Below are 112205 nucleotides of genomic sequence, written 5' to 3'. Positions count from 1 at the left end.
CCGAGCCCCGCTCGTGCAGCAGGGCATCGCCTGGGCGGGCGCCCGCGCGACCACCGATCCACTCGTCAGCCCGCTCTTCGGAGACCTCGACGCCCTGCCGCCGACGCACATCTACCAGGGCGACCACGACATCCTGCTCACCGACGCGAAGCGCTTCGCCGCCAAGGCGACGCACGCGGGGTCACCCGTGACCCTGCGGCTCTACCCCGGCAGCATCCACGTGTTCGTCGGCGCCAGCTGGACCCCCGAGGCCCACCGCGCCCTCGACGACGTGGCCGCCCGGATGCGCTGAACACCCCGTAACAATGACCACTCCCCCTCCGAAGGCGTCTACGCTCCTAGGACAGCACCACATCCGGCGCCTTGGCGGAGTGGCTACGCAGCGGCCTGCAAAGCCGTAGACACGGGTTCGAATCCCGTAGGCGCCTCTCGAACGAGTTCGCGGTCTCCCGTCGGACGAATACTCCGCAGATGCGGGCCTAGACTTGTTCTCATGTCTCAGATACGGATCAAGGATGCTGCGGGCTTCCTCGGCGTCAGCGACGACACCGTGCGTCGCTGGATCGACACGGGCGTGCTCGAGAGCGCGAAGGACGCCTCCGGCCGCAGCGTGGTCGACGGCCTCTCCCTCGCGCAGCTCGCCCGCAAGAACGCGGTGCTGCCGGCGGACCCCTCCGAGATCGGGCGCTCCGCCCGCAACCGCTTCGTGGGCGTGGTCACCGAGATCACCCTGGACACCGTGATGGCCCAGGTCGAGCTGCAGTGCGGCCCGCACCGTGTGGTCTCCCTGATGTCGAGCGAGGCCGTGCGCGAGCTCGGCCTCGAGCTCGGCTCCGTCGCCGTCGCCGTCGTGAAAGCCACGACGGTCATCATCGAGACCCCGGGAAAGGTTCAGGAATGAAGCAGCAGCATCCTCGTCGTCTGTTCGCCGCGCGCCTGGTCGTCGGCCTCGCCGCCACCGGCGCCGTCGTCGCCGCGCTCACCGGATGCGCCCCCGCCACCGCCACCGCCACCGCCACGAGCGCCGGCACCCCCGTGGCCACCGCGAGCGCGACCCCCGCCCTCTCCGGCAGCATCACCGTCTTCGCCGCCGCGTCGCTCAAAGCCACCTTCACCGAGCTCGCCACCGAGTTCGAGGCGGCGAACCCCGGCACCACGGTGGCGCTCACCTTCGCCGGCTCCTCCGATCTCGTCACGCAGATCACCGAGGGCGCCCCCGCCGACGTCTTCGCCTCGGCCGACACCAAGAACATGAAGAAGCTCACCGACGGCGGCCTCATCGCCGCCTCGGCCCCGGTCGACTTCGCCACCAACGTGCTCGAGATCGCGGTCCCGCCGTCGAACCCGGCGAACATCGCGAGCTTCGCCGATCTCGCGAAGCCCGGCGTCAAGACCGTGATCTGCGCCGCGCAGGTGCCCTGCGGCGCCGCCACGGTCACCGTCGAGCAGGCCACCGACGTCACGCTCGCGCCGGTGAGCGAGGAATCCTCGGTCACCGACGTGCTCGGCAAGGTCACGAGCGGCGAAGCGGATGCGGGGCTCGTCTACGTCACCGACGTCACCTCGGCGGGCAACAAGGTGCAGGGCATCCCGTTCCCCGAGTCGAGCCAGGCCGTCAACACCTACCCGATCGCCCCGGTCACCGCCTCGAAGACCCCGGAGCTCGCCCAGGCCTTCGTCGACTTCGTGACCGGGAGCGCGGGCCAGGGAGTGCTGCAGGCCGCCGGGTTCGGCAAGCCCTGAGCATCCGCCGTCCGGCTGAGCACCCCCGACCGACCCGCACCGACTGACCGCACCGATGGCCGCCTCCGCATCCTCACGCACCACTCAGGGATCCCGCGCCCGCGCCCTGCGCGCGCCGGCCCTGTACGGCGGCGTGCCGCGCTGGATCCTCGCCGTCGCGATCGTCGGCGCCCTCTTCGTGGTGGTGCCGTTGGCGGGAATGGTCGTGCGGGTGAACTGGGGGCAGTTCGTCCCGCTCATCACCTCGCCCTCCTCGCTGGATGCGCTCTGGCTGAGCCTGCGCACCTCGCTCGCCGCGACGGCGCTGTGCGTGGTCCTCGGTGTTCCGATGGCGATCGTGCTGGCGCGCACGCGGTTCTGGGGGCAGAAGATCCTGCGCTCGCTCGTGCTGCTGCCGCTCGTTCTGCCGCCGGTGGTGGGCGGCATCGCCCTGCTCTACACCTTCGGTCGCCGCGGGCTGCTCGGCCAGAGCCTGAGCGTCGCCGGCATCGACATCGCGTTCTCCACCACCGCGGTGATCCTGGCCCAGACCTTCGTGGCGCTGCCCTTCCTGGTGCTCAGCCTCGAGGGCGCGCTGCGCACGGTCGGCACCCGCTACGAGGCCGTCGGCGCCACGCTCGGCGCCGCGCCCACCACGGTGCTGCGACGCATCACCCTGCCGCTCGTGCTGCCGGCACTGCTCTCGGGCGCCGTCCTCTCCTTCGCTCGCGCGCTCGGCGAGTTCGGGGCCACGCTCACCTTCGCAGGGAGCCTGCAGGGCGTCACCCGCACGCTCCCCCTCGAGATCTACCTGCAGCGCGAGACCGATCCCGACGCAGCGGTGGCGCTGTCGCTCGTGCTCGTGGTGGTGGCGATCGTCGTGGTGAGCGTCGCACACCAGGCCGGGGAGGCCTCTCCCCTGCGGCAGGCGCGCCGGGCGCGCCGGGATGCGCGCCTCGCCGAGACCGCAGAGCCGTCCGAGGGAGCCCCGTCGTGAGCCTGCAGTTCGCCGCCCGGGTGGGCGCCCGTGGCTTCGACGTCGAGCTCGAGCTCGCCGAGGGCGAGACCGTGGCCGTGCTCGGCCCGAACGGGGCCGGCAAGTCGACGCTGCTGGGCGTGCTCGCCGGCCTGCTGCGCCCCGACTCCGGCCGGGCCGTGCTGAACGGCGAGCGCCTCTTCGACATCGCCGGGAGCGGCCGGGGGCCCTGGCTCCCGCCGCACCGCCGCGGCATCTCCCTGCTCGCCCAGGAGGCCCTGCTCTTCCCGCACCTGAGCGCGCGCGAGAACGTGGCCTTCGGGCCGCGCAGCCGGGGGCGCGGCAAGGCGGCCTCCACGGCACTCGCCGAGGAGTGGCTCGCCGAGGTCGACGCCGCCGCCCTCGCCGAGCGCCGGCCGGCCGAGCTCTCCGGCGGCCAGGCCCAGCGCATCGCCGTGGCCCGGGCCCTCGCCGCGGAACCGAGACTCCTGCTGCTCGACGAACCGATGGCGGCGCTCGACGTGGCCGTGGCGCCCGCTCTGCGCCGGATGCTGCGCCGCGTTCTCGCGAACCGCACCACCCTCATCGTCACCCACGACATCCTCGACGCCTTCACCCTCGCCGACCGGGTGGTGGTGATGGACGGCGGCCGCGTCGTCGACGCCGGCCCCACCCGAGCGGTGCTCGACCGCCCCACCAACCCGTTCACCGCCGGTCTCGCGGCGCTCAACCTGCTCACGGGGCGAGGAGGAGCCGCGGGCGAACTCGTGACCGAGGACGGGCTGCGGCTGCGGGCGGCGAGCGAGACGCCGCTGGCACCGGATGCGCGGGCCGCGATCGCCGTGCGCCCGGCGTGGGTCTCGGTGCAGATCGCGCCCCCGGCATCCGGCTCCGGGCTGCAGGTGGTTCCGGGCACGGTGCTCGATCTCGAACCGCGCGGAGACGTCGTGCGGGTGCGCACCGAGCTGATCGCGGCCGATCTCGCGCCCGGCGAGGTCGCGGCGCTCGACCTGACGTCCGGCACGGCGGTGTGGTGCGGGTTCGCGGCGGAACGGGCGCTCGCCTACCCGCTCTGAGCATCCGCCGGTGCGTCGCATCCAGCGGTGCCGGCTGCCGGGGCGAGCGCCGCTACGGCACCCGGCTCGGCTCGGGCTCGGCCCGCGGTCCGCGCGCGGTCACCCAGGTGTACTCGAGGTTCGCCACGGCGTGCAGAACGCAGCCCACGCCCACCACCGCGAGCGCAGCCGCGCCGAGCAGCGCATCCTCCGGCCAGAACGACTGCACGAGCAGCAGCAGCGGAAAGCCCACCATCAGCAGCACGGTGCGCACCCGCCCGAGCGTGCGCACTTTCACGATGCCGGGCTTCTGCACCAGCACGGTGACACCCAGCAGCAGATCGCTCGCGAGCAGCACGAGCGCCATCCAGAGCGGCACCAGCCCGGCGACGACGAGGGTGACGCAGACCGCGAGCTGCGAGACGCGGTCTGCCACCGGATCGAGCTTCTTGCCGAGCTCGCTCACCTGGTCGAAGCGGCGCGCGATGAAGCCGTCGGCCCAGTCGGTGATGCCGAGCAGGACGAGCGTCAGCAACGCCAGCAGCGGGGTGTGGAACACGAGCACCAGCACCACGAAGAGGGGCGTCAGGATGACCAGGCGCCCGATCGAGATGGCGTTGGGAACGGTCACGCGTCGGGCAGTGCCTCGGCGGTGATGATGGTGCCGGTCCAGCCCTCCTGGGCGGCGATCACCCCGGTGAGCTCGGCGTTGATGTAGAGGGTGCCGCCGTCGGCGCCCGCGGAGTGGAAGTAGGAGTCGTTGAACACCATGTCGCTCAGCACGACCTTGACGTTGGGGTAGGTCTGAACGATGCGCGCGATGGCGCGTTCCGGGTCGGACACCTCTCCACCTTTCGCTAGCCTGGGAACAGCTTACTTGTAGGGGGTCACGGTCTATGGAGTTCTCCACGGAATCGCTCGGCGACGACACCGTCGTCGTGCGCGGCGACGGGCGGCTGAACATGGTGTCGGGTCCGCCGATGCGCGAGGTGGTCAAGCGCTCGATCGACGCGGGGCGCCCGCGGGTCGTGGTCGACCTCAGCCGCGTGCCGTTCATGGACTCCTCCGGGCTCGGCGCGCTGATCAGCTGCCTGAAGTCGGCCCGGGAGGCCGGCGGCGACCTCCGCATCGTGAGCCCCTCGGCCCAGGTGAGCATGGTGCTGAAGCTCTCCAACGTCGACAAGATCCTGACCCCGTTCGCCAGCGTCGAGGAGGCCGCCCGTGAGTGAGGAACGCAAGAGTCTGGTGTTCAGTTCGCCGCCCGGCGACGTGGATGCAGTGCACGAGTTCCTCGAGACCGTCTGGGCCGAGAACCCCGAAGTGGGCGAATTCGACCGGATGGCGTTCGAGACGGCGCTCATCGAGCTCGCGTCGAACGTCATCCAGCACGCCGCCGGCGACGGCGGGGTCACCTGCGTGCTCTCGGTGACGGCCGACGAGAACGGACTCTCGGCCTCGCTCACCGACACGGCGGACGCGGGCGGCATCGTTCTGATGGACCGTGAGATGCCCGACGAGCTGTCGGAGTCGGGCCGCGGCATCGCCCTCATCCAGGCGCTCGTCGACGAGCTGCGCTACGAGCGGGTCGACGAGCGGAACGTGTGGTCGATCAGCCGGGCGCGCGAGGCGGGCGAGCCGCAGCTCTGAGCCGGACGGCCTCAGGGCCGCCGTGTCACGACGACGACGGTCACGTCGTCGCCGGCCGCGCCCGCTGCCGTGAGCTCGGCGAAGCGGGCGACGGCGTCGTGCGGGCCGCTCGCCGCCGCGATGATCGCCGCGATCGGACCGAGCGAGTCGAGCGAGCCGTCGAAGAGGTCGAGCAGGCCGTCGGTGAACGACACCAGGCTCTCGCCCGGTCCGAGCGCTGCCGCTCCGCGCGACCAGTCGCCGTCGGCGACGATGCCGATCGGCAGGCCCGTCGTCTCGAGACGCTCGAACGACCCGTCGGTGCGCACGATCACGGTCAGGCCGTGGCCCGCATCCGCGTAGTCGAGCCGGCCGGTCGGAACGTCGATGACCGCGTGGAAGAGGGTGGCGAAGCTGCCCGTCACCCCGAGATCGGCGGCGAGCTGCTGATTGACCCCGGCCACGGCCGCCACGACGTCGTCGCCGGTGCGCGACTGGAAGGCGGACCGCACGGTGGCGGCCATGATGGCGCCGGCGGTCCCCTTGCCCATCACGTCGGCGAGCGTGAGCTCGATGCCCGTACCGGAGCCGTGCCAGGAGTAGAAGTCGCCGCCCACGTTCTTGGCGGGCAGGCACACGCCCGCCACGTCGTAGTCGGGCCAGCTCGGCTGCCCCTTCGGCAACAGCCCCTGCTGCACCTCGGCGGCGCGGTCGAGGTCGGCGGTGTCCTGCAGCTCCCGCTCGACCCAGAGCCCCATCTCGTCGAGCAGTCGCTGCTGCTCGTCGCCGAACTCGCGTGTCTCGGTGTCGACGAGGCACAGCGTGCCCACGCGGTAGTCGTCGCCGAGGCTGAGCGGCCGGCCGGCGTAGAAACGCACGTGGCGCTCGTCGGAGACCGCGGAGCGGCGCGAGAAGCGCGCGTCCTTCGTGGCATCCGGCACCACGATCATGTCGGGCTGCTGCACCGTGATGGCGCAGAACGAGTCGATCAGGTCGATGCTCGCCCCGGTGCCCGTGGGCTGCGGCGACTTGGTGTACTGCCGGGAGTCGTCGATGAGGTTGATCTCGGCGATCGGCACGTGGAAGAGCTCGCGTGCGATGCGGGTGATGCGGTCGAACCGCTCTTCGGCGGGCGTGTCGAGCAGGTCGAGACGCTCGACCGCCGCCACGCGGAGCTGCTCGTAGCGGTCGGTGTCGCTCAGCGCAATGTCGTCTGCTTCGGGCCCCATGCCCGCAAGCTTAACAAGTCACGCCGGGTGGGGCGTGAGGCGGAAGATGCGCAGAGTGCGACCGGATGCGCGCTCGTAGCCCCGGTAGCCGGGCCACTGCCGCTCGATGGAGGCCCACACCGCCTCCCGCTCGTCGTCGCCCACGAGCTCGGCCCGCACGGCGATGCGGCGGCCACCGAGATTCACCCAGGCCTCGGGATGCGCGAGCAGGTTGGCGCTCCAGGCCGGGTGCGCGGCGCCGGCGAAGTTGCTGCCGGTCACGAGCATCCGGCCGGCCGGCTCGGGGCAGTACATCAGCGCGGTCTCGCGCGGGAGGCCTGACTTCGCGCCCGTGGTGTGCAGCACGAGCGAGGGCACGAGCAGGCCGCTCAGCTGCACCCGGCCGCGGGTGAGCCAGGCCATGCCGCGCTCCAGCGGTGGCATGACGGTGGGGCCGACGCGACGGAAGAAGCGCGAGCGCGAGAATCGCGCCACGACGGAGCGCACGCCGTGCAGAGGTGAGGGCATGCCTCCATCGTGACGCGAATCTGCAGGAATAGCGGGGAGCGACGCCGTATTCGCGTCGCTCCCCGCTATTCCTGCAGAAACGGGAGACCGCGGCGGATCAGTACCAGTTGACCGACTGCGAGTGCGACCAGGCCGAGCAGGGCGTGCCGTAGCCGCGCGCGATGTAGTCGAGGCCCCAGGTGATCTGGGTGATCGCGTTGGTGGCCCAGTCGTCGGCGACCGACGCCATCTTGCTGCCGGGCAGCGACTGCGCGATGCCGTAGGCGCCGCTGCCGGCGTTCTCGGCCTGGTAGTTCCAGCCCGACTCCTTGGTCCAGAGCGAGTCGAGGCACTGGAACTGGTCGGAGCCCCAGCCGTACTGGTCGGCGGCCATCTGCGCGGCCACCGAGCGGGCGCCGTCGGGCGTGGCGGAGAGCGCCTGCGCGTCGGCGGCGGCCTGCGCTGCGGCCGCCGCAGCGGCAGCAGCCGCAGCCGCAGCATCGGCCGCGGCCTTGTCGACGGCGGCGGCCTGCGCCTGAGCGCTGGTCGTGACGGTCTGCGCGGTCGTGGTCAGGGTCTGCACCGTGGTGGTGTCGAGGTAGGGGTAGTTCGCCAGGGCGGCGATCGACGACACGAGCGGCGCCGTGTCGACCTTGCCCTTCACCGAGTCGAGCACGCTGCCCGCGGTGGCGACGGTCTTGGCGGCCCGCGCATCCGCCTGGGCACGGGTGGTCTCGAACAGGCGGGTGCTCGCGTCGGAGCCGCTGTCCTCGCCCGCGCCGACCGTGGCCGCCGGGCTCGAGGCGATGGTGGTGCCCACCGAGACGGTCTGGGCACTCGCGGTGGCCGGATGCGCGAAGGTCGCGATCGACACGAGCAGGCCCGCGGCCGCGAACGCGGCGATGGGGGCGATGGCCTCACGGCCCTTCGAACGGCGGCGCCGGGGGCGGAGCGAGGCGGCCGCCACGGCGGCGAGGGGATCGAGAGCGGAGCGGCTGGAATCGGTGGAGCGGGTGGAATCTGTGGGGCGGGTGCCGCCGGAAGCGGCGCGGTGTGGAGCGTTGAGCATGTTTTCCCAGGGTTCGGCCAGTGGGTGCCGGCGCACGAGGCGCACGGAAGGCACTCCTGCCGCGCGGCTCGCTCCCGGGCGGGCACGTCGGAACACCGGCAGACCCGGGTAAGGAGGTCTGCGCGGAGCCGCAGCAGTTGGCGGTGACGGTCGATGTCGGTTGCGGCGATCCCGTCAGGATGTCGCGGCAGCGCTCGCGGGGCCGATGATCGGGATGCCCCGGGCGAACGATTGAAGCTACAAGTATGTGGGGTCATTCTGAGAGGTTTCTCCACGCGGGCACGCGGCGGCGCCAGGGTCCAGGATGGAGCCATGATCAGCGGATACACGGCACAGCAGCTGCGCGACGCCGAGGCGCCGCACCTCGCCGCCGGCGAGCCCCTGATGGCGCGCGCGGCCCACGCGCTCGCCGAGCAGGTGCGCCGCCTGCTGCCCGAGGGTCGGGGCCGCGTGCTGCTGCTCGTGGGCGCGGGCTCCAACGGCGGTGACGCGCTGTTCGCCGGAGCAGAGCTCGCGGCATCCGCACCGGGGTCCGCAGCCGGGGAGTCGATCGAGGTGGACGCCGTCGCCGTGGGGTCACGGATGCACGGAGCCGGTCGGGAGGCGGCCCTCGCCGCCGGGGTGCGCGAGCGGGAACCCGACGACCGGCTGATCGGCGAGCTGAAGCGCGGGGTCGCCTACGACGTGGTCGTCGACGGCATCCTCGGCACGGGCACGGGCACGGGCACGGGCACGGGCACGGGCACGGGCACGGGCACGGGCACGGGCGGATCCTCCCCCGCTCTGCGAGGCGTCGCACGCGACGTCGTGCGCGCGCTGCTCGCGGCACCGGAGCTGCCGCCCGTGGTGGCCGTCGACATCCCGAGCGGCATCGACCCCGACAGCGGCGAGGCGGCCGACGAGGTCGTGCTGCCTGCGCAGCTCACCGTCACCTTCGGCGGCATCAAGGCGGGCCTGCTCCGCGGCCGCGGGCCCCGGCTCGCGGGCGAGGTCGTGCTCGCGCCCATCGGCATCGAGCCGGAGCTCGCGGCGATGACGCCGGCGGTCGAGCTCGACGACGACCGCTGACGGCTCGGCCCTCGACGAGCGCCCCTCGGGCGAGCCGACCTCAGCGTCGCTCGGGCACGGCCTCTCGGGCCGTTCCGACGGCCTCGGCCATGCGCTCGAGGAAGCCGATCACGACGGCCCGCTCCTCGGGCCCGAGGTCCTCGGCCACCCGGAGCATCCGCTCGTGCGCGTCGCCGAGTGCTGCCCGCACGTCGCGGTCGGCGCTCTCCGTGGGCACCAGGATGAGGGCACGCCGGTCGGTCGGATGCGGCTGCCGCTGGATGTGCCCCGACTTCTCGAGCCGGTCGATCAGGGTGGTCGTCGAGGCCGAGGAGATCTCGAGCGCCTCGGCGAGGTCTTTCGGACTCACGAAGGCGCCCGACTGACGGCCGCGGATGATGTGACGCACCGCGAGCACGTCGTTCTCCCCCATCTGCATCGTGCGGCGCGTGCGCGCACGCATGTGCACCTCGGCGCTGCGGTACTGCCGGAGGGCCTGCAGAACGTCGACGGCGGCGCGGGCAGTGGTCTGCGCGGTGTACCAGAAGTTCGACGTCGAGTCGTCGCCTGCCTCATCCATACGCCCAACTGTAGACGGATTCGCGGCTCCGCTCGAAAGGATCGTAACTAGCTTAGCTAGCTACATCTGTCGATCGGGCTTCCGGGCCCGGCTCGGCTGCACCCGCGGTGGCTCCCCGGGCATCTTCGGGAAGTCGGGCGGAAAAGGCAGCTCTCCGAGGCCGGAGGAGAGATCGCGCTCCCACCAGCCGAGCAGCAGGTCGATCGTTCCGGGCGAGTCGTGCAGTCCCGCCCAGGGGTCGCCCGTCGCGGCCAGCCGCTCCGGGACGGTGAGGATCGTGAAGGCCGCCGGGTCGGCGCCCTCCAGCTCCTCCCAGGCCAGCGGGCACGACACCGGGGCGTGCGCGAGAGCGCGCGGGCTGTAGGCGCCGGCCATGGTGCGGTCGCGGTTGGCCTGGTTGAAGTCCACGAACACGCGCCGGCCGCGCTCCTCCTTCCACCAGTGCGTGGTGACCGCGTCGGGCATCCGGCGTTCGAGTTCGCGGGCGGCGGCGATGACGGCGTGCCGAACCTCGAGGAACTCGTGCGTGGGCTCGATCGGCGCGAACACGTGCAGCCCCCGGTTGCCGGAGGTCTTCACGAAGGCGGTGAGCCCGGCCTCGGCGAGCAGCGCGCGCAGCGCGAGGGCGACCGGCACGGCGTCGGCGAAGTCGGTGCCCGGCTGCGGGTCGAGGTCGATGCGCAGTTCGTCGGGGAGGTCGGGCGCCTCGGCGCGCGAGGCCCAGGGGTGGAACACGACCGTGTTCATCTGCGCCGCCCACACCACCGCGGCCGCCTCGTCGAGCACGAGCTGCGGATGCGTGCGCCCGCTCGGGTAGACCACCGGCACCGCGCGCACGTAGTCGGGCGCTCCTTTCGGCGGATTCTTCGAGAAGAACTGCTCGCCGTCGATGCCACCGGAGAAGCGCTGGAGCGAGACCGGGCGGTCGCCGTTGGCCGCGAGGAAGGCGGGCGCCACCGCCACGAGGTAGGCCGCGAGATCGCGCTTAGTGATGCCGGGCTCCGGCCAGATCACCCGCGACGGGCTCGAGAGCCGCACCTCGCGCACGCCGTGCGGCCCGTCGATCTCGAGAACCTCGGCTTCGCTGGCCATGCCCTCACGCTACTCGCCCGCTCGCTCCGGCGGGCGAACTGCGTCACTCGGCGGGCGTCATCCCGCCGGCGTCACTCGGCCGGCGTCGCCTTCGCCTTCGGACGCACGGCCACCGCTCCCCCGCGCTCGGCGAAGGCCTGCCCTGCCGCCGCGCCGGTGGCCCGGCCGGTCACGATCTCGGCGATGTCGATGCCCACGAGATCCTTCACGATCTGCATCGAGGAGGCGAGCTGGCTCGAGACGCTGCCGCTGACCTGCTCGGTGCCGTGGCCGTCGCTGGAGATGATGGTCATGTTCGAGATGGCGGCGAGCGGCTCGGATGCGGCCCGCACGATGTCGGGCAGCTGCCCGATCACCTGCTGCCGCAGCAGGTCGTCGGCGCGCTCCTCGAGCGCATCCGCCTGCGCCCGCGTGGCCTCGGCCTCGGCGGCGCCCTTCACCCGGATGGAGTTCGCCTCGGCCTCGCCCTCGGCCCGCAGCGCCTCGGCGGCCGCGATCCGGCGGTTCTTCTCGGCGACACCCTCGGCCTCGAGCGCCTCGGCCGCGCTGCGACGGCGGTTGCGCTCGGCGATGCCCTCCGCCTCGACCGCCTCGGCCTGCGCCTTGCGGCGGTCGCGCTCGGCGTTCGCGGCAGCCACGCTGGACGCGGCATCCGCCTGCGCCTTCTTCTCGATCGAGTACGCCTCGGCGTCGGCCACGGCGCGGATCTCGGCGTCGAGCTCCTGCTTGCGGAGGCCGACGCGCTTGCCCGCGGTGATCTCCTGCTGCGAGATGACCTCCTGCTGCGAGATGGCCTCGGCGAGCGGCTTGGCGGCGGAGGCCTCGGCGCGCGCCTTGTCGGTCTCCTTCTGGATCTCGGCGTTCCGCAGGTCGAGCTTGCGCTGCTGCTCGGCGACGGCCTGGTCGGCGGCGATGCGCGCCTCCTCCGAGGCCTGGCGGGCCACCGACTCGGCCACTTCGGCGACCTGCTTCACGCGGGCGGCCTCGGCGCGCCCGAGATCGCGGATGTAGCCGTTGTCGTCGTCGATCTCCTTGATCTGGAGGGTGTCGATCTGCAGGCCCTGCACGTCGAGCGACTCGCGCACGGCGTCGAGCACCTGGCCCTGCAGCGCCTGCCGGTTGGTGATGATCTCCGTCACCGTCAGCTGGCCGACGATCGACCGCACGGATCCGGAGAGCACCTCCTCGGTGGAGGTCTCGATCTGGTCCTGCTGGTTCAGGAAGCGCTGGGCGGCGGCGCGCACCATCGACTCCGAGCCGCCCACCTTCACCACGGCGACGGCGTTCACCTTGATGGTGATCGCATCCTTCGTCTGAGCCGTGGCCTGCACGTTGAGCTGGCGGCTGCGCAGGCTCAGCTTGAAGTGCGCCTCGACGATCGGCTTCACGAACACGCGCGAGCCGAACACCACCCGCTGCCCCGCGTTCTCGGTCTCCTCGAGCGCGGAGTCGCCCGGCTTCACGGCCTTCTGACGGCTCGTGACGATGATCGCCTCGTCGGGCTTCGCCACCTTGATGCCCCGCAGCAGCGTCAGCAGCACGATGAGCAGCACGATCACCACGACGGCGACGATGACGGCGGTGAGGAGGGATTCGAACGAGAACGGAGAAGTCATGACGGCCCTTCGTCAGGTGTAGACACGAGTTCTCAGTATGCCCGAGGTGTTCACAGGGGCGTGATCCAACTGTGCCAAGATGGGGCCGCCACCGAACACTGGAGGACACATGGCGTCAGAGGACATCGACAGCACCGTTCCGCCCGTGAGCTCTTTCGTGCAGAGCCTGTCCGACGCCGAGACGCTCGAGGCCCTGCCCCCCGTCGCCGATCCGGTGAACCGGGCGCCGCTGAACCCGCCGCAGCGCATCCAGCAGAAGTTCGTGGGCTCGAGCTACCAGGCCGCCTACTCCGAGGCCGAGCGCTTCGTCGACCGCGCCTTCGCCTCGTGGGCCGAGGGCGACATCCAGACCCAGCGGGTGCTCGACTTCGGCTCGGGCTGGGGCCGCATCACCCGGATGCTGCTGCGCCGTCTGCGCGCCGACCAGATCTGGTCGAGCGATGTCGACAGCGAGATGACGGTGCTGCTGCACAGCACGCTGCCCGGCGTCAACGCGGTCACGAACTCCCCCTGGCCGCCGAGCGTGTTCCGAGACGAGAGCTTCGACGCCGTCACGGCCTTCAGCGTGTTCTCCCACCTCTCGGAGGAGGCGCACCGGCAGTGGGCCGCCGAGTTCGCGCGGGTCACGCATCCGGGTTCCAAGGTGTTCATCACCGTGCTCGAAGACGACTTCCTCGGCCTGATCGTGGGCGCGCAGGCGGCCGTCGCGGCCGGCACGCCGACGCCGTTCGACGTCAACATCGCCGAGCTCATCCCCGACGCCACTCGCGCGCAGGCCCTCGCCCGGCAGGGCGAGTTCGTCTACGCGGGCGGCGGGGCCGACGACGACGGGCCGCGCAAGCGCTCGTTCTACTCCTGGGCCGTCGCCCCGCGGTCGTGGGTCGAGACGGTCTGGGGCGAAGCCGGGTTCACCGTCATGGAATGGGTGCCCACGGGCGAGCTCTTCGACCAGGCCATGGTCGTGCTGCAGCGCCGGGCTCCTGAGCCGGCCGCTCCGGGTCCGGGCCTCCTGCACCGCGGCGCCCGCAAGATCGGCCGCGGCCTCTCGAAGCTGCGTCGGCGCACGGGCGTCTAGCCTCCGGCCGACGTTGACCCGCTGCCGCTGCCGCCGCCGCCGGCGCCGGCGCCGGCGCCGGCCGGCGGTTGCCGGCTAGCCCCAGGTGCCGCTCGGCGAGGCGTACTCCGGAACCGGGGTGTACGACCAGTGCGCACCGTTGGCGTAGTGGCTGGTGGCCCATGGCGAGGCCCAGATGGCGGCCTCGATCTGGTCGGTGGGTGCCGAGGAGGCGAACCCGGCAACGATCGCCGAGTAGCCCGGGTTGCCGTGCAGGGCGTTGCCCACGTTCTGGGCGGCGGTGACGAGGGTGTCGTAGCTGCCCAGGCCGCTGCCGCCGCCGGAGCCCCAGCCGTTGTTCAGCGGGTTGTTGCGCAGCCACCAGTCGTCGGGGCCGTTCTCCTGGCGCATCCAGCGCATCATCACGGTGACGTTGCTGTCGCTCATCGGGAAGCCGGCGAGGAACAACACGAGCTTGGCCCAGTCGCGGTTCGTGGAGCCCTTCGAGAGCGTCTCGACGCCCGAGGTGGCGGTGTAGTCGTCACGGAACACGGAGGCCGCGGCGACACCGCCCGGAACCGCGAGCGTCTGCACCTCGAGCGGCGCCGTCGAGCCGGCGAAGCTGGCGCCGGGGAGCGGCGCGATGGCGGTGAGCGCCGTGAGCGCGAACACGGATGCCGCCGCGCACACCACGACGGCCTTGTTGATGCGGCGCGGCCGGCCCGACGCCAGCGGCCTCGGGCTCGGACTCGGCCGAGGCGCACGCGGCTCCGCGGGCAGACGGGTGCCCGTGGCGCTGGGGTCGGTTCGCGAGTAGTGGGTGGCCATGAGAAGGGGTCTTCGCCGGTGATGCGGGTCGGCGCGTCACCAGGTCACGGTACCAGGCCTCGCCTGATGCCGCCCGATCAGCCCGTGTTCTGGAGACCGGCCGCCACGCCGTTGACGGCGAGCAGGAGCAGTCGGTGCGGCGCATCGGCCGGGTCGGTCGAACCGGTCTCGCGCACCGAGCGCAGGGCGCGCAGCTGCAGCAGGGACAGGGCGTCGACGTAGGGGCTGCGCAGGCGCACCGCGCGCTTGAGCACCGGCCGGTCCTCGAGGATCTCGCGGTGCCCGCTCGTGCGCTGCACCCACTCGCGGGTGAGCTCCATCTCCTCGAGCACGAGCGAGGCGAGGTCGTCGCGGTCGCCCAGGGCGAGGTAACGCTCGGCGATGCGGCCGTCGGTCTTCGCCAGCGACATCTCGACGTTGTCGATCATCGAGGTGAACAGCGGCCAGCGCGCATACGCATCCTGCAGCACCGCCTCGTCGCCCACGGCGGCGAGCGCCGTGCCGAGGCCGAACCAGCCGGTGAGGTTGATGCGCGCCTGGGTCCAGGCGAACACCCACGGGATGGCGCGCAGGTCTTCGAGCGACTCCACCGAGAGGCCGCGGCGGGCGGGGCGGGAGCCGAGCGCGAGCAGGCCCACCTCCTCCATCGGCGTGACCTGGGCGAACCACTGCGCGAAGCCCTCGGCCTTCACGAGCTCGAAGAAGCGCAGGCGCGAGGCCTCGTCCATCGTGGCGGCGACGCCGGCGAAGGCCTCGGCCGCGGCCCGGTTCGACTCCTCGTTGGCGGGGCTCGACGCCAGCAGGGTCGCCGCGGCCATCTGCTCGATGTGCCGGGCGGCGATGGTCTTGTCGCCGTACTGGGCGAAGATCACCTCACCCTGCTCGGTGAGCTTGAAGCGGCCGTCGACCGATCCGGGCGGCTGCGCGAGCACGGCCTCGTTGGCCGGCCCGCCGCCGCGGCCGAGGGCGCCGCCGCGGCCGTGGAAGAGCGTGAGGGTGATGTCGTTGACCTTCGCCCACTCCGCGATGCGCGACTGGGCGGCGTAGAGCGCGAGCGTGGCCGACACCGGGCCGACGTCCTTCGAGGAGTCGGAGTAGCCGAGCATCACCTCGAGCTTGCGCCCGGTGGCGGCCAGGCGCGCCTTCACGGGCTCGAGCTCGATCATCTCGGCCAGGATGCGCGGGGCCGCCTGCAGGTCGTCGAAGGTCTCGAACAGCGGGATCGCATCCAGCACCGGGGCGGCCTCGGCCGAACCGAGCGCGGCCTCGGCGAGTGCGTAGACGGTGGCGAGGTCGGCGGAGGACTGCGTGAACGAGACGATGTAGCGGCGGGCCGCGTTCACGCCGTAGCGGTCCTGCAGGAAGGCGATGGTGCGGTAGACCTCGAGCACCTCCTGGGTCATCTCGCCCAGCTCACCGCCGGCGCGCACCTCTTCGAGGGCCTGACGGTGCACCTTCGAGTGCTGCCGCACCTCGAGCTCGGCGAGGTGGAAGCCGAAGGTCTGCACCTGCCAGATCAGGTTCTGCAGCTCCCCGTTCGCGCTGCGGTCGGCGCCGCCGGCGCGCAGGGAATCCTGCAGCACGGCGAGGTCGGCGAGTAGCTCGTCGGGGCGGCCGTAGGCGAGCGGGGCCTCGTCGAGGCGGGTGGCGGCGATGCGCGCGGCCACCACCATGAGCACCCGGCGGTGCGGTTCGTTCGGTGCGCGCTTGCCGATCTGCGAGGTGATGTGGCCCGCGAGACGTTCCTGTTCGGCGGCCAGCGCGAGCAGGGCATCCGTCGGCGGGGTGTCTTCCTCGTCGAGCGTGAGGGTGCGGCCGATGCGGCTCGCGGCGTGCTCGAGACCGAGCAGCACGTGCTCGGAGGCGATCGCGGCGGCCGACTTGGTGACGGCCGCGGTGACGAAGGGGTTGCCGTCGCGGTCGGCGCCGATCCAGCTGCCGAGACGCAGGAAGGCGGGGGCCTCGGCCGGACGACGGCCGGCATCCTGGCCGAGCAGCCAGTCGTCGAGCAGGCGGTAGACCCGCGGAACCACCTGGAACAGGGTCTGGTCGAAGATCGACATCGCCGTGCGCACCTCGTCGAGGGGCGTGGGGCGGGTCATCCGCAGCGGCGAGGTGCGCCAGAGCACGTCGATCTCCTCGAGCAGCCGGCGCTCGTTCTCGACGAGGGTGATCGAGCCGGGCTCCGCGGCCTCGCGCAGTTCGAGCAGTTCGCTGATGCGCCGGATGGCCGAGGCCACGGCCCGGCGGCGCGCCTCGGTGGGGTGCGCGGTGAAGACCGGGTGGAACCGCAGCTGCTGGAGGCGGTCGGCCGTCTCCTCCGCGCCGAGCTCCTCGGTGAGGCGCTCGAGGGCGGCCGGCAGCGAGTCGGCGCGGTCGGCGACCGGCCCCGCGGCCGCGCGGGCACGGAGCACCCGCACGCGGTGGTGCTCCTCGGCGAGGTTCGAGAGGTGGAAGTAGCAGGTGAAGGCGCGCGCGATCTGCTCGGCGCGCTCGTGGCTGAACGACTCGACGAGCGCTTCGGCGTCTTCGATCGAGGCCTCGCTGTCGCGCTCGTAGGCGGCGATCACCAGGGTGCGCAAGCGCTCCACGTCGGCCAGCAGGCTCTCGCCGCCCGCCTCGGTGAGCACGCGGCCCAGCAGGGCGCCGAGCAGGCGCACATCGGCGCGCAGGGCCCGGTCGACCTCGTCGCTGACGTGCTGGCGGGAATCGTCGCCCCCGGTGTCCATGGTGCGTCCGGAGGGGAGTTCGGAATCGTTGTCCACACGCTCACGGTATCGCCCGGGCACGCCCCGAGGAAAATCGCGTGCGCCTAGGCCGCGGGGCGCCAGCCCAGCGCCGGGCCGAGAGCGCCGGCGAGGTCGGTGAGGATCTGCAGATAGTCGTCGGGCTCGAAGCTGAACGGCAGCGCGAAGGCCACCTCGTCGACGAGCCGGAACCCGGCGTCGTCGTAGAGCCGGGCCGCGATCTCGTCGGCGGGGCCGATCAGGTCTTCGGCGAAGAGCATCCCGCGCGGACCCTGCGGCACGCCCACCCGGCCGCTCCGCGAGGCCACGTAGTCGCGGTAGCGCGACTTCTGCGAGGCCGTGGCCGAGTCGGTGGGGATGACCACGAGACCCTGCGAGACCCGGGCGGCGCCGGCATCCGGATGCGCGGCGCGGTACGCCTCGATCTGCGCGGCCTGGTTGGCGGCGAAGTCGCTGCCGTTCTCGGCCACCACCACGCTGCTCGTGAGCAGGCGGAAGCCGTTCTCCCCCGCCCAGCGAGCGGAGCGGAGACTGCCCGCCCCGTACCAGATGCGCTCGGCGAGGCCCGGCGCGTGCGGTTCGACCCGCGAGGAGTACTCCTCGATGCCCTCGCGGCCCGAGAAGTCGGTGACGGTGTCGCCGCGGAGGAACCCGCGCAGCCGCAGCAGGCGGTCGTAGCCGAGATCCTCCAGCTGCCAGGTGCCGGGGTAGAGGGCGTCCTTGTAGTCGTCGAAGTGCATCGGTGTGCCCGTGCTGAACCCGGACTGGATGCGCCCGCCCGAGAGCACGTCGACCGTGGCGAGGTCTTCGGCGAGGCGCAGCGGGTTCTCGGCGCCGAGGGGTGTCACGGCCGTGCCGAGCTCGATGCGGCTCGTGCGCTGGGTGGCGGCGGCCATCACCGCCACCGGGGACGAGATGCCGAATTGCAGGTGGCGGTGCCGCAACCAGGCGCTGTCGAAGCCCAGCTGCTCACCGAGTTCGATGATGCCGAGGGTGGTCTCGTGACCCGCGGCCGGATGCGCGGGGTCGAAGAGACCGATGGTCAGGAATCCGAGACGGCGGAGCGGCTGAGACGAATCAGGCATAGTCTCCACAGTAGGGTCTCCCAGCCTCGGCGCCGCCGAAGGACTACCGTGGGGGTTATGGCATCTTCCGCGCCCGCCGAAACGGGCGAGACCGAAACATCCAGCACCGAACTGACGTTCGCCGACCTCGGTCTCGACACCGCCGTGCTCAAGGCACTGAAAGACGTCGGCTACGAGACCCCCTCGGCCATCCAGGCCGCCACCATCCCCCCTCTGCTCGCCGGACGCGACGTGCTCGGCACGGCCCAGACCGGCACCGGCAAGACGGCGGCCTTCGCGCTGCCCATCCTCTCCCGCCTCGACCTCGCGCAGAAGACCCCGCAGGCGCTCGTGCTCGCGCCCACGCGCGAGCTCGCGCTGCAGGTCTGCGAGGCCTTCGAGCGCTACTCCGCGCACCTCAAGGGCGTGCACGTGCTGCCCGTCTACGGCGGCCAGGGCTACGGCGTGCAGCTCTCGGCGCTGCGCCGCGGCGTGCACATCGTGGTGGGCACCCCCGGCCGCATCATGGACCACCTCGAGAAGGGCACCCTCGACCTCACCGAGCTCAAGTACCTCGTGCTCGACGAGGCCGACGAGATGCTCAAGATGGGCTTCGCCGAAGACGTCGAGACGATCCTCGCCGACACCCCCGACTCCAAGCAGGTGGCGCTGTTCTCGGCCACGATGCCGGCGCAGATCCGCCGCATCTCGCAGAAGTACCTGCACGACCCCGAAGAGATCACGGTCAAGACCAAGACCACCACCTCGGCCACCATCACCCAGCGCTACCTCATCGTGTCGTACCCGCAGAAGGTCGACGCGCTCACGCGCATCCTCGAGACCGAGAACTTCGAGGGCATGATCGTGTTCACCCGCACGAAGAACGAGACCGAGACCCTCGCCGAGAAGCTGCGCGCCCGTGGCTACACCGCTGCCGCCATCAACGGCGACGTCGTGCAGGCGCAGCGCGAGCGCACCGTCAACCAGCTGAAGTCGGGCAAGCTCGACATCCTGGTGGCCACGGATGTCGCGGCCCGCGGTCTCGACGTGGAGCGCATCAGCCACGTGGTGAACTACGACCTGCCGATCGACACCGAGTCCTACGTGCACCGCATCGGCCGCACGGGCCGCGCCGGCCGCACGGGCGACGCCATCAGCTTCGTGACCCCGCGCGAGCGCCGGATGCTCACCTCGATCGAGAAGGCCACCCGCCAGCCGCTCACCGAGATGAAGCTGCCGAGCGTCGACGACGTCAACTCCACCCGCCTCGCCCGCTTCGACGACTCGATCACGGCGGCGCTGGCCGATCCGGAGCAGATCCAGCTGTTCCGCGACATCGTGGGCCACTACGTGTCGCATCACGACGTTCCCGAGGCGGATGTCGCGGCGGCGCTGGCCGTCGTCGCCCAGGGCGACACGCCCCTCCTGCTCTCGCCCGAGGCGGAGCGCGCCCAGCGCTTCGACCGCTTCGAGAAGGACGACCGCGGCGAGCGCATCCGCCCCGACCGCGACGACCGGGGAGACCGCGGCGGCTACGACCGCGGGGCCCGCGGCGACCGCCCCGACCGCGCCCCGCGCGGCGACGGCGGCCCGAAGACCACCTACCGCATCGCGGTGGGCAAGCGCCAGAAGGTGGAGCCCCGCCAGATCGTGGGCGCGCTCGCGAACGAGGGCGGCCTCGGCCGCGGCGACTTCGGGGCCATCCAGATCCGGCCCGACTTCTCGCTCGTCGAGCTGCCGGCGAACCTCTCGGCCGACACCCTGCGCCGCCTCGAGAACACCCGCATCAGCGGCAAGCTGATCGAGCTCCGCCCCGACAAGTTCGCCTCGGCCAAGCGCGAGGACCGCCCGCCGCGCCGCACCTACCGCGACTGACGCTGACGGATGCGGAAATAACGAGGAGCGACGCCGTATAGGGCTTCGCTCCTCGCTATTTCTGCATCCGCTGAACTCACACCGGCTCGCTGAGCACCCAGCCGCCCACGATCTCGGCGCTGAAGGGCACCGAGTAGGCCATCAGTGCGCCCGCCTGCGCGTCGCGGAAGATGCGCTGGATGGGCGAGCGAGCGAGGTACGCCCCGCCGCCGCCCACCTTGAGCGCGAGCGCCGCGGCCTTCTTGGCCACCTCGTTCGCGAGCATCTTGGTCTCGGTCGCCGCGGCCATCACCTGGGGGTCGCGCTGGTCGGCGAGCCAGGCGGTCTGCTCCACCAGTAGCCGGGCGGCACGCAGCTCGGCCCACACCAGCGCCGTCTCCTGCTTCACCCAGGAGGCCTCGGCGAGCGCCGGGCCCGGCCCCTTCACCCGCGACGCCGACTCGGTGAGCGCGTCGATCGCCGACTCGGCGATGCCGATCGAGAGCGCTCCGAAGCCCACGGTGATGAGGTTCGCGTAGTCGGCCGGCGGCGGGCCGCAGAGCCGGTCGCGCGCGAGAAGCGTGCTCTCGAACAGGATGGTGCGGCTGCGTGTGGCGCGCATCCCGATGGTCTGGTCGATCGGCGGCAACGACATCGTGTCGTCGCGGTCGACGCCGAAGAACGCCGGGCCGCCGTCGACGCGCACGTTGAGCAGCAGGTGGTCGGCGGCCTCCACACCCGAGACGAAGAGCTTGCGGCCGGTGAGGGTCCAGCCGGTGCCGTCGGTCGCCGCGGGGGCGTCCTGCTGCGAGGAGAGGAAGTGGTTGCCGCCGGCGGGCTCCGAGAGCGCGTTCGAGAAGCGGTCTCCGGCGCGCAGGCGCTCGGCGAAATAGGCGGAGGCCGCGGGCTCCGACATGGTGACGAGCCCGTGGGCGGCGCCGATGTGCATGAGCCACACCGCGGCGACGGCCGGATGCGCGTGCGCGAAGGTGCGCACCACCTGCACCAGGGTGGCGTACGACAGCGCTTCACCACCGGCCTCCTCCGGCAGGAAGGCGGTGTCGAGCCCCGAGGCCGCGATCGCGCGCAGGTGCTCGATCGGCAGCTCGCCCGACTCGTCGTCGGCGGCGACCGTGGCGCGCATCCGCTCGGCGAGTCCGGCGGCCACCTCGAGCCAGGGCTGCTCGGAGGCGGGGATGACGACGGGCGAGGGTCGGGTGAGCATCGGGTCGGGGTCCTTTCGGGTCAGAACTGGTAACGCGCGGTCGAGAACACCTGCGGCGGCCGGATGGTGCGCATGATCGAGTACGAGACCGTGCGCGGGTCGTGGATCTCGCGGGCGTGGAACAGCCGCTTGCCGCTCAGCCCGATGCCCACGATGTCGAGGGTGAGCACGGGGGTGCCCACCGGATGCTCGAACAGCACGGCATCCGATTCGCTGAGCACCTCGGCCGAGGGCGTCGCGACCTCCCAGGCCACGGCCTCGCCCCACACCTGCTTGGTGGTGAGGTACACCGAGTCGCCGAGGTCGACCTCGGGGCGCGGGAAGGGCAGCGGCACGGTGCCGAACGAGAGCATCGCCACGGCGCCGTCGGCCCGCCAGCGCTTCACCACGCGCGCGGCCGGCCGCCCGGGCTCGGTCATCAGCAGGCCGGCGCTTTCCTTCGGCAGCAGCACGTCGGAGATCTCGAGCACCTCCACGGTGCTCTCGTAGCCGAGCTGCCGCAGCAGCACGCTGTACTCGAGCTGGTCCTCGAAGCGAACGCTCATCCGCACGGCCACGGGGTCGACCTCGGTGGCCGCGCCCTGCCGGCGCAGCACAACGCCCTGCTGCTCGAGCGAGGCCAGCACATCGCGCACCTGCTTACGGGTGATGCCGAGGCGCTCGGCCATCTCCACCTCGCCCGGCAGGGTGGATCCGGAGGCGGCGGCGTCGCGCACGAAGCGCAGCACCCCCGCGAGCACGCGGCTGCTGTCGGCGCCGTTCGGGGTCATCTGGTCCTCGCCGTTCCTGGACCCGCATGCCGGGCCTCCTGGGCATTCCTGGCCTCCGGAGCCCTGGTGGCCCGGAAGAGCCGCCGCATCTGGCTGCGCGAGGTGATCACGAGCACGATGAGCGTCACCAAGTACGGTAGCGACTGGTAGACCTCGCTCGGCAACGTCACCGAGGTCGACTGCGAGAGCAGCGCGAAACTCTGCAGGAACGCGAACAGCAGCGCGCCGAGCGCGATGCCGATCGGGCGGCTCCGGCCCATGATCACGACGGCCAGCACGATGTAGCCGCGCCCCGCGGTGATGTCGGGCGTGAACGAGCCGATGGTGCCCACCGTGATGACGGCGCCGCCGAGCCCGGCGAGCGCGCCGCCGAGCAGCAGAGCGGATGCGCCCACCTTCTGCACGCGCACGCCCCGCAGAGCGGCCGAGGCCGGGTCGGTGCCCACGGCCTGCACGGCGAGGCCGAAGCGGGTGAACCGCATGACGGCCCAGGCCGCCACGAGCAGCACGGCCGCGAGGTACACCAGCGGGCTCTGCCCGAACAGGATCGGGCCGACCACCGGGATGCCCGCCAGCGGCCCGTTGCCGGACCCCGTGATGGTCTGCACGGTCACGTTCGTGGTGCCGGAGGGGATCCAGAGCTGGAACAGGAAGGTGCTGAGCCCGAGCCCGAGCATCGTCACGCCGAGGCCGACGACGATCTCGTTGGCGTGCAGGCGGTAGACCACGAGGTTCATGCCGATGGCGAGCAGGAGGCCCACGAGGATGCCCGCGGCGAGCCCGAGCAACGGCCCACCGATGCTGCCCGCCCAGACGCCCGCGAGCGCGCCCATGATCATCATGCCCTCGATGCCGAGGTTGATGCGGCCGGCCCGTTCGACGAAGCCCTCGCCGATGCCGGCGAGCACGAGCGGGGCGGCGAGCGCGAGGGTGCCCGCGAGGATCGCGACCCAGAGATCGAGGCTCATGCGCGGCCCCTCTCGTGCTCGGCTTCGACGAGGGTGCCGGCGGTCGCCTCGCCCGCGGGTTCGACCGGCGGGGCGCCCCCTCCCCCGTCGTCGGCGGCGGTGGGCGCGCCGGCGGGCGCGAGCGCGGCGAGCGGATGCCGCTGGTAGGCCGCGATGCAGGCGACGCCGATCAGCAGCACGCCCTTGATCACCTCGGCGATCGAGGCGGGCACCGTGCCGGTGGCGGACTGCATGCCGACGGCTCCCGCGGTGAGCGCCGAGAAGAACAGCGCGGCGAGGATGATGCCGATGGGCGTCAGGCTGCCGAGCAGCGCCACGGCGATGCCGGAGAAGCCGACGCCGCCCGAGACCGAGTTGAGCAGGCGGTTGTTGACGCCGGCCACCTGGATCCAGCCCACCACGCCCGCGCCGACGCCCGAGAGCAGCATGGTGGAGTAGACCACCTGGGTGCGGGTGGCGCCCAGGCGCAGGGCGAGCTTCGGGCGGGTGGCGAACACGGTCAGGCGCGCACTCGAACGCGATCGCCGCCACACGAAGAGAGCGGCGCCGATCACGAGCACGAGCAGCACGCCCCAGTGCGCGCGCGTGCCGGGCACGAGCAGCGGCAGCACCGCGGCATCCGGCAGCCGCGCGCTCTGCGGGGTGGCGGTCTGCTCGCCGGTGGCCAGCCAGGTGCGCAGGGTCCAGCCGAGGAACCCGGCCGCGAGGTAGTTGAGCAGCAGGGTGCTGAGGATCTCGTTCACCCGCCAGCGCACCGCGAGGAAGGCGGGGATGAGCGCCGTCACGCCGCCGCCCACGGCTCCGGCCACGAAGCCGGTGATCCAGAGCACCGGGCCGGGCGCTGCCCCGCCGAAGAGCTGGTCGACGGCGAAGATCGCGCCGGTGGCCGCGATCGCGCCGATCACGATCTGCCCCTCGGCCCCCACCGAGAACACCCCGGCGCGGAGGGCCGGGATGAGCGTGAGGGCGACGATGCCGATGGGCACCGCGCCAACGAACACCTCGCCGATGCGGTAGGGCGAGCTCGAGATGCCCTCGACGAGCCCGCGGATGCCCACGAGCGGGTCGGCGCCGGCCACCAGGATGAGCAGGGCCGCCACCGCGACGACGGCGAGCACCACGGATGCGGTGAGCACCCAGCGGCGCCGGTCGAGCGTTCTCATGAGCGGTCTCCGTCGCCGTGCGCGCCGTCGTGCGCTCCCTCGTGCGTACCGTCGTGACCGCAGCGGTCGACCGGGCCCGGAAGCAACACGTCGACGAACGACTGCGAGGCCGTGTCGATGAGTCCGAGCTCGGTCACCCCGAGGTCGGGGATCACGTAGAGCCCCACGAACGACAGGATGATGTACGGCGAGGGGATGGTGCAGCCCAGCGCGTGGGTGGCCTCGTGGCCGAGGCGCAGCGCCACCGCGGTCTCCTCGAAGGGGGCGGCGCTCATCATGCCGCCCACGGGCAGCGGAACGCGGCCGACGACCTCGCCGTCGGCCACGGTCACGAAGCCGCCACCCATCGCGCGCAGCTCCTCGACGGCCTGCAGCATGTCGGCGTCGTCGACGCCGACCACGGCGATGTTCATGTTCGGGCAGTTCATGGTGATGGCGATCGCGCCGCGCGAGAGGCCGAAGCCTTTCACGAAGCCGAGTCCGGTGGTGGCCTCCCCGTGGTGGCGGTCGACCACGGCGATCTTCAGCACGTCGTTCGCGGGGTCGCTCTGCACGAGGCCGTCCACCACGGGCAGCTCGGCCTCGAAGGCGCGCTTGAAGTAGCCCTTGTACATCTCCATGGCCCGCACGCGCACGGTGGCCGCGGGCGCATCCGGAGCAGCCGCAGCCGGCGCATCCGGAGCCGTCGCATCCGGAGCCGTCGCATCCGGAGCCCGCAGGGCGAACATCGCCGGGTCGAGCACCTCGGGCAGGTGCACGGTGCCGGTGGTCCACTCGGGCAGTACGTCGGTGTTCTCGAACAGCGCCACGCCGTCGCGGGCGGCGACGCGGCCTTCGACGATGACGACCGAGGGGCGCACCTCGGCGAGCACGGGGATGATCTGCAGGTCGGCGAGGCGCGAGGGGGCGAGCACACCGAGCACCTGGTCGAGGCGGTAGTAGGCGGCCGGCTGGGTGGTCGCCATCCGGTAGGCCAGCTGCGGGTCGACGCCGAAGCGGATGGCCTGCCGCACGTGATGGTCGATGTGGCCCTCGGTGTGCAGGTCGAGCGCGTGCTTGTCGTCGGCGCAGAAGCAGAGGCCGCGGAGTGCGGGCGCCACCTTCTCGAGGTCGGAGAAGATCGGCACGGTGTTGTCGGTGAGCGAGGCGCCCATCACGGTGATCATGGCGCCCAGGCGCACCCGCTCGAGCACCTCGTCGATGGTGGCGGAGTTGTGGTCGTCGCCGACGCCGGCGGCGAGGTAGCCCCAGAGCGACTCGTTCGTCTGCGCGGCGGTGTGACCGGTGATGCGGCGGCCGGCCACGAGGGCCTCGCGGAAGCGGCCGGTCGACTCCTCGCCGTAATCGAAGGGGTTGCCCTCGCCGAGGTTGGTGGTCACGTCGTCCCAGAGCCGGCCGCGCACGACCTCCTCGGGGATCACCGCTCCCCCGCGTTCGAGCGTGGGCGACCCGGGGGTCTTCGGCGACACCTGCTGGAACACGTGCAGCGGCGTCGTGGTGGTCAGCAGCACGTCCATGCCGGCCGCGCCCCACACGTTGGCGGCGCCGTTGGGGTCGGTGAGCACGGTTCCGGTGCCGCGGGCGACGCTCAGGCGCGCGAGCTCGCCCGGGGTGAGGTTGGTGTATTCGATGTGCAGGTGCGCGTCGATGAAGGTCGGCACGACGTGGCTTCCGGAGGCGTCGATCTCGTCGAGGCCGTCCGTGGGCGGCACGTGCCCCCACGGCGTGAGGGCCGCGATGTGGCGGCCGGCCACGAGGATGTCGCGTTCGAGCCACTCCTCGGTGCCCGGCGACTGCACGAGGCCGCCGCGCACGACGAGGTCGGGCTTCTCGGCGCCGACGGCGACGGCGCGCAGACGGCCGAGCTCGGCGGCGGTCGGGTAGAGCGCGGTCTTCTCGGTCATGCGGGGTCTCCTTGGTTCTGTTCCGAAGGCGGCTCGGCGACGGGCGCAGGCCCGGCGGGGGCAGGATCGGCGGTCGCAGGCCCGTCAGCTGCAGGGGCGGGCTCGGCGGGGGCGGCCTCGGCCAGCCCGGCCATGGCCCGGCCGATGCGCTCGGTGCCGGCCTCACCCACGGGGAGGTCGATGATCATCCGGCCGCCGAACATCACCACGACGCGGTCGGCGACGGCCAGCACCTCGTCGAGGTCGTGTGAGGCCACCACGACGGCGGCGCCCCGCGCGGCGAGTTCGACGAGCCGCTCGCGGATGGCCTGCGAGGCGCGCAGGTCGAGCCCCTGGGTGGGGCCGTAGGCGAGCACCGCCCGGGGCACGGGGTCGCCGCCGAGCTCCCGGGCGGCCAGCAGCTTCTGCTGATTGCCGCCGGAGAGCCCGGAGGCCACGAGTTCGGGGTGGGCGGGGCGCACGTCGAAGGCGCGCAGGCGCGCTTCGGCGCTCGGGGCGTCGGCCGGCACGGCGGCGGCCCCGATGGCGGTGGCGTAGACGCCGAGGTTCTCCTTGAGCGACATCGTGGGCACCACGGCCTCGGAACGCTCCTCGGGGATCCAGGCCAGCCCGGCGCGCAGGAAACCGGCGGCGGATGCCCCGGCCGGCGCGCCCGCGAGCGTCACCGATCCGCGCTCGGGCTTCACGAAGCCGCCCAGCACGTCCAGCAGGAGGTTCTGGCCGCTGCCGGCCACCCCGGCGATGCCCACGACCTCGCCCGAGCGCACGGCGAGGTCGACCCCGTCGAGGCGGGCGTCACGGAGGGAGCCGGCCACCACGCCGCGGGCTTCGAGCACGACCTCGCCCGGGGTGCGGGCAGCGCGGGGCGGCGGGGCGGCGAGTTCGCCGACCATGAGGCGGGCGATCTCGGCGGGCTCGAGGCCGGTGGCCGAGCCGTGGTGCACGTTCTCGCCGTGCGAGAGCACCGTGAGGTCGTCGGCCACCTGCCGCACCTCGTCGAGCCGGTGGGTGATGAGCACCACGGCGGTGCCCAGCGCGCAGAGCGAGCGCAGGTGCTCGAACAGCCCGCCGACCTCGAGCGGGCCGAGGCTCGCGGTGGGCTCGTCGAGGATGAGGGTGTGGGCGCCTTCGGCGAGCGCCACGACGATCTCGCCGAGCTGCCGGTGCGCCTGCGTGAGCGAGGCGGTGGGGGCGTCGAGGTCCACCTCGACGCGGGCGCGTTCGAGGGTCGCCGCGAGCAGCGCCCGGGCCGAACGCCGGTTCGCCAGCCGGCGGCGGCCGGCCAGCAGGTAGTTCTCCACGAGGCTGAGCTCTCCGACGAGGCTCAGCTGCTGCGGCACCATGTTGATGCCGCGGTTCTTGGCGTCGGCGCGGTCGCGGGGCGCGAAGGCCGAGCCGCCGAGCGTCATGCTGCCGGTGGTCGGCCGCTCGATGCCCGCGAGCACCTTCGCGAGGGTCGACTTGCCGGCGCCGTTCTCACCCACGAGAGCGTGGACCGCGCCGGGGCGCACCGTCAGCGAGACCTCGCTGAGGGCGCGCACCGGCCCGAAGTTCTTGGAGATGGACCGCGCCTGGACGACGCGGTCCATCTCCTGCGGTGAAAGGGTCATCAGCCGATTGTGACGGATCCGTCGATGATGCCCTTGATCTGCTCGTCGACCTTGGTGGCGACGTCCGACGGCACCTTGCCGCCGACGGTGTTGATCGGCTGGAAGGTGATGCCGCCGTTCTCGAGCGTCGAGGTGACGCCCTTGTTGCCGAAGCCGCCGTTGGCGACCTCCTCGACCCAGCCCTTGACGATGGGGTACATGTCGAGGTCGACGGTCGAGACGTTGTTCGCGAGGGCCGCGGTTCCGGCCGCCGAGGAGACGCCGACGCTCAGCACGCCGCCGGCGGCGGCAGCCGAGCCGACGCCCGTGGCGATGCCGTCACCGGTGGTGTAGACGAGCTTCGCGCCCTGGCCGATGAGGCCCGTGGTCGCCGTGGCGGCGGCCTGCGCGTCGTCGAAGCTGCCGGCGTAGACCGGGGGCAGCAGGGTCGCGGAGGGGTTCGCCGCGGTCACGCCCTGCTGGAAGAATCCGTCGGTCGCCTTCACGAAGTCGAGCTCGAGGCTCTCCACGCGGCCGATCGGCGAGGCCTGGGTGAGGCCCGCGATGTAGCCGGAGAGGTAGCCGACCTGCGGGGTGCTGTAGGTCCAGCCCTCCACGTTCGCGGTGCCCTTGGTGAGCACGTCCTCGCCGCCGGAGGCGGTGAACTTGACGTCGGGGAACTGCTTGGCGACGTTGAAGATCGCGTCGCTCAGCTCGATGCCGTGACCGATGATGAGGTCGTAGCCCTGGCTCGCGAAGTCGGTGATGACGGGCTCGCTGGTGGCCGGGTCGGCCATCTGGTCGCGCAGCTGGTAGTCGATGAGGCCTTCGTCCTTGAGCTTCTGCAGGGCGTCGGCCAGGGCCTGGTTGAAGGCGCCGTCGTTGGTGTTGCCCGGCGTCAGCGCGCCGACCTTGATCACCTTCGCGGCGGGGGTGGCCGAGCCGGATGCGCTCGGCGTCGACGACGACGAGCATCCGGCCAGCGCCAGGGCGGCGACGGCGACGAGAGCGGCTCCGGCGAGCAGCTTTCCGCTTCTTCTGGTCATGGTGTTCCTTTCGGGAGGGGGTGCTGTGAGGGGGATGGAGCGGGTGGTGAGGGATGGAGCAGGGGTGGAGCGGGTGGTGCGTCAGCCCGCCCGGTCGACGAGACCCTCGGCGAGGGTCGGGCCGACGAAGGCGGAGCTGGCCGAAGACCAGTGCCCGAGCAGGGCCCCGGTCGACATCGAGAAGCACGGGTCGAGCGAGGCGACCGCGGGAGGCGCATCCGGGTGCAGGGCGGCGTCGGAGACGCAGACCACCGGATGCCCGTGCAGGGTTCGCGCGACGCCCTCGGCCGGCAGGAAGCCGCGCCGGGCGGCGCTCAGAACGGCGGCCTCGGAGAGGAAGCCGCGGAGGGCGGGGTCGTCGGCGCACTCGGCGGCCGGCTTCGTGCATCCGCCGGTCCAGCGGATGCTGCCGTCGGCACCGAGCTCGACCTGGCTGTTCTGCGTTCCCAGTGGGCTGTCGCCCTGGGCCACGACGTCGATGGTCACGCTGAACGCGGCGCCCGTGCGGGTGGAGGTGATGTGCTCAACGTAGAGCGGCTCCGACTTGGTGCCGGTGACCGTGTAGGCCTCGGGCCACGCGGCGACGATCGGGGCGAGCGCCACGGGCTGGCCCTCGGCGGGCGCGGACGCCGGGTCGGCGGGCGAACCGGCGACCGGAGCGGCGACGGCCCCGGCGCCGGCGGACGCGGCGCCGGCGGACGTGGCCACCGGGGCCGGGCCGTCTGCGGCTTCGGCCCCCGACACCCGCGAGGCGACCACGAGCACGCCCACCACGGCGAGGGCCACCAGGAGCGAGGCGAAGGCGAGCACGAGGGCGCGTCGTCGGCGCGTGCCGCGGTCGACGGCGGCCGGAGCGGGGCCGGGGGCCGAGGCCGTCATGGCACCCGCTCCGGCTCGGGCTCGATCACGGCAGCGGGAGCGACGCCGCCGGAAACGGCGGCAGCAGCATCGGCCGCCGCGGTCACCGCGGCGAGCTCCGCGAGCAGGTCGCGCTTGAGGTCGTCGTTCGCGAACGAGGCCGTGATCGACTCGGCGGCGAAGCGGGCCAGTTCGGTGCGGCCGTAGCCGTACACCGCCGCGGCGACCGCCCAGTCCGCGTCGAGCGTGGTGGCCAGCGGCGCCGGGTCGTCGGTGTTGAGCGTCACCCGCACGCCGGCCTCCACCAGCCGGGGCAGCGGATGCGCGGCCCAGTCGGCGTACAGGCCGAGTGTCACGTTGGAGCGGGGGCAGACGCCGAGCGGGACGGCGTCGTCGATCAGGCGCTGCACGAGCGCGGGGTCCTCGATCGAGCGCACGCCGTGGTCGATGCGCTCGGCGTGCAGCAGGTCGAGGGCGTCCCAGACACCCTCCGGCCCGCTCGACTCGCCCGCGTGCACGGTGCGGCGGAAACCGGCGGCCTCGGCCGCGCGGAACGCGTCTCGGAACTTCTCGCCCGTGCGCCCGCTGGCCTTCTCGTCACCGTCGATGCTCAGCGCGACCACGCGGGAGGGGCGGTGCCCGGCGAGCGCCGCCACCACGTCGTCGGCCTCGGCGGCCGACTGCGCCCGCAGCAGCGAGTAGGCGATGTTCGTGACGCAGAGGCCGTCCTGCTCGGCCTCGTCGAGGCCGGCGGCGAGCGCCTCCATGAGCGCCATCTCGCGGCCCTGCCAGGCGTTCCAGTGGGTGGGATTCACGATCACGTCGGAGTAGCGGATGCCGGAGGCCGTCTGACGGGCGGCGAACGAATACGCCACGCGAGCCGCCTGCTCGGCCGTGCGCACGAGACCGCACTGCCAGTCGAGGAAGCGCAGGAAGCCGCTGAGACCGGCGTTGCCGACACCGTGCGCGGTGCCGCCGGTGGTGACCTCGGGCATGGTGAAGGCGTCGTGCGTGCTGACGTCGAAGATCGTCGCGGCCGGCCCGGGGAGCCTCACGTCGTTCTCCTTGGCCAGCCGCAGCAGCTCGGCGAGCGAGAAGGTGCCCTCGAGGTGCACGTGCACCTCGGCCTTCGGGAGGCGCCGGATGTCCTGTTCGTCGATGCGGACGGCGGTGGAGACAGGGGCGGGCATGGGGACCTTTCGGGGCGGAGCAGGGGTCGTAGAGGGGGTGCGTCCAGAAGGCTAACTCCCGCTCGTGACTTGTTCACAAGTTGAGCGCAACTTGTTCGAGGACCGTAACCCGGCCGTAACAAACTGTCGTAAATCCGCCATTCGATAGCATTGGACTGGGATGCTCTACTGGCACCCTCATCACCTTGTGCACATGTGGAGGATCGAATGCCCGACGAACTGGACGCCGCCGACGAGGCCCACCTGAGGGAGAGCATCCGGGCCGCGGAGCAGTCGCGGGCCGAGGGGCGGCATCCGTTCGGCGCCATCGTGGTCGATGCGGGCGGCGCCGTCGTGGCCTCCTTCGGCAACAACTCCCTGCCGCCCGAGGGCGACCCCACCCAGCACGCCGAGATGCGCGCGGTGGCCGCCGCCTTCCGCGCCCTGGGGGCCGAGGGGATGGCCGGGAGCACCTTGTTCACCAGTGCGGAGCCCTGCGCGATGTGCTCGGGCGCGGTGTACTGGACCGGCATCGACCGCGTGGTCTACGCGCTCTCGGAACGCCGCCTGCTCGAGCTCACGGGCGACCACCCGGAGAACCCGACCTTCTCCCTGCCCTGCCGCGAGGTCTTCGCACGCGGCCAGCGCAGCATCGCGGTCTCCGGCCCCCACCTCGAGTCCGAGGCCGCCGAGGCGCACCTCGGCTTCTGGTCCTAACCCCCGCCCAACGCCGCGCCTCCCCAGGTAGCGCCAAGCGCTCCATGGGCGCCCCGCGCGAGCAGTTGGCGCTACCCACAGAGCGCGGGCGAGGTGTCTACGCGGCGGGAAGGGCTCCCGCGAGGAGGCGGCCGCGGCTGACCACGGCCACGATGTTGTCGGCGACGAGGTCGCCGAGCTCGTCCCAGGGGCGGCCGCGCACCACCACGAAGTCCGCGGCGTAGCCGGGCGCGACGCGGCCGAGGCGGGCGCCGAGGCCGAGGCTGTCGGCCGCATCGGAGGTGGCCGAGATGAGCGCGCGCTCCGAGCTCCACTCGAACGCCGTCTTCATGGCCTGCAGCTCGTCGAGCTGGCCGCCGTGGCGCACGAAGCGGCCGTTGGCATCCGTTCCGAGCACGAAGCGCACGCCCGCGCGCGCCGCCGCGAGGAAGGCGGGGTCGCGTCCGGCCACCACGTCGCGCGCCTTGTCGCTGGCCTCCTCGCGGATGCTGCCTCCGCCGGCCGCGACGATGTCGTTGATCAGCAGGGTCGGGCTCAGCGGCATGTTCGCGGCCACGAGCGCCTCGAACTGCTCGGGCGTGACGCCCGTGGCGTGCTCGATGGAGTCGACGCCCTCCTCCAGCGCGATCGTGATGCCCTCGGCGGTGTGCGAGTGCGCGGCCACGAGCATCCGCAGCGCGTGCGCCTCGTCGACGGTGGCGGCGATCTCGGCGCGGGTGTGGTTGCGCCAGCCCACGTGGTCGCCCATCGAGAAGATACCGCCCGAGGTGTAGATCTTGATGCCGGTCGCGCCCTCACGGGCCCACTGGCGCACGAGGCGGCGGCACTCGTCGGGCGAGTCGGCCACAGGTGGGCGGTCGCGGAAGCGCGGCGGGGTGAAGAGGTCGCCATGTCCGGCGGTCATCCCGACCGGTCCGCTGGAGAGCAGCCGCGGGCCCTCGAGCACCCCCTGGTCGAAGGCGCGGCCGACCGCGATCTGGATGGGCGAGGCCGCCAGGTCGCGCATGGTGGTGACGCCGTAGGCGGCGAACTTGCGGGCGTGTGCGGCGACGTGCAGCGCCTTTTCTTCAGGCGGGGTGACGAGCGGCCAGGCGTCGCCGGGGCCGGCGCCGTCGAGCACGCTCGTGTCGAGGTGCACGTGGGTGTCGACGAGACCGGGGATGACGGAGAGTCCCGGGAAACGGTCGTCGGCACCCGTGGTCCCCACGATGTCGTCGCCCGACCACTCCAGGCGGGTGGGCCCGATGAGCTCGGTGCCGTTCCAGACGGTGATGCCGTCGAGTGCCTCGGTCATGATGCTCCCTGCTGGTATGCGGCCGGGGCGGTGGCGGCGATGTCGTCTCCAGACCCGATCGGGGACGCATCCGTGGCGCCGATGGCGTCGAGGTGCGCGTCGATCTCGCCGACCGACCGCTCCACCACGAAGGCGATGATGGTCTCCCCCTTGGCGGCCGTGGCAGGCCGGGGGTCGCCGAACACGCCGCTCGGCGAGAGCGTGTCGAAGCGGATGGGCCGGCGCCCGAAATCGGCCGGCAGCTCGGGGTAGCTCGCCTCGTAGCGATCGGGATGCACGAGAGCGGGCTCGAGCGCGAGCACCATCGAGGTCTCCAGCTCGTCGGCGTGGCAGAGGCCGGGGGCGGCCCACGGGCTCTCCTTCACGGCGTCGCCCACCTCCACGAGCCCCGGGTAGTCGAGCACGAAGACGTCGAAGCCGCCGATCGACATCTCCCGGGCCGCCGCGTGCACGGGCGCCCGGTTGCCGAAGTCGCCGTTCACGATCACGAGCGTCGTCACACCGAACGACTGGGCGGAGGCGCCGATGTCGCGGCAGATCGCGCTCACGGTCGAGGCCGAGAGCGAGATGGTTCCCGGGAAGCGCCCGTTGTCCCAGGTCTCGCCGTAGGGCACCGCGGGCAGCAGCAGGCCCGAGTAGTGCTCGGCGAGCGCCTCGGCCACCCCCACGCACTGGATGGTGTCGGTCGACAGCGGCAGGTGCGGCCCGTGCTGTTCGAGCGCCCCGAAGGGCAGGAAGGCCAGGGTGTTCCCGGCGGCGACATGGTCGCGCACGTCGGTCCAGCTGGCGGCGGCGAGATCGAGCTTCGGCATCCCCTCACGATAAACCCCGCGGCCCGGTCGAGCCGACGCGCGCCCGCCGGGTCGGGGCGGACATGGTTGGTGCACCGGATCGGATCAGCCACGGACGGAGATCACGATGACCGACGGCACGACGAATCCGTCGCCGGAGGGCGAGAGCCTCTCCGCGGGTGATCCGTCGGGCGCGGACGATCTGGCGGGCACAGCTCGGCCGCGGTACCGATACCCGCGCGGAACGATCATCCTGCTCGGTCTCGCCTCGGCCGTCGTCGTTTCGGCAGGCATCGCAGGCATCCGCGACATCCTGGCCCCGGTGCTGCTGACGCTCGTGCTCACCATCTGCGCCTACCCCGTCGGCGCGGCGCTGGAGAAGCGCGGAGTACCGCGCGGCATCGCCACCGGCTCGGTCATCCTCGTGGTCTTCGCGCTGCTCGCGGGCTTCACCTACACGCTCGTGATCGCCTTCGCGCAGTTCGCGAGCATGCTGCCCGACTACGCCGATCAGCTCACCGCCGCCGGCGCGGCCATCGGCTCCTGGCTGCAGAGCATCGGCATCGACGCGGCCCAGGTGCAGTCGGTGCGCCAGAGCTTCGACCCGAGCAGCATCCTCGCCTTCTTCGGCGGACTCCTCGGCAGCGTCTTCGGCATCACCGGAGCACTCGTGATCGTGCTCACCATGCTCATCCTGATGTCCGCCGACGCCGTCTACGTGCCCACGATCCTGCGCCAGCTGGGGCGCCGCCGGCCCTCCCTCGCCACGGCGCTGCACGACTACGCCTCCGGCGTGCGCAAGTACATGGTGGTCACGACGCTGCTCGGTGTGGTGCAGGGCCTGCTCAACACGCTCGCGCTGCTCATCCTCGGTGTGCCCGCGGCACTGCTCTGGGGCCTGCTCGCATTCCTCTGCAGCTTCATCCCGAACGTGGGCTACTTCTTCGCCATCATCCCGCCGATCATCTTCGGCTTCCTGGTGGGCGGCTGGCCCACGGCCATCGCCGTCGTGGTGATCTACGGCATCATCAACGCGGTCGTGCAGTCGGTCGTGCAGCCGCGGGTCGTGGGCAACGCGGTGTCGCTCAGCCAGACCCTCACCTTCTTCTCGGTGCTGTTCTGGGCCGTGCTGATCGGGCCGATCGGCGCCATCCTCGCCATTCCGCTCACGCTCCTCGTGCGCACGATCCTGATCGACTCCGATCCGGACGCGCAGTGGATCCGTCCCGCCATCGGCGACACGAGCGAGACGCGCACCATCATGCGCGGCGACGACGCCGTGGCCAAGAGCGAGCGGATGGCAGCCCGCCAGGCGAAGAAGGCCCGCAAGGCCGGGTGACGCGATCGCCCGTGACCCCGGGCGTCCGGACCGTGTCTAGGCTGGCAGTCATGGCCACAGTGATCCTCGTGCGGCACGGCCGCACCACCGCGAACGCCGGCGGCGTGCTCGCCGGCCGCACCGCGGGGGTCGGGCTCGACGACACCGGGCGCGCCCAAGCCCTCCGGGCGGCCGGGCGCCTGGCCGCCGTGCCGCTGGTCGCAGTGGTCTCGAGCCCGCTCGAGCGCTGCCGGCAGACCGCCGAGATCCTCCTCGCGCAGCAGACCGGCTCGCCCGCGACCCCGGTCGAGGAGGCCATCACCGAGTGCGACTACGGGCAGTGGCAGGGCCGCACCCTCGCCGAGCTGGCCACGGAGCCGCTCTGGTCGATCGTGCAGTCGCAGCCCTCCGCCGCCGTCTTCCCGGGCGGAGAGTCGATGGCGGCGATGCAGGGCCGCTCGGTGGCGGCCATCCGGCGGCTCGACGCCGCCTTCGAGGCCGAGCACGGCCCCGACGCCGTCTGGGCCGCCGTGAGCCACGGCGACATCATCAAGTCGGTGCTCGCCGACGCCCTCGGCATGCACCTCGACCTGTTCCAGCGCATCAGCGTGGGCCCGGCGTCGATCTCGATCGTGCACTACGGCGCGACCCGCCCCGAGGTGATCGCCACCAACACCGACTCGGGCGACCTCTCCTGGCTCGGCACCGCCGCGCCCGCCGAGCCGACGGTCGGAGGCGGAGACACCCCGCAGCCGGAGCCGGGTTCGCGCTCCTAAAATAAGCCCATGCCCACTCTCGTCCACAGCTTCGACTGGCCCGACCGCATCGTGGTCGGAACCGTCGGCGTCCCCGGTTCGCGCACCTTCTACCTGCAGGTGCGCGCCGGCGCCCGCCTGCTGAGCACGGCGCTCGAGAAGGAGCAGTCGGCGGTGCTCGCCGAGAAGATCGACGAGATCCTCGACGAACTGATGGTCAACGACGGCAACCCGCACAGCGTGCCCACCGACACACCGATCGAGCTCGTCGACAACGAGCCGCTCGACCAGCCGGTCGACGAGCAGTTCCGCACCGGCGCTCTCGGTCTGGGCTGGGATCCGACCACCGCGCAGGTGGTGATCGAGGCCTACCCCCTCGTACTCGTCGACGAGGAGGACGAAGACGCCCTCGACGAGACCGTGACCGAGCCGGAGGAGATGCTCGTGGTGCGGATGCCCGTGGGCACCGCCCGCGCTTTCGCCAAGCGCACGCGCGAGGTCGTGGGCGCCGGGCGGCCCCTGTGCCCGCTCTGCGGAACGCCGATCGACCCCGACGGCCACGTCTGCCCGGTCGCCGACGAGTTCTGATGCGGCCGCCCGCGCGATGCTGACCGAGGCCGATCCGCCCGAGGGCGAGCTCGAGCTCGTCGGCCGCATCACCGTGGCCTCGAACGCCACGTTCCTGGCGCAGATCGGCGGTACCGCCGTGGTCTACAAGCCGATCGCGGGCGAGAAACCGCTCTGGGACTTCCCCGACGGGATGCTCGCCCACCGCGAGCTCGCGGCCTATCTCGTCTCCGAGGCCCTCGGGTGGAATGTCGTGCCCCGCACCTGGCTCCGTGGCGGCCCGCTCGGCGAGGGCATGGTGCAGCTCTGGCAGGAGCCCGACGAGGAGCAGGAGACCGTCGACCTCGTCGCGCCCGATGCGGTTCCGGATGCCGGCTGGCGCCACGTCTTCGAGGGCAGCGACGACGACGACCGACCGGTCGCCCTCATCCACGAGGACTCGGATGCGCTCCGCCGTATGGCCGTGTTCGACGCGGTCGTGAACAACGCCGACCGCAAGGGCGGCCACATCCTCGCGATGCCGGGCGGCCACCGCTACGGCGTCGATCACGGCCTCACCTTCCATGCCGAGCCGAAGCTCCGCACGGTGCTCTGGGGCTGGCTCGGCGAGGAGCTCACAGGCGAGGAGCTGGCCGGGGTGTCCCGGGTGCGCGACGGGCTCGCGGGGCCGCTCGGCGCATCCCTGGCCCCGCTGCTCACCACCGTCGAGCTCGAGGTGCTCGGCGAGCGCTGCGAGCGCCTGCTCCGCGACCCCGTGTTCCCCGCCCCCGAGGGCTTCATGCCCGCGGTGCCGTGGCCGCTGTTCTGAGACCGGCTCTGACCGAGCAGAGTGCCACGCCGTGTCCGGGATCTCTCTCGGGCTAGTCGAACGCGATGCGACGTCTCGGCGTGCGCACCCGGGCTCGCTCTGCTCTGACTGCGTGCAAGTACCTGCGCGAGTCCGGCAGCCACAGCAGCACGGCGGGAGCGACGCTGAGAAGGCTGACAGCGAGGGAAACAGCGTCGAAAGAGAGGAAGGTCGGCACGATGCGGAGCACGGCGTAGAACGTCGCGACCGGTACGGCGAGACGGCTGCCGCGGCGCATCAGCCAGAGCGGCCAGAGAGCCAACGCCAGGGCGATCAGAAAACTAAGCGTCAGGATGGCGACCTGAGCCACCACGACGCCCGCGGTCTCCCCCCACCGAATTGATCGAGCAATCTGGACGGCGGTGATGATCATCAGCCCGACTGAGATGACGAGAGCCACCCGTGCGACGATGATGCTCCACGGCGCCTTGTCCCGCAGCATGGTTCCCCCTGACGACTGACTTCTCCGGACGACCGGACTGAGCGCCCGCTGTTCTGAGGGCCCGCCTCAGACGGTGATCGGGGCGAAGCCGGCCGCGACCAGCTCCACCTGACGCGGTCCGCCGCCCTCGAAGTCGGTCTGGGACAGGTCGATCACGAGCGGCTGCGGGTTCGACTGGAGCCGCACGACGTAGCGCCCGGCCGACAGGCTCGCAATGCTCGACCACTTGGTCTGATCGTCCTGCTCGACGCCGGCGGCGTTCGTGCCCGTCATCATGCCGACCGGGATGTCGAAGTTGTTCAGCGCGTGCAGGCAGAGCTGCTCGAGCGCGTCGCTGTCGGCGGCGGGCTGCATTGTCATCACGTATGCCGCGGCGCGCAGGTAGCGGGCCGCGCTGCCCGAGTCGCCCGGAAGGCCGACGAAGCCCTGCCCCTGCGAGAGCGGGGCGAAGCGCACCCCGCGGATCTCGACCGGGGCGGGGTTGGCGGCGTGCAGCTGCGGGAGGTAGTTGCGCACGTTGTCGTAGTGCCAGTCGAGGTACGGCGCATTCGTGGCGACACCCAAGGGGTTGTCGAGGTGCCGCTGCGCGGCGTCCTCGAACTCGACCACGCCGCTGGCCCCGCTCGCGTCGTGCAGCACGATGTGCAGCGGAGGGACGCCCTGGATGAGCGGGTTCTCCGGCCCCCAGACCGTCACCTCGGCGAGCAGCGCAAAGGCCTCCTGCACGCTCGCCGCCTGGGTGAGCAGGTAGGCCACCGCGTCGAGAACCGCCAGGTTGCGGGAGGCGTCGGCATCCGGCTCCTGGTAGGAGGCGAAGCCGGGCATGTAGAGCACGCCGACGTACAGGCCCTTCTCGTTCATGCCGTCGGTGAGCCACTGCGGGTCGCCGACGGCATCCATGCCGACCGCGCCATAGCGGGCGGTCCAGCTCACGCCGGTGCCGGTGGGCGCCTGCGACTGCAGCGCCAGCCCGCGGGGAAGCACGGTGAGCTTCGCGCCGAGCATGTCGGGGAACTCCATCGTGCGCCCGACCGCCACCGATCCGTCGCTGGCCCGCAGCTGGAAACTCGTGCACATGAGGTCTCTCCGTTCCGCGGCGTCGTCGCTCGCGATGAGGGGAGCGTATCGCAGGCGGCCGCCCACCCGCGCGCATCAGTACCAGCCGCGCCCGAACATCCCGCCGAAGTCGTCTCCGGATGCGCCCCCGCCGTCTCCCTGCCGCGAACCCAGGTAGGAGCCCACGACGGCCGCGCTGAGATCGTCGGCCTCGGGCGCCACGACCCGGCCGCCCACACGCGTGGCCATGGCGGCGATGAATCGGGCGAGGCCCGGGTCGTCGCCGAGCCGGAAGAAGGTGGTCTGGGCACCGAGCCGCATCGAGTTGTCGAGCTCGCGCACCGCGTAGGCCACGGTCACCGGATCGGGCGGATAGCTGAACACGATCTCACCGTCGGGCTCCAGGTGCGAGGTGGGCTCGCCGTCGGTCACGATCAGCAGCACGGGCTGGGCGTTCGGATGCTTGCGGAAGTGCCGGTTCGCCAGCAGCAGCGCGTGGTGCAGGTTTGTGCCCTTGTCCCACTTGGCCTCCAGGCCCACCAGCTGCTCGATGTCCATCACCTCCGCGTGCCGGCCGAAGGAGATCAGCTGCAGCTCGTCGCCGCGGAACCGGCTCGTGATCAGGGTGTGCAGGGCGAGCGCGGTGCGCTTCATCGGCACCCACCGGCCGTCCATCGCCATCGAGAAGGAGGTGTCGACGAGCAGGGCCACGCAGGCCTGGGTGCGGGCCTCGGTCTCCTGCACCTCGACGTCGCCGATCTCGATCCTGACGCCGCCACCCGTGCGGGGACCGTCGGCGGCCGTTCTGGTGATCGCGTTCGTGATCGTGCGCGTGACGTCCCACGGTTCGGTGTCGCCGAAGGCCCACTCCCGGGTGGAGCCGGAGCGCTCCCCCGCAGCTCCGGCCTGCCGCAGCTCGCGCGCACCCTGCCGCCCGGAGAGCCGCTGGGCCACGTCGCGCAGCAACGCCTTGCCGAGCTGCCGCATCGCCTTCGGGGTCATGGTGAGCCGGCCGTCGGAGCCGCGCTTCATGGTGCCGGTGTCCCGCAACGCCTTCTCGAGCTGCTGCAGGGTGCGGGCATCCACGGCGGCCTCGTCGCCGAGCTGGCGGGCGAGCTTCTCGAGATCGAGGTCGTCGATGCGCGAGCCGTCGTAGCCCTGCGAGAGCTGCTCCGAGAGCGCGTCGAGCTCGGCGAGGTCCTGGAAGACGCCCGTCCCGTCGCCGAGGCCCAGGCCCTGTTCGCCCTCCATGCGCTCGGCGCCGCTCCAGTCCTCGCCGGGGCGGAGCGAGCGCAGATTCCCGTCGAGCTCCGCGAGCGACTGCATGAGCTCGGGTGAGCCGAAGGCCTGCTGGGCGAGGGCGTCGAGCTCGGCGCGCTGTTCGGGGCTCATCGAGTTGCGCATCCGCTGCGCCGCGGCCGCTCGCTCGGCGAGCGCGTCGAGGAGTTCGTCGATGTTCTCGGGGCCCTCCGGGAAGAACTCGCCGTGCTTCGCCATGAACGCGTCGAACTGCTCCGGGGTGTCCTCCCCGCGCTGGTGCGCCTCCAGCAGCGTGTTGAGGTCGCCGAGCATCTCGGTGATGGCCGCGCGGTCGTCGTCGGTGGCGTTCTCGAGGGCGTTCTTCATTCCGGCGAAGCGCTGGTCGAGCAGCTCGCGGCCGAGCAGGTCCTTGATCTTCTCGAAATCGGCGCGCGCCTCGCGGCTCTTCCAGTCGTAGCCGTTGAGCTCGCTCACGGCGGCCGCCGGCGAGGCCGGCAGGGCGTCGAGCTGCATCTGGGCGAGGGCGCGGTCGCCCTCGTCCATCAGGGCGTCGCGGGCGAGCTGCTTGCGCTCGGCGAGCACGGCCTGATCGAGCAGCTGTCTGATCTCCTGAAGGGTGCCGTCGAGGTTGTGCCGGCGGGTGAGTTCGCGCCGGCGCTCCGCCACGCGCCCCGCGAGGTCGTCGAGTCCCGCCTGCTCGCGGCCGCCGCGGCGCAGGAACTCGCGCATCGCCTGCTCGGGCGAATAGCCGGCCATCACGTCCTGCCCGATCGCGTCGAGGGCCTCGGCGAGGTCGACCGGCGGGGCGAGCGGATCGGGCCCGCCGGCGTACTTGCCGTACCGGGCCCCCCGGGTGAGTCGCCGATTGGCCCTAGCCACGACGCACCCCGCACCCGACGGCACCGGCACCGGCCGCCGCCCGCCCCCGAGACGACGGAGACGACGCCCGGATGCCGCAGACGACGGACTCCCGGCCGGCACCGGCTCGCGGCATCCGTCGTTCCGGCGCGAGGTGGCAGGCGCCGACGTCTCCGCGCGCGCTAGCCATAGATGGTCTCGCCCCCGCCGGTCTCCTTGCTGATGCGCCGCGAGAGGTACAACCCCTCGAGCGCGAGCTCGATCGCGCCGGCCCGCTGGCCGTCGCTCGTGGCGCCGAGCCGCTCGCACACCTCGTCGTAGAGCTCCGACTCGCCGAGCGAGGGCAGTCCGGTCAGGAAGTCGCGCGCGGCGACCTGCTCGCCGGTGGTCACCATCGTGCCGGCCTCCAGGGCGTCGACGAGGAGCCCGAAGTCGATTCCGCGCAGGTGCGCCCGCACGGCCTCGGCGGTCGCCGTGCGCAGCAGGTGGTCGAGGATCTCGTCCTCCCTCCCCTCCTCGCCCGACTCGAACTCGATCTTGCCGCCGAGCACGTCGACGGCGGTCTCCAGGTCGACCGGCCGGGCCACCGCATCCGGCTCGCCCTGGCGGGTGGCGCGGTGCAGGGACGCGGCCGCGATGGTCTCGGCGCCGGCGATGGCGAAGCGCGCGCTCACGCCGGAACGCTGGTCGACCGCGCTCGATTCGCGGAGGGCGCGGGTGAAGCGCGCCAGGATCTCGACCAGGTAGTCGGGCACCTCCGCCACGAGCTCGGCCTCCTGCCGGATCACGGCCACCTCGTCGGCGAGCTCCGTGGGGTAGTGGGTGCGGATCTCGGCGCCGAAGCGGTCCTTCAGCGGCGTGATGATGCGGCCGCGGTTGGTGTAGTCCTCGGGGTTCGCGCTCGCCATCACGAGCACGTCGAGGGGCAGACGCAGCACGTAGCCGCGGATCTGGATGTCGCGCTCCTCCATCACGTTGAGCATCGCCACCTGGATGCGCTCGGCCAGGTCGGGCAGCTCGTTGATGGCCACGATGCCGCGGTGGCTCCGCGGGATCAGCCCGAAGTGGATGGTCTCGGGGTCGCCGAGCGAACGCCCTTCGGCCACCTTCATCGGGTCGACGTCGCCGATGAGGTCGGCGACGCTCGTGTCGGGCGTGGCGAGCTTCTCGACGTAGCGCTCCTCGCGACGGCGCCAGGTGACCGGCAGTTCGTCGCCGAGCTCGGCGGCACGCCGGATGCTCACGCTCGTGATGGGCTCGAACGGGTGCTCCCCGAGCTCGGAGCCCTCGATCACGGGCGACCACTCGTCGAGCAGGCCCGCCAGGGTGCGCAGCAGGCGCGTCTTGCCCTGTCCTCGTTCACCGAGCAGCACGACGTCGTGCCCGGCGAGGAGCGCGCGCTCGAGCTGCGGGATGACGGTGCTCTCGAAGCCGTGCAGCCCCGGCCACGGGTCTCGGCCCTCGCGCAGGGCGGAGAGCAGGTTGTCGCGGATCTCTTGACGCAAGGGCTTCAGGACGTGCCCGGAAGACCGGAGCTCGCCGACCGTTGCGATGGTTGGACGCATCACCTTTTCAACACTAAACCCGCCCGGATGCGCCGCGGTCGCCCGACCGGAATCTCCCGGGCGGAGGGCGGTCGCGCCGCGCCGGCCTGAGAGTTCTCCCCGGGCGGTCCGGCAGGCGGCGCGGTACCGTCTCAAGGATGAGCCCGCACACGAATCCGCCTCCGCCCTCCGAGACGGGGGTGCGCGGCGAGCTCGGCGACGACCGCTTCGTCGGCTCGACCGACCTCACCCGGTGGGACACCCGCGGCGGCCGCGGCCTGGCCCGGCTGGCGCACCGGATGAGCGAGCGGCTCGGCCAGAACGGCACCCTCCTGGTGCTGCTCGCCGTGGGGCTGCTCGTGGTGGGGCTCCTGAGCGTCGCGGTGGCGGCCGTGTACGACAGCATCACCGACGCCGACGGCGTGGCCGGCCTCGATCAGCCCCTGCTCGAGTTCGCCATCTCCCTCCGCTCCCCCGTGGCCGACGTGATCGTCACCGGTTTCACCGAGATCGCGGGGCCGATCGGCATGCCGGTGATCGCCGTGACCGCGCTCCTGATCCTCTCGATCCACCGGCGCTCCTGGACCCCGGTCATCCTCATCGTCGCGGCCGGAGGCGGCTCGCTGCTGATGACGATCGCCGGCAAGAACCTCATCGACCGCGTGCGTCCGCCGCTGGCCGACGCCGTGCCGCCCTACGAGTTCTCGGCGTCGTTCCCGAGCGGCCACACCCTCAATGCCGTGGCCGTGGTCGGCATCATCGCCTACCTGCTGATCCTGCGGCAGAAGCGGCAGCGCACGCGTGTGCTCACGGCCGTCGCCGCCGCGGTGTTCGCCCTCCTGGTCGGGCTCAGCCGGGTGTTCCTCGGCCATCACTGGTTCACCGACGTGCTGGCCGGCTGGCTCCTCGGAGCCACTTGGCTGCTGCTCGTGATCACCGCGCACCGGCTGTATCTCACGGTGCACGCGCGCCGGCATCCGCAGCCCCTGCCCACGCCGCCGACCGGGCCGTGACGCGGAGAAGGGCCGCCCCGCAGGACGGCCCTTCTCCGCGGTGATCCGCCGCCCGGCTACTCGCCGAAGTCCTCGACGCCGGCCGCGACCGCCTCGCGGCGACGGGCGCGCAGCCCCGGAGCGGCGAGCGCGGCGGCGATGGCGAGAACGCCGACCCCGGCCGAGGCCCAGAACCCGATCGTGAACGCCTCGTCGAGGGGGGCGCCCTGGGCGCTCACGTTCGAGGAGATGAGCGCGGCGATGACGGCGGTCCCGATGCTGCTGCCGATGGTGCGGATGACGGTATTGGCGCTGATCGCCTCACCGGTCTGCGCGGCGGGCACGCTCTCCACGATCGCGTTCGACGCCGAGGCGAGCGCCATGCCGATACCGATGCCGGTGAGGATGCCCGAGGTCAGGATCTGCCACTCCTCGGTGTGCCCGAGCGCCGGGATGAGGAACGCCACGGTCACCGAGACCGCGCCGATGATCATCGGGATCTTCGGCCCGACCAGGCGGATCAGGATGCCCGCGACGACGCCCGAGATCACCATCGCCACGACGGTCGGCAGCAGGTAGAGGCCCGATTCGGTCACATTCTTGCCGAAGCCGTAGCCGAGCGCCGTGGGCAGCTGCAGCAGGGTCGGCACGAGGATGAAGGTGCCGAACATCGCGAAACCGAAGGCGAGCACGGCCACGTGCGCAGTCCACACGCCGCGGTGCTTGAACAGGCGCACGTCGATCAGCGGGTTCTTGACGCGCAGCTCGACGAACACGAACACCACGAGCGCGACGGCGCCGAGAACGATCAGGCCGACGGTCTTGACGTCGCCCCAGCCCCACTTCTCGCCCTCGCTGATGGCGAGGAGCAGGCCGACGAGTCCGACGGTCAGGATGCCCGTGCCGAGCACGTCGAGGCGGCCCGGAGTGCGCACCGGCGACTCGGGGATGCCGAAGATCGCGCCGAGCAGCGCGATGGCCACGAGAACCGCCGGGAGCCAGAACAGCCAGTGCCACGAGAGGTTCTCGACGATCGGGCCGGCCGCGACGATGCCGACTCCCGCGCCGATGCCGAAGATGGCCGAGAGCAGACCGATGGTCACGCTCACGCGATCCTTCGGGAGCTCGTCGCGCACGATGCCGATGGAGAGCGGCATCACCGCTCCGGCGGCCCCCTGCAGGATGCGCGCGACGATGAGCACGCCGAGGTTCGGAGCGAGAGCGGCGAGCACCGTGCCCGCGAGCAGCAGCACGAGAACGACGATGATGACCTTGCGCTTGCCCACCATGTCGCCGAGGCGCCCGAGGATGGGCGTGAGCACGGCGGCGGAGAGCAGGTAGGCGGTCAGCACCCAGCTCGCGTCGCTGGTGGCGACCCCGAGGTCCTTGCCGATGGTGCCCAGCGCGGGCGCCACGAGCGACTGGAGCACGGCGAACGACAGACCGCCGAGCGAGAGGAACAGCACGATGGCGGTTCCGCGCCGGCGCGGACCGCTCTCGGCGGTCATCGAGGTCGAGCCCGTGGACGGGCTCTGGGCGGTGGTGGACATGCATCTCCTCGGGTATGTAAGCAGTCGCTGACTTAGAGAGTATTCCTCCCTCGGGGCCCGATGTCAACATGGGTTTACTTGCCACCGCGACCGCGTAAGCTGGAGGCAGGAAGTGAGAGATGAGCAATCAGACAGAGTTGTCCGCCGAGATCGCCCCCGTCCCAGCCCACGAGGCCGACGACGAGCTGATCCGGTCGGGCCGGGACGCCGAAGCCACCCGCCGCGCCCTCGTGCGCGCCGCCCGTCGCCGCTTCGCCACCGACGGCTACCGGGCCACCACCGTGCGACAGATCGCGGCCGACGCGGGCGTGAACGTCGCCCTCATCAACCGCTACTTCGTGTCGAAGGACGGCCTCTTCGAGGCCTGCATGGCGCGCACCTCCGACGAGCTCGACACCCAGACCGAGGCGCCCACCCGCCCTTCGGACATCGACGGCGTGATCGATCGCCTCATCGCCCACGTCGTGAACGCCCCGAACGGCGACGACCCGCTCCAACTGCTGCTCCTGCTGCGCTCCTCGGGCGACGAGAACGCCGACCGCATCCGCCGCAACACCCTCGAGCACTTCACCGAGAAGCTCGCGGCCGCCGCCGGCTGGAACGCCGACGAGCCCGACACGGCCCCCCTCCTGCTGCGCGCCCAGCTCGCGATCGCCACGATGCTCGGCGTGGTCATGCTGCGCGCCTCCGCCGGGGTCGAACCCGTCGCATCCGCCGGCCACGACGAGCTGGCGGGGCCGCTCGACCAGCTGTTCCGCACGCTCTTCGAGGGCTGAGCCGCCCGGCGGGTGCGGCCGAGCGCTCCACCGCGCGTTCACCGTCCCGTCGCCGCGCCCGCGACCGCCGTTCAGATCATCGGGGCACGCTGAGCGGATGCACCATCGACACCGGCCACGCGCCCGGGGAATCCGCGGTCTCGTTCTCGTCGCGGCGGTCACCCTCGGAGTACTCGGCCCGGCCGCCGTCGCCACCGCGGCCGGAACCGACCCGAACGACGGCTCCACCCAGGGGATCGTGGTGACCGTCCCGGTGCACTCCGCACCCCCGAGCAGCACGCCGACACCGACACCCTCGCAGACGCCGTGGCCGCAGACCACCCCGAGCAGCGCTCCCGCTCCGGACGACGCGGATGCCGACAGCGGCTCGACGGGGCACGGATCCGGCGTCCGGCTCTCCGAGACCGGCATCGGCTGGCCGGCCCTGGCCCTCGCCGCCGCCGCGCTGCTCGCCGGCGCGCTGGGCCTCGCCCTGCGCCGCAGCGCCCGCCGTCGCGCCTGAGTCGATGATCCGGTCTTCCCCCGGAGAGCGATCGGTCATATAGTTGGGGTACTGACGGTTTGCGGCGATGGCGTCGCAACGACGAGAGGACCTGCGATGCAGCAGATGGACGGCTCCGCCGACACCCCCGAACTCGAGCAGCTCTACCGTGACTTCGCCGCGAACGACATGGCGCCGCTGTGGACCCAGCGCGACGACCTCATGCCGATGACCCCGTCGCCGCAGGCGATCCCGCACGTCTGGCGCTGGAAGACGCTCTTCGACATCGCCGAGCGCTCGGGCGAGCTCGTGCCCGTCGGGCGGGGCGGGGAACGCCGCGCGGTCGGCCTCACCAACCCGGGCCTGCCGGGCACCGGCTACGCCACCCCGACGCTCTGGTGCGCCATCCAGTACCTGGGCGGCCACGAGACGGCCCCCGAGCACCGGCACTCCCAGAACGCCTTCCGCTTCGTGGTGGAGGGAGAAGGGGTGTGGACCGTGGTGAACGGCGACCCCGTGCGGATGAGCCGCGGCGACCTGCTGCTGACCCCCGGCTGGAACTTCCACGGGCACCACAACGACACCGCGAACCCGATGGCCTGGATCGACGGCCTCGACATCCCGTTCGCCAGCCAGATGGACGTCGGCTTCTTCGAGTTCGGCTCCGACCGGGTGACGGATGAGGCCTCCCCCGAGTTCTCCCGCGCCGAGCGGCTGTGGGCCCACCCCGGCCTGCGCCCGCTGTCCGCGCTGGAGGACAAGGTCTCCTCCCCCCTCAGCGCCTACCGCTGGGAGTACACCGACGCCGCCCTGACCGAACAGCTGAAGCTCGAGGACGAGGGCTTCCCGGCCACGGTCTCGCAGGGTCACGCGGCCATCCGCTACGTCAACCCCACCACCGGCGGCGACGTGATGTCGACCATCCGGTGCGAGTTCCACCGTCTGCGCGCCGGCGCGTCGACGGCGCCCACGCACGAGGTGGGTTCGGCGGTCTGGCAGGTCTTCGAGGGCTCGGGCACCGTCGTGCTCGGCGATCAGGAGACGCGCCTCGAGACCGGAGACCTCTTCGTCGTCCCGTCCTGGGTGCCGTGGTCGCTGCACGCCGACACGCAGTTCGACCTGTTCCGCTTCACCGACGGCCCGATCATGGACCGCCTCAACTTCTCCCGCACCTTCGTCCCCTCGGCCTCCTAGCCCCAGCAGAAAGCACCGCACATGAAACTCGCCACCCTCCGCACCCCGGCCGGCACCGTCGCCGTTCGCGTCGACGAGACCGATGCGGTCGAGATCGACGGGTACGCCGACGTCGGCGCGCTGCTCGCGAACACCGACTGGCGCTCGATCGCCGAGACGGCCGGCGGCCTCGCGCATCCGCTCGACGGCATCGCCGACACCGCGTGGGCGCCGGTCGTGCCCGCCCCCTCGAAGATCGTCTGCGTGGGCCTCAACTACCGCAACCACATCCTCGAGATGGGCCGCGAGCTGCCGGAGTTCCCGACGCTCTTCGCCAAGTACCCCGAGGCCCTGGTGGGCCCGTACGACGAGATCGTGCTGCCCGGGTACGCCTCGCACGCGGTCGACTGGGAAGCCGAGCTCGCCGTGGTGATCGGCACGAAGGCACGCCGCCTGAGCCCCGAGCAGGCCGTCGGCGCGATCGCCGGCTACTCGGTGCTCAACGACGTCACCATGCGCGACTACCAGTACCGCACCCCGGAGTGGTTCCAGGGCAAGACCTTCGAGGCCACCACCCCGTTCGGCCCGTTCCTCGTGACCCCGGATGCCTATGGCGTCGACACCGACATCCGCACCGAGGTCGACGGGGAGGTCATGCAGCACTCGAACACGAGCGACCTGGTGTTCGGGCCGGCCGCGCTCGTCTCCTACATCTCCCAGATCGTCACCCTCAACCCCGGGGACGTGATCGCCAGCGGGACACCCGGCGGCGTCGGCCACGCCCGGAAGCCTCCGCGCTACCTCGGCGACGGAGCGGTCCTCACCACCGTGATCGAGGGCCTCGGAACACTCCACAACCCCGTGCGGGTCGAGGGCTGAGCGATGGCGGCGCGCACCGACCAGGTCACCGACCCGGCGATCGCCGCGGCGCTCCTGCTGGCGCGCCGCGGGCAGGCCTACTACTCCCGCAAGCTGAACGAGCTGAGCGACGCCGACTTCGACGGCCCCTCCCTCCTCTCCGGGTGGGACCGCCGGCACCTGATCGCGCACGTCGGTCTCAACGCCCGGGCGATCACCCGCCTGGTGGAATGGGCGCACACGGGGGCCGAGACCCCGATGTACGCCTCGCCCGCGCAGCGGAACGAGGAGATCGAGTTCTCGGCCACCCTTCCCACCCAAGCCCTACGCAACCTCTCCGATCACGCCGCCATCCACCTCACCGTGGAGTGGCGCGACCTGCCCGAGCAGGCCTGGTCGAACGAGGTGCGCACGGGCCAGGGCCGCATCGTGCCGGTCTCCGAGACGGTCTGGATGCGCACCCGCGAGGTGTGGATCCATGCGGTCGACCTCGGCAACGGCGGCCGCTTCGAAGACTTCCCGGCCGAGCTGCTCGACGCGCTCCTGACCGACATCCTCGGCGCCTGGGATCGCCGCCGCGAGGCCGAGGGGCTTCCCCGATACCTGCTCGAGGCCGTCGACCGGCCGGTGCCGACGGTGAACACGATCCCGGATGCGACAGCCGCCAGGGAGGCGATCGTCGTGCGCGGCACGGCTGCCGCCCTGGCGCGTTGGGCCACCGGCCGCGGCACCGACGGGGTGCTGTCCTCGGACGGCGAGCCCGCCGCCGCACCGCGCTGGCTCTGAGCCCGCCGTCTCCGCTCTGCGAGAATCCGGTGATGGAGCACGCACAGCACGAGCAGCACGAGCAGCACGACGTCTCGGAGTACACCGGCTACCTCATCCGGCGCGCGCAGCAGGCGCACGTGGCCGTCTGGCAGCGAGAGGTCTCGGCCGAGATCACGAGCGTGCAGTTCGGCGTGCTCAACGTGCTCGCCGGCACTCCGGGGGCGAGTCAGCAGCAGCTGGTCGAACGCCTCGACCTCGACCGCTCCACCATCGCCGACATCGTCGCGCGGCTCGAGCGCCGCGGACTGATCGAGCGCGTCCGCGACGGCGCCGACAAGCGCCGCAACATGCTGCACCTCACCACGCTCGGCGAGGGAGAGTTCGCCGCACTCCGGCCCCGGGTCGCCCGGATGGACGAGGTGCTCACCCGAGGCCTCGCCGACGACGAGAAAGCGGAGCTCCGCCGCCTGCTGAAAAACATGTTACAGACTTTCGTTGTTCGGAGTGATACCGTTACATAGTCGCAGGGATGCGGCGCGAATCAGTCAAAGGCGACAAGGGAGTTCTGATGCAGACCCAGCTCATCATCGACAACGAGGCACGAGATGCCCGTGATGGCCGAACGTTCGAGCGGCGCAGCCCGCTGAGTGGAGACCTCGTCACCGAGGGCGCCGCGGCCAGTGTCGAAGACGCGCTCGATGCCGTGGAATCGGCGGCGACCGCGTTCACCACGTGGAGCACCACCGGACCCAGCCAGCGGCGGGCGGTGATGCTCAAGGCCGCGCAGATCATGGAGCAGCGCACCCCCGAGTTCATCGAGACCATGATGTCCGAGGTCGGTGCAGCCGGGCTGTGGGCCGGCTTCAACTCGTTCCTCACCTCGCAGCTGTTCCTCGAGGCCGCCGGCCTCGCGACCCAGATCCAGGGCGAGACCATCCCCACCGACAAGCCGGGTGCCCTGTCGATGACCGTGCGTCAGCCCGTCGGCGTCGTGCTCAGCATGGCTCCGTGGAACGGTCCGGGCGTGCTCGCCGCTCGGGCGATCGCCTACCCGATCGTCTGCGGCAACACGGTCGTCTTCCGGGCTTCGGAGACCAGCCCGAAGACCCACGCGATCATCGCGGAGATCCTGCACGAAGCGGGCCTCCCCGCGGGAGTGCTCAACTTCATCACGAGCGCGCCGGAAGACGCCGAGCGCGTCGTCGAGGCGATCATCGCCCACCCGGCCGTGCGTCGCGTCAACTTCACCGGCTCCACCCCGGTGGGGCGCAGCATCGCCCAGGTGGCGGCGAAGTACCTCAAGCCCGCCCTGCTCGAGCTCGGCGGCAAGGCGCCGTTCGTGGTGCTCGACGACGCCGACATCGACGGCGCCGTGAACGCCGCGGTCTTCGGGTCGTTCCTCTACCAGGGCCAGATCTGCATGTCGACCGAGCGCTTCGTGGTCGACGAGTCGGTGGCCGACGAGTTCGTGTCGAAGTTCACCGAGCGGGCCAAGTCGCTCGTCGCGGGCGACCCGCTCACCGACCCCGCCTGCATCGTCGGGCCGATGGTGCGCGCAGAGTCCGGAGCTCGCATCAACGCGCTGATCGACGACGCCGTCGCCAAGGGTGCGGAGGTCGTCGTCGGCGGCCACGCCGACGGCGCCGCGATGTCGGCGACCATCGTCGACCGCGTCACCCCGGCGATGGACATCTACGACCGGGAGACCTTCGGCCCGATCACGACCGTCGTGCGCGTGTCGGGCGTCGAGGAGGCCGTGCAGGTCGCGAACGACACCGAGTTCGGTCTCGCGGCGGCCGTCTTCGGCAAGGACAGCTCGCGGGCCTTCCAGGTGGCGCTGCGCATCCAGGCCGGCCACGTGCATGTGAACGGCGCGACCGTGCAGAACGAGGCCCAGGCTCCCTACGGCGGCACCAAGGCGAGCGGCTACGGCCGCTTCGACGGGCGTGCGGTGATCAACGAGTTCACCGAACTCAAATGGGTCACCATCGAGCCCTCCGACCAGCAGTACCCGTTCTGAGCACGCGACCAGGAGAGAAGCCAGATGACGACGACTGTCACGGCCGCGGTCGCCCGCGCGCCCCACGAACCCCTCACCATCGAAGAACTCGAGCTCGACGACATCCGGCCCACCGAGGTGCGGGTGAAGCTCGCGGCGAGCGGTGTCTGTCACACCGACGCGATCGTCCGCGACCAGGTCTACCCCACGCCGTTGCCGGCCGTGCTGGGCCATGAGGGCGCGGGGATCGTCGAGGCCGTGGGCTCCGAGGTCACCACGGTGGTCCCCGGCGACCACGTCCTGCTCGCGGCCGCCTACTGCGGCCACTGCGACCTCTGCCGTGCAGGGAAGATGGCGTACTGCGAGAACCTGTTCGCCGCCGACTTCGGCGGCCGCAGGACGGACGGCACCACGGCCCTCAGCAAGGACGGCGAGGTCATCTCCTCGCACTTCTTCGGCCAGTCGTCGTTCTCGACGCACGCCAACGTGGTGCAGGAGAGCGTGATCAAGATCGATCCCGATGTGCCGCTGGACATCGTGGCCCCGCTGGGCTGCGGCATCCAGACCGGCGCGGGCACCGTGCTCAACGAGCTGCAGCCCTCGCTGAACAGCACGCTGGTCGTGCTCGGCACGGGCGCCGTCGGTGCGGGCGCAATCATGGCCGGCCGGGTCGCGGGATGCTCGAAGGTGATCGCGGTCGACATCCACGAGTCGCGGCTCGAGCTGGCGACCGAGCTGGGCGCCACGCACACGGTGAACACGCGCGACTCCGACCTCACCGAGGCGATCCTCGAGATCACCGGCGGCAAAGGAGCGGACTACGTGGTCGACACCACGGCCCGCCCGGAGCTGCTGCGCAAGGCGGCCGACGCCCTGGGCATCCGCGGCACCCTCGTGCTCGTCGGAGCGGCGAAGCCGGGCACGGAGGTGACGTTCGAGATCGGTCTGTCGCTGGTGAAGGGCTGGACCTTCAAGACCGTGGTGCAGGGCAGCTCCGTTCCGCAGGTCTTCATCCCGAAGCTGATCGAGCTGTGGAAGGAAGGACGCTTCCCGATCGACAAGCTCGTGAAGCACTACGCCCTCGAGGACATCAACCAGGGCTTCGAGGATTCGGCCTCCGGAGTCACGGTGAAGCCGGTCGTGGTCTTCGCCTGAGACCACAGCAGAAGGACCCCGCAGCCGTGTGCTGCGGGGTCCTTCTGCTGTCCGGGGCGTCAGTGGCCGGGGTGTGTGTGCCCGTCGTGTGCGCCGTGATCGTGGTTCGCGCTGTGGTCGTGGTGCGCCACGCAGTGCTCGGCGGTGGATTCGGGGATGTCCAGCGCGGGGTTGCCGTCGAAGAACCCGCTGGGCTTGAGCGAGAAGCCGGTGCGGTGCACGGGCATCACGGGCCAGTCCTCGGTGCGGGTGATGTGGTGCACGCCGAAGGTGTACCAGAGCACCACGTCTTCGTTCTCGAGCGGCCGGTCCTTCGCCACGTAGGCCGGCAGGCCTTCACCGCCCGGGCTCTGGTAGGGGTAGTCGCCCGCCGCGAAGCGCTCCTTCTCGTCGTACTGCGTGACCCACAGCTGGTGGCGCAGGAACCCGGCGCGCTGCAGCACCGGCGCGTCGTCGTGCAGGAGGTGCTGGGCGTTCTCACCCGGCATCACCTTGTACGACACCGGGTCACCGGCCACATTGAGCACATCGTTGTTGACGACCTTCCACGACCGCGCCCGGGCGAAGTCCAGGTCGCGGCCCGATCCGGCCTCGGTCGTGAGCGGCGTCGACACGGTCTCCCAGGCGTTGCCGTAGGGGTTGTCGGGGCCCAGCGGCAGGGCGCGGCTGTCCACCTCGACGACGGTGTTGCGGGGGCCGTCCACGGCCATGTCGAGACGCGCGTTGAAGAAGTGCTGATGGTGCGGCGCGTACAGGCCCGGAGCGATCCGGGCGCCGTGCCGCGGGACCTCGCCCTCGGCGAAGGCGCCCATCGACATGATGCCGGTGAGCTTCACCTCGCACTCGATCGTGCCGTCCTGGTAGAGGTACCAGTAGAAGCCGTAGTCGTAGTTCGCGAGCGTCATGAACTGCGAGATCACCAGGCGGCGCGAGCGGCGCACGATGCTGCGGCCGGTGCGCAGGTCGGTGTGCTTCCACATCACCCCCGCATCCTCCTCGTGCAGGCAGATCGCATTGGCGAGGGTCTCGCCGGTGCCCGCCGAGTCGGTCAGCGCCACGTCGAAGTAGCGGATCTCGCCCACGCAGTCGCAGCCGAGCTCGAGACTGTTCGCGTTCTTGCCCAGGCCGTCCTCACCGCCGTCGAACACGGCCTTGCGGATCTGGGTGGGCGCGGTGTCGGCGTAGGGCACCACCATCTCCGAGATCGAGATGCGGTGCGCGATCGAGCGCAGCCGGCCCTTGTCCTCGTAGCCGAGCTGATGCAGCACGAGGCCCTCCCGCGGCGTGAAGCCGACCCGGAACCGCCACTTCTGCCAGGACACCTCGTGGCCGTCGACCGTGAAGCTCGGGCCCTCGGGCTGCGTGATCTCCAGGGGCTTCAGGTCGGTGCGCGCGCCGGGGAAGGTGGGGATGTTCTCCGGGTTCGCGATCTCCTCGGGCGTCCAGAACTCCCCCGGGCGCTCCGGGATCGGCACCACGCCGGCGTCGGTGACCTCGAGCACCTCGCGCGAGTCCAGGTCGACCAGCACGGTGAGGTTGTCCACCGGATGCGCGTACGCGTTCTCGTCCTCGCTGTACCGCACGTAGGTGAGCGGCCGGTTCAGCCGCCGGGAGGGGGCGTCGTCCTCATCGAGGTAGGCGCACGGCCACGGCTCGATCATCACGTGGTCGTACTCGGTGACGCCGCGCTTGTGCATGGCCTCCTGCCAGCGCGGGTCGCTCCGCACGAGCTCCTCGACCGCGAGGAAGTCCTCGAACAGCAGCCCCGGCTGCACGTCGGGCACGTGCACCACCGACAGAACGGAGCCGGACGTCAACGAGACCACGGCCTCCAGCGTGCGGGCCGACTCGACGTCGCGGATGACGAGGAACGCACGACGCTCGACGTCGGCACCGCCGGCGTGGGCCTCGAGCTCGGGCTTCGTCGGCTCCTGCCGCTCGATGCTCACGAAGCGCGCCGTGCGGGGGAATCCCTCCGAAGCGCGCACGAGGGCCGAAGCCCGGGAGATCTCGGCCGCCGACAGCGGATCCAGCGGGTGGGTTGTCTCAACGGATGCTGACACGATCATTCCTTCTTTCCTGGAGCGGAGACGACGGCGGTCAACGGACGACCGCCGCCATCATGGTGGTGAGGGAGCACAGCATGCAGGCGCGCGCCACGACGGCGTTCCGGCCTCCGGACCGCCTGAGCCACGACCGGATCGCGGAGACCGCGATGGCGGCGAGCAGGCCGAGGAGGAGAACCAGGAGAGCCGCCCCGTTCGAGCCGTGACCGTGCCCGCCGACGCTCTCGGCGGTGTGACCCGAGCCGAGAAGGGGCAGGAACGCCATGGCGATCAGGCCCAGCGCCGGATCGAGGGCGCCTCGCGGAACCGGAGCGCCGTGCCCCGATGCCGCACGCAGTCGCCCCCACAGCGCGATCCCCAGCGCGCCTGCGACCAGGATCGCCGTCCAGGCGAGCGAGGGAAGCACGGGCGGCCCGAACAGACCACCGTCGGCCATCGCAGCGACCATCGCCACCGACGCCGCCAGAGCGGCCGTGGAGCGCGGGCGGGCCCGGCGTGCGACCGAGGTCAGCGCGAGTTCGACCACCGCGAATCCGAGGGCGACGGCGTGCAGGATCATCGAGGAGACCCGCGGGGATCACTCGTGGAGGGTCGACGCGAGGGCTGCGTACTGCTCGGGGGCGCGCGTGCGCATCACGAGCGCCCGCACGGCGCCGCCCACGGCGGCCAGCACGATGATGCCCACCAGCACGAGGCTGACCGGACCGTAGAACGGGTTGCCGTCGGCGTCGAACTCCCCGGTCAGCAGCGGGAAGTAGATGAGCACGAACACGATCATCCCCACCAGCGCGACCACGCTGAGCACCGGCGCAACGATGCGCTTCCAGACGCCGACGCCGGCCGGCCACCGGCGGAAGTACATCACCACGCTGACCGACACGACAGCCATGAGCACGAGCACCGACAGGGCCGCGACGCTCGGCAGCCAGGCGAAGACCTGCACGACCGGATCGAGCCCGAGCAGTGCGAAGACGACCACCAGCACCACGCTGACCACGGTCTGCACGGCCGCCGCGCGACGCGGGGCGCCCGTCGGCTCGTGGACCTCCGCCAGGTAGGCCGGGAGCACGCCGGCCTGGGCCATCGACCGCTGATAGCGGTTGAGCACGTTGTGGAACGACAGCACGGCGGCGAAGAGGCTCGTGATCAGCAGCACCTCGACGGCGACCTGGCCGAAGGAGCCCAGGTAGCGGTCGGCGGTGGCCAGGAGCATCGAGCCCGGGTCGGCGGCGGCCACGTCGAGGGCCTGACTCGGGCCCCAGGCCATCACGAGCATCCAGGAGGAGACGACGTAGAAGAGCCCGACGAGCAACACGGCGAGGTAGGTCGCGCGCGGGATCGTGCGGGCAGGGTTGCGGGCCTCCCGGCGGTAGATCACCGTGGCCTCGAACCCGATGAACGCCTGGGCGGCGAACACCAGGCCGATCGCCGGAGAGCCCGAGAAGATCTCCGACGGGGCGAACGGCTGCAGCGAGAGACCCTCCCCGCCCCCGGTCACCACGACGGCGACGGTCAGCGCGAGCACGACGAGCAGTTCGGCGATCAGCAGCACCGAGAGCACCTTCGAGCTCGTGTCGATGCGCTGGAAGCCCAGCGCGCCGGCCACCAGGAGGGCGAGCACGGCGAACACCCACCAGGGCACGTCGAACCCGAAATTGCCCGCGAGCGTGACTTCGATCACATAGCCGAGGTACGAGGCGATTCCGACGATCAGCGACCAGTAGGCGACGAGCGCGACGTAGGAGGCGGCGACCCCGGGGACCCGGCCGGCGCCCTGGGAGATCAGGGCGAAGAAGCCGCCGGACTGCGTGACCCGCGCCGCCATCGCGACCAGCCCCACCGAGAAGAGGATGAACGCGGCGCCGGCGACCGCGAACATGACCGGCAGGCCGATCCCGTTGCCGAACAGGAAGCCGAGCGGGACCACGCCCGCGAGGATCGACAGGGGCGACGCGGCCGCCGCGACCATGAAGACGATGGTGGCGGTACCCAGCGTGCCGGCCCGGCCCGTTCCGGCCGCGGACTCGGCCGGAGCCGGAGCCAGCGGGGGCTGCGATGATGTAGTCATGACGCTCCGATCTGCTCAGCGGGGGTGCTGATGACTCGACCCTGCCCCGCTCCCGTTGCATCGCCGTTTCGGGACGGTGACGTCTTCTCGACCTCGCGCGAGACACTCCTCTGTCGTGTCTTAAACGGGGTCGTCGGCCGGAAACGAGCGCGTCACGCGCGCGAAACGCCCGCGGCTTAGGGTCGCGACATGCGTGATCTCGAGGCGTCGATCAGGAAGTCGATGACCCTCGTGCGGCCGCGCACGAGCCGGGCCCGCATCCGGGTGCCGAAGCGGTCGCCGCTCGCGGAGCTGCGGCGACGCTCGGTGGGTCCGCTGGATCTCTTCGGCCAGTCCATCTCCGCCGTCGCGCCGTCCGCCGCGGGAGCCACCATCCCGGTGGCCCTGTACGCCGTCGCCGGCGACGCGAGCACCCTCTCGCTGCTGATCGGCTTCGTGCTCATCGCCTTCGTCGTGGCCACGGTCACCCAGTACGCCCGGCGCATGGTGACGAGTGGATCCGTCTACAGCTATGCCGCGTGGGCCGGCGGGGTGCGCACGGCGACCGCGGCGGGGGCCGCGCTCCTGGTGGGCACGCTCGGCATCACCGTCGGGGTGCTCGTCGGCGCGGCGTCCTCCGCGCGCGTGCTCCTCCGCTTCGCCCTGCCCGCCGTGCCCGTCGACGCCTGGATGCCGCTGCTGCTCGTGCTCGTGGCGGTGCTCGGACTCGCCCTCTTCGCCATCGGCGTGCGGCCGTCCACCCGCATCACCCTGATCGTCGAGCTGCTGGCGGTACTCGCCATCGTGGTGGTGATGTCGGTGCTGATCGTCGCCAACTGGGGCGTGGTGCCCCCGTTGATGCCGACGGAGGCCGACCCCGCGGCCGTCGGGGCCGGCGCCGCGGTGGCCGTGGGGCTGTTCGTGGGCTTCGAGACCTCGGCGACCCTCGGGGCCGAAGCGCAGAGGCCGTTCCGCGACGTGCCGCGCTCCTTCGTGCTCTCGGTGGTGGTCGCGGCGGTCATCTTCGCGCTGAGCTTCTTCGGGCAGTACGCCGGCTTCCAGACCCGGGGCGCCTTCACCGCCGTCGGCGACGTCGACCCGTCCACCCCGGGCACCTCGACCCTGCTGGTGATCGCTCTGGACGTCGGCATCCTGCTCTCCTACCTCGCGGCCTTCATCGCGTCGCTGAACGGCGTCATCCGGCTCGTCTTCACGCTCAGCCGCGACGGACTGCTCCCGGCGGCGCTCGGGCGGGTCGACCGGCGCAACCGGCTCCCGATGCGGGCCGCGTACGGCGTGGCCGGGCTCGTGCTGCTCACCGCACTGGCGGCGATGTCGTTCACGGCACGCCCTGAATCCGTCACCGGCGTCGCCCTCTCGACCTCGGCGATCGGCTGCGGTCTGGCCTACGCGATCGCCTGTCTGCTGCTCCCCCGCTTCCGGCGGAGGATCGGCGAACCCCTCCTGATCGCGAGCGTCGCGGCGTACGCGGTGGGATCGGCGATCGTCGTGGTCGTGCTCTGCTTCGTGGTCTGGAACCTGGTCGAGGGCGTGGTCGCCGTCCTGGTTCCGGTGCTCCTGATCGCGGCGGTGTGGGCGGCGTTCGCGCTCAAGGTCCGTCGACGGGGCATCGTGACGGTGGGCGTGTACGACCAGACCGACGAGCGCGATCTGGTGCCGACCGGGGTCGAAGCCCGGTTCGAGACCTCCGCCCACGCCTCCGAGCGCTGACATGAGCCGCGAACAGCCCCTTCGCGATCTGAACAACAATCAGCCGCGCGCCATCGCGCACGCCCTGGCCGTGCTGGAGGAGATCGCGACGGCCGGCTCCGGGGTGACGGCGCGCGACATCGCCTCGCGACTCGGGCTCTCCCCGGCCACGACCTACCGCATCCTGAACCTGCTCGTGCGCGAGGAGTACGTGGTGCGCCTCGGCGACCTGAGCGGCTTCGCGCTGGGCGCCCGGATCGGCGCGCTCGCCGAGTCGCACCCGGCGGTCGGGGTCACACGCGCCGTGGCGTCCACCGTCGGCGGCATCCGCGCGGCGCTCGGCATCGCGGTGCACCTGTTCAGCGTCTACGGCACGCGCATCCGGGTGCTCGACGAGGACGACCGCTTTCCGCTGCAGGAGCGGAGCCACGTCATCAACGACCTCGCCGCCTCGGCCGCCGGGCGTCTGGTGCTCGCTGAGGAGGAGGCGGATGCGGCCGAGCCGGAGTGCATCCTCGATCCGGACGGGCGCCCCCTGATCGCCACCCTCGAGGCGGGGACGGCCCGGAGCACGTCATCGATCGCCATCGGCGTGCGCGACGCCGACGCGGTGCTCGTGAACGTCGTCATGGCCGTGGCGGGGCATGACTACGTGGCGGAGCACCGCGACGCCATCGTGCGCGAGCTGCGGCGGGCCGCCGAGGACCTCGCGCCGCTGCTCAGCTGAGACCGGAGGCGAACGAGGCCGCCGAGCGGGCGTCGACCGCCGAGCCGGGCGCCAGCGGCCCGCGTTCGGCGAGGTCCTCCCGGAGCGCCTTCTTGTCGATCTTGCCGATCTTCGTCATCGGCATCTCGTCGATCAGCACGAGCACCTCGGGCAGCTTGAACGCCGCCACGCCGGCCTCGCGCATCACGTCCTGCACCTGGGCCAGGGTGAGCGACTCCGAATGCTCGCGCACCATGACGTAGGCGCACACGCGCTCGCCGAGATCGGAATCGGGCATCGCCACGGCGGCGACCATCTCCACCGCGTCCAGCCGGTAGATGAGGTTCTCGACCTCCTCGCCGGAGACCTTCTCACCGGCACGGTTGATCATGTCCTTGTTCCGGCCCTGCACGATCAGGTTGCCGTCGGGCCGCAGCTCGACGATGTCGCCCGTGATGTACCAGCCGTCCTCGGTGAACGAGCGCTTGTTGTGCTCCGGCGCCCGGTAGTAGCCGAGCAGCGTGTAGGGCCCCCTGGTCTCCAGGACGCCGTGCTCGCCGGCCGGCAGGATGCGCCCCTCCTCGTCGACCACGCGCACCTCGTCTCCGGAGGACACCGGGCGGCCCTGGGTCTGCACGATCACGTCGTGCGGGTCGTCGAGCCTCGTGGTGTTGATGAGGCCCTCGGCCATGCCGAACACCTGCTGCAACCGGCAGCCGAGAACCGGCGTGACCCGCGCGGCGAGCTCGTCGACCAGCCGCGACCCGCCGACCTGCAGAACGCTGAGGCTCCCCAGACGGCCGGTGCGGTGCTCGGCCTCGTAGTCGATCCACCGCTGCACGACCGCGGGCACGGCGGCGACATGCGTCACTCCGTGGCTCTGGATCGCCGCGAACGCCTTCTCCGGCTCGGGCGAGGGGAGCATCACCACCCGGGCGCCGAGGGCGAGGGCGCCGAGGAAGCCCGGGCAGGCCAGGGGGAAGTTGTGGCCCGCCGGCAGCACCACCAGGTAGACGCTGCCGGCATCCATCTCCGCGGTCGCGGTCGTGGCCACCAGGTTGTAGGCGTAGTCGTTGTGCGAGCGCGGGATGAGCTTCGGCAGCCCCGTCGTGCCGCCGGAGAGCAGGAAGACGGCCACCGCGTCGGGCGAGATGTCGGCGGAGTCGAAGGCGAGCCGCAGCGCGTCGGGGTCGTCGGGCAGCTCGCAGAGCGCGTCGAGACTCACGTTGTGGTCTCCGGCCACCCCGGCGACGATGACCGAGCGCACGCTGTCCACCGCCTCCTTCAACTGGTCTCCCAGATCCTGGTGATCGAATCCTCGGTGCGAGTCGGGGACCACGACCGCCACGGCCTCGGCATGCCGGGCCAGGTATTCGAGCTCGAAACGCCGGTGCGCCGGCAGGGCCATCACGGGGATGACCCCGGCGCGCAGGCAGCCGAGAGTGAACACCGCGAAGTGCCAGCTGTTGGGCAGCTGCACCACGACGCGGTCGTCGGCCGCGATGCCGAGGTCCAGCAAGCGGCGGGCCACGCCGTCCGCGCGCTGGATGAGCTCGCGGTAGCTCAGGCGCGTGTCGCCGTCGACGACCGCGACGTCGTCGGGGTGGTCGTCGGCCGCGCGCCAGATGGCGGCCCAGAGCGGTTCGTCGCGCCAGAAGCCCTGCGCGCGGTAGTGGTCGGCCAGGTCCTGAGGCCACGGCACGAGGCCGTCACGAGTCGGCGTTGACATCGTCGTCCTTTCGGGGAATGAGCACCGCGTCGAGGGCGACGATACCGTCGACGGTGAGGCGCACGGGGTTCAATTCGAGTTCGTCGATCCACGGGTTCCGGAGCACCAGGGCGCCGAGTGCGGCGAGGTGGCCGGCGAACGCCGCGATGTCGAGCACGGGGCCGCCGCGCCAGCCGAAGAGGAGCTCGCTCCCCCGGAGCTCGCGCACGAGCGCCTCGGCGGCCGCGCGGGTGAGGGGCACGGAGCGGATCGCGACGTCGGCCGAGGCCTCTGCGGCGACTCCCCCGAGACCCACGAGCACGATCGGTCCGAACACCGGGTCGCGGCGCACGCCCACGATGAGGTCGACTCCCCCGGGAGCCATCCGCTCGAGCAGCACCCGCCGGCTGCCGATGCTCTCGAGGGCGTCCAGCGCGGTGTCGAGCGCCGCGTGATCGGAGATGCCGAGGTGCACACCGCCGAGCTCCGTCTTGTGCAGCACCGCGGCGTCGACCAGCTTGACCGCGATCGGTGCGCCGAGCTCGTCGAGCGCGGCGTGCGCGGCCGTGCGGCCGGTGTCGAGGGCGACCACGCGACTGGGCGGGATCGGGATGCCGAGCGCGGCGACGAGCGCCTTGGTGGCCGGCTCGTCCCATCCGCCGGTGTCGTCGACCACTGGGGCGACGAGCGGATCCTCCGCGAGGCCGGCTTGGTGCTCGGCCTCGGCGCGGATGCGGGCGTCCTCCACGACGGCGGCGAGCGCGCGGGCCAGGGCGCTCGGCCCGGTGAGGAACGGGAGTCCGGCCGCCGCGGCCGCGGCGCGCACCGGAGCGATCTCCGACGCGGGGCCGTCCATGGCCACGATCACGGGCGTGTCCGCGCCGGCCTCCCCGACGGCGCCGACCATGTCGAGCACGGGCTCGGTGAGCCCGTAGACGCCGACCAGCTCGATCGACGCGTCCGCCGCCACCGTGCGGACGACCTCGGAGAACCCCGGGCCGGGCCTCCCGGTGTCGACCGGGTTGGCCTGGAACGTGAGCGGCGGCAGCAGTTCGCCGAGCCGCGCGACGGACCGGTCGGACAGCCGCGGCACCCGGACCCCCGCCTCGGCGAGCGCATCGGCGATGAGCAGGCCGGGGCCCGCCTGGCCGGTGACCAGGGCCACCCCGGGTGACGGGTGCGCGGCGAGCCGGCCGGCGCGCAGGCCCGCCACCGCCGCCACCAGCTGGTCCTCGTCGTCGACGAGCACGGCTCCGGCCTGGCGCAGCACCGAGCGGGTGGTGCGCCACGACGTGGCGAGCGCGCCGGTGTGCGACTGGGCGAACTCGGAGACGTCTCCCCGGCCCACGACCAGGGCCACGACCGGCTTGCGCGCCGACGCCCGGCGCACCGCGGCCAGGAGCGCCTCGCCGTCGCGGGTGCTCTCGAGGTGCAGGGCGATCACGCGTGTGCCCTCGTCGTCGGCCAGGTACTCGAGCACCGCGGCGTGGTCGACGTCGAGCCCGGCGCCCAGCCCGACCGCGAGACTGAGGCCGAGGCCGGCGCCCGCGAGACGGTAGGACAGCAGATGGTTCACGCCGCCGCTCGACGCGACCACTGCGACGTCACCGGCCGGCAGCTCGTGCGCGCCCGGCACGAAACTGGCGATGAGCGATCGGGCCGGAGCGAAGAAGCCGGAGGTGTTGGGCCCCAGCAGGCGCAGTCCCGAGGCCGCGATCGACGCCTGCACGGCCTCGTCGAGGGCGATGCCCTGCGGCTCGCCGGTCTCGCCGAAGCCCCCGGAGCACACCAGTGCGGCCCGCACCCCGGCCTCGGCGCACTCCGTCAGGGCATCCGGGGTCGCCGCGGCGGGAACGCAGAGCACCGCGAGGTCGGGACGACCCCCCTCGGCCGCGATCAGGCGCGCTCCCTCGGCGACCGTGGCCACGAATCCCGGCACCCCGGCTCGCGGATTGACCAGGGCCAGTGGAACGCCCGCGGTCGACAACGAGCGCGCCATCACCGCGCCGAGTTTGTCGGGCGACGTCGACGCCCCCAGCACGAGGATGCCCCGGGGGGCGAAGAGGGGCGCGAGCACCTCCACGGTCATCGGGCGATCACGGCCGAGGCGCGCCCGGAGAGGATGATGGTCTCGGCGAGATCGGGCTCGAGGCCGGCCAGCTCGACGAGGACGGTGAGGCCCGGCTTGATGCTCACCGCTTCGGCGGCGGCGATCCGCTCGTTCTCCGAGCCCCCCGTGACGATCACGAGTCCCGCCGATTCCGGAACGGGCTGCGGAGCGGTCGCGTCGAGCACGAAGGCCTCGTCCGACGACAGCCGGGTGCCCGAGGCCTCGTGGATGAGCTCCCCGTCGCCGCCCCAGGTCAGGGCGCGCCCGAGCACGGTCTCCTCGCCCACCGTGAGCGGCGTCGCGAGCACCGTGCTGCCGTGGCGCTTCGCCCAGCCCTGTTCCGCCAGCTCGGCGAACTCGGGATCGCGCACGCGGATCTTGCTGAGCGGGATGCTACGGGAGAAGAAGTGGAAGCCGAACTGCCACGGCTCGAAGGCGTCGTAGTAGTCGCCGAAGTTCTCCCACCAGCGGAGGCTGGGGCCCGCCGCGTTCTGGATGCGCGCCACTTTCGGCACGCGTTCGCCCTCGTAGGCCTCGAAAGCGGCGGTGAGGTCGTCGGGCCGCTCGCTCAGCTCGCGGGCGAGCACGATGGCGTCCTCCATCGCCATCTTCGTGCCGGAGCCGACGCTGAAGTGCGCGGTGTGCACGGCGTCGCCGAGGAAGGCCGTCTTCCCGGAGTGCCAGCGCTCCGTGCGGCGGGTGCGGAAGTTGGCCCAGCGGGAGTTGTTGGTGAGCAGGGTTCCCCCGGCCAGCTCCGCCGAGAACAGCTCGGTGAGGTAGGCCCGCGTCTTCTCGTCGGAGGGGCCGGGGGGCTGAGTCACGTCGAACTCGTCGAGCCCGGCAGCGCGCCAGGTCTCCTCGTCGGTCTCGACGATGAAGGTGCTCACCTCGTCGCTGATCGGATAGGCGTGCACGGCGAAGTTGCCGTGTTCGTTCTGCTGGTGCAAGAAGGTCAGTCCGTCGAAGATCGTCGTGGTGCCGAACCAGATGAACTTCGCCTCCGCCGTCTCGACGTGGTGGCCGAGATCGCCGATCATCCGCTCGCGGAAAGCGGAGTTGGCGCCGTCGGCGGCCACGACCACGTCGTAGTCGCCGAGGTCGTCGGGGGTCACGAACTCGCCGAAACGCAGCTCGACCCCGGCGTCGCGGGCGGCCTCCTGCAGCAGATGCAGCAGGGTCTTGCGGTGGATGGCCGCCATGCCGTTGCCGCAGAACGACACGGTCTCGCCCTTCAGCCGCACGTCGATGCGATCCCAGTGCACCCCGAAGCGCGTCAGTCCGTCGCTCAGCACCGGGTCGGCCGCGTTGATCGCGGTGAGGGTGGCATCGGAGAACACCACACCGAATCCGAAGGCGTCGGATGCCTGGTTGCGCTCGAAGAGCGTCACGGTCCAGTCAGGGCGGTGACGCTTCATGAGCGTCGCGAAGAACAGTCCGCCAGGGCCGCCACCGATGGTGGCAATACGTTTCGTCATTGAAAGATCTCGCTTCAGTACGGGGCCACTACCCTCCCATTATGTAACGAATCTAGGGGCACCGTCAATTTGATGTCACTTATCGACGCGTGATGCCCGGATGAGAGCCGCCTGGAGTGCAGACTGTCAGGATGAAACCACGGTCCGTCGTCTTCACGCTCTTCGGCGACTACCTGCGCTACTGCGGCTCCGGCGAGGCGCGGCTGAGCAGCCTCACGGAGCTCCTCGGACTGTTCGGGATCGAGCCCGGCACGGCCCGCGTGGTGATGACCAGGCTGCGCAAGGAGGGCTGGTTCGACACCCGGAGGGCGGGCCGCGAGGTGAGCTACGTGCTCAGCCGCCGCGGCTGGGACCTGCTCGACGAGGGTCGCGAGCGCATCTTCCGGCACCCGCACACCGACTGGAACGGGGAGTGGTCGATGGTGCTCGTCAAGTTCCCCGAGAGCCGGCGAGCCGATCGGGAGGGCACCCGGAAGGATCTCGCCTGGCTCGGCTACGGCCAGCTCACCCCGTCGACCTGGATGAGCCCGCACGACCGCCTGGAGCCCGCCCGGCGCATCCTGGCCGACCGCCCGGTGCAGAGTCTCGACCTGCTGCACTGCCGCAGCCTCGGCCCCGAGGACGACCGCAGCATCGCCGCGCGGTGCTGGAACCTCGACGACCTGCAGCAGGAGTACACCAGCTTCGTCGAGCGCTTCGGCGAGATCCCGGCCCTCACCGGCACCGACGCCCTGGTCGCGCGGGTGCGCCTCACCGACGAGTACCGGCACTTCCCGTTCCGCGACCCCGACCTGCCTCAGGAACTGCTGCCGGCCGATTGGATCGGGCAGAGGGCGCACTACGTCTTCCGTGACGCGCACCTCCGGCTCGCCGCCGAATCGGAGGCCGAGGTGGAGCGGATCACCGGCCTGCCCGTCATGCTCGACCCGGTGGCCGCCGAGCTCTTCTCGAGCTGACCTCCCCGACCTGCCGCCGGGCCGGGCCGCCGCCCGAACGAGGTGCGCTAGCGTCGAGGCGTGCCCGAAACGAACCCGCTCGACGCTCGCATCATCGAGTGCTTGACGGATGCGCCGCGAATGACCTACGCCGCGATCGCGGCCCGGCTGGGCGCGGCTGAGACGAACGTGCGGGCTCGCGTGAAGCATCTGCTGCGCTCGGAGACCATCGTCCCCACCGTCATCGTGCACCCCGGCCTCAGCGCAGAGAGCATCGTGTCGATCTCGCGCGTGCAGCTCGACCACGAGATCGACACCGTCGCCGATCCCGTGCTGTTCGCCTCGCCCTGGCTCGCGCAGATCGTCGGCGAATCCGCGCTCCTCGTGCAGCTGGCGTCGGCGAGCCTGGACGAACTGGCCGAGCAGATCGAGTCGATCCGGTCGCTACCCGGCGTGCGCACGATCGCCACCAACGTGCTGATGCGCCTGCACATCACGAACATCTCCCCCGATGCCGCCTGGACCGATGCCGCCGCCGCGACCGTGCATCAGCCCGACGCGATCGACCAGCGTCTGATCGAGCTGCTGCGGCGCGACGGACGGAGCAGCTACACCGCGCTGTCGCAGGAGATCGGCCTCACCGTCGCGGCCACCCGCAACCGCGTGATGGCTCTCGAATCGGGCGGCACCATCCGTTTCATCGCCCACGTGCGCGACACCGAGAACACCGAACGCGGCCTGCACGTGGAGCTCTCGGTCACGGCCCCGGCGGTCGACGAGGTGCTGCACGCCCTGCGCTCCATCGACGCCGTGCGCTACGTGGTGCAGCAGACCGGGGAGTTCAACGTCGTCGCCTATTACGTGGACCGCGCGGAGGCGCACAGCGACTCCGCCCTGCACGCGGTCTGGGATCACGCCGAGGTGCTCGCGCACCGCACCCTTGCGGTGAGCATCATCCGCGACCGCACCAGCTGGACCTAGCCGCCCTCCGCCCACTCGGAATTTACACGGGCGAAACACGATCGGCGCGCGCTCGTCACAGAGACTGCGTTTTATATACCCATGCCTACTCTCACTTCAAAACCCGCACTCCTGGCCGTCGCGGCGATCGGCGTCGCCGCCCTGCTCGGCGGTTGCAGCGCCGCCGGCGGCTCCTCCACCTCCGCCACCTCCGACGGCGGGCTGACGAAGGTCACCTTCGCGCTCAGCTACCTGCCCGACATCTCGCTCAACGGACTGACCTACGCCGACAAGGAGGGATTGTTCGCCGACGCCGGCCTCGACGTCGAGATCCTGCCGTGGGGTGCGTCGACGCCCGAGTCGCTCGTCGGCTCGGGGCAGGCCGACTTCGGGCTCGCCACCGACATCCGTACCGCGCTGATCGCGATGGCCGCCGGCAGCAAGATCACCTCGCTGATGGCGCTCTACCAGCACGAGCCCTATGTGCTCACGACGCTCGCGAGCGCCGGCTACACCTCCCCCGCCGATCTCGCGGGCACCACGTACGGCGGATTCGGTTCGCCGATGGAGCTCGCCGTGGTGAACGACATGATCGCGAACGCGGGAGGCACCACTCCCGCCGAGAGCGTGACGCTGAGTGTCGCCGCCTTCGATGCGCTCAGCTCGGGCCGTGTGGACTCCGTGCTCGCGTTCCCCGGCGACAACTACGCCTTCGAGCAGAGCGGCACCGCGATCACGACCTTCGATCCGCTCGATTACGGCGTGCCCGACGGCTACGCGAGCCTCGTGCTCGGCAATGACGACTTCCTCCAGAAGAACCCCGACGTGGCGAAGAAGTTCATGACGGCGCTCCAGGCCGGCTACGCCGCCGCCCTCGCCGACCCGACGAAGGCCGACCAGGACACCCTCGAGGAGTACGCCGGCGAGATCGACCCCGCGATGGCCGCCGACACGAGCGCGAAGCAGACGACCTGGCTCTACCCGAGCGCCGACGGCATCGTCGGCTCGCAGGATGTGGAGCTCTGGCAGAAGAACGCCGACTGGATGATCAAGCAGGGCATCCTCGCCGGCGCCGACGGCGCCCCGCTCACGACGTTCGACGTGACCCCGTTCGTCTCGAACGAGTTCCTGAAATGACGGGCACGCATCCGACCGCTCCGAAGACGATGGTGCTCGGCGCCAGCCAGTTGATGTCGGTCAACTTCTACAGCAGCGCCTGGACGGATCCGAGGAACGACACCCGCGGATACGCCACGCTGGCCTACTGGCAGGAGATGGCACGGGTGCTGGAGGCCGCGAACTTCGACTTCCTGTTCTTCGCCGACGTCATCGGCTATCCGAGCGACGAGGAGGGCGTTCCCGCCGCCGCGATCCGGGAGGCCGTGCAGACGCCGGCGCACGACCCGCTCACGATCGTGAGCGGGCTCGCCGCCACCGTCGACCGGCTGAACTTCGTGGTGACCGCCTCGACCACGGCCGAACGCCCGTTCATGCACGCCCGCCGCTATGCCACTCTCGACCACCTGACCGGCGGGCGGATCGGCTGGAACATCGTCAACTCGGACAACCAGACCGCGCTCGTGAAACTGCTCGGCCTCGGCGGGATCACGGAGCACGACACCCGCTACGATCGCGCCGACGAGTTCCTCGATGCCACGAGCGCCCTCTGGGAGGGCTCGTGGGAGGACGACGCGGTCGTGTTCGACCAGGCGGGCCACACCTTCGCCGACCCCGACAAGGTGCATCCGATCAGCCACCATGGAACCTTCTTCGACGTGGAGGGGATCTTCACCGTCGTGCCGGGGCCGCAGCGCACGCCGACGCTCTTCCAGGCGGGCGCTTCCAGCCGCGGCCGCGAGTTCGCCGCACGCACTGCGGAGTGCGTCTACATCCAGGCGGACAGCATCGAATCGGCCCGCACGAGCGTCGCCGACATCCGTGAGCGGGCGGCGAAACACGGACGCGAGGCCGCGGACATCAAGATCCTGAACGGCATCTCGGTGGTGGTGGCCGACACCGACGAGGAGGCCGCAGCCATCCGCGCGGAGCTCGTCGCGGCACCCACCACCGAGGCGCTCGCGATGCACTTCCTCGGCTGGACGGGCATCAACCTGCTGAAGCTCGATCCGTCGAAGCCGCTGTCGCAGCGCACCGAGTTCGGCCACAGCACGGTCGAGCGCTACGACGACGGCCCGACCGTGGGCGAGATCCTCGACGGGCTCCGGAACTCGCTCGGCGGACTGTCGATCACGGGCTCGCCCACGACGGTGGCCGACGCGATGGCCGGGATGATGGAGCAGACCGACCTCGACGGCTTCCTGATCGAGCCCAACTTCGGCGGACCCGAGGAGTACCGCGTCTTCGCCGAGAAGGTGGTGCCCCTGCTCGCCGCTCGAGGACTGCTGAAGGAGCCCGGCGAGCCGATGCCGTTGCGGCAGCGCCTGTTCGGCGGCGCCGACGGTCGAATCAACGACCGCCACCGGGCCGCCCCGTTCCGGGTGGGCCGGTGAGCGCGGCCGCGGCCGGAGTCGCCGGATCCGGGCCGAGCCCGGCCGAGATGCTGGCGGTGGCGGTCGCGGAGGCGCGTGCCGGCGCCGCCGAGGGGGGCGTGCCCGTCGGCGCGGCGCTCTTCGTCGACGGCGAGCTCGTGGGCGCCGGTCACAACCAGCGCGTGCAGCTCGGCAGCCCCATCCACCACGGCGAGACGGCCTGCCTGGCGGATGCGGGCCGGCTGCCGGCCGGCGTCTACGCCAGGGCGACGATGGTGACGACCCTCTCGCCCTGCATCATGTGCACCGGCGCGATCCTGCTCTACAAGATCCCACGGGTGATCGTGGGAGAGAACAGCACCTTCCTCGGCGCCGAAGAGCTGCTGCGCTCGCACGGCGTCGAGGTGACCGTGCTCGACGACGCGGACTGCGTCGAGATCATGGCCCGCTTCATCCGGGAGCACCCCGACATCTGGAACGAGGACATCAGTGTCTGACCGCACCATCCCCGCGCCCGCTCCGGGAGGGCGGCCTCTCTCGGCCCTCCCCAAGGCGCACCTGCACCTCCACATGGAGGCGGCGCTCACCCCGCAGCGCACGGCCCGCGTGGCCGCGGCGGGCGGGATCGTCCTCACCACGGTCGACCTCGAGCGCGACTTCTCCACCTTCGCCCGGGCCTACCTGGAGCTCGTGCAGCTCTTCGGAGCGCACGAGTCGCTCCGGATGCTCTTCGACGAGATCGCCGACGAAGCGGTGGCCGACGGCGTGCGCTACGTGGAGCTGGGCGTGAGTCCCGCCTTCTACGCGGAGCCGTACGGTTCGTCGGATGCTGCGATGGAGGCGATGATCGCGGCGGGCGAGGCGGCGACGGCGCGCACCGGTGTGGTGTTCGGGATGATGGTGACCGTCGACCGCACGCTGCCGCTCGAGGCCGCTCTGGCCGACGCGGCGCTGGCTGCCGGGTTCGCGGGCCGTGGAGTCGTGTCGCTCGGCCTGGCGAACGACGAGCGCGGCCACCCGGCCGGCGTCTTCGCCGAGGCGTTCTCCCTCGCCAAGGCGGCGGGACTGAAGAGCACACCGCACGGCGGGGAGCTCGAAGGTCCGGAGTCGGTCGTCGAGTGCCTCGACCTGCTCGGCGCCGACCGCGTGCAGCACGGCGTTCGTGCGGTCGAGGATGCCGCGCTCCTCGTGCGTCTGGCCGCCTCCGCGGTGGCGCTGGACGTGTGCCCCACCTCGAACGTGCTCCTCGGCGTCGCGCCCGACCTCGCCGCGCATCCGCTTCCGGCGCTGCTCGACGCGGGGGTGCGGGTCACGCTGAACGCCGACGACCCGCACTTCTTCGGCGTGAGCCTGCTCGACGAGTACGAGCTGTGCCGCACGGCGCTCGGCCTCTCCGACGCGACCCTGGCCGGGATCGCCGCCGAGTCCATCCGCCAGTCGGCCCTTCCGCCGGCCGAGCGAGAGGCCGTGCTGGCCGAGATCGCCGGCTGGCTCGCATCCGATCCCGAGGAGATCCCGCATGTCTGAGGCCACCCCGTCACTCGCGGCCCCGGCCCGCCAGAGCCGCGCCGCGCGCGAGCCCCGCGGCAGCGGCTGGGGCTGGCGCGTGCTCGCGCCCGTGCTCGCCCTCGTCGGCCTGATCACCGTCTGGCAGCTCGTCACCGCCCTCGGCGGCGTCGACCCCACGATCATGCCGTCCCCTCTGCGCGTGCTCGATTCGGGCTGGAAGGCGCGCGATCAGCTCGTGACCGCCACCCTCGCGACCCTGCAGATCACCGTGCTCGGGCTCCTCGCGGCGTGCGTTGCGGCCGTCGTGATCGCCTCGGCGCTGAGCTTCCTGCCGCCGCTGCGACAGACCGTGCTCCCGCTGATGATCGGCGCGCAGTCGGTGCCCATCATCGTGCTGGCGCCGCTGTTCATCATCTGGTTCGGCTTCGACAGCGGCCCCAAGATCCTGCTGGTGGCGATCGTGAGCGCTCTGCCCCTGACGATCTCGACGCTGCAGGGGCTGCTCTCGGCCGATCCCGACATCGCCACCCTGATGCGCTCGATGGGTGCCTCGCCGATGAAGATCTTCCTGCGGCTGCGGATCGGCAGCGCACTGCCCTCGTTCTTCACAGGCCTCCGGATCGTGACGAGCTTCATCGTGGTCTCGGCCATCTTCAGCGAGTACGTGGGGGCGAAGGAAGGGCTCGGCATCTTCATGCAGACCCAGAAGAACCTCTACCGCACCGACCTGGTGTTCTCGGCGGTGCTCGTCAGCATCGTGATCGGCCTCGCGCTGTTCGCCCTCACCTACGCGCTGCAAGCGCTCGTCATGCCGTGGGAACGGCGCAGAAAGGCGGCCGGGCGATGAGCACCGCACCCCTCCTCGAGGTCACGAACCTCGCCAAGTCGTTCGTCTCGCGCAAGGCCACCGCCGAGATCATCCGGGACATCAGTCTGAGCGTGGGCCAGGGCGAATTCGTGTCGGTGATCGGGCCGAGCGGCTCGGGCAAGTCGACGCTGTTCAACCTGCTGGCGGAGCTCACCGCGCCCTCCGGCGGCGCGGTGACGTTCCACGGCGACCGGAAGCCCGGCGTGCCGTTCTCGGCCTACATGCCGCAGAAGGACCTGCTGATCCCCTGGCTGACGGTGGAGGACAACGCCTCGCTCGGCCTCTCGCTGCAGGGCATGCGCCGCTCGAAGGCGCGCGAGCGGGTGCGCGAGCTGTTCGGCACCTTCCGGCTCGAAGGGCAGGGCGGCGCCTACCCCTTCGAGCTCTCGGGCGGCATGCGCCAGCGCGTGGCGCTGCTGCGCACCGTGGTGCAGGACCGGCCGCTGCTGCTGCTGGACGAGCCGTTCGGCGCCCTGGACTACCTCACCCGAACCGAGCTGCAGCTCTGGCTGGCCGAGCTCTCGGCCGAGAACGGCCTCTCGGTGGTGCTCATCACCCACGACGTGCCCGAGGCGCTGTTCCTCTCCGACCGCGTCTACGTCCTCTCCAACCGGCCGGCCACCGTGCGGCTCGTGCTGGAGCAGAACGACCCGCGGCCGCGCACGCTCGCCTACCTCGAGACCGAGGAGTTCCGGCACAACGAGCGGATGCTGCTGGAGGAGCTCACCGAGAGCGCCCGCTCGCGGCCCGAGGGGTCGACCCGATGAGCGGCGCGCCGGCGGCACACGAGGTCGACAACGACTGGACCCGGGAGGAGACCGGTCCGATCGACCCCGGTTTCGCGCTCGACCTGCTGGCCCGCCGCCTCCCACGGGCCGAGCTGCACACCCATCTGGCGGGCGCCTTCCGGCCCTCCTTCACCCGGGGTGTGCCGCGCGAGCCCGGCCGGCCCGACAGCTCCCACGACTACCTCGACGTCGGCGCCTTCTTCGCCAAGCACAAGACCTTCGCCGAGGCCGTCGGCTCGCTCGACGCCGTGACCCGGGCGACGAGCCGCGTGCTCGAGGGGGCGATCGACTCCGGATGCCGGCACGTCGAGGTCTCGGTGAACGGCACCGAGTTCCTCGGCAGCGGCCTCGATTTCGGGGAGCTGCTGCTCGCCGCCGGGCGCGCCTTCGACATCGTGCGCGAGGAGCTGGGCGTCACCGGCGGCCTGATCGTCGCGATGGACCGCGACAGCAGTCTCGACACCGCGTTCGCCACCCTCCGGCAGGCGGAAGCCGCCCGGGACGGTGGCTCGCCCGTGCTCGGCATCGGCAACGACGGCTTCCCCTCGCGCGCCCTGACCGAGTTCGCCCCGGCGTTCGAGGCGGCGCGCGCATCCGGGTTCCGCACCACGTGCCACGCCAACAAGGCGCACGACATCGGGGAGGCGCTGGACCGGATCGACCACGCCTGGGAGCTGCAGGGCGACCCGGCCCTCCAGGCGCGGGTCGCCGCTCGGGGCATCCCGGTGACGATGGCGATGAGCAGCTGCCTGATGATGCTCCCCGGACGCTTCCCGACCGCCGCCGCCTTCCCGTTCGAGGAGCTGCGGCGGGCCGGCGTGGCCGTCACCCTCAACATCGACGACGGCGGCATGTTCTTCACCGACTCGGCGCAGGAATACCGTCTCGCCGCCCGCACCTACGGCTACGACGCGAGCACCCTGGCCGACATCGGCCTCGCCTCGCTCGAAGCCGCCTGGATCACCGAAGACCGACCACACCGCCTTGCTGCCTGGAGACGGGAGGCCGATGCCCTGATCACCGACCCCCGCGCTCCCCGGACGCACGGAGAACCAACGGAATGAGAACCACATGAAAGACCTGATCATCGGGGCGTTCCAGCTCCTGAACCCGAACGGCACCGTCGGTTCGTCGTGGCGCGCCCCCGGCAACACCTCGCTCGGCTACCTGTCGATCGCGCATTGGACGCGCCTGGCGAAGCAGCTCGAGGCCGGCGGTTTCGACTTCCTCTTCTTCGCCGACTCCTACGGCTACCCGACCATCGGCGACGAGGTCATCCCGACCTCGCTGACAGACGCGATGTACGTTCCGATGGGCGATCCGATCACGCTCGTCTCGGCTCTGGCCGCCGCGACCGAGCGGCTGGGCTTCGTCGTCACCTCCTCGACCACGGTCGAGAAGCCCGCCGCCGTGGCCCGCCGCTACGGCACCCTCGACCACTTCACCGAGGGGCGGATCGGCTGGAACATCGTGACCGGCGCCGCCCAGGCCTCGGCCGCCGAGCTCTTCGGCGAGACGATGATGAAGCACGACGCCCGCTACGCGCAGGCCGAGGACCACGTGTCGATCTGCCTGAAGCTGTGGGAGGGCTCCTGGGCCGACGACGCCCTGAAGGAGGACAAGCAGGGCGAGGTCTACGCCGACCCCGCCGGGGTGCGGATGATCGCGCACGAGGGTGAGTACCTGAAGGCGAAGGGCATCTACAACCTGCCGCCCTCGAAGCAACGGAGCCCGCTGCTGCTGCAGGCCGGCACCTCGGTGGCGGGGCGCGAGTTCGCGGCGCGGTACGCCGAGGTGGTGTTCCTGGGCGGCTCGGAACCGGCGCAGATCGCGGAGCAGATCGCCGACATCCGCTCGCGCGCGCGCGCTCGCGGCCGGTCGCGCGACGCCGTGAAGTTCGTGGTCGGCGCCCACTTCCTCGCCGCCGCGACGGCCGCCGAGGCCGAGCAGAAACGCGACGAGATGCTGGCCCTCGCCACCCTCGAGCAGGCCGCCACCACCTATGCCTGGGTCACGGGCATCGACCTCACCCGTTTCGCGCTCGACGAGCCGGTGCCCGATCTGCACACCGAGCAGGGTCAGACCAGCGTCGACCGATTCATGGACCCGGAGACTTCGCGGCGCAAGACGGTTCGACAGGTGCTCGAGGAGTACCGGGCGAACGGGCTGAACGGCACCATGTTCGTGGGCGACGCGGAAACCATCGCCGCCGAGGTCGCCGCCTTCGTCGAGACCACGGATGCCGACGGCTTCCTCGTGCAGCCCCACCTCACGCCGGGCACCTACGACGACTTCATCGAGTTCGTGGCGCCGGCTCTGCGCGCCCGGGGGCTGATGGGGTCCGGGCGCCCCGGCGAGACGCTGCGGGCACGCCTGTTCCCCTCCACGGGCGACCGGCTGCCGGCCGATCACCCGGGTGCGGCGCACCGTTTCGCCCCCGTCCCGGTGGATTGACGTCATGATTCTCCCCGCGGATCGGCGCGTCCGCGGGGAGGAAGGCCCGTGATGGCGGGGCGGGCGCCGGATGCGCGGGGACGCTATCCCGCGTAACTTTGGCGACACGCAGGCGAAATCGGCCCGCAACCCCGAGCTCCTCTAATGAAGGGGTGTCCACGACAATGCCGGCCTTCCACCCCCGCACCGAGCGCCGCCTCGCCGCTGCGGGCCGGGTGCACGACCTCCTGCGGTCGGCGATCATGCACGGCGAGATCGCATCGGGCGTCCTGCCCGGCGAGGCCGAGTTGATGGAGACCTTCTCGGCCAGCCGCCAGGTGATCCGGGGTGCCCTCGAGCTGCTCCGCCAGGAAGGTCTGGTGCGGCGGATGCAGGGGTCGGGCACGCTCGTGACCTCGCTGCGCGTCACCCACGACTTCGGCTTCCTGCACGGGCCGGACCAGCACGTGGACCACCGGGTGCTGTCGACCAGCCAGGAGGTCGCCCCGCCGAGCGTGGCGCGCAAGCTCGACATCCCCGACGGCGGTCTGGTGGGCATCGTCGAGGTGGTCACCGACCTCGCGGACACCCCGCTGGACACCACGACCGTGTACCTGCGCATGGAGTTCCTCCCCTTCGTCGCCGCGGTCGGCCCGCACGACGAATGGTTCTCGCTCTACGACCACGCCGGCGTCGAGGTCGGCATCACCGACCACGCCATCGAATCCTCGATCGCCGACCCCTTCAACGCCTCGCTTCTGGGTGTCGACCCAGGGCATCCGCTGCTCGTGCTCGAACGGCTGGTGCACGACCCGGCGGGGAATCCCCTCGAGTACGCCTTCACGCGCATCCGGGGCGACCGGCTCACCCTGCTGCAGAGTCTCGGTCGATCCGTGCCCCCTGATCGGCCTCCCCAGAGCTGATCCGTCCGCCTCGCCCGGGTGCCGCTCGTCGGTACTTCTCTCCCCGTCATCATCTCCCGATCATCACCGCCCCCGCGCGACTGCGGGTCCGCGCCCGCTGCTCCGCCGTGCCCGCCGGCGTCCCCTGCTCATCGAAAGGCTCCTGTGAACTCCTTGGCCCCCGACCTCGACACACCGCGATTCGAGCGTCCCGACCGGATGCGCGCCGTCGTCGTGCGCCGGCCGACCGCGGCCGAAGCGCTGCAGCCCGAACTCGTGCCCGTGCCTGTTCCCGGCCCCGGGCAGGTGCTCGTGCGGGTGCTGGCCACCACTGTCATCTCCTCCGAGATCGCCAGCCGGGAAGGCGTCTCCACCGCGACGCTGCCGCTCGTGCTCGGCAACGACTTCGTGGGAACCGTGGTGGAGGCGCCCTCGTCGGCGAGCCTGCTCGGCGCGCAGGTGGTGGGCGCCTACGGCGGGTACGGCTACCTGCGCGACGGCGCCTGGGCCGAGTACATCGTCGTGGACGAGCAGGACGCCTTCGTGGTCGAGACGGATCTCGATCCCGCCGCGCTCGCCGCCCTGCCGGGGTCGTTCACCGCCGCCTCGGGCGGGCTGCGCAGCCTCGGCGAGCTCGCCGGCCGAACGCTCCTGATCCGCGGGGGCACCTCGGGCGTCGGTCTCGCCGCCGCCACCCTCGCCCGGGAGGCGGGCGCCCGGGTGATCGCCACCACCCGCGACGCCGGCAAGGCCGGGCGGCTGCGGGAGCACGGGGTCGACGACGTGATCGTCGACGACGGCGACCTCGTGGCGAAGGTGCACGCACTCGTGCCCGGCGGCGCCGACGCCGCTCTCGAACTGCTCGGCGTCGACTCGCTCGCCGAGACCATCCGCTGCGTGCATCCCTTCGGCATCGTCTGCCTCACCGGCCTGCTGCGCGACCAGACCCGCTCGATCGCCTCGGGCGAGCGAGAGGATCGCGCCGTGCCGCGCTTCCCTCACCCGATGGAGCTCATCCCGCCGACCGTCCGCCTCACCGTGGGCGGCGTCGACGGCACGGCCCGCACGGCGGAGCTGGTGCAGGAGTGGGTGGCGGGCCTGGAGTCGGGCCGCTACCGGATGCCGGTCGACTCCGTGTTCACCCTCGACCAGATCCACCTCGCCCACCTGCGCCGTGCCGACAGCACCTCGTTCGGCAAGATCGTCGTGCTCGTCGGCGCCGCAGACCCCCGCACCACCACGCCGCCCGCCCGGGCCGGCGTGATCGACTGACCAGAAACCGGAGACAGCCCTCATGAGCACCATCCGCATCCCCCGTTCCGCCGCCCTGCTCGCCGGAGCGATGGCCTTGACCCTCGGCCTCGGCGCCTGCTCGGCCGCCTCGACCTCCGCGCCCTCGACCCCGGGGAGCGCCACCGACCCGCTCGGCGGCCTGACCGGTGAGCCGATCAAGGTCATGACGATCGGCAACTGGACCCAGCCCCAGCTCGGCACCGCCAACCCCGAGTTCCCGGCGGGAGCGCAGGCCGCCGCCGCCGCGGTCAACCGGAGCGGAGGCATCGGTGGGCGCCCGATCGACGTGATCGTGTGCAGCGACGAACTCAGCACCGACACGGCCCGACAGTGCGCGCTCGACGCGGTCGCCGACGGCGTCGTGGCGGTCGTGGGGCTGCAGACCACCAACGAGGTCACCATCCTCCCCATCCTCGAGTCGGCGGGCATCCCCGCCGTCGGCGTCTACCCCTTCACGGATGTGGCGCTCACCAGCCCGGTCTCCTACCCCGACGTCTCCGGCTTCGTGGGTCAGACCCTCGGCATGGGCCTCCAGCTCGCCGAGGCGGGTGCCACCTCGGTGAGCTCCGTCGTGCCCGGCGGACTCGGCGGCATCGCCACCGAGGTCGGCGACGCGGTCGCCGCCGGTGCGACATCGGGTGGAGCGCAGTTCACCGGCCTCGTGCAGATCCCTGCGAAGTCGGCCGATCTCAGCCCCGCGATCGCCTCGGCCACCGAGGGCGGCGCGAGCGTGGCCGGATTCGCCTCCGACGAGGCCGCGTTCATCAACGCCATGCGCACCCTCGCTCCGGAGTCGACGATCTCGACCTTCCCCTTCAACCTCACCGACACCGTGATCAAGAGTGCCGGCCAGGGCGCCGAGGGCGTGCTCGCGGTCGACGGCCTCGTGCCGCCCACCGCCGAGACGCCCGGCACCGCCCAGTACGCCGAGGAACTCGCCGCCTTCGACTCCTCGCTGCCCGCCTCGACCACCGGCCTGCACGAATGGCTCGCGATGTGGACGTTCGCCCGGGTGGTCGCCGGCCTCGACACGATCGACCCCTCGACGGTCGTCACCGCGATGAACGGCGTGAAGGACCTCGACATGGGCGGGATCGTGCCGGCGTACAGCACGGTCTCCACGAGCACCACCTACCCGCGGATGTTCAACGCGACGATCGTGTACCAGGAGGTCGAAGACGGCCGGCTCGTGCTCCAGAACCCCGACAAGACCCCCTTCGTCTCGATCGAAGACCTGATCACCGACTACGCGGGCTGACGCCCGTCCCGACACGACAAAGGAGCCCACGGTGGACGACTTCCTCAGATTCGCCTTGCTCGGCATCGGCATCGGCGCCATCTACGGCCTCACGGCCCAAGGCCTGGTGCTGATCTTCCTCAGCAGCCGTGTGCTCAACTTCTCGCAAGGGGCGATCGCCCTGGTGGCGGCGTACAGCTACTTCGAGGTCACCCGGGCCGGGCTGCCACCCGTTCCCGGGGCCCTCGTCGCCCTCGTCATCGCCGGGGCGATGGGAGCGCTGATCGAGTCGGTGGTGATGCGTCCCCTCCGGAACGCCTCCACCGTAACCCGGCTCGTGGCGACGATCGCCGTCCTCACGGTCATCCAATCGATCGCCGCGCTCGTCTACGGCGACGCCACCCAGTTCGTGACGGGCATCCTGCCCACCACTCCCCTGCACCTCAGCGACACCCTGGTGATCGGCGCCGACCGGGCCATCGTGCTCGCCGTCGCGGTGCTCGTGACCGTCGTGCTGACCGTGCTCATCCGTCGCACCCGACTGGGCCTCGCCACCCTCGGCACGGCCGAGAACCCCACGGCCGTCGAGGTGCTCGGCTGGTCGGCTCGGCAGGTGTCGCTGGTGAACTGGGTGGTGAGCGCCCTGCTCGCCGGGCTCGCCGGCATCCTGATCGCCCCGATGAACGGGATCAGCGTCTCGGGCATGGGGCAGATCGTGTACTGCGCGCTGGCGGCCGCCCTGATCGGCGGGTTCCGCTCGTTCGGCTGGGCGATGGCCGGCGGACTCGTGCTCGGCATCGCGCAGTCCGAGGCGGTGCGCATCCACGGCGAGGTCGGCTGGTCGACCGCCATCCCGTTCATCGTGATCGTGGTCGCCATCCTGGTGCGCGGCGACGTGGTGCGCGGCCGCGGCGGCACCCGGCAGCGGCTCCCCTCCGTCGGCACCGGACGGGTGAGACCCGTCTGGGTCGCCGCCTGCGTGGTGCTGGTCGGATTGCTCTCGCTGCTGCTCGGGCACAGCGCGCTCGACGCCTTCAGCACCTCGCTCATCGTCGCCGTGCTCGGCCTGTCGTTCGTGGTGGCGACCGGGTACGCCGGCGAGCTCTCGCTGGCGCAGTACGCCGTGGCCGGTCTCGGCGCGCTCGCGGCGGCGAAGGCCGCGAGCGACCTCGGCCTCCCGTTCGTCCTGTCGCTGCTGATCGCCGCGGCCGCGGGCGTGGCTTCGGGAGCACTGATCGGCCTGCTCTCGCTGCGGGTGCGCGGCGACGTGGTGGCGATCATCACCGTGGGCCTCGCTCTGGCCGTGCAGGCGCTCGTTCTCGAGAACCCCGCCATCACCGGCGGCATCGGCGGCATCCCGGTGCCGTCGCCAGAGATCTTCGGCCTGAGCCTGGACGCCGTCGCACACCCCGAACGGTTCGCGATCGTCTGCGCCGTGGTGCTCGTGCTCGCCAGCCTCGTGGTGGCCAACATCCGGCGCGGCACCTCGGGACGACGGATGCTCGCGATGCGTTCCGGGGAGCGCGCGGCTCTCAGCCTCGGCATCTCGGTGCGGGGCGCCCGGCTGTACGGCCTCGCGGTGTCCGGTGGGCTGGCCGGCGTCGCCGGCGGCCTGCTGGCCTTCCGGCAGCCGACCGTGCTGTTCGGCGGCTTCACGGTCGACGCCTCGATGACGCTGCTGGGCGCCGTGGTGCTCGGTGGCGTGGGCTTCCTCGCGGCGGGCGTGCTCGGCGGTCTCGCGGTGACCGGCGGATTCGTGTTCTACCTGATGTCGCTCACCGGATGGCAGCAGTTCCTGCCGCTCATCCTGGGGCTCGCGCTGCTGGTGAACCTCATCACCGTTCCGGACGGCGTCATCCCCGCGAACGCCCGGTGGTTCGGCGCGCTGGTGCGGCGGATCCGCGGGCAGCGAGCGGTCTCCCCCGCTGTGGCGACCAGCGGCTCGCGCGAGCCCTCACCCGCATCCGCCTCGCCGGCCCCCGCCCCGCTCACGAGCCCGCGGCGCGCATCCTCGTCCCGCGGTCAGAGCCTCGCGCTCGACGGCCTGACCGTGGAGTTCGGCGGCATCCGCGCGCTCGACGAGGTGACCCTGCGCATCGAGCCCGGCCGGGTGGAGGGCCTGATCGGCCCCAACGGGGCCGGCAAGACCACGCTGATCGACGCCGTGACCGGCATCACCCGCCGGTACTCCGGCTCCGTCTCGCTCGCCGGAGCGTCGATCGACCGGCTGTCGGCAGCGGAGCGCGCCCGGCGCGGACTCGGCCGCACCCTGCAGGGCCTGGAACTGTTCGAAGAGCTCACGGTGCGCGAGAACCTGGTGATCGGCTCGGACTCCCGCGCCTGGCACGCCTATGTCAGCGACCTGGTGCGGCCGGGGGCCGGCGCGTTGAGCGGCGCGGCGCTCGAAGCCGTGCGCCGCTTCGAACTCGACGACACGCTGGACGTCCTGCCCGGGGAGCTCCCCTACGGGCGCCGGCGACTCGTTGCGATCGCGCGGTCCATCGCGGCTCAGCCCGACGTCATCCTGCTCGACGAACCCGCAGCGGGCCTCTCGGCCGGCGAACGGATCGAACTCGCCGAGTTGATCCGGCTGATGGCGGATTCGTGGGGCATCGCGGTGCTGCTGGTCGAGCACGACGTGGATCTCGTGATGCGGGTCAGCGACCACATCACGGTGCTGGAGTTCGGGAAGGTGATCGCCGCGGGCGCGCCCGAGGAGGTGCGGGAGCACGACGAGGTCAGACGCGCGTTCCTCGGCCAGGAGGTGGGATCATGACGAGCGCACTCGCCCTCGAGAACCTGAGCGCCGGCTACGGGCCGGTGCAGGTGCTGCAAGACCTCTCCCTGCACGTCGACCCCGGCGAGATCGTGGCGCTGCTCGGCCGGAACGGTGCGGGCAAAAGCACGACGCTCGGCGCCATCGCCGGGCTGATCCCGGCCCGCAGCGGATCGGTGCTCCTGGACGGCGTGGAGCGCACCGACTCCACCGCGCGCCGGGTTCGCTCGGGCCTCGCCTACGTGATCGAGGAACGAGGCGTGCTCCTCGGCCTCACGGCTGCCCAGAACCTCCGGCTCGGACGCGGGAGCACCGCGGATGCCCTGCGCTACTTCCCCGAGATCGAACCGCACCTCGGTCGCACGGCCGGGCTGCTCTCGGGCGGGCAGCAGCAGATGCTGGCGGTGGCGCGGGCCCTCTCCGGCCGCCCGCGGGTGCTGATGATCGACGAGCTCTCGCTCGGCCTCGCGCCCAAGTTCGTGCAGCGTCTGCTCGAGGGCCTGCGCCGGGCAGCCGACGACGGGGTGGCGGTTCTGCTCGTGGAGCAGCACGCGCAGACCGCGCTGAAGGTCGCCGACCGTGCCTACGTCCTCGACCGCGGACGCGTCGCACTCACCGGCCGCGGCGACGAGCTGCTGGCCGACTTCGGCCAGGTGGAGGCCGCCTACCTGGGATCCCGCTGAGATCGACCCTGATTCGCCGGGGGGGGGGTGCGCCAGTCAGAGCTCGATGACGACGAGCTGGCGGAGGAACGTGCGCAGTTCCTCCGCCATGTCGAGCAGCGAACGGTCGAGCAGCCATTGCACCTGCAGCCCGTCCATCACCGCGATCGTCGAGCGCGCCGCGGCGACCGGATCTACGCCGTCGCGGAGAAGGCCGTCCTCGTGCAGCCGCGTGAAGGCGTGGAGCAGGGTGCCGCGCGTGCGCTCGTAGCGCTGAATGACCGGAGCGCGTCTACCGCGACATCCGCGGACGCCGCATCGGCTATGTGCCGCAGGAGCCGATGTCGAACCTCGACCCCTCGTTCACCATCGGCAGCCAGCTCGTCGAGCCGATGCGCGTGGTGCTCGATCTGCTGCGCGAGCTGCAGAAGGAGTTCGACCTGGGCGTGCTCATCGTCACCCACAACTTCGGTGTGGTGGCCGACCTCTGCGACCGTGTGTCGGTGATGCAGTCGGGCCGTATCGTGGAGACCGGCGAGGTGCGCTCGCTGTTCGAGCACCCGGCGCATCCGTACACCCGCTCACTGCTCGACGCGATTCTCGAAGACGGCGAACCCCGCGGCCCGCTCACCACGGGCGCAGGCCCAGCCACCGGCACCAGCAAGGAGGCGGGACGATGACCGCACTGCTCGACATCGAGGACCTCGAGGTCGTCTACCCCGGCAAGGGTTTCGGCCGCAAGCCGTTCCAGGCACTCAAGGGGGTGTCGCTCGACATCCGGCCCGGTGAGACCCTCGGGCTGGTGGGCGAGTCGGGGTCGGGCAAGACGACGCTCGGCCGCGCGGTGCTCGGACTCGCCCCGGTCACCGGTGGAAGCATCCGCTTCCGCGACGAGGAGATCTCGCAGCTGTCGCGACGGCGTCGTCGCGAGCTGAGCTCCGAGATCCAGGTGGTGTTCCAAGACCCCTACAGCTCGCTGAACCCGGCGATGAGCGTGGGGCAGATCCTGAGCGAGCCGCTCACCGCACGGGGCACGCCGAGAGCCGAGGCCCGCGGACGCATCCGGGAACTCCTCGGCCAGGTGAACCTGCCGGCCGATGCGATCGACCGGCTCCCCCGCGAGTTCAGCGGCGGCCAGCGGCAGCGCATCGCGATCGCACGGGCGCTCGCGCTCGACCCGCGTCTCATCGTGTGCGACGAGCCGGTCTCGGCTCTCGATCTCTCGACCCAGGCGCGCGTGCTCGACCTCTTCATCGAGATCCAGGAGCGCACGGGCGTGGCCTACCTCTTCATCTCGCACGACCTCGCCGTGGTGCGGCACGTCAGTCACCGTGTCGCCGTGATGTACCGGGGCGAGATCGTGGAGACCGGCGACGGCGGTCAGGTGACCGCGGCACCCGAGCACCCCTACACCCGGCGCCTGATGCTGGCGGCCCCCGTGCCCGATCCGCAGCGCCAGGCGCTGCGGCGCACGGAACGGCAACGGATGCTCGCGGCCGAGCGCGAGGCCGCCGGGGCGACGGAGGCGGGAGCGGCATGAGCGACGACGACGGCGCAGCCGGCGCACGCGCACTCATCGTCGCGTTCGAGCGCGGCGAGGTGCCGCCCGAAGCCCGCGACGACATCGACACCGCGTCGCTGATGCGGCGCTTCCCGCACCTGCGGTCGGTGGTGATCGAGCCGGTCGGGATCGACGGACCCTGGGGCGTTCCCGTCCCGGCCCGCGCCTACTCGAACGGCGCCCCGGTGACGGTGGGGCTCGTCTGGGTGCATGGCGGCGCGTTCATCGGCGGGGATCTCGACATGCCGGAGGCGCACTGGGTGGCGATGGAGTTCGCGGCCCGCGGCATCCCGGTGGTGACGCTCGACTACCAGAAGGCGCTGAACGGGGTGCACCACCCCGTTCCCTCCGACGAGGTCCTGGCCGGCTGGCTGGCGGCGCTCCGGCATCCGGTGCTCGCCGGCGCCGCGGTGCACCTCGGGGGTGCGAGCGCGGGCGCGAACGTCACGGCCGGAGTCACCGCCCGCCTCCGCGACTCCGGCGGGCCGAGTCCTGTGTCGCTGCTGCAGGTGTATCCGCTCGTGCACGCGGAGCTGCCGGAGGCGAGCGCCGAGGCGGCAGAAGCCGCGGCGACCCTGCCTCCCGAGGCCCGGTTCCTGCCCGGCATGGTGCGCACCATCAACGAGAACTACGTCGGGCGCATGACCGGGCTCGACGACCCGGTCGCGTTCCCGGGCACCGGTGACCTGGCCGGCTTCCCGCCGGTCATCATCGTCAACGCCGAGGCGGACGACCTGCGGGCATCCGGCGAGCGCTTCGCCGAGCAGCTCACGGCCGCCGGGGCGCCGGTGACGATGGAGTTCGAACCGGGCACCTCACACGGATACCTCGACCGCCCGGAACTGCCGGCCGCGACCCGCACGATCGAGCGGCTCGTGCAATGGATGCGGGAGTTCCGGCTCGACTGAGCGGCGCGGGGGAACGGGCGCCGCTCAGGATCCGGACAGCGCGGCGCGCACCTGCGGCAGCACCTCGGTCGCGAGCAGTTCGATCGAGCGCAGGGTCTCCGCCTGTCCGAGACCACCGAGGCCAACCTGCGCCAGGAAGCGCGAGTGCCCGAGGATCTCGTTCTCCCACAGGATCTTGTCGACGATCTCGGCGGGGCTGCCGGCGAACAGAGCGCCCCGCCCACCCGACCAGTGCTCGAACGCCTCGCGGTCGAGGCGGCCGGTGCGCGGCATGTTCTGCGCGATGTACTGCGCGTAGTGCGGGTAGAAGGTGTCCTTCGCCCCTTGGGAGGTCGGCTCCACGTAGAAGTGCGAGGTCACGCCGATGCGCGCGGGTGCCCGCCCGGCGTCTGCGGCCGATCGGCGGTACAGCTCCGCGAGCGGGGCGAAGCGCTGGGGCTCGCCGAGGATGGCGAGGTAGAGCGGCAGCCCGAGCGATCCGGCCCGCACCACCGAAGCCGGCGTGCCGCCCACGGCGATCCACACCGGCAGCTCCTCCTGAACGGGCCGGGGCCAGACACCCGCGTTCTGCAGCGGCGCCCGGGTGGCGCCGCTCCAGGTCACGGGATTGCCGCCGCAGATGCGCAGCAACAGCTCGAGGCGTTCGTCGAAGTACCGGTCGTAGTGGTCGAGCGACTGGCCGAAGAGCGGGAACGACTCGAGATAGGCGCCGCGGCCGGCGGTGATCTCGGCGCGTCCGCCGCTCAGCAGGTCGAGCGTCGCGAATTCCTCGAACACCCGCACGGGGTCGGCGCTGGAGAGCACGGTGACGGTGCTCGTCAGACGGATGCGGCTCGTCTCGGCCGCGACGGCGGCGAGCACCATCTGGGGCGACGACACGGCGAAGTCCTCGCGGTGGTGCTCGCCCACGCCGAACACGTCCAGGCCCGCCTCGTCGGCCGTGCGCGCCCACTCCAGGATGTCGCGCAGCCGTCGACCGGCCGGGATCGGGGTGCCGTCCTGGCCCCGGGTGAGCTCACCGAAGGTGAAGATCCCGATCTCGAAACCGGGAGCCGCGCTCACCGTCCCGCCGCGACGGCGGCCGGCGCCTGCTTCGCGATGAACTCCCGCACGTCCGCGAGCTCCTGGGCGCTGATGCCGTGGGCCAGCCCCGGGTAGATCCGCTCGACCAGTGCGGTGTGCGCCGGAAGGAAGGCGCTCGTGCGCTGGATCGCCGGCGATCCGATCACGCGGTCCTCGGCGCCTCGGCCCCAGAAGAGCGGCGGGCGGGTCTCGGCGAGGTGGGCGTCGCCCGGCTGCGGCGAGCGCTGCACGAAGCCGCCGAGAACGACGGGGGCCACGACGCGCTCCGGGCGCGTGCGGAGCAACTGGCTGGCCATCAGGCCGCCCTGTGAGAACCCGATCGGCAGCACCAGGCTGTCGTCGCCGCGGGTCGCGTCCACCCACGCCCAGATGGCGTCGGTGGCCTCGGCCAGCGGTTCGGGATCGGGGTCGCCGGGAGTGCTGATCGCGAACCAGGCGGCACCACCGTGACCGAGCTCGATCGGCGCCCGCAGCGAGGACCACGGGGCGGAGAGCCCGAGCGCCGGAACGATCCCGGTGAGGTCCTGCTCGTTGGAGCCGTACCCGTGCAGGAGCAGCACGGTGATGCCGGGTGCGATAGCGGCATCCGTGGATCGCGACTCGGAGTGGACGGCGTGCAGTAGTGCGGTCATCGGGAGAGGAGCTCCTCGGTCGAGAGGTCGGGAAGGGACACCGTGACGTGGGTGCCCCAGGGGTCGTCGAGCGAGACCGTTCGGCCGTCGCTCGCGAAGGGGAGCGACCGGGCACGCAGGCGAGCGGTCAAGGCCTCGAGGTCGACCGGTGCGGGCACCGTGATCGAGACGTCCCCGAGTCCGAGGGCGGCAGCCCGAGGGCCGGCTCCACGGCTGTTCCAGACGTTCATCGCCACGTGGTGGTGGTAGCCGCCGGCCGAGGCGAAGAGAGCGCCCTCGTAGCCGGTCTGTGTCGTCTCGAAGCCCAGGGCATCCATGTAGAACGAGCGCGCCGTCACGAGGTCGCCGACCTGCAGGTGCACGTGCCCCACGGTTCCCGCGCGGTTCGGTCCGGCCGCCACGACGGCCTCGTCGAGATGGCGCTGAAGATAGAGATTCGGATCGAGGAACGCGGTGGAGATGCGGATCTCGTCCCCGTCGTGGATCCAGAGCGAGCGATCGCGGTCGGTGTAGAGCTCGACGCCGTTCCCCTCGGGGTCGGTGAAGTAGAACGCCTCGCTGACGCTGTGGTCGCTCGAGCCGACGAAACGGCTGCGGGGCTCCTGCGCGGCGCGGTAGACCGTGGCCGCAAGTTCCGCGGGCCCGTCGAAGAGGAAGGCGGTGTGGAACAGCCCCGCCTGGCGCTGATCGACGCCCGGGAGGTCAGGCGTGTGGATGAGGCGCACGAGCGGCGTCGAACCGCGGCCGAGCACCCGGTGCACCTCGCGCCGGTCGCCGCGCTCTTCGAGCGGCTCCATCGCGAAGGCCCGGGAGTAGTAGTCGGACATGCCCTGCAGATCACCGACCCGCAGGGTCACCGCGCCCATCGAGGTCTCGGGGTTCAGGACCTCGTCGATCGGCGTCGCCGCCATGGTGTGTTCCTTTCCTAGAGGTGGGGCCGGTTGAGCGGCCCCACCTCGTGCGACTAGCGGATGACGGCGAACCCGGCGTTCCAGCCGACCTTCTCGCCGACGGCGAGCGTGAGCTGGAGGAAGCCGAGGGCTTCGAGCTCGCGCGCGCGGCGGAGGGCGCCGGCGTCGATCGCCGAGACACCACCGGCGGTGATCGCCTCGACCAGAGCGGCCTTGGCGTCGGCGTCGTCGCCCGCGACGAGCACGGTGGTCGGCACGCCGCCGAGCTGCTTGCTCGCGAGGGTGGCGGCGAAGGTCGTGTTGAAGGCCTTCAGCACGTGGCTCTCGGGCAGCTTCGCCTGGATCTCGGCTGCGGCGGAGCCGTCAGCCGGAACCACGAGCGAGTCGAAGGTCGAGAAGTCCAGCGGGTTGGTGATGTCGACGACGGTCTTGCCGGCGAGCTGCGCGCCGTAGGCGGCGATGATGCCGTCGACCTCGGGGTACGGAACGGCCAGAACGACGATGTCGCCCTCGATGGTCGCGCCGGCGTCTCCGCGCGTGACGTAGCCGACGTCGCTGCCGCCGGCAGCGAACACGCCTCCGATGGCGTCTCCCATGGAGCCTTTTCCGACGATTGTGATGCGTGCCATGACGTTTCCTTCTTTCCTGCGAAGCGGTTGCTTGTAGCAACAACTATGCCACAGATTAGTTGTTGCTACAAGTATTTAAGGGAAATCAGCCGGCGAGAGAAGCGACGACCTCCGCGGTGGGCGCGACCGTCGCGATATTGGTCAACGCGAAGCCCAGGGCCGCCTGCTGCCATTCCTCGCTGAGGCTCGACGTGGCATCCGACACGATGGTCACCTCGTAGCCGTGGTCGGCCGCATCCCGCACGGTGTGCTCCACGGCCATGTTCGTCCACGCACCCACCACGACGAGCGAACGCATGCCGAGGTTGCGCAGGAGGGCATCGATCTCCCTGCCGTTGAAGACGCTCATCCGCGTGCGGTCGAGCACGATCTCGTCGCCCGTGGGGGTCAGCTCGTCGACGATCTGCGCGCCCCAGCTGCCGACCTTGAAGGCGTCGGGGGCCAGCATCCGGAAGACGGGGGCGTTCGCACCACCCACGCCGGGCAGGGCGTGCACGACGATGCGGCTGTGGAAGACGGGAACGCCCGCGGCACGGGCGGCGGACAGGATGGCGCCGATGTTCGCGATCACGTCCTGGCTCTCGGCATGCGCGGCGGCGCCGAACGAGGCGTAGGCGCCTTCGGCGCCCACCGTGTCGTTCTGCATGTCGACGACGAGCACGGCGGTCGGCGTGGTGGTGTCCTGGGTGGTCATGGCACTTCTCTCGGTCGATACGGGGTCCACTCACGATCGACTCGATCGTCAGTGGACCAATGACTTTTGTATTCCTAGTAATACATCTGAGGCGCTCGGCGTATTCCCGGTAGGGTGCTGGGGTGCGCGACCACCGACCCGACAGCTCCGCTCGCGACTCGCTCGTGGAGAGCGAGGCGTTCCGCGTCGGCGACATCTTCTCGTTCACCGAGGCCTACGTCGACCTCACCGTGCAGAGGATGCCCGGCATCGACCGCTCGGCGATGCACGCCATCCTGCTGCTCACCCGCGTGTCGAAGATGGTCTCGTACGACATCGAGTCCCGGGCCCAGCGGCCGGGAGGCCTCAGCTCGCCCGCGTTCTATCTCGCCGCCATCCTCTGGCTCACCGGCCCGCTCGAGAGCTCCGTGGCCGCCGCGATCAGCGGCATGACGCGCTCGGCGGTGTCGTCGCTCACCAAGACCCTCGTGCGGGACGGCTGGGTGGTGCGCACCCACTCCGAGACCGACGCCCGCTCCGTGCTGATCTCCCTCACCGAGGAGGGCAGCGCCCGGATCGGCGCTGTGATCGGCGGGGTCAACGCCCGGGAACGCCACTGGGTGTCCAATCTGACTCCCGAGGAGACCACGCAGCTGATCGCACTGCTGGCCAAGCTCGTCTCCCCCGCCGCTCCCGCCGGCGCGTCCGGCGATCAGCCGGCCGAGACCTGACCGAGCACCACGGTCGCCAGCTGGATCGCGGAGGATCGCGGGAGCTGACGGCCGTGGGTGCGCAGCATCGAGATGTCGCGGAAGTAACGCTGCATCCGGGTGCCGTCGTTCACGTTGAGCGTGCCCGCGTGCAGGAAGAGCTCGTCGACCGCCGCCGCCGCGAGCATGCACGCGGATCGCGACAGGGTGGCCAGCCGCACCTCGTCGGCCACCGTCAGCGGCTCGCCGTGCGCGGCGGCGCGCCTGCCCGCACGCACGTACGCTCCCGCGGCGGAGAGGGCGAGCGCCTCCGCGGCATCGATCCCGGCGAGCGCGGTACCGAGCACCTCCCGGTAGACGGGGTCGTCGATCTTGCGTCGCCCCGGGGCGTTCTTGCTCGCCGACGCGGTGATCAGCCGCTCGAACTCGTCGAGCGCGGCCCGGCCGGTGCCCACCGCGACGGCGGCCAGACCAGCCGGGTGATAGGCGGTCGTGCGGCCGAAGTACCCGGGCTCGTCATGCTCGAGCGACCCCGGGGTGCGGAGAAGCGCCGGGTCGTCGAAAACGTCGGTGAGGGCGCGCTCCTCGGGCACGGTCACCTGGGAGATCCGCACGCCGTTCGAGCCGCTGGCCTTCATACCGAATGCGCCCGACCAGTCGTCGAGCACCTCGAACTCGGAGCGGTCGAGCACCACCGTCAAGCGGCGGTCGCCCTCCCCGTCACGGGCGGTGATCGTGAGCATGAAGTGCGTTGCGTAAGGCACGCCCGAGCCGTACGGGAACGTGCCGTCGATCAACCAGCCTCCGGCGACCCTCTCGGCGGAACCTCCCCAGGCGAAGTTGTGCGGGGCGAGGAACTCGCCCTTCTCGCCGAACACCTCGGCCTGCACGGATGCGGGCCAGTACGAGGCCATCGTGATCTGGTGACCGGCCGCCAGCGCGTAGCACCACCCGCTCCCGGGATCCCCCTGCGCCACCTCGATGATCACCTTCGTGAGCACCGGGAGCGGGAGCTGGAGCCCGCCGTACGCGCGTGGCGCGGTGATGCGATAGAGGCCGGCCTCGCGCATCCGGTCGTGCACCGACGCCGAGTAGCTGCCGCGCCGCTCGGACTCCTCCTGCTCGAGCCTCAGCTGCTCGCGCAGGCCCCGCGCCCGGCGGATGATGTCGACCGCACAATCTCGGTCCTCCGGCCGCTCGAGCTCGAGTGATCCGAGCAGTTCGAGAGTGTCATCGTGCGAGCGGTCGGGCATGGGTCCTCCAGAGTCGGGTTCGAGATAGTACAAGAGCGTACTATCTCGAACCCAACTAAACGACCCGGAGTCGCCTTCGGCTCAGAAGACGATGACCGGCTTGACGGTCACGCCGCTCTTGGAGTCGGCGAAGCCCTCGTTGATCTGCGAGAGCTCGTAGTTCTGCACGAGCTTCTCGAACGGGAATCGCCCTTCCTGCCAGAGCTGGATGAGCTGCGGGATGAACACCTGCGGCACCGAGCTGCCCTGCACGACGGTCTTGAACGTCCAGCCCTTCACGAGCGAAGCGCCGATCTCGAAGGCCACCTCGGTGCCCGGCTTGGCGGCGCCGACGAGCGCGATCGTGCCGCGCACCCCGATCGCCTCCGCGGCCTGACGCAGCAGCTCCGGCCGCGCGGTCGTGTCGACGACGTAATCGATCCCCGCATCGCCCGTGATCTCGCGCAGCCGCGCCGCGACGTCTTCGGTCAGCGAGTTGATGACATGGGTGGCGCCGAGCTCACGGGCGAGCTCGAGGCGCGAATCGTGGATGTCGATGGCCACGACGATGGAGCAGTCGGCGACCTTGGCCGCCATGATGGCTGCACTGCCGACGGCGCCGGCGCCGAACACGGCGAGGGAGCTGCCGATCTCCGGCTTCAGCTCGTTGAGCACGGTGCCGGCGCCCGTGTTGATGCCGCAGCCGAGCGGACCCAGGTGCTCCAGCGGCACATCCGGATTCACCTTGACGACCGACTCCTCGACCACGTTCGCGTAGGTGGCGAACGAGGACTGGCCGAAGAAGTGGGAGGAGATGGCCTCCCCGTCCTTGCTCAGCGCGGTCGAGCCGTCGAGCCGCCGGCCGCCGAAGTCGGCGGCGAAGAGGTTCTCGCAGTACGCCATCTCGCCCCGGCGGCAGCGTTTGCAGTGCCCGCAGTAGGCGGCGGCGAGAACCACATGATCGCCCGGCGCGACCGAGGTGACGGAGTCGCCGATCGCCTCGACGATGCCGGCCCCCTCGTGGCCGAGCACAGCGGGCAGCGGGGTCGGGTAGACGCCGTCGCGCACGATGGCGTCGGTGTGGCAGATGCCGGTGGCGACGAGGCGCACACGCACTTCGTTGTGGCGGAGTTCGTCCAGCTCCAGCTGTTCGATGGTGAAGTCCGCTCCCTGGGATCGGACGACGGCGGCGGTGATCTGCATTTCTTGTTCCTCGGTTCTCGTGGGCCGGCAGCGGAGTGCTACGGCATCTGGCGGCGTCGGGAGAGCCTGCCGTAGGCGAGCAGGAGCTTCGGCACGACGAAGTACACGGTGGTGGGCACGACGACCGCGGTCAGCAGCAGCGCGCGCAGCACGGGCGACCAGCCGTTGGCGAAGAGTCCCATCACCGTCATCCCCACCGCGACGAGCGGGAAGATGGCCAGCCACGTCACGATCACCCGCACGTGCACCGAGGCCACGCCTGGAGCGTGCCGGTGCTGACCGTCGAGTTCGTCGGCGGCCAGCGCCTTTCCTTCACGCTCCATCAATTCTCCAAACGTTCTGTTGGAAATCAACAGTACACTGGACTCATGGCCTGGGATGTCGAAGGAACCAAACGCGCCCTGCTCGATGCCGCGGTGGCCGAGTTCAGCGAGCGGGGCTTCGGCGGCGCCCGGATCGAGCGCATCTCCGAGCGCGCCGGAGTCAACCGCGAGAGGCTCTACTCCTACTTCGGCAACAAGCGGCAGCTGTTCGAAGCCGTTCTCGCCGACCAGCTCGGAACGATCCTCGACGGCGTACCCGTCACGGACTCCGGCCCGGCGGCGGCCGCGGGCTTCGCCGGGCGCTACTTCGACGCCTGCCGCACCCACCCCGAGCTCCCCCGGCTGGTGTTCTGGGAGGGCCTCGAGCTCACGCATCCGATCGACACCGAGACCCGCACCCAGCGTGCCCGTCGCAAGTCCGCGGAGCTCGGCGATGCCGTCGGAGGGATCTCCGAACGGGATGCCGCGGAGCTGCTCCTGACTATCGTCAGCCTCTGCCACGCCTGGTTCGCGTCCCCCAACCTGGGTCTCATCATCGCCGGCGCCGACGACGACCACGCCCGCCGGCGCGAGTGCGTGACCTCGGCGGCCGAGGCCGTGACACGCGATCTGGTCGCCGAATTCGAGGCGTCCGGCTCAGCCGGCTGAACGCTCGATCCCGACGATCCACTCCGCCGTCTCGGCCAGTCCGTCGAAGGTGAAGGCATGCAGGCCCACGACGCCATGCCGTGCGGGGTCGATCTGGGAGGCGAGCGCCTCGACGAAACGGGAGGCCGTCACGATCGCCTCCGGCCGGGCCTCGTCGAGTCCGTAGCGCTCGGCGACACCGCCGGCCGTGCGCGCGCCGAAGCGCTGCGCCAGCCCCAGCAGCGCCTCGGTGCGCACGGGCCCGGCCACCCCGACCCGGATCGGCAGCTCGATCCCGCGGTCGCGCACCCGCGCGATCCACGCCAGCACGGCCTCCGGGTCGAGGCTCAGCTGGGTGATGATCTCGCCTCCTCGCCCCTCCTCGTCAAGGAACCGCGCCTTCTCCGCGAGGGCGGCGTCGAGCGCGGCCTCCGGGATGCCAGGGTGCCCCTCCGGGTAGCCGCCGAAGCCGATGGAACGCACACCGTGCCGCTCCAGTTCACCCGAACGGATGACGTCGAGCGCGGTCGCGTACGGCCCCTGGGGCTCGCTGGGGTCGCCTCCCACGACGAACACCTGCGCAGTTGCGCCCTCGCCCTGCAGGAGGTCGAGGTAGCGGCTCAGCTCGCCGGCCGAGCTCAGGCGGCGGGCCGAGACATGCGGCATCGGGGTCCAGCCGGCGCGAGCCACCGCCCGAACCGCGTCCACGCGCGCGGTCAGGTCCTCCAGGTCGATGTAGCCGATGTTCACGGTGGTGCCCGGCGGGAGCCTGGTGCCGGGCACCGCAGCGGCGTGGCGCGCTGCGATGCCCAAGGACACGCCTCTCGTCAGCTCCGCTGCCGTCATGGGACGTCTCCCAGCTCCGGGTACCGGGCCGTCACGCGAGCACGACGACGGCCTTGCCTCCGACCGCATTCGCCTCCAGGTCGCGATGCGCCTGCACGATCTCGTCGAGCCGGTAGCGCCGGCCGATCGGCACGACGGCCGAACCGTCCGCCACGGCATCGAGGTAGTCCTGCAGCACGGCGGCCGGCAGCCCCTCTGCCTCGCCGGAATAGGCGGTGAGGCGCACGCCGTTCGGCAGCCAGTCCATCGGATAGAACTCCGGGATGGTCCACTCGTCCGAGAGCATGCCGGTGAAGCAGACCGTGCCGCCCTGCCGCGTCGCACGCAGGGTGTCGCGCATCACGTTCACGCCCACGAGCTCGATCGCCCCGTCGACTCCGCCCGGTACGAGCTCGCGCGCCGCGGCGGCCACCTCTCCGGTGTCGACGAGCGGATGATCCACGCCCACCTGCTCGAGCAGGGCGAAGCGCGAGGCGCTGCGCGTGGTCGCGAGCACCGTCATCCCACGTCGCTTGGCGAGGACCGCGGCGGCGAGCCCGACCGACGAGGTGCCCCCGCGGATGAGCAGACTCTGGCCGTCCACCGCTTCGAGGCCGACGGCGAGCGAGCCGTAGGCGGTCTGCAGCATCTCCGGAACGGCGCCGAGTGTCGCCCACGGCAACGCGCTGCGGAACGGGATCACCTGACCGGCCGGCACCCGCACGTACTCGGCGTAGCCGCCGTCGAAGCTGCGGCCCATCCCGCCCATCATGGTCATCACCGTCGTGCCGGGGGCGAATTCCCCGCCCGGCGCCTCCGCGACCACGCCGGTCGCCTCGATGCCCGGAATGCGCGGGAAGCTGCCGCTCGAGGCCTGGCCGCGGCGGAAGTGCAGCTCGCTGCGGTTGAGGCCGAACGCCTGCACCCGGATGAGCACCTCGCCCTCCACGGCCTCCGGGATCGGCACCTCCCGGAGCCGGAGCACCTCGGGACCGCCCGGAGCGTCGACCACCACCGCCTGCATCGTGCCGCTCACGCGAGCACCCCCTCGGTGAGGGCGAGGCGCAGGGCGCGGAGGGCGCTGGTCATCGCTTCCGCCTCGGCGGGCTCGAACTGCGCCCCGAGCAGTCGCTCGAGGTTCGAGTCGGCTGCCGTCGTCGCTTCGGCGAGCGCCGTCTCGCCCGCGGGGGTGAGTTCGATCAGCATCGATCGCCGGTCGCTCGGATGCGGTGAGCGCTCGGCCAGGCCGTCCCGCTCGAGGCGGTCGATCAGCTTGCTCGCCGCGCCCACGGTGATCCGCAGCCTCTGCGACACGTCCTGCACCCGGGCGGAGCCCTCCGGGCGTGCGAGGGCGGTGAGCGCCTGGAGCTGGGCGGCGCTCACGCCGGTCTCGGCCAACAGGGCGCGGTCGAGATGGTTCCAGAGCTCGATCTCGGTCGAGACCACTTCGTCGAAGAAGTCGTTGTAGGCGCGCACGGGGCTTCCCTTCTGCTCGGGGCGGCCCGATCCGTCCGATCGGCACCTGTCGGGATAAAGACGATCACCGAGAACTATATTCCCGAGAATGGGAGTTTCGCCCTCAGCGGGCGCCGACGGGGATGCGCCCTCCCAGCGCGGCCCGCTCGGGGTTGAGCACGAGGATGATCGCGGTGAGAGCGGCGCCGATCTCCCGGGCCCCGCGGCCCGACTCCTCGTTCGACAGCGCCGTCGGCAACCAGTAGTCCGCACGGCGGCGCCGGGCGCCGACGTCAGTACTGGATCATCAGCACGCGGCTCGGCTACCAGCGGGCAGCTCCTCCGCGAACCCACCAAGAACTACCAACCCTAGGAACAGAAAAACCTCCGAACCAATAGGTTCGGAGGTTTCCTATGTCTTGAGACAAGACAACCGTCGGGCTGACAGGATTTGAACCTGCGACCCCTTGACCCCCAGTCAAGTGCGCTACCAAGCTGCGCCACAGCCCGTGGCATGCTGCCCTGATCCGCCGTAACGGCTCCGGACAACTTGTCCATGATAGCGCCTTCCGGGAGCTCCCGCTGACGCCGCCGACACCATCACGGAGCAATAACGGTCTCCCCGACCGGACGATCCGCTCCGGATCGACTGCATACAATCGAATGGAGATGCGCTGCGGGGATGACCCGAACGGCCCCCGCAGCGCTCTCTCCCACCGAAGTCTCTCGTCTGTCTAAGGATTTCCTCAAGATTTGAGACTGTCCATCCCAAACTCGGCAGGTTCGGAGTTTCGGCATTGCATAATTGAGCATGCCCCAGACCGCAGCCTTATCCGGTGCCCCTACACGCCGCCAGGGCGCCTCGGTGAATCTGACCGAGCCCCGTGCTGCCAGAACGCACGAAGCGCTCACCACCGCGCTCTTCGAGTTGCTGCGTGAGCACGATCTCACCGAGATCAGCATCTCCGAGCTCTGCCGCACCGCCGGGGTGCATCGCACCACGTTCTACGGGCACTATGCCGACATCTTCGCCTTCGCGGGCGACGCCTTCGCGCACATCCTCGACGAGCTCGCGAGCGTGAGCGAAGATCCGTCCGACTTCGACGACTACTCTGCCGAAGCCATCACGGCCGCCTACGCCGACTCCGTGCGCGAGCAGCTCACGCACATCCGCGACCACCGCGCAGCGTACCGGATGATGTTCGGCACCCGGGTCGACGCCGGCTTCCGCCGCGAGCTCTTCCAGCGCCTGCTCCGCCGCGCCTCGCTCGGCATCACCCTCTCGCAGCGCCACGGCATCGCCACGGAGATCGATTCGGCCACGGCCGCCTCCTTCATCGCCGGAGGATCCCTCGGCGTGTTCGAGGAGTGGGCATTCAGCGACGACACCGACGTCGAGATCGCCACCTCGTTCATCATGGCGACCTCGCCCGTGTGGTGCGCTCCGCTCTACTCGAAGTAGATCAGCGCCCCACCCGCGTCCGCACCGGTCACGGGCACCGGCGCCGATGGTGTGGAATAGTCCTGTGACCAACGCTGCCGTCGATCAGGCCCACACCCGCCCCCTGGCCCTCGCCATCGACGTCGGAGGCACGAAGGTCGAAGCGGCCCTCGTCGACGACGCCGCCCGCATCGCGCCCGGCACCCGCCATCGCGAGGCCACGGGTGCGACGAACACCCGCGACGGAATAGCGGATGCCGTCCGCCGCGTCATCGACGCCACCCTCGCATCCGCTCCTCCCGGTTCCCGCATCACGGGAGCCGGTGTCGGCAGCGCAGGCCCCATCTCGCTCGAGCGCGGCACCGTCTCGCCGCTCAACCTCGCGGCCTGGCGCGACTTCCCGCTCGCCGCACTCGTGGCCGAGCAGTCGGGCATCCCGAACCCGACACTGCGGCTCGACGGCCTCTGCATCCTGCTCGCCGAGCACTGGGCCGGCGCACTGCGGGGCTACCGCACGGCGATGGGCATGGTGGTCTCCACGGGCATCGGCGGCGGCCTGCTCGTCGAGGGCCGGCTCGTCGGCGGTCGCACCGGCAACGCCGGCCACGTGGGCCAGATCCAGCTGCACACCCATGAGCAGCCGGGGCGCGACCTCGGGGTGACCCTCGAAGGCATCGCGGCCGGCCCGCGCATCGTCGCCTGGGCGCAGCAACAGGGCTGGCAGGGCCGCACCGGCGAAGACCTCGCCGCGGGCTACGCGGCGGGCGATCCGATCGCGGTCGCCGCCGTTCAGCGCTGCGCCCGCGCGATCGGCGAGGGGATCGCCTCGGTCTGCGCCCTCGTCGACCTCGAGGCGGTCGCGATCGGCGGCGGGTTCTCGCGTGTCACCCCCGAGCTCTTCGACCTCATCCGCGCCACCGTCATCGAGGTCGCCCCGCTCGACACCATCCCGGGCGTCGAGATCCTGCCTTCCGCGCTCTCCGACGAAGGGCCCCTCATCGGCGCCGCGGGCCTCGTCCACCGCGCCGATCTGCTCCCCTGAGCGCAGACGCCGAGGCTCCAGGACACCCCCGGGCACGCAGAATTGCCCCTCTTCCGCAAGAAAGAGGGGCCATTCGGCGCAATCCGGATAGGCGAACGCCTAGCGCTAGCGCTTGCGCTTCTCGCGCACGCGCATGTTGACCACGATCGGCGAACCCTCGAAGCCGTAGATCTCGCGTAACCGCCGCTGCACGTAACGACGGTAGCCGGGGTCGAGGAACCCGGTCGTGAAGAGCACGAAGGTCGGCGGGCGCGACGCGGCCTGCGTTCCGAACAGGATGCGCGGCTGCTTGCCTCCGCGCACGGGGTGCGGATGCGCGGCCGTGAGCTCCGCGAGGAAGGCGTTGAACTTGCCGGTCGGGATGCGGGTGTCCCACGACTCGAGCGCGAGCTCGAGCGCCGGAACCAGCTTCTCGAGGTGCCGACCGGTGCGCGCCGAGATGTTCACGCGCGGAGCCCAGGTGACGTGCGCGAGATCCTGCTCGATCTCGCGCTCGAGGTAGCGGCGCCGCTCGTCGTCGAGCAGGTCCCACTTGTTGAACGCGAGCACGAGGGCGCGCCCGGATTCGAGCACCAGGTCGATGATGCGCAGGTCCTGCACCGAGATCGGCTCGGTCACGTCGAGCACGACCACGGCCACTTCGGCCTTCTCGAGCGCCGCGGAGGTGCGCAGCGAGGCATAGAAGTCCGCGCCCTGCTGCAGGTGAACGCGCTTGCGGATCCCGGCGGTGTCGACGAAGGTCCACACCCTTCCGCCGAGCTCGATCTGCTCGTCGACGGGGTCGCGGGTGGTGCCCGCGAGCTCGTTCACGACCACGCGCTCCTCGCCCGCCGCCTTGTTCAGCAGCGAGCTCTTGCCCACGTTCGGCCGGCCGAGGATGGCGACGCGCCTCGGCCCGCCCACCTCCTGCTTCGCGACGTTGGAGACCTCGGGCATCTTCTGCATGATGATGTCGAGCAGGTCGGCCACACCGCGCCCGTGCAGCGCTGACACCGGGTACGGCTCGCCGAGACCGAGCGACCAGAGAGCGGATGCACCGGGCTCCTGCCGCACGTCGTCGACCTTGTTCGCCGCGAGGAACACCGGGCGGTTCGCACGCCGGAGCAGCTTCACCACGTGCTCGTCGGTCGCCGTGGCGCCCACGTTGGAGTCGACCACGAAGAGCACCACGTCGGCGAGGTCGATCGCGACCTCGGCCTGGGCGGCCACGGCGGCGTTGATGCCCGAGGCGTCGGGCTCCCAGCCGCCGGTGTCCACCAGTGTGAAGCGGCGCCCGTTCCACTCGGCCTTGTAGGCCACGCGGTCGCGAGTGACGCCGGGCACGTCCTCGACCACGGCTTCGCGCCGGCCGAGGATGCGGTTCACGAGCGCGGACTTGCCCACGTTCGGGCGCCCCACGATCGCGAGCACCGGCAGGGCCGGCAGGTAGAAGACGCCGTCGGGGTAGTCGTCGCTCAGCTCGAGCAGGTCGAGGTCGCCCTCGTCGAGTTCGTAGTCGTCGAGACCGGAGCGCAGCGTGGATGCGCGCTGCTCCGCCAGCTCTTCGTCGACGTTCGCGAGCCGTTCGGCGAGGTCGTCGGCGGGCGCGTCGAACTCCTCCGCGTCGTTCCCGGCCGAGCCGTGTGAATTGGGTGTGGTCTGGCTATCCGCCATGCGAGGTCCTCGCTGTCTGTGTGTGCACGACCTGCACGACCGCGGCAACGGTCTGATCGAAGTCGAGTTCGGTGGAGTCGACGGTGGTCACACCGTCTGCGGCATTCATGAAGTCGACCACGCGGGAGTCCGCCTTGTCGCGCGACCGAAGGGCCTCGCCGACGGCGGCGGCCGATTCGCTGGTCAGTTCCTGGGAACGCCTGCCCATTCTAGCCTCTTCCGAGGCGGTGAGCAGGATGCGCACCGGAGCATCCGGGGCGACGACCGTCGTGATGTCCCGGCCCTCGGCCACGATCCCGGCGAACGGGGTGCTGGACATGATGCCCCGGAAGCGCTCGTTGAGCCACCGCCGCACCTCGGGGATGCGGGCCACGAGGCTCACCACCCCGGTCACGCGGGGTTCGCGGATGGCGTCGGTCACGTCCGTCGTCCCCACCCGCACGAAGTAGTCGTCGGGGTCGGTGCCGATGCGGAAGTCGAAATCGTCGAGTGCGCCGAGCACGGCATCCGGATGCGCCGGGTCGATGCCGCGATCGAGCAGGTCCCAGGAGAGGGCGCGGTAGGAGGCGCCGGTGTCGAGGTAGGCGAAGCCGAGGGCGCGGGCCACGGCGCGCGAGACGCTCGACTTTCCGCTGCCCGCCGGGCCGTCGATCGCGACGACGACGGGGCCGCCGTCGGCGTGGCTCGCCTCGGCGGCCGATCCGGTGTGCAGGTCTCCGGCGTGCTGGGCCCCGGTCATCCGGCGATCCTCCATCCGCGGGCGTTCAGCTCCGCTGTCAGTCGTTCCACGGCTTCGGGCAACACCGAGATCTCGGCGAGGCCGATCTGCGCGCCCGGCGAGTGCTCGAGACGCAGGTCTTCGAGGTTCACCCCGGCCTCCCCCATCTCGGTGAGCAGCCGTGCGAGCTCACCGGGGGTGTCGTCCACCATCACCACGAGCTGGGCGTAGCGCTTGTCCTGCCCGTGCTTGCCGGGGAGCCGGGCCACGCCCGCGTTGCCGCCTGCGAGAGCCTGGGCGAGCATCCGTCTCCAGCCGATCGGCGTTGGAGTCGAGGTCGGGGCATCCGACCCGCTGCCCGCCGCTCCGTCGAGCGCCAGGAGCACTTCGTCGAGGTCGGCACGGAGCCCGCGCAGCACCTGGGCGGTCGGCGCCGCGTTCGCCCCGAGGATCTGCACCCACAGCGCCGGGTCGCTCGCGGCGATCCGCGTCACGTCCCGCAGTCCGCCGCCGGCGAGCCCGACGGCCGCTTCCGGCGCCGAGACGAGCCGGCGTGCCATCAGGCTCGACACCACCTGGGGCGCGTGCGAGACGAGAGCCACGCTCTGGTCGTGTTCCTCGGCGGTCATCTCCACGAGCGTCGCGCCGAGGTCGAGAATGAGGTCGTCGACGGCGGCGGCCGTCTGGTACGAGATGGCGGAGTGACCGGCCACCACCCAGGGGCGTCCGAGGAAGAGGTCGGCGCGGCCCGACATCGGCCCGCCCTTCTCCCGGCCGGCCAGCGGGTGCGAGCCCACGTACCGGGTCACGTCGGCGCCCGCCGCGATCACCGCGTCGAGCACGGGCTTCTTGACGCTCGCCACGTCGGTGACGACCGCGCGGGGGTAGGCGGAGAGCTCACGCACGATCACCGAGGCCGTCACATCCGGAGGCACGCACACCACGATGAGCTGCGGCTCGTCGGCGTCGCTCGCGGAGCGCCCGGCTCCGTAATCGATGGCGATGCTCACGTTCGTGGGCGAGGAGTCGGACAGGATCACGTCGACGCCGCGCGCGCGGAGTCCGAGGGCGATGCTCGTGCCGAGCAGCCCCACCCCCACCACGCGCACACTGCCGGTGAGTCGGCTCTCGACCACGCTCACTCCTCCGATTCGGGTTCCGGGTCGCCGTCCGCGCCCGGCCCGGACGCATCCGGCCCGGTGGCGCCGTCCGGCGCTGCGGCCCGCGACAGCGTCAGCAGCTGGCCGACTTCCACCTTAGTCAGGTCGCGCATCGAGCCCGCCTTGAGCGTGCCCAGGTTGAGCGGACCGAAGGAGCGGCGCACGAGGTCGACCACGGGGTGGCCGACGGCGTCGAGCATCCGGCGCACGATGCGGTTGCGGCCCGAGTGCAGGCTCACCTCCACGATCGAGTGCTCGCTCTCCACGTCGAGCAGGCGGGTCCGGTCGGCGGCGATCGGGCCGTCCTCGAGCTCGATGCCCTTGGTGAGCGTCGAGATCGTCTGCGGCGACATCCGCCCCTCCACCTTCGCGATGTAGGTCTTCACCACGCCGAACGAGGGATGCGCGAGCACATGCGCGAGGTCGCCGTCGTTGGTGAGGATGAGCAGCCCGCTCGTCTCCGCGTCGAGCCGCCCCACGTTGAACAGCCGTTCCTCGTACTTCTCGGTGTAGCGGCGCAGGTCGGGCCGGCCGTACTGGTCGGCGAGCGAGCTCACGATGCCGGTGGGCTTGTTGAGCATCACGTAGCGCTTCTCAGGGTCGAGCTGCACGGCCACGCCGTCCACGGCCACGAGGTCGGTCGTCGGGTCGATGCGGCGGCCGAGCTCGGTCACGATCTCGCCGTTCACCTCCACCCGGCCGGCGCCGATGAGCTGCTCGGAGACGCGGCGTGAGGCCACCCCGGCGGCGGCCATCACCTTCTGCAGGCGCACGCCCTGCGGCTCAGCGTTGTCGTCCCACGGCGGGATCTCGAAAGGGGTCATCGTGTCATTCCGATCTCGTCGAATCCCTCGCTGCCGTCGGCCAGCAGCGGGGAGATCTTGGGCAGCTCGTCGAGCGAGTTGATGCCGAGCTGCGTGAGCAGCAACTCGGTCGTGCCGTAGAGGATGGCGCCGGTCTCGGACTGCGTCGACACCTCGGTGATCAGGCCCCGGCTGAGCAGGGTGCGCACCACGGAGTCCACGTTGACGGCCCGGATGCTCGCCACGGCTCCGCGCGAGATCGGCTGCTTGTAGGCGATCACCGAGAGCGTCTCGAGCGCGGCCTGGGAGAGCCGCGAGGGGTTCTGGGTGAGCACGAAGTCGCGCACGAGGGCGTCCCACTCGCCGCGCACGTAGAGGCGCCATCCGCCGGCCACCTCGCGCAGCTCGAAGCCGCGGCGCACGCTGCCGGGAGCGAGGCCGTCGTAGTCCTCGACGAGCCGCTCGATGCCCTGGCGCACCACGGCGACCGGGCGCGAGAGCGCGGTCGCGAGCGCCACGAGGCTCTGCGGCTCGTCGGCCACCATGAAGATCGCCTCGAGCGCCCGGTCGACGTCGATGGCAGCAGGACGCTCGGCCGGCTCGGCCACCGCATCCGTCGTCTCGGCCTCGGTTGTTTCAGCCTCAGTTGTCATAGTCGGCTCCCGCGCTGGAGCTATGAGCGACGATCCGGTGGATCGTCGCCGCGACGCCAGCGCCGAACGAGCTGCGCTCGTTCGGACACGAAACCTCAGGTGTCATAATCTGCTCCTAGATTTGCAAGACTGTCTTCGCTCCAGTTCTCGGCGGTCCACTTCAATGTCAGCTCCCCCAGTGGCTCGAGCTGCTCGAACGAGATGGACGCGTGCCGATAGAGCTCCAGCACGGCGAGAAAACGCGCGATCACCACGCCCTTCTCCTCGATGCCGGCGATCAGCGCCCGGAAGCTCACCGGCGACCCTCCTGCCGAGCGCAGCAGCGCCACCACGTGCGCCGCCTGCTCCCGGATGCTCACGAGCGGTGCGTGCAGGTGCTCGAGCCCCACCACCGGCAGCTCCTTCGGCGCGAGCGCGAACGCGGCGAGCGCGGCGAAGTCGTCGGGCGTCAGTGTCCAGACCAGCTCCGGCGTGTGCTGCCGGTACTTCTCCTCGAGGCGCACCGAGCGCGGCCGCCGGGTCGACTCCTCGTCGAACTGAGCGGCGAGCCAGGCCGACACCTCCTTGAAGGCGCGGTACTGCAGCAGGCGGGCGAACAGCAGGTCGCGCGCCTCGAGCAGCGCCACGTCTTCGGCGTCGACGAGCTCGCCCTGCGGCAGCAGTCCCACGATCTTCAGGTCGAGCAGGGTCGCCGCCACCACCAGGAACTCGGATGCGCGGTCGAGCTCCTGCTCGGAGTCCAGATTCTTGAGGTAGCCGATGAACTCGTCGGTCACCCGGCTGAGCGAGATCTCGGTGATGTCGAGCTCGTGCTTCGAGATGAGCGAGAGCAGCAGATCGAACGGTCCCTCGAAGTTGTCCAGACTCAGCGAGAAGCCCGGCGACGTCCCGCCCGGGGACTCCTCCGCGGCGACCGCCGCGAGGGCGGATTCAGGCGATCGCGCCACGGGCGACCAGTTCTCTGGCCAGCTGCTTGTACGACTTGGCCGAGGAGTGCTCCGGGGCGAACTGGGTGATCGGCTTTCCCGACACCGTCGCATCCGGGAACTTCACGGTGCGCCCGATCACGGTCTCGAACACCTTGTCACCGAAGGTCTCCACCACGCGCTCGAGCACCTCGCGCGAATGCAGGGTGCGCGGGTCGTACATGGTGGCGAGGATGCCGTCGAGCACGATGGCGGGGTTCAGCCGGTCGCGGATCTTGTCGATCGTCTCCACCAGCAGCGCCACCCCGCGCAGCGCGAAGTACTCGCACTCGAGCGGGATGAGCACACCGTGGCTCGCGGTCAGCGCGTTCACGGTGAGCAGTCCGAGCGAGGGCTGGCAGTCGATCAGGATGACGTCGTACTGGTCGCTCACCTTGCGCAGCACCCGCGCGAGGATCGTCTCGCGCGCGACCTCGTTGATGAGGTGCACCTCGGCGGCCGAGAGGTCGATGTTGGCGGGGATGACGTCGAGTCCCTCGACGCTGGTGTGCTGGATGGCCTCGGCCGGGTCCTTCACCGTGCCCAGCAGCAGGTCGTAGATGGTGGGAGCGTCGTGGGTGAGCACGCCGAGGCCGGCCGAGAGCGCCCCTTGCGGGTCGAAGTCGATGGCGAGCACCTTGCGGCCGTATTCGGCGAGCGCGGCGCCCACGTTCACGCTGGTCGTCGTCTTGCCCACGCCGCCCTTCTGATTGCAGAGCGCGATGATGCGGGCGGGGCCGTGCGAGGTGAGCGGCGCGGGCACGGGGAACACGGTCACCGGTCTGCCGGTCGGGCCGATCTTCGGCAGGTCGATCCCCGCGAGTTCGTCGGCCTGAGTGTTCTTCACCGCGCCTGTCTTCCCGGTCGGCTCCTCGATGCGTGACACGGAGTCGCTCCTGTTCCTGACCGCCATCCCGGCGGACGTGAATGATTCTATCGGCCGGAGCGCGTGTGCACGGAGATGATCGGCGGCGAGTGCGATCAACGGGCTCGCGGATGCGCGGTCTGGTACATGTCGATGAGGGTGTCGGCGGTCACCTGGGTGTACAGCTGGGTGGTCGTCACCGAGGAGTGCCCGAGCAGGTCCTGCACCACCCGCACGTCGGCGCCGCCCTGCAGCAGGTGCGTCGCGAAGGAGTGCCGGAAGGTGTGCGGCGAGATGTGCGTCTCGAGCTTCGCCCGCTCGGCCGCGGCCTGGATGACGAGCCAGGCCGCCTGCCGGCTGAGCCGCTGCCCCCGGATGCCCAGGAACAGCCCGGGGGTCGCCCTGCCTCGGGCGGAGAACACCGGGCGCACCCGCACGAGGTAGGCGTCGAGCGCGGTGCGCGCGTACCGGCCCACCGGCACGATCCGCTGCTTGCTGCCCTTGCCGGTCACCCGGATCATGTCGCCGTCCTGGACGTCGTCGACGTTGAGGTCCACCACCTCCGAGACCCGCGCGCCGGTCGCATAGAGCAGCTCGAGCAGCGCCCGGTCGCGCAGGGCCACGGGGTCGTCTCCCGCGGTGGAGTTCAGCAGCCGGTCCATCTGCTCGATCGAGATCGCCTTGGGCAGCCGCAGCCCGAGCTTCGGCGGCTTCACCTCGCGGGAGACGTCGGCCGGTGCCAGCCCCTCCTCCGCCAGGTAGCGGTGAAAGCTCCGCACCGACGACAGGATGCGCGCCACCGACGACGCCTTCAGCTCCGCCTCACCGTCGCTCGAGCGGGCGGCCTGCGCGAAGGCGCTGATGTCGCTCTCCTGCACCGCTGCCAGCTCGGTCACCCGGGCACCGTCGAGCCACGCCGTGTAGCGCGCGAGGTCACGCCGATAGGCGGCGACCGTGTTCGCCGACAGCCCGCGCTCGATGGTGATGTGCCGGAGGAACCCGTCCACCGCCCGCTCGGTCGCCGTCCGCTCGCGCGGCTGCTCTGCGTTCGGCATCATCGTGTTCGGCATCGCCGCCTCGGCTCCGGCATCGCTCGCCGACAAGGCCGCCTGCCCGCCCTCCGGCCCCGCCTCGCCGCGCCGCGCCAAATCCGCCATCGGCCGGCCGCTCTACTCCCCCGCGGTCCCGCGGAATCGCGGATGCGCGGGCCACTCCGCGTCGGCCGGCTTCAGCGTCGACCAGCCGCGTGCCCGGGAGGCCTGGGCCGCGAGCGCGCCGATCACGAGCGACGGGTTCTGCACCCGGCTGTCCAGCACGGCGTCGACGAGCTCGTCGAGCCCCACCCAGCGCTTCTCCATATCGGCCTCTTCGCCCTCGCGGTCGAAGGTCTCGGCGGCGTCGCGCAGCCCGCGGGCGAGGAAGATGCGGATCGCCTCGTTGTTGCCGCCCGGAGTGGTCACGTAGTCGATCAGCACCTGCCAGTCGTCCGCTTCCTGGTCGACCTCCTCGGCGAGCTCGCGCTTCGCGGCGTCCAGCGGCGACTCGGCGTCGACGTCGAGCAGACCCGCGGGCGGCTCCCATTCCCGGCGGCGCACCGGATGCCGGTACTGCTTGATCAGCAGCACGCGGTCTTCCTCGTCGAGTGCGAAGATCGCCACCGCGCCCGGGTGGTCGACGAAGTCGCGCCGCAGCGTCGCCCCGCCGTACTCGAAGCCCTCGCGCCGCACGTCCCAGACGTAGCCGTCGAACACGACCTCGCTCGAGAGCACCTCGACGGCGGCCTCCTCGTCGGAGAGCAGCCCGCTCGCGGCCTGCTCGTCACCGGCCGCCGGCGTCTCAGGCATCCGCGTCCTGCACGGCGAACAGGCGCGAGGCCTCCTGCCGGTCGAGCGAGGCGCCGACGAGGCCCTTGAACAGCGGATGCGGGCGGCTCGGCCGCGACCGCAGCTCCGGATGCGCCTGGGTCGCCACGTAGTAGGGGTGCACCTCGCGCGGAAGCTCGACGTACTCCACCAGGTGTCCGTCGGGCGACAGGCCCGAGAACCAGAGGCCGGCCTCGGCGATCTGCTCGCGGTAGTTGTTGTTCACCTCGTAGCGGTGGCGGTGACGCTCGGAGGCGCTCGAGGCCCCGTACACCTCTTCCACGATCGATCCGCCGGCGAGCTGGGCCTCGTAGAGCCCCAGACGCATGGTTCCACCGAGGTCTCCCCCGGCGATGATGTCGACCTGCTCGGCCATGGTCGCGATCACCGGGAACTCGGTGTCGGGGTCGAACTCGCTCGACGAGGCGCCGGGCAGCCCCACCACGTTGCGGGCGTACTCGATCACCATGCACTGGAGGCCGAGGCAGAGGCCGAGCGCCGGGATGCCGTTCTCCCGGGCGAAGCGCAGCGCGCCGAGCTTGCCCTCGATTCCGCGCACGCCGAACCCGCCCGGCACGCAGATGCCGTCGACGTCACCGAGCTCGCGCGCAGCGCCTTCGGGCGTCTCGCAGTTGTCCGACGGGATCCACTTGATCTTGACCTTGGCGCGATGGGCGAAGCCGCCCGCGCGCAGCGCCTCGGTCACCGAGAGGTACGCGTCGGGCAGGTCGATGTACTTGCCCACGAGGCCGATGGTCACCTCGTGCTTGGGCTCGTGCACGGCGTCGAGGATGGGCTGCCAGCCCGCCCAGTCCACCTCCTTGGCCTTCGAACCGAGGTCGAGGTGGTCGACGATGTAGGCGTCGAGGCCCTGCTCGTGCAGCATGGTCGGGATGTCGTAGATCGAGGGCACGTCGATGGCGTTCACCACGGCCTGCTCGTCGACGTCGCACATCAGCGCGATCTTGCGCTTGTTGCCCTCGGAGACGGGCCGGTCGCTGCGCAGCACCAGCGCATCCGGCTGGATGCCGATCGAGCGCAGGGCCGCCACCGAGTGCTGGGTGGGCTTGGTCTTCTGCTCGCCCGAGGCGTTCATGAACGGAACGAGCGAGACGTGCACGAAGAACACGTTCTTGCGCCCGAGCTCGTGCCGCACCTGGCGGGCGGACTCGATGAACGGCTGCGACTCGATGTCGCCGACCGTTCCGCCGATCTCGGTGATGATCACGTCGGGGCGGGAAGCGTCGTGCGCCTGCAGCCGCATCCGGCGCTTGATCTCGTCGGTGATGTGCGGGATGACCTGCACCGTGTCGCCGAGGTACTCGCCGCGGCGCTCCTTGGCGATCACGCTCGAGTAGATCTGGCCGGTGGTCACGTTCGCGGCCTGGCTGAGATTGATGTCGAGGAATCTCTCGTAGTGCCCGATGTCGAGGTCGGTCTCGGCGCCGTCGTCGGTCACGAAGACCTCGCCGTGCTGGAACGGGTTCATCGTTCCCGGGTCGACGTTCAGATAGGGGTCGAGCTTCTGCATCACGACACGCAGACCGCGCGCGGTGAGCAGATTTCCCAGGCTGGCGGCGGTGAGGCCCTTGCCGAGCGAGGAGACGACACCCCCGGTGACGAAGATGTGCTTCGTCAGTTTCGAGTCTGCAGACCCATTTGAGTGATTTGTACGTTCCGCGTCATGAGCATCTTCCACGGAATTCCATCCTAACAGTGGTCTGACGGTGTTCCGTCGCTTCGATGTTGCCTCAGTGTCGCACAGCGAGCGCCCGCGCCGTCTCCAGCAGCTCCGCGGCGTGCGCGAGACCCGACTCGGAGTCGGGCAGACCCGAGAGCAGGCGCGCCATCTCGGCGAGCCGCTCCTCGCCGTCCAGCTGCACCACGTTGCTCGCGGTCACCGGGCCGTCCTGGTCCTTCTCCACCCGCAGGTGGTTGGTGGCGAAGGCTGCCACCTGAGCGAGGTGCGTCACCACGATCACCTGCGAGCTGCGGGCCAGCACGGCGAGCCGCCGCCCGATCTCGATCGCGGATGCTCCGCCCACCCCCGCGTCGACCTCGTCGAACACGAAGGTCGGCACCGGATCGGCTGCCGCGAGCACCACCTCGATGGCGAGCATCACCCGGGAGAGCTCGCCGCCGGAGGCGCCCTTGCTCAGCGGCCGAGGCTCGCTGCCCTCGTGCGGCCGCAGCAGGAACTGCACCAGGTCGCGCCCGCTCGAGCCGAAGTCCTCGCGCGGCTGCACGTCGACCACGAAGCGCGCGTTCGGCATCGCGAGCGCGCCGAGCTCCTCGGTCACGAGGGTCGAGAGCTCTTCTCCTGCCGTACGGCGCAGTGCGCTCAGCTCATCGGCGAGACGGCCCAGCTCGGCGAGCTCGTCGTCGACGAGGGCGGAGAGCTGTTCGATGCGGTCGGAGTCGGAATCGAGCTCGAGTAGTCTCGGCTCGGCCTCGGCCGCGTAGGCGATCACGTCGGCGAGATCCGGCCCGTACTTGCGGGTGAGCACGGTCAGCTGCGCGCGCCGCTCCTGCACGCGGTCGAGCTCTCCCACCTCGTCGGTCTCGAGCGTGGCGGCGTAGCTCGCGAGCTGCGTCGAGATGTCGGAGACGAGGAAGCTCGCGTTCGCGAGAGCCTCCACGATCGGCGCGAGTGCGGTGTCGTGGTGCGCGACGCGCTCGAGACTCCGCCGGGCCGCATCGATCAGGCCCACGGTGTCGGGCGCGTCGCCCGTCTCACTGGAGATGTTCTCCCGGGCCTCGGCGGCGGCGAGTCGCAGGTCCTCGAGGTTCGTCAGCCGGCCGGCGAGTTCGGTGAGTTCGTCGTCCTCCCCGTCGACGGGCGCCACCGCGGTGATCTCGTCGATCGCCGATCGCAGTTGCTCGGCCTCCCGGATGCGCGCGGAGCGCTCCGTCACGAGTGCGTCGATCTCGGCGGTGTGCGCCTGCCACGAGTCGAACAGGCTGCGGTATTCCGCGAGTCGCGCCGCCAGAACAGCGCCACCGAAGTTGTCGAGAGCCCCGCGCTGGGCGGACTGGCCCTTGAGCCTGAGCTGATCGGACTGCCCGTGCACCACGACGAGCGAGCTCCCGAGTTCGGAGAGCACGCTGATCGGCGCCGAACGGCCTCCCACGACCGCGCGGCTGCGCCCCTCGGCCGACACCGACCGCGAGAGGATCACCTCGCCGTCGGTCGCGCTCGACGCGGCCCCGGCCTCCGCCCCGGCCTCCGCGCTCTCGTCGAGGTCGCCGCCGAGTTCGCGCACGCGCTCGGCCACCACCCCGTGGGAGTCCACGAGGATGCGCCCCTCGATCCAGGCCTGCGCGGCTCCGGACCGCACGGAACCCGTGTCGGCGCGTTCGCCGAAGAGCAGGCCGAGCGCCGACACCACCATCGTCTTCCCGGCACCGGTCTCGCCCGTGACGGCGGTGAAGCCCGGCCCGAGCGGCAGCACGGCCTCACCGATCACCCCGAGGTCCCGGATCGACAGTTCCTCAATCACGGTCGCTCGGTCCTCTCCAGCCGTTCACGGGCAGATCGAACTTGCGCACCAGCCGGTCGGTGAACGGCGCCATGTGCAGCCGCGCGAGGCGCACGGGGATGGGCGAGCGCCGCACCACCACGCGGGCACCGCGCGGAAGATCGTACATCCGCCGCCCGTCGCTCCAGAGCACCGCTCCCCCGGGCGTGCGGTCGAGCACCTCCACGGCGAACACGGAGTCGGGGCCCACCACGAGCGGCCGGGCGAAGAGGGCGTGTGCGCTGAGCGGCACGAGCAGCATCGCGTCGAGGCTCGGCCACACCACCGGGCCGCCGGCCGAGAAGGAGTACGCGGTGGAGCCGGTGGGCGTCGACATCACCACGCCGTCGCAGCCGAAGCTCGACAGCGGCCGGCCGTCGACCTCGATCACCACCTCGAGCATCCGCTCCCGGCTGGCCTTCTCCACCGTGGCCTCGTTGAGGGCCCAGGACTCGTACACCACCTCGGAGTCGACCTTCACGCGCACCGAGAGCGTCATCCGCTCCTCCACCAGGTAGTCGCGCACGAGCGCGCGGCTCACGGTCTCGGCGAGATCTTCACGGTCGCTCTCGGCGAGGAAGCCCACGTGCCCCAGGTTCACACCGAGCAAGGGCACCGTCGAGCCGCGCACGAGCTCCGCGGCGCGCAGGATGGTGCCGTCACCGCCCAGCACGATCACGAGTTCGAGCTCGTACACCGACACCTCGACGCCGAGGGTCGCGAACGGGCCGAACTCGTCGAGCGCCTCGGGCCGGTCGGTCTCGTCGAGCGGCGCGATCACCGGAGTCACCCCCGCGTCGCGGAGCTTCTCGCACACGCTCTGCGCGGCCTCGACGGAGTCGCGGCGGCCGGTGTGCAGAACGACGAGGATGTATCGCTCAGCCGACACGCGTCACGCTCCTGTCATCTCGGTGATCCGTTGCAACCATTCTGTCGGATGCGAACCGACATCCCGATTGAACCAGACCAGGTACTCCTGGTTTCCCGCAGTTCCCGCAATGGGGGAAGGGATCATCCCGGCTGTGGACAAGCCGAGATCGAAGCCCGCCCACAGCACGTTCGCCACCGCATCCGCGCGCAACGCGGCGTTGCGCACGATCCCCTCCTTGATGCCCGTGCGGCCCACCTCGAACTGCGGCTTCACGAGCAGCACGAAGTCGGCGTCCGGGCGCGCCACCGCCTGCAGCGGCGGGAGCACGAGGGCGAGCGAGATGAACGAGAGGTCGGCCACCACGAGTTCGGGGGCGTCGGACACACCGGATGCCCCGGCGAGCGTCTCCGGGGTCGCGTAGCGCAGGTTGAACCCCTCCACCGAGACCACGCGAGGATCCCGGGCGATGATCGGATCGAGCTGCTCGTGCCCGACGTCGACGGCGAGCACCTGGCGCGCCCCGCGCTCGAGGAGCACCTGCGTGAACCCTCCGGTCGAGGCGCCCGCGTCGAGTGCGAGCCGGCCCTCCACCCGCACGCCGTCGAAGGCGTCCAGCGCGCCGATCAGCTTCTTGGCGCCGCGGCTCACGTAGCGGTCGACGGAGTCCACGGTCACCGACTGCTCGTCGTTCACGAGCGCCGACGACTTCACCACGGGCACGCCGTCCACCCGCACGTAGCCGTTCGCGATCAGCCGGGCGGCATGCGTGCGGGACCGCGCCAGACCGCGAGACGCCACGGCAGCATCCAGTCGGGCACTACCCATCCGTCGGCGACGCGTCTCCGCCTTCGAGGCGGCCCTTCAACTCGTCGTGGATCTGGGCATACGCCATCGCGCGCCGGTCCAGGGGCTGTTCCTCGATCACGCGGAGCCTCGGAACCAGAGCGGCATCGTTGTCGACGTCGTCCGTGTTCACCCGTTCAGCGTACCCCGCACCGGTGACGGAGCGGTCAGCTGTAGAGCGCCGGATCCACGTCGAGCGCGTGGATCGACAGCCCCGAGTTCCAGATCGCCGCAGAACCCGCCCGCACGAGATCGGTGCGCGAATCGCCCGCCTTGACCACGCGCACGACGGGACCCGTCATCCGCACCACGGATGCGCCGACGCGCGTCTCGCTGCCGTCCTTCGACGTCTGGGTGGCCGGGTACGCCTCGAACAACTGGCGCAGGTCCTCCAGGATGAACTCGGGCCGCGAGCCCTGGGGGGCCGCGAGCAACTGCTTCGCCCGGTCGATCCCCGTGAGCACGTGGATGGTGCGCAACCCGGCCCGCTGTGCACCGAGCGTGTCGGTGTCGAGCCGGTCGCCGATGAACGCCGCGTTCGCGGTGCCGAAGCGCGCGAGCGCCTCTTCGAAGATCGGCTTCTCGGGCTTGCCGGCCACCACGGGGAGCCGACCGACCGCCGTGTGCACGGCCGACACGAGCGTGCCGTTGCCCGGGGCGATGCCTCCCGCGACCGGAATCGTCCAGTCCGTGTTCGTCGCCACCCAGTGCACCGCGGGGTCGTGCAGGGCGAAGCTCGCCTCGGCCAGCTGCTTCCAGCCCACCTCGGGAGCGAAGCCCTGCACCACGGCGGCGGGCTTGTCGGATGCTGCACGGGTCACGACGAACCCGGCCTTCTCCACCTCGGTCGTCAGACCCACGCCGCCCACCACGAGGATGGTCGCGCCGGGCTCCACAAGCGTGGTCAGGATGCGCATGGCCGCCTGCGGAGACGTCACGACGTCCGCCGGCGCCACAGTCAGGCCGAAGCTCGTGAGGTGCTCCGCCACCTGCGCGTCGGTGCGCGAGGCGTTGTTCGTGATGTACCCGGTGCGGAAGCCCTCCGTGACAGCGCGGGAGAGCCCCTCCACAGCGTGCGGGATCGCGTCGGGTCCCTGGTAGACGACGCCGTCGAGGTCGGCCAGAACGGCGTCCACACCGTCGAGCGGATGCACGGACTCAGTCTTCTTCGGACGCAGCAGACTCATCGTCGTCCTCCTCGAACACCTCGATGGTGTCGTCGTCGATCTCCCCGGCCAGAGCAGCGGATGCGCGCTCGGCCCTCTCCCGCCAGGTCACCGCCTCGGCGTCCTGGCCCAACTCCTCGAGCACCTCGGCGTAGGCGTCGAACAGCTCCGGGCTGTAGGAGTAGGCCACGTCGGGGTTCAGTTCGGGGATCTCGAGCTCGTTCAGGGCCGCCTCGGCCTGACCCAGGTCGAGCCGGGCGCCGGACATGGCGATGGCCACCGAGACCCGCGCGGGCACCGAGAGCGTCGAACGGTCGACGGAGCGCCCTTCCTCGAGCGCCCGTTCGGGGCGGCCCATGCCGCGCTCGCTGTCGATCATCAGCGCAAGCTGCTCGTTCGATCCGGAGATGCGGCGGTAGGTGCGAAGTTCGCGCAGCGCGAGGGCGTAGTCCCCGGTGCTGTAGGCGGTGATCGCCAGCGTCTCCCGCACAACACCGATGCGCCCGGCCCGTCGGGATGCGGAAATCGCGTGCTCGTGAGCCAGCGCCGGATCCTCCTCGATCAGGCGGGCAGCCATCACCAGGTGGCGTGCCACCGCGTCGGCGTTCTCCTTGTTGAGGGTCTTGAGCTCGTTGCGCGCGACCTTGTCCAGGTCACGAGCCGTGACCTCGTCAGGGATCTCCGGGTCGTCGTGACGCGTGCGCACCGAGCGCAGCTCGCGGGCGCGCAACTCCTCCTCGGTGAGGGGCGGCCGCTCGAACTTCGACGCCGCCTTGTCGTTGCGGGCGGGTTTGCCGTCTTTGGTCCACAGGCGGCGCTCACCGGGGCCGCTCTTCGGATCGCGACCACCACGGTCCGGCCGCCCTCCGCGATCCGGGCGCGCGCCACGGTCGGGGCGTGCTCCACGATCCGGGCGTGAACTGCTGTCCCGCCGCGGCTCGAACGGCCGCTTGCCGCCTGCGCCGGCCGGCCGCGAGGCGTGGGGGCGCTTCGGACGGTCGTCAGAACGACCTTTGTCGTCTTCGGGTTCGGTCACGATGAGCCTCCTGCTGTGGTCGCTGTTCAAATATGTCGTGTTAAAGCGAAAGGGCCACCCGGAGGTGGCCCTTTCTAAAGTAAGTCCGGCGGTGTCCTACTCTCCCACAAGGTCCCCCTTGCAGTACCATCGGCGCAGAGAGTCTTAGCTTCCGGGTTCGGAATGTGACCGGGCGTTTCCCTCTCGCTATGGCCGCCGAAACACTAGAGATGTTCTATCTAGAAG

109 protein-coding genes, 2 tRNA genes, 1 rRNA gene and 1 pseudogene (1 of these 113 running past the window's edge) are annotated in these 112205 nt (G+C 71.2%); 49 read left to right on the top strand and 64 right to left on the bottom strand.

Annotated elements, in window-relative coordinates; all coding sequences use genetic code 11:
- The 6 genes from VD659_RS14720 to VD659_RS14695 form a co-directional block, all read left to right on the top strand.
- Nucleotides 1-292, top strand: partial view of an alpha/beta hydrolase fold domain-containing protein gene (locus VD659_RS14720; RefSeq protein WP_423261823.1) — the final stretch only. Its footprint begins 698 nt before the window's first position; only the last 292 of its 990 coding nucleotides appear in the window; its start codon lies off the left edge, out of view; it ends in the stop codon at nt 290-292.
- Between the two features lie 65 nt (nt 293-357).
- Nucleotides 358-428 (top strand) — tRNA-Cys (locus VD659_RS14715).
- A gap of 65 nt (nt 429-493) precedes the next feature.
- Nucleotides 494-901 (top strand): TOBE domain-containing protein, encoded by a 408-nt coding sequence (locus VD659_RS14710; RefSeq protein ID WP_423261822.1) that lies wholly within the window; start codon nt 494-496, stop codon nt 899-901.
- Nucleotides 898-1743: a molybdate ABC transporter substrate-binding protein gene (gene modA, locus VD659_RS14705; RefSeq protein ID WP_423261821.1), complete on the top strand. Its 846-nt coding sequence runs from the start codon at nt 898-900 to the stop codon at nt 1741-1743. Before VD659_RS14710 ends, modA begins: the two co-directional genes overlap by 4 nt.
- Before the next feature lie 55 nt (nt 1744-1798).
- Entirely contained in the window at nt 1799-2719 is a 921-nt protein-coding gene (locus VD659_RS14700; protein ID WP_423261820.1) for an ABC transporter permease, read from the top strand.
- Nucleotides 2716-3774: a sulfate/molybdate ABC transporter ATP-binding protein gene (locus VD659_RS14695; protein ID WP_423261819.1), complete on the top strand. Its 1059-nt coding sequence runs from the start codon at nt 2716-2718 to the stop codon at nt 3772-3774. The genes VD659_RS14700 and VD659_RS14695 overlap by 4 nt, the downstream gene beginning before the upstream one ends.
- Nucleotides 3775-3826: 52 nt before the next feature.
- Here the strand turns inward: VD659_RS14695 and VD659_RS14690 are convergent, their stop codons facing one another.
- Nucleotides 3827-4384 carry a CDP-alcohol phosphatidyltransferase family protein gene (locus VD659_RS14690; protein WP_423261818.1) on the bottom strand — a complete coding sequence of 186 codons (558 nt, stop codon included), beginning with the start codon at nt 4382-4384 and terminating at the stop codon, nt 3827-3829.
- A complete protein-coding gene (locus VD659_RS14685) occupies nt 4381-4596 on the bottom strand; it encodes a hypothetical protein (protein ID WP_423261817.1) in 216 nt (71 codons plus the stop codon). The genes VD659_RS14690 and VD659_RS14685 overlap by 4 nt, the downstream gene beginning before the upstream one ends.
- A 53-nt stretch (nt 4597-4649) precedes the next feature.
- Between VD659_RS14685 and VD659_RS14680 the strand changes: the two genes are divergently transcribed.
- Together VD659_RS14680 and VD659_RS14675 are read left to right on the top strand one after the other, a co-directional pair.
- Entirely contained in the window at nt 4650-4982 is a 333-nt protein-coding gene (locus tag VD659_RS14680) for an STAS domain-containing protein (protein ID WP_423261816.1), read from the top strand.
- Nucleotides 4975-5400, top strand: coding sequence for an ATP-binding protein (locus VD659_RS14675; protein WP_137837039.1), 426 nt, complete (start codon nt 4975-4977; stop codon nt 5398-5400). The genes VD659_RS14680 and VD659_RS14675 overlap by 8 nt, the downstream gene beginning before the upstream one ends.
- Nucleotides 5401-5411: 11 nt before the next feature.
- On the opposite strand, the gene VD659_RS14670 is transcribed toward VD659_RS14675, so the two are convergent.
- From VD659_RS14670 to VD659_RS14660, 3 genes are all read right to left on the bottom strand, one after another.
- Nucleotides 5412-6608 (bottom strand): PP2C family protein-serine/threonine phosphatase, encoded by a 1197-nt coding sequence (locus VD659_RS14670; RefSeq protein WP_423261815.1) that lies wholly within the window; start codon nt 6606-6608, stop codon nt 5412-5414.
- 18 nt (nt 6609-6626) lie between these two features.
- Nucleotides 6627-7115: a nitroreductase family deazaflavin-dependent oxidoreductase gene (locus tag VD659_RS14665; protein ID WP_423261814.1), complete on the bottom strand. Its 489-nt coding sequence runs from the start codon at nt 7113-7115 to the stop codon at nt 6627-6629.
- A 97-nt stretch (nt 7116-7212) separates the two neighbouring features.
- Nucleotides 7213-8163, bottom strand: a complete 951-nt coding sequence (locus VD659_RS14660) for a phospholipase (RefSeq protein ID WP_423261813.1) — start codon at nt 8161-8163, stop codon at nt 7213-7215.
- A gap of 312 nt (nt 8164-8475) precedes the next feature.
- Between VD659_RS14660 and VD659_RS14655 the strand changes: the two genes are divergently transcribed.
- On the top strand, nt 8476-9231 hold the full coding sequence (locus VD659_RS14655) for an NAD(P)H-hydrate epimerase (protein ID WP_423261812.1): 756 nt from the start codon (nt 8476-8478) through the stop codon (nt 9229-9231).
- Nucleotides 9232-9271: 40 nt separating this feature from the next.
- Here VD659_RS14655 and VD659_RS14650 read toward each other — a convergent pair whose 3' ends face one another.
- The 3 genes from VD659_RS14650 to VD659_RS14640 all read right to left on the bottom strand — a co-directional run bounded on the left by VD659_RS14650 (nt 9272) and on the right by VD659_RS14640 (nt 12498).
- Nucleotides 9272-9790, bottom strand: coding sequence for a MarR family winged helix-turn-helix transcriptional regulator (locus VD659_RS14650; RefSeq protein ID WP_423261811.1), 519 nt, complete (start codon nt 9788-9790; stop codon nt 9272-9274).
- Between the two features lie 60 nt (nt 9791-9850).
- Nucleotides 9851-10882: a non-homologous end-joining DNA ligase gene (ligD, locus tag VD659_RS14645; RefSeq protein WP_423261810.1), complete on the bottom strand. Its 1032-nt coding sequence runs from the start codon at nt 10880-10882 to the stop codon at nt 9851-9853.
- A 71-nt stretch (nt 10883-10953) separates the two neighbouring features.
- Entirely contained in the window at nt 10954-12498 is a 1545-nt protein-coding gene (locus VD659_RS14640; protein WP_423261809.1) for an SPFH domain-containing protein, read from the bottom strand.
- Nucleotides 12499-12607: 109 nt separating this feature from the next.
- On the opposite strand from VD659_RS14640, the gene VD659_RS14635 reads away from it, so the two are divergent.
- On the top strand, nt 12608-13573 hold the full coding sequence (locus tag VD659_RS14635) for a class I SAM-dependent methyltransferase (protein ID WP_423261808.1): 966 nt from the start codon (nt 12608-12610) through the stop codon (nt 13571-13573).
- A 75-nt stretch (nt 13574-13648) separates the two neighbouring features.
- Here VD659_RS14635 and VD659_RS14630 read toward each other — a convergent pair whose 3' ends face one another.
- The 3 genes from VD659_RS14630 to VD659_RS14620 all read right to left on the bottom strand — a co-directional run bounded on the left by VD659_RS14630 (nt 13649) and on the right by VD659_RS14620 (nt 18212).
- Nucleotides 13649-14380 (bottom strand): hypothetical protein, encoded by a 732-nt coding sequence (locus VD659_RS14630; protein ID WP_423261807.1) that lies wholly within the window; start codon nt 14378-14380, stop codon nt 13649-13651.
- Nucleotides 14381-14457: 77 nt separating this feature from the next.
- Complete coding sequence (locus VD659_RS14625) at nt 14458-17109, bottom strand: phosphoenolpyruvate carboxylase (RefSeq protein ID WP_423261943.1); 2652 nt, start codon at nt 17107-17109, stop codon at nt 14458-14460.
- Nucleotides 17110-17192: 83 nt separating this feature from the next.
- Nucleotides 17193-18212: an LLM class flavin-dependent oxidoreductase gene (locus tag VD659_RS14620; RefSeq protein WP_423261806.1), complete on the bottom strand. Its 1020-nt coding sequence runs from the start codon at nt 18210-18212 to the stop codon at nt 17193-17195.
- Between the two features lie 57 nt (nt 18213-18269).
- Here VD659_RS14620 and VD659_RS14615 point away from each other — a divergent pair, with 57 nt between their 5' ends.
- The gene (locus VD659_RS14615) at nt 18270-20066 is read left to right on the top strand and encodes a DEAD/DEAH box helicase (protein ID WP_423261805.1); all 1797 of its coding nucleotides are present in this window, start codon (nt 18270-18272) and stop codon (nt 20064-20066) included.
- Between the two features lie 76 nt (nt 20067-20142).
- Here the strand turns inward: VD659_RS14615 and VD659_RS14610 are convergent, their stop codons facing one another.
- The 9 genes from VD659_RS14610 to add (VD659_RS14570) all read right to left on the bottom strand — a co-directional run bounded on the left by VD659_RS14610 (nt 20143) and on the right by add (VD659_RS14570) (nt 30758).
- The gene (locus VD659_RS14610) at nt 20143-21270 is read right to left on the bottom strand and encodes an acyl-CoA dehydrogenase family protein (RefSeq protein ID WP_423261804.1); all 1128 of its coding nucleotides are present in this window, start codon (nt 21268-21270) and stop codon (nt 20143-20145) included.
- Between the two features lie 20 nt (nt 21271-21290).
- Nucleotides 21291-22040: a GntR family transcriptional regulator gene (locus VD659_RS14605; protein ID WP_137837027.1), complete on the bottom strand. Its 750-nt coding sequence runs from the start codon at nt 22038-22040 to the stop codon at nt 21291-21293.
- Nucleotides 22037-23008 carry an ABC transporter permease gene (locus VD659_RS14600; protein ID WP_423261803.1) on the bottom strand — a complete coding sequence of 324 codons (972 nt, stop codon included), beginning with the start codon at nt 23006-23008 and terminating at the stop codon, nt 22037-22039. Before VD659_RS14600 ends, VD659_RS14605 begins: the two co-directional genes overlap by 4 nt.
- A complete protein-coding gene (locus tag VD659_RS14595; protein WP_423261802.1) occupies nt 23005-24171 on the bottom strand; it encodes an ABC transporter permease in 1167 nt (388 codons plus the stop codon). Before VD659_RS14595 ends, VD659_RS14600 begins: the two co-directional genes overlap by 4 nt.
- A complete protein-coding gene (locus VD659_RS14590) occupies nt 24168-26075 on the bottom strand; it encodes an adenine deaminase C-terminal domain-containing protein (RefSeq protein WP_423261801.1) in 1908 nt (635 codons plus the stop codon). Before VD659_RS14590 ends, VD659_RS14595 begins: the two co-directional genes overlap by 4 nt.
- Nucleotides 26072-27685, bottom strand: coding sequence for an ABC transporter ATP-binding protein (locus VD659_RS14585; protein ID WP_423261800.1), 1614 nt, complete (start codon nt 27683-27685; stop codon nt 26072-26074). The genes VD659_RS14590 and VD659_RS14585 overlap by 4 nt, the downstream gene beginning before the upstream one ends.
- On the bottom strand, nt 27685-28710 hold the full coding sequence (locus VD659_RS14580; RefSeq protein ID WP_423261799.1) for a BMP family lipoprotein: 1026 nt from the start codon (nt 28708-28710) through the stop codon (nt 27685-27687). The genes VD659_RS14585 and VD659_RS14580 overlap by 1 nt, the downstream gene beginning before the upstream one ends.
- A gap of 81 nt (nt 28711-28791) precedes the next feature.
- Nucleotides 28792-29589, bottom strand: coding sequence for a hypothetical protein (locus tag VD659_RS14575; protein ID WP_423261798.1), 798 nt, complete (start codon nt 29587-29589; stop codon nt 28792-28794).
- Nucleotides 29586-30758 carry an adenosine deaminase gene (gene add / locus VD659_RS14570; protein ID WP_423261797.1) on the bottom strand — a complete coding sequence of 391 codons (1173 nt, stop codon included), beginning with the start codon at nt 30756-30758 and terminating at the stop codon, nt 29586-29588. The genes VD659_RS14575 and add (VD659_RS14570) overlap by 4 nt, the downstream gene beginning before the upstream one ends.
- Before the next feature lie 207 nt (nt 30759-30965).
- Here add (VD659_RS14570) and VD659_RS14565 point away from each other — a divergent pair, with 207 nt between their 5' ends.
- On the top strand, nt 30966-31454 hold the full coding sequence (locus VD659_RS14565; RefSeq protein WP_423261796.1) for a nucleoside deaminase: 489 nt from the start codon (nt 30966-30968) through the stop codon (nt 31452-31454).
- A gap of 97 nt (nt 31455-31551) precedes the next feature.
- Here VD659_RS14565 and VD659_RS14560 read toward each other — a convergent pair whose 3' ends face one another.
- Nucleotides 31552-32748: a metal-dependent hydrolase family protein gene (locus tag VD659_RS14560; protein WP_423261795.1), complete on the bottom strand. Its 1197-nt coding sequence runs from the start codon at nt 32746-32748 to the stop codon at nt 31552-31554.
- A complete protein-coding gene (locus VD659_RS14555; RefSeq protein WP_423261794.1) occupies nt 32745-33560 on the bottom strand; it encodes a creatininase family protein in 816 nt (271 codons plus the stop codon). Before VD659_RS14555 ends, VD659_RS14560 begins: the two co-directional genes overlap by 4 nt.
- Nucleotides 33561-33666: 106 nt before the next feature.
- On the opposite strand from VD659_RS14555, the gene VD659_RS14550 reads away from it, so the two are divergent.
- From VD659_RS14550 to VD659_RS14535, 4 genes are read left to right on the top strand one after another with little or no spacing between them, the layout of a single operon-like run.
- On the top strand, nt 33667-34878 hold the full coding sequence (locus tag VD659_RS14550; protein ID WP_423261793.1) for an AI-2E family transporter: 1212 nt from the start codon (nt 33667-33669) through the stop codon (nt 34876-34878).
- A 50-nt stretch (nt 34879-34928) separates the two neighbouring features.
- Nucleotides 34929-35633, top strand: a complete 705-nt coding sequence (locus VD659_RS14545; protein WP_423261792.1) for a histidine phosphatase family protein — start codon at nt 34929-34931, stop codon at nt 35631-35633.
- Nucleotides 35634-35642: 9 nt separating this feature from the next.
- On the top strand, nt 35643-36200 hold the full coding sequence (locus VD659_RS14540; RefSeq protein ID WP_423261791.1) for a DUF3090 domain-containing protein: 558 nt from the start codon (nt 35643-35645) through the stop codon (nt 36198-36200).
- 16 nt (nt 36201-36216) lie between these two features.
- Nucleotides 36217-36987: an SCO1664 family protein gene (locus VD659_RS14535; RefSeq protein WP_423261790.1), complete on the top strand. Its 771-nt coding sequence runs from the start codon at nt 36217-36219 to the stop codon at nt 36985-36987.
- 52 nt (nt 36988-37039) lie between these two features.
- Here VD659_RS14535 and VD659_RS14530 read toward each other — a convergent pair whose 3' ends face one another.
- The 4 genes from VD659_RS14530 to VD659_RS14515 form a co-directional block, all read right to left on the bottom strand.
- Nucleotides 37040-37468 carry a hypothetical protein gene (locus tag VD659_RS14530; RefSeq protein WP_423261789.1) on the bottom strand — a complete coding sequence of 143 codons (429 nt, stop codon included), beginning with the start codon at nt 37466-37468 and terminating at the stop codon, nt 37040-37042.
- Nucleotides 37469-37534: 66 nt separating this feature from the next.
- Complete coding sequence (locus tag VD659_RS14525) at nt 37535-38545, bottom strand: linear amide C-N hydrolase (protein ID WP_423261788.1); 1011 nt, start codon at nt 38543-38545, stop codon at nt 37535-37537.
- A 75-nt stretch (nt 38546-38620) separates the two neighbouring features.
- Complete coding sequence (locus tag VD659_RS14520) at nt 38621-40663, bottom strand: vWA domain-containing protein (RefSeq protein ID WP_423261787.1); 2043 nt, start codon at nt 40661-40663, stop codon at nt 38621-38623.
- A 161-nt stretch (nt 40664-40824) separates the two neighbouring features.
- A complete protein-coding gene (locus VD659_RS14515; protein ID WP_423261942.1) occupies nt 40825-42207 on the bottom strand; it encodes a magnesium chelatase in 1383 nt (460 codons plus the stop codon).
- Between the two features lie 137 nt (nt 42208-42344).
- Between VD659_RS14515 and VD659_RS14510 the strand changes: the two genes are divergently transcribed.
- Nucleotides 42345-43199: a phosphatase PAP2 family protein gene (locus VD659_RS14510; protein ID WP_423261786.1), complete on the top strand. Its 855-nt coding sequence runs from the start codon at nt 42345-42347 to the stop codon at nt 43197-43199.
- 56 nt (nt 43200-43255) lie between these two features.
- On the opposite strand, the gene VD659_RS14505 is transcribed toward VD659_RS14510, so the two are convergent.
- Complete coding sequence (locus VD659_RS14505; RefSeq protein ID WP_423261785.1) at nt 43256-44728, bottom strand: MFS transporter; 1473 nt, start codon at nt 44726-44728, stop codon at nt 43256-43258.
- A 119-nt stretch (nt 44729-44847) separates the two neighbouring features.
- On the opposite strand from VD659_RS14505, the gene VD659_RS14500 reads away from it, so the two are divergent.
- From VD659_RS14500 to VD659_RS14465, 8 genes are all read left to right on the top strand, one after another.
- Complete coding sequence (locus VD659_RS14500) at nt 44848-45504, top strand: TetR/AcrR family transcriptional regulator (RefSeq protein ID WP_423261784.1); 657 nt, start codon at nt 44848-44850, stop codon at nt 45502-45504.
- Between the two features lie 97 nt (nt 45505-45601).
- The gene (locus VD659_RS14495; RefSeq protein ID WP_423261783.1) at nt 45602-46006 is read left to right on the top strand and encodes a hypothetical protein; all 405 of its coding nucleotides are present in this window, start codon (nt 45602-45604) and stop codon (nt 46004-46006) included.
- Between the two features lie 96 nt (nt 46007-46102).
- Nucleotides 46103-47179, top strand: a complete 1077-nt coding sequence (locus tag VD659_RS14490; RefSeq protein WP_423261782.1) for a cupin domain-containing protein — start codon at nt 46103-46105, stop codon at nt 47177-47179.
- A 21-nt stretch (nt 47180-47200) separates the two neighbouring features.
- Nucleotides 47201-48037 carry a fumarylacetoacetate hydrolase family protein gene (locus tag VD659_RS14485; protein ID WP_423261781.1) on the top strand — a complete coding sequence of 279 codons (837 nt, stop codon included), beginning with the start codon at nt 47201-47203 and terminating at the stop codon, nt 48035-48037.
- A 3-nt stretch (nt 48038-48040) separates the two neighbouring features.
- Nucleotides 48041-48802 (top strand): maleylpyruvate isomerase family mycothiol-dependent enzyme, encoded by a 762-nt coding sequence (locus VD659_RS14480; protein ID WP_423261780.1) that lies wholly within the window; start codon nt 48041-48043, stop codon nt 48800-48802.
- A 32-nt stretch (nt 48803-48834) separates the two neighbouring features.
- Entirely contained in the window at nt 48835-49305 is a 471-nt protein-coding gene (locus VD659_RS14475) for a MarR family winged helix-turn-helix transcriptional regulator (protein WP_423261779.1), read from the top strand.
- A gap of 47 nt (nt 49306-49352) precedes the next feature.
- Nucleotides 49353-50804, top strand: a complete 1452-nt coding sequence (locus tag VD659_RS14470) for an aldehyde dehydrogenase (protein WP_423261778.1) — start codon at nt 49353-49355, stop codon at nt 50802-50804.
- Nucleotides 50805-50828: 24 nt separating this feature from the next.
- Entirely contained in the window at nt 50829-51938 is a 1110-nt protein-coding gene (locus VD659_RS14465) for an NAD(P)-dependent alcohol dehydrogenase (protein WP_423261777.1), read from the top strand.
- Between the two features lie 59 nt (nt 51939-51997).
- Here the strand turns inward: VD659_RS14465 and VD659_RS14460 are convergent, their stop codons facing one another.
- From VD659_RS14460 to VD659_RS14450, 3 genes are read right to left on the bottom strand one after another with little or no spacing between them, the layout of a single operon-like run.
- Nucleotides 51998-54001, bottom strand: coding sequence for a primary-amine oxidase (locus VD659_RS14460; RefSeq protein ID WP_423261776.1), 2004 nt, complete (start codon nt 53999-54001; stop codon nt 51998-52000).
- 37 nt (nt 54002-54038) lie between these two features.
- Nucleotides 54039-54563 carry a hypothetical protein gene (locus tag VD659_RS14455; protein WP_423261775.1) on the bottom strand — a complete coding sequence of 175 codons (525 nt, stop codon included), beginning with the start codon at nt 54561-54563 and terminating at the stop codon, nt 54039-54041.
- 18 nt (nt 54564-54581) lie between these two features.
- The gene (locus VD659_RS14450; RefSeq protein ID WP_423261774.1) at nt 54582-56072 is read right to left on the bottom strand and encodes an APC family permease; all 1491 of its coding nucleotides are present in this window, start codon (nt 56070-56072) and stop codon (nt 54582-54584) included.
- A gap of 189 nt (nt 56073-56261) precedes the next feature.
- Between VD659_RS14450 and VD659_RS14445 the strand changes: the two genes are divergently transcribed.
- The gene (locus VD659_RS14445) at nt 56262-57782 is read left to right on the top strand and encodes an APC family permease (protein ID WP_423261773.1); all 1521 of its coding nucleotides are present in this window, start codon (nt 56262-56264) and stop codon (nt 57780-57782) included.
- Between the two features lies 1 nt (nt 57783).
- Complete coding sequence (locus VD659_RS14440; protein WP_423261772.1) at nt 57784-58488, top strand: helix-turn-helix domain-containing protein; 705 nt, start codon at nt 57784-57786, stop codon at nt 58486-58488.
- Here VD659_RS14440 and VD659_RS14435 read toward each other — a convergent pair.
- Genes VD659_RS14435 through VD659_RS14425 form a run of 3 tightly spaced genes read right to left on the bottom strand, consistent with a single transcriptional unit; the run spans nt 58481 to nt 63760 of the window.
- A complete protein-coding gene (locus VD659_RS14435) occupies nt 58481-60196 on the bottom strand; it encodes a (2,3-dihydroxybenzoyl)adenylate synthase (RefSeq protein ID WP_423261771.1) in 1716 nt (571 codons plus the stop codon). The genes VD659_RS14440 and VD659_RS14435 overlap by 8 nt on opposite strands.
- Nucleotides 60177-62264: an acetate--CoA ligase family protein gene (locus VD659_RS14430; protein WP_423261770.1), complete on the bottom strand. Its 2088-nt coding sequence runs from the start codon at nt 62262-62264 to the stop codon at nt 60177-60179. The genes VD659_RS14435 and VD659_RS14430 overlap by 20 nt, the downstream gene beginning before the upstream one ends.
- Nucleotides 62261-63760, bottom strand: coding sequence for an FAD-dependent monooxygenase (locus VD659_RS14425; protein WP_423261769.1), 1500 nt, complete (start codon nt 63758-63760; stop codon nt 62261-62263). Before VD659_RS14425 ends, VD659_RS14430 begins: the two co-directional genes overlap by 4 nt.
- A gap of 131 nt (nt 63761-63891) precedes the next feature.
- Here VD659_RS14425 and VD659_RS14420 point away from each other — a divergent pair, with 131 nt between their 5' ends.
- The 15 genes from VD659_RS14420 (at nt 63892) to VD659_RS14350 (ending at nt 80633) form a co-directional block, all read left to right on the top strand.
- Nucleotides 63892-64716, top strand: coding sequence for a PaaX family transcriptional regulator C-terminal domain-containing protein (locus VD659_RS14420; protein ID WP_423261768.1), 825 nt, complete (start codon nt 63892-63894; stop codon nt 64714-64716).
- 60 nt (nt 64717-64776) lie between these two features.
- Nucleotides 64777-65676 (top strand): AsnC family transcriptional regulator, encoded by a 900-nt coding sequence (locus tag VD659_RS14415; protein ID WP_423261767.1) that lies wholly within the window; start codon nt 64777-64779, stop codon nt 65674-65676.
- 81 nt (nt 65677-65757) lie between these two features.
- Nucleotides 65758-66792 carry an ABC transporter substrate-binding protein gene (locus tag VD659_RS14410; protein WP_423261766.1) on the top strand — a complete coding sequence of 345 codons (1035 nt, stop codon included), beginning with the start codon at nt 65758-65760 and terminating at the stop codon, nt 66790-66792.
- Nucleotides 66789-68165: an NtaA/DmoA family FMN-dependent monooxygenase gene (locus tag VD659_RS14405; RefSeq protein ID WP_423261765.1), complete on the top strand. Its 1377-nt coding sequence runs from the start codon at nt 66789-66791 to the stop codon at nt 68163-68165. The genes VD659_RS14410 and VD659_RS14405 overlap by 4 nt, the downstream gene beginning before the upstream one ends.
- Nucleotides 68162-68641: a nucleoside deaminase gene (locus tag VD659_RS14400; protein ID WP_423261764.1), complete on the top strand. Its 480-nt coding sequence runs from the start codon at nt 68162-68164 to the stop codon at nt 68639-68641. Before VD659_RS14405 ends, VD659_RS14400 begins: the two co-directional genes overlap by 4 nt.
- The gene (gene add / locus VD659_RS14395) at nt 68634-69671 is read left to right on the top strand and encodes an adenosine deaminase (RefSeq protein ID WP_423261763.1); all 1038 of its coding nucleotides are present in this window, start codon (nt 68634-68636) and stop codon (nt 69669-69671) included. The genes VD659_RS14400 and add (VD659_RS14395) overlap by 8 nt, the downstream gene beginning before the upstream one ends.
- Nucleotides 69664-70500 carry an ABC transporter permease gene (locus tag VD659_RS14390; protein ID WP_423261762.1) on the top strand — a complete coding sequence of 279 codons (837 nt, stop codon included), beginning with the start codon at nt 69664-69666 and terminating at the stop codon, nt 70498-70500. Before add (VD659_RS14395) ends, VD659_RS14390 begins: the two co-directional genes overlap by 8 nt.
- Nucleotides 70497-71288: an ABC transporter ATP-binding protein gene (locus VD659_RS14385; protein WP_423261761.1), complete on the top strand. Its 792-nt coding sequence runs from the start codon at nt 70497-70499 to the stop codon at nt 71286-71288. Before VD659_RS14390 ends, VD659_RS14385 begins: the two co-directional genes overlap by 4 nt.
- Nucleotides 71285-72373, top strand: a complete 1089-nt coding sequence (locus VD659_RS14380) for an adenosine deaminase family protein (RefSeq protein WP_423261760.1) — start codon at nt 71285-71287, stop codon at nt 72371-72373. The genes VD659_RS14385 and VD659_RS14380 overlap by 4 nt, the downstream gene beginning before the upstream one ends.
- A gap of 7 nt (nt 72374-72380) precedes the next feature.
- Nucleotides 72381-73763, top strand: a complete 1383-nt coding sequence (locus tag VD659_RS14375) for an NtaA/DmoA family FMN-dependent monooxygenase (RefSeq protein WP_423261759.1) — start codon at nt 72381-72383, stop codon at nt 73761-73763.
- A gap of 152 nt (nt 73764-73915) precedes the next feature.
- Nucleotides 73916-74665 (top strand): GntR family transcriptional regulator, encoded by a 750-nt coding sequence (locus tag VD659_RS14370; RefSeq protein ID WP_423261758.1) that lies wholly within the window; start codon nt 73916-73918, stop codon nt 74663-74665.
- Between the two features lie 144 nt (nt 74666-74809).
- Nucleotides 74810-75916, top strand: coding sequence for a zinc-binding dehydrogenase (locus tag VD659_RS14365; RefSeq protein WP_423261757.1), 1107 nt, complete (start codon nt 74810-74812; stop codon nt 75914-75916).
- Nucleotides 75917-75938: 22 nt separating this feature from the next.
- Nucleotides 75939-77195, top strand: coding sequence for an ABC transporter substrate-binding protein (locus tag VD659_RS14360; RefSeq protein ID WP_423261756.1), 1257 nt, complete (start codon nt 75939-75941; stop codon nt 77193-77195).
- 31 nt (nt 77196-77226) lie between these two features.
- On the top strand, nt 77227-79950 hold the full coding sequence (locus VD659_RS14355; RefSeq protein ID WP_423261755.1) for an ABC transporter permease subunit: 2724 nt from the start codon (nt 77227-77229) through the stop codon (nt 79948-79950).
- Nucleotides 79947-80633: an ABC transporter ATP-binding protein gene (locus VD659_RS14350; RefSeq protein ID WP_423261754.1), complete on the top strand. Its 687-nt coding sequence runs from the start codon at nt 79947-79949 to the stop codon at nt 80631-80633. The genes VD659_RS14355 and VD659_RS14350 overlap by 4 nt, the downstream gene beginning before the upstream one ends.
- Before the next feature lie 36 nt (nt 80634-80669).
- On the opposite strand, the gene VD659_RS14345 is transcribed toward VD659_RS14350, so the two are convergent.
- Nucleotides 80670-80891: a TetR family transcriptional regulator C-terminal domain-containing protein gene (locus VD659_RS14345; RefSeq protein ID WP_423261941.1), complete on the bottom strand. Its 222-nt coding sequence runs from the start codon at nt 80889-80891 to the stop codon at nt 80670-80672.
- A gap of 17 nt (nt 80892-80908) precedes the next feature.
- Here VD659_RS14345 and VD659_RS14340 point away from each other — a divergent pair.
- From VD659_RS14340 to VD659_RS14330, 3 genes and pseudogenes are all read left to right on the top strand, one after another.
- Nucleotides 80909-81292: pseudogene (locus tag VD659_RS14340) on the top strand (hypothetical protein); the annotation flags it as partial.
- Nucleotides 81289-82152, top strand: coding sequence for an ATP-binding cassette domain-containing protein (locus VD659_RS14335; RefSeq protein ID WP_423261753.1), 864 nt, complete (start codon nt 81289-81291; stop codon nt 82150-82152). The pseudogene VD659_RS14340 and the gene VD659_RS14335, both read left to right, overlap by 4 nt.
- Nucleotides 82149-83081 (top strand): alpha/beta hydrolase, encoded by a 933-nt coding sequence (locus tag VD659_RS14330; protein ID WP_423261752.1) that lies wholly within the window; start codon nt 82149-82151, stop codon nt 83079-83081. Before VD659_RS14335 ends, VD659_RS14330 begins: the two co-directional genes overlap by 4 nt.
- 24 nt (nt 83082-83105) lie before the next feature.
- Here the strand turns inward: VD659_RS14330 and VD659_RS14325 are convergent, their stop codons facing one another.
- The 5 genes from VD659_RS14325 to VD659_RS14305 form a co-directional block, all read right to left on the bottom strand.
- Nucleotides 83106-84143, bottom strand: a complete 1038-nt coding sequence (locus VD659_RS14325) for an LLM class flavin-dependent oxidoreductase (RefSeq protein WP_423261751.1) — start codon at nt 84141-84143, stop codon at nt 83106-83108.
- Nucleotides 84140-84796: an alpha/beta hydrolase gene (locus VD659_RS14320; protein WP_423261750.1), complete on the bottom strand. Its 657-nt coding sequence runs from the start codon at nt 84794-84796 to the stop codon at nt 84140-84142. Before VD659_RS14320 ends, VD659_RS14325 begins: the two co-directional genes overlap by 4 nt.
- Complete coding sequence (locus tag VD659_RS14315) at nt 84793-85707, bottom strand: VOC family protein (RefSeq protein ID WP_423261749.1); 915 nt, start codon at nt 85705-85707, stop codon at nt 84793-84795. Before VD659_RS14315 ends, VD659_RS14320 begins: the two co-directional genes overlap by 4 nt.
- A gap of 53 nt (nt 85708-85760) precedes the next feature.
- Nucleotides 85761-86336, bottom strand: coding sequence for an NADPH-dependent F420 reductase (locus tag VD659_RS14310; protein ID WP_423261748.1), 576 nt, complete (start codon nt 86334-86336; stop codon nt 85761-85763).
- Nucleotides 86337-86421: 85 nt separating this feature from the next.
- Nucleotides 86422-87030, bottom strand: coding sequence for a cysteine hydrolase family protein (locus VD659_RS14305; RefSeq protein ID WP_423261747.1), 609 nt, complete (start codon nt 87028-87030; stop codon nt 86422-86424).
- Between the two features lie 122 nt (nt 87031-87152).
- Here VD659_RS14305 and VD659_RS14300 point away from each other — a divergent pair, with 122 nt between their 5' ends.
- Nucleotides 87153-87740, top strand: coding sequence for a MarR family winged helix-turn-helix transcriptional regulator (locus VD659_RS14300; RefSeq protein WP_423261746.1), 588 nt, complete (start codon nt 87153-87155; stop codon nt 87738-87740).
- Here the strand turns inward: VD659_RS14300 and VD659_RS14295 are convergent.
- The 3 genes from VD659_RS14295 to VD659_RS14285 all read right to left on the bottom strand — a co-directional run bounded on the left by VD659_RS14295 (nt 87722) and on the right by VD659_RS14285 (nt 90477).
- Nucleotides 87722-88972, bottom strand: coding sequence for an acyl-CoA dehydrogenase family protein (locus VD659_RS14295; protein ID WP_423261745.1), 1251 nt, complete (start codon nt 88970-88972; stop codon nt 87722-87724). The two genes, VD659_RS14300 and VD659_RS14295, sit on opposite strands and share 19 nt — an antisense overlap.
- A gap of 81 nt (nt 88973-89053) precedes the next feature.
- Entirely contained in the window at nt 89054-90154 is a 1101-nt protein-coding gene (locus VD659_RS14290) for an NAD(P)-dependent alcohol dehydrogenase (RefSeq protein ID WP_423261744.1), read from the bottom strand.
- 38 nt (nt 90155-90192) lie between these two features.
- A complete protein-coding gene (locus VD659_RS14285) occupies nt 90193-90477 on the bottom strand; it encodes a hypothetical protein (protein ID WP_423261743.1) in 285 nt (94 codons plus the stop codon).
- 45 nt (nt 90478-90522) lie between these two features.
- On the opposite strand from VD659_RS14285, the gene VD659_RS14280 reads away from it, so the two are divergent.
- A complete protein-coding gene (locus tag VD659_RS14280; protein WP_423261742.1) occupies nt 90523-91125 on the top strand; it encodes a TetR/AcrR family transcriptional regulator in 603 nt (200 codons plus the stop codon).
- Here the strand turns inward: VD659_RS14280 and VD659_RS14275 are convergent.
- From VD659_RS14275 to VD659_RS14255, 5 genes are all read right to left on the bottom strand, one after another.
- Complete coding sequence (locus VD659_RS14275) at nt 91114-91917, bottom strand: methylenetetrahydrofolate reductase (RefSeq protein ID WP_423261741.1); 804 nt, start codon at nt 91915-91917, stop codon at nt 91114-91116. The two genes, VD659_RS14280 and VD659_RS14275, sit on opposite strands and share 12 nt — an antisense overlap.
- 64 nt (nt 91918-91981) lie before the next feature.
- Complete coding sequence (locus VD659_RS14270; protein ID WP_423261740.1) at nt 91982-92965, bottom strand: zinc-binding alcohol dehydrogenase family protein; 984 nt, start codon at nt 92963-92965, stop codon at nt 91982-91984.
- On the bottom strand, nt 92962-93405 hold the full coding sequence (locus tag VD659_RS14265) for a MarR family winged helix-turn-helix transcriptional regulator (RefSeq protein ID WP_423261739.1): 444 nt from the start codon (nt 93403-93405) through the stop codon (nt 92962-92964). Before VD659_RS14265 ends, VD659_RS14270 begins: the two co-directional genes overlap by 4 nt.
- A gap of 103 nt (nt 93406-93508) precedes the next feature.
- Nucleotides 93509-93643, bottom strand: coding sequence for a hypothetical protein (locus VD659_RS14260; protein ID WP_423261738.1), 135 nt, complete (start codon nt 93641-93643; stop codon nt 93509-93511).
- A gap of 177 nt (nt 93644-93820) precedes the next feature.
- Nucleotides 93821-93894 (bottom strand) — tRNA-Pro (locus VD659_RS14255).
- Between the two features lie 355 nt (nt 93895-94249).
- On the opposite strand from VD659_RS14255, the gene VD659_RS14250 reads away from it, so the two are divergent.
- Nucleotides 94250-94846, top strand: a complete 597-nt coding sequence (locus VD659_RS14250) for a TetR/AcrR family transcriptional regulator (protein ID WP_423261737.1) — start codon at nt 94250-94252, stop codon at nt 94844-94846.
- Between the two features lie 64 nt (nt 94847-94910).
- Nucleotides 94911-95867: an ROK family protein gene (locus VD659_RS14245; RefSeq protein WP_423261736.1), complete on the top strand. Its 957-nt coding sequence runs from the start codon at nt 94911-94913 to the stop codon at nt 95865-95867.
- A gap of 105 nt (nt 95868-95972) precedes the next feature.
- Here VD659_RS14245 and der read toward each other — a convergent pair whose 3' ends face one another.
- The 17 genes from der to rrf all read right to left on the bottom strand — a co-directional run bounded on the left by der (nt 95973) and on the right by rrf (nt 112180).
- Nucleotides 95973-97520 carry a ribosome biogenesis GTPase Der gene (der, locus tag VD659_RS14240; RefSeq protein ID WP_423261735.1) on the bottom strand — a complete coding sequence of 516 codons (1548 nt, stop codon included), beginning with the start codon at nt 97518-97520 and terminating at the stop codon, nt 95973-95975.
- Nucleotides 97510-98259: a (d)CMP kinase gene (gene cmk, locus VD659_RS14235; protein WP_423261734.1), complete on the bottom strand. Its 750-nt coding sequence runs from the start codon at nt 98257-98259 to the stop codon at nt 97510-97512. The genes der and cmk overlap by 11 nt, the downstream gene beginning before the upstream one ends.
- Nucleotides 98256-99380 carry a prephenate dehydrogenase gene (locus VD659_RS14230; protein ID WP_423261733.1) on the bottom strand — a complete coding sequence of 375 codons (1125 nt, stop codon included), beginning with the start codon at nt 99378-99380 and terminating at the stop codon, nt 98256-98258. The genes cmk and VD659_RS14230 overlap by 4 nt, the downstream gene beginning before the upstream one ends.
- On the bottom strand, nt 99377-100222 hold the full coding sequence (locus VD659_RS14225; protein ID WP_423261732.1) for a pseudouridine synthase: 846 nt from the start codon (nt 100220-100222) through the stop codon (nt 99377-99379). Before VD659_RS14225 ends, VD659_RS14230 begins: the two co-directional genes overlap by 4 nt.
- Nucleotides 100219-100854, bottom strand: a complete 636-nt coding sequence (scpB, locus tag VD659_RS14220) for an SMC-Scp complex subunit ScpB (RefSeq protein WP_423261731.1) — start codon at nt 100852-100854, stop codon at nt 100219-100221. Before scpB ends, VD659_RS14225 begins: the two co-directional genes overlap by 4 nt.
- A gap of 95 nt (nt 100855-100949) precedes the next feature.
- Nucleotides 100950-101801 (bottom strand): segregation and condensation protein A, encoded by an 852-nt coding sequence (locus VD659_RS14215; protein WP_423261730.1) that lies wholly within the window; start codon nt 101799-101801, stop codon nt 100950-100952.
- Nucleotides 101785-102666 carry a ParA family protein gene (locus tag VD659_RS14210; RefSeq protein WP_423261729.1) on the bottom strand — a complete coding sequence of 294 codons (882 nt, stop codon included), beginning with the start codon at nt 102664-102666 and terminating at the stop codon, nt 101785-101787. The genes VD659_RS14215 and VD659_RS14210 overlap by 17 nt, the downstream gene beginning before the upstream one ends.
- A 134-nt stretch (nt 102667-102800) precedes the next feature.
- Nucleotides 102801-103739, bottom strand: a complete 939-nt coding sequence (gene xerD, locus VD659_RS14205) for a site-specific tyrosine recombinase XerD (RefSeq protein ID WP_423261940.1) — start codon at nt 103737-103739, stop codon at nt 102801-102803.
- A 114-nt stretch (nt 103740-103853) separates the two neighbouring features.
- Nucleotides 103854-104528 (bottom strand): NUDIX domain-containing protein, encoded by a 675-nt coding sequence (locus VD659_RS14200; RefSeq protein WP_423261728.1) that lies wholly within the window; start codon nt 104526-104528, stop codon nt 103854-103856.
- Entirely contained in the window at nt 104521-106245 is a 1725-nt protein-coding gene (locus VD659_RS14195) for a CTP synthase (RefSeq protein ID WP_423261727.1), read from the bottom strand. The genes VD659_RS14200 and VD659_RS14195 overlap by 8 nt, the downstream gene beginning before the upstream one ends.
- 52 nt (nt 106246-106297) lie before the next feature.
- The gene (gene recN, locus VD659_RS14190) at nt 106298-108046 is read right to left on the bottom strand and encodes a DNA repair protein RecN (RefSeq protein ID WP_423261726.1); all 1749 of its coding nucleotides are present in this window, start codon (nt 108044-108046) and stop codon (nt 106298-106300) included.
- Nucleotides 108039-108953 (bottom strand): NAD kinase, encoded by a 915-nt coding sequence (locus tag VD659_RS14185; protein WP_423261725.1) that lies wholly within the window; start codon nt 108951-108953, stop codon nt 108039-108041. Before VD659_RS14185 ends, recN begins: the two co-directional genes overlap by 8 nt.
- A 3-nt stretch (nt 108954-108956) precedes the next feature.
- Nucleotides 108957-109760, bottom strand: a complete 804-nt coding sequence (locus tag VD659_RS14180) for a TlyA family RNA methyltransferase (RefSeq protein ID WP_423261724.1) — start codon at nt 109758-109760, stop codon at nt 108957-108959.
- A complete protein-coding gene (locus VD659_RS14175) occupies nt 109753-109911 on the bottom strand; it encodes a hypothetical protein (RefSeq protein WP_423261723.1) in 159 nt (52 codons plus the stop codon). The genes VD659_RS14180 and VD659_RS14175 overlap by 8 nt, the downstream gene beginning before the upstream one ends.
- Before the next feature lie 34 nt (nt 109912-109945).
- Nucleotides 109946-110965, bottom strand: coding sequence for an HAD-IIA family hydrolase (locus VD659_RS14170; RefSeq protein WP_423261722.1), 1020 nt, complete (start codon nt 110963-110965; stop codon nt 109946-109948).
- Nucleotides 110937-111980, bottom strand: a complete 1044-nt coding sequence (locus VD659_RS14165) for a hypothetical protein (protein ID WP_423261721.1) — start codon at nt 111978-111980, stop codon at nt 110937-110939. The genes VD659_RS14170 and VD659_RS14165 overlap by 29 nt, the downstream gene beginning before the upstream one ends.
- An 83-nt stretch (nt 111981-112063) precedes the next feature.
- Nucleotides 112064-112180, bottom strand: a 5S ribosomal RNA gene (rrf, locus tag VD659_RS14160).
- Nucleotides 112181-112205 lie beyond the last annotated feature (25 nt).

This window comes from Herbiconiux sp. 11R-BC (assembly GCF_049472555.1).
Classification (GTDB): Bacteria; Actinomycetota; Actinomycetes; order Actinomycetales; family Microbacteriaceae; genus Herbiconiux.
The sequence above is the reverse complement of the archived record's forward strand: the minus strand, read 5'-3'. Positions and strand labels throughout refer to the sequence as shown.

Excerpts from the sequence above, each read along its gene's own strand:
- VD659_RS14505 (WP_423261785.1), bottom strand. The coding sequence starts at position 44,728 with ATGTCCACCACCGCCCAGAGCCCGTCCACGGGCTCGACCTCGATGACC.
- VD659_RS14700 (WP_423261820.1), top strand. The coding sequence starts at position 1,799 with ATGGCCGCCTCCGCATCCTCACGCACCACTCAGGGATCCCGCGCCCGC.
- scpB (WP_423261731.1), bottom strand. The coding sequence starts at position 100,854 with ATGACAACTGAGGCTGAAACAACCGAGGCCGAGACGACGGATGCGGTG.
- VD659_RS14625 (WP_423261943.1), bottom strand. The coding sequence starts at position 17,109 with ATGGACACCGGGGGCGACGATTCCCGCCAGCACGTCAGCGACGAGGTC.
- VD659_RS14565 (WP_423261796.1), top strand. The coding sequence starts at position 30,966 with ATGCCCGACGAACTGGACGCCGCCGACGAGGCCCACCTGAGGGAGAGC.
- VD659_RS14420 (WP_423261768.1), top strand. The coding sequence starts at position 63,892 with ATGAAACCACGGTCCGTCGTCTTCACGCTCTTCGGCGACTACCTGCGC.
- VD659_RS14630 (WP_423261807.1), bottom strand. The coding sequence starts at position 14,380 with ATGGCCACCCACTACTCGCGAACCGACCCCAGCGCCACGGGCACCCGT.
- cmk (WP_423261734.1), bottom strand. The coding sequence starts at position 98,259 with ATGACCGGGGCCCAGCACGCCGGAGACCTGCACACCGGATCGGCCGCC.
- VD659_RS14560 (WP_423261795.1), bottom strand. The coding sequence starts at position 32,748 with ATGACCGAGGCACTCGACGGCATCACCGTCTGGAACGGCACCGAGCTC.
- VD659_RS14285 (WP_423261743.1), bottom strand. The coding sequence starts at position 90,477 with ATGGAGCGTGAAGGAAAGGCGCTGGCCGCCGACGAACTCGACGGTCAG.
- VD659_RS14390 (WP_423261762.1), top strand. The coding sequence starts at position 69,664 with ATGTCTGAGGCCACCCCGTCACTCGCGGCCCCGGCCCGCCAGAGCCGC.
- ligD (WP_423261810.1), bottom strand. The coding sequence starts at position 10,882 with ATGGCCAGCGAAGCCGAGGTTCTCGAGATCGACGGGCCGCACGGCGTG.
- VD659_RS14295 (WP_423261745.1), bottom strand. The coding sequence starts at position 88,972 with ATGCCCGACCGCTCGCACGATGACACTCTCGAACTGCTCGGATCACTC.
- VD659_RS14280 (WP_423261742.1), top strand. The coding sequence starts at position 90,523 with ATGGCCTGGGATGTCGAAGGAACCAAACGCGCCCTGCTCGATGCCGCG.
- modA (WP_423261821.1), top strand. The coding sequence starts at position 898 with ATGAAGCAGCAGCATCCTCGTCGTCTGTTCGCCGCGCGCCTGGTCGTC.
- xerD (WP_423261940.1), bottom strand. The coding sequence starts at position 103,739 with ATGCCGAACGCAGAGCAGCCGCGCGAGCGGACGGCGACCGAGCGGGCG.
- VD659_RS14650 (WP_423261811.1), bottom strand. The coding sequence starts at position 9,790 with ATGGATGAGGCAGGCGACGACTCGACGTCGAACTTCTGGTACACCGCG.
- VD659_RS14585 (WP_423261800.1), bottom strand. The coding sequence starts at position 27,685 with ATGACCCTTTCACCGCAGGAGATGGACCGCGTCGTCCAGGCGCGGTCC.
- VD659_RS14350 (WP_423261754.1), top strand. The coding sequence starts at position 79,947 with ATGACGAGCGCACTCGCCCTCGAGAACCTGAGCGCCGGCTACGGGCCG.
- VD659_RS14380 (WP_423261760.1), top strand. The coding sequence starts at position 71,285 with ATGAGCGGCGCGCCGGCGGCACACGAGGTCGACAACGACTGGACCCGG.
- VD659_RS14305 (WP_423261747.1), bottom strand. The coding sequence starts at position 87,030 with ATGACCACCCAGGACACCACCACGCCGACCGCCGTGCTCGTCGTCGAC.
- VD659_RS14605 (WP_137837027.1), bottom strand. The coding sequence starts at position 22,040 with ATGACCCCGAACGGCGCCGACAGCAGCCGCGTGCTCGCGGGGGTGCTG.
- VD659_RS14310 (WP_423261748.1), bottom strand. The coding sequence starts at position 86,336 with ATGGCACGCATCACAATCGTCGGAAAAGGCTCCATGGGAGACGCCATC.
- VD659_RS14595 (WP_423261802.1), bottom strand. The coding sequence starts at position 24,171 with ATGAGAACGCTCGACCGGCGCCGCTGGGTGCTCACCGCATCCGTGGTG.
- VD659_RS14600 (WP_423261803.1), bottom strand. The coding sequence starts at position 23,008 with ATGAGCCTCGATCTCTGGGTCGCGATCCTCGCGGGCACCCTCGCGCTC.
- VD659_RS14445 (WP_423261773.1), top strand. The coding sequence starts at position 56,262 with ATGCGTGATCTCGAGGCGTCGATCAGGAAGTCGATGACCCTCGTGCGG.
- VD659_RS14640 (WP_423261809.1), bottom strand. The coding sequence starts at position 12,498 with ATGACTTCTCCGTTCTCGTTCGAATCCCTCCTCACCGCCGTCATCGTC.
- VD659_RS14435 (WP_423261771.1), bottom strand. The coding sequence starts at position 60,196 with ATGTCAACGCCGACTCGTGACGGCCTCGTGCCGTGGCCTCAGGACCTG.
- VD659_RS14490 (WP_423261782.1), top strand. The coding sequence starts at position 46,103 with ATGCAGCAGATGGACGGCTCCGCCGACACCCCCGAACTCGAGCAGCTC.
- VD659_RS14375 (WP_423261759.1), top strand. The coding sequence starts at position 72,381 with ATGAAAGACCTGATCATCGGGGCGTTCCAGCTCCTGAACCCGAACGGC.
- VD659_RS14510 (WP_423261786.1), top strand. The coding sequence starts at position 42,345 with ATGAGCCCGCACACGAATCCGCCTCCGCCCTCCGAGACGGGGGTGCGC.
- VD659_RS14470 (WP_423261778.1), top strand. The coding sequence starts at position 49,353 with ATGCAGACCCAGCTCATCATCGACAACGAGGCACGAGATGCCCGTGAT.
- VD659_RS14540 (WP_423261791.1), top strand. The coding sequence starts at position 35,643 with ATGCCCACTCTCGTCCACAGCTTCGACTGGCCCGACCGCATCGTGGTC.
- VD659_RS14535 (WP_423261790.1), top strand. The coding sequence starts at position 36,217 with ATGCTGACCGAGGCCGATCCGCCCGAGGGCGAGCTCGAGCTCGTCGGC.
- VD659_RS14590 (WP_423261801.1), bottom strand. The coding sequence starts at position 26,075 with ATGACCGAGAAGACCGCGCTCTACCCGACCGCCGCCGAGCTCGGCCGT.
- VD659_RS14410 (WP_423261766.1), top strand. The coding sequence starts at position 65,758 with ATGCCTACTCTCACTTCAAAACCCGCACTCCTGGCCGTCGCGGCGATC.
- VD659_RS14455 (WP_423261775.1), bottom strand. The coding sequence starts at position 54,563 with ATGATCCTGCACGCCGTCGCCCTCGGATTCGCGGTGGTCGAACTCGCG.
- VD659_RS14290 (WP_423261744.1), bottom strand. The coding sequence starts at position 90,154 with ATGCAGATCACCGCCGCCGTCGTCCGATCCCAGGGAGCGGACTTCACC.
- VD659_RS14475 (WP_423261779.1), top strand. The coding sequence starts at position 48,835 with ATGGAGCACGCACAGCACGAGCAGCACGAGCAGCACGACGTCTCGGAG.
- VD659_RS14465 (WP_423261777.1), top strand. The coding sequence starts at position 50,829 with ATGACGACGACTGTCACGGCCGCGGTCGCCCGCGCGCCCCACGAACCC.
- VD659_RS14360 (WP_423261756.1), top strand. The coding sequence starts at position 75,939 with ATGAGCACCATCCGCATCCCCCGTTCCGCCGCCCTGCTCGCCGGAGCG.
- VD659_RS14180 (WP_423261724.1), bottom strand. The coding sequence starts at position 109,760 with ATGGGTAGTGCCCGACTGGATGCTGCCGTGGCGTCTCGCGGTCTGGCG.
- VD659_RS14200 (WP_423261728.1), bottom strand. The coding sequence starts at position 104,528 with ATGCCTGAGACGCCGGCGGCCGGTGACGAGCAGGCCGCGAGCGGGCTG.
- VD659_RS14610 (WP_423261804.1), bottom strand. The coding sequence starts at position 21,270 with ATGCTCACCCGACCCTCGCCCGTCGTCATCCCCGCCTCCGAGCAGCCC.
- VD659_RS14710 (WP_423261822.1), top strand. The coding sequence starts at position 494 with ATGTCTCAGATACGGATCAAGGATGCTGCGGGCTTCCTCGGCGTCAGC.
- VD659_RS14530 (WP_423261789.1), bottom strand. The coding sequence starts at position 37,468 with ATGCTGCGGGACAAGGCGCCGTGGAGCATCATCGTCGCACGGGTGGCT.
- VD659_RS14655 (WP_423261812.1), top strand. The coding sequence starts at position 8,476 with ATGATCAGCGGATACACGGCACAGCAGCTGCGCGACGCCGAGGCGCCG.
- VD659_RS14485 (WP_423261781.1), top strand. The coding sequence starts at position 47,201 with ATGAAACTCGCCACCCTCCGCACCCCGGCCGGCACCGTCGCCGTTCGC.
- VD659_RS14315 (WP_423261749.1), bottom strand. The coding sequence starts at position 85,707 with ATGGCGGCGACGCCGATCGACGAGGTCCTGAACCCCGAGACCTCGATG.
- VD659_RS14170 (WP_423261722.1), bottom strand. The coding sequence starts at position 110,965 with ATGAGTCTGCTGCGTCCGAAGAAGACTGAGTCCGTGCATCCGCTCGAC.
- add (WP_423261797.1), bottom strand. The coding sequence starts at position 30,758 with ATGCCCGCCCCTGTCTCCACCGCCGTCCGCATCGACGAACAGGACATC.
- VD659_RS14500 (WP_423261784.1), top strand. The coding sequence starts at position 44,848 with ATGAGCAATCAGACAGAGTTGTCCGCCGAGATCGCCCCCGTCCCAGCC.
- VD659_RS14575 (WP_423261798.1), bottom strand. The coding sequence starts at position 29,589 with ATGACGGCCTCGGCCCCCGGCCCCGCTCCGGCCGCCGTCGACCGCGGC.
- VD659_RS14580 (WP_423261799.1), bottom strand. The coding sequence starts at position 28,710 with ATGACCAGAAGAAGCGGAAAGCTGCTCGCCGGAGCCGCTCTCGTCGCC.
- VD659_RS14555 (WP_423261794.1), bottom strand. The coding sequence starts at position 33,560 with ATGCCGAAGCTCGATCTCGCCGCCGCCAGCTGGACCGACGTGCGCGAC.
- VD659_RS14680 (WP_423261816.1), top strand. The coding sequence starts at position 4,650 with ATGGAGTTCTCCACGGAATCGCTCGGCGACGACACCGTCGTCGTGCGC.
- VD659_RS14495 (WP_423261783.1), top strand. The coding sequence starts at position 45,602 with ATGCACCATCGACACCGGCCACGCGCCCGGGGAATCCGCGGTCTCGTT.
- VD659_RS14330 (WP_423261752.1), top strand. The coding sequence starts at position 82,149 with ATGAGCGACGACGACGGCGCAGCCGGCGCACGCGCACTCATCGTCGCG.
- VD659_RS14550 (WP_423261793.1), top strand. The coding sequence starts at position 33,667 with ATGACCGACGGCACGACGAATCCGTCGCCGGAGGGCGAGAGCCTCTCC.
- VD659_RS14440 (WP_423261772.1), top strand. The coding sequence starts at position 57,784 with ATGAGCCGCGAACAGCCCCTTCGCGATCTGAACAACAATCAGCCGCGC.
- der (WP_423261735.1), bottom strand. The coding sequence starts at position 97,520 with ATGGCGGATAGCCAGACCACACCCAATTCACACGGCTCGGCCGGGAAC.
- VD659_RS14620 (WP_423261806.1), bottom strand. The coding sequence starts at position 18,212 with ATGCCTGATTCGTCTCAGCCGCTCCGCCGTCTCGGATTCCTGACCATC.
- VD659_RS14335 (WP_423261753.1), top strand. The coding sequence starts at position 81,289 with ATGACCGCACTGCTCGACATCGAGGACCTCGAGGTCGTCTACCCCGGC.
- VD659_RS14635 (WP_423261808.1), top strand. The coding sequence starts at position 12,608 with ATGGCGTCAGAGGACATCGACAGCACCGTTCCGCCCGTGAGCTCTTTC.
- VD659_RS14525 (WP_423261788.1), bottom strand. The coding sequence starts at position 38,545 with ATGTGCACGAGTTTCCAGCTGCGGGCCAGCGACGGATCGGTGGCGGTC.
- VD659_RS14515 (WP_423261942.1), bottom strand. The coding sequence starts at position 42,207 with ATGCGTCCAACCATCGCAACGGTCGGCGAGCTCCGGTCTTCCGGGCAC.
- VD659_RS14665 (WP_423261814.1), bottom strand. The coding sequence starts at position 7,115 with ATGCCCTCACCTCTGCACGGCGTGCGCTCCGTCGTGGCGCGATTCTCG.
- VD659_RS14480 (WP_423261780.1), top strand. The coding sequence starts at position 48,041 with ATGGCGGCGCGCACCGACCAGGTCACCGACCCGGCGATCGCCGCGGCG.
- VD659_RS14615 (WP_423261805.1), top strand. The coding sequence starts at position 18,270 with ATGGCATCTTCCGCGCCCGCCGAAACGGGCGAGACCGAAACATCCAGC.
- VD659_RS14320 (WP_423261750.1), bottom strand. The coding sequence starts at position 84,796 with ATGACCGCACTACTGCACGCCGTCCACTCCGAGTCGCGATCCACGGAT.
- VD659_RS14225 (WP_423261732.1), bottom strand. The coding sequence starts at position 100,222 with ATGACCCCTTTCGAGATCCCGCCGTGGGACGACAACGCTGAGCCGCAG.
- VD659_RS14660 (WP_423261813.1), bottom strand. The coding sequence starts at position 8,163 with ATGCTCAACGCTCCACACCGCGCCGCTTCCGGCGGCACCCGCCCCACA.
- VD659_RS14405 (WP_423261765.1), top strand. The coding sequence starts at position 66,789 with ATGACGGGCACGCATCCGACCGCTCCGAAGACGATGGTGCTCGGCGCC.
- VD659_RS14430 (WP_423261770.1), bottom strand. The coding sequence starts at position 62,264 with ATGACCGTGGAGGTGCTCGCGCCCCTCTTCGCCCCCCGGGGCATCCTC.
- VD659_RS14545 (WP_423261792.1), top strand. The coding sequence starts at position 34,929 with ATGGCCACAGTGATCCTCGTGCGGCACGGCCGCACCACCGCGAACGCC.
- VD659_RS14670 (WP_423261815.1), bottom strand. The coding sequence starts at position 6,608 with ATGGGGCCCGAAGCAGACGACATTGCGCTGAGCGACACCGACCGCTAC.
- VD659_RS14385 (WP_423261761.1), top strand. The coding sequence starts at position 70,497 with ATGAGCACCGCACCCCTCCTCGAGGTCACGAACCTCGCCAAGTCGTTC.
- VD659_RS14425 (WP_423261769.1), bottom strand. The coding sequence starts at position 63,760 with ATGACGAAACGTATTGCCACCATCGGTGGCGGCCCTGGCGGACTGTTC.
- VD659_RS14450 (WP_423261774.1), bottom strand. The coding sequence starts at position 56,072 with ATGACTACATCATCGCAGCCCCCGCTGGCTCCGGCTCCGGCCGAGTCC.